The sequence below is a fragment of the Pseudomonas sp. Nvir genome, from assembly GCF_963778085.1.
Taxonomy (GTDB): Bacteria; Pseudomonadota; Gammaproteobacteria; order Pseudomonadales; family Pseudomonadaceae; genus Aquipseudomonas; species Aquipseudomonas juntendi.
In genome coordinates, this window is the sequence record NZ_OY970405.1 from 5,642,318 (window position 1) to 5,755,964 (window position 113,647).

Consider the following 113,647-nt stretch of genomic DNA (forward strand, 5'->3'; position numbering starts at 1 on the left):
CGTAACGTGATTTCTTCCGGGGCAACGACTGGTTCGACCTACCTGACGTCGCGGGACCACAAGCTTGTCCTCGCCGCGCAGGACGACGCCAGCAGCTTCGTTGCCAGCGAAGGTGCGATTCGTGGGCCGTTCCTGGAAGCCGCCATGCACCAGGCGCGGGCCGAGAACCCGGGGCTGCAGGCCTCGGACATGGAGCTGGCCAATGCCATCCTGGCCAAGAATGCGGTAGCCGAGTAAAACCCCGGGGCGCGCGCTGCGCGCCCAATCGGTCACCCCTGCGCTATCAGCGATAAGCCTCCACCGGCACACAGGCACAGAACAGGTTGCGGTCCCCATACACGTTGTCGACCCGGTTAACCGCCGGCCAGTACTTGTGTTGGCGCACATGCGCAACCGGCGCCACCGCCTGCTCCAGGCTGTAGGGCCTGTCCCATATACCCAGGACATCGGCCAAGGTATGCGGCGCATGCCTGAGCGGGCTGTTCTCTGCCGGCCACTTGCCATCCTGAACGTCCGCGATCTCCGCGCGAATTGCCAGCATCGCTTCGATAAAGCGGTCCAGCTCGGCCTTGGACTCACTTTCGGTCGGTTCCACCATCAGCGTACCCGGCACCGGGAACGACATGGTCGGTGCATGGAAGCCGTAGTCCATCAGGCGCTTCGCCACGTCCTCCTCGCTGATGCCCGTCAGCGCCTTCAACGGCCGCAGATCGAGTATGCACTCATGCGCCACGCGCTGGTTACGCCCGCGGTAGAGCACCGGGAAGGCTCCAGCCAGCTGGCTGGCCAGGTAGTTGGCAGAGAGGATCGCCACCTCGCTGGCGTCCGCCAGTTGCGGGCCCATCATGGCAATGTACATCCAGCTGATCGGCAGAATGCTGGCGCTGCCCCAGGGCGCAGCGCTGACCGCACTGTTGCTCGGATCCAGGCCGGGGACCGGTACCACCGGGTGGCTGGCGACGAAGGGTTGCAGATGAGCGCGAACACCGATCGGCCCCATGCCCGGACCACCACCGCCGTGGGGGATGCAGAAGGTCTTGTGCAGGTTCATGTGCGACACATCGGCACCGATGTCGGCAGGGCGCGCCAACCCCACCTGGGCATTGAGGTTGGCGCCGTCCATGTACACCTGGCCGCCGTGCTGGTGCACCACGTCACAGATTTCGCGAATGCCCTCTTCGTACACGCCGTGGGTTGAGGGGTAGGTGATCATCAGGCACGACAGGCGCTCACCGGCTGCACCGGCCTTGGCCTTGAGGTCTGCCAGGTCGACGTTGCCGCCCTGATCGCAATCGACTATCACCACCTCCATGCCGGCCATCTGTGCCGACGCCGGGTTGGTGCCGTGGGCCGACGACGGGATCAGGCACAAGGTACGCTGCGGTTGCTGGCAGCTGCGGTGGTAGCGGGTAATCGCCATCAGGCCAGCGTACTCACCCTGGGCCCCGGAGTTGGGCTGCATGCAGATGGCATCGAAGCCGGTAATGGTGCACAGCCAGCTTTCCAGCTCGTCGATCATCGCCTTGTACCCGACGGCCTGCCCCGCCGGGGCGAACGGGTGCAGCTGAGCGAAAGCAGGCCAGGTGATCGGGATCATCTCGCTGGTAGCATTGAGCTTCATGGTGCAGGAGCCCAGCGGAATCATCGACTGGTTCAGCGCCAGGTCCTTGTTCTCCAGCTGCTTGAGGTAGCGCAGCATCTCGGTTTCGCTGTGATGCAGGTTGAACACCGGGTGGGCAAGGAACGGCGAATGCCGCACCAGGCTGGGCGGAATGCCTTCGGCCAGGGCCGACTGGTCAAGCGCGGCGATGTCCAGCCCGTGGTCAACCCCCACGAAAATGTCCAACAGGCGCAGCACTGTCTGCTCGTTGCAGGTTTCATCCAGGCTCACGCCCAGGTGGCCGCGGCCCAGTATGCGCAGGTTGACCTGTGCGGCTTCAGCGCTCTCGATGATGGCTGCCTGTGCGCCACCCACGTCGAGGGTAAGGGTGTCGAAGAAGTGCTGGTTGAGGCGCTTGATGCCTTTGGCCGCAAGGCCGGCCGCCAGAATGACCGTCAGCCGGTGCACGCGCTGGGCAATGCGCTGAAGGCCTTGCGGGCCGTGGTAGACCGCGTAGAAGCCGGCGATGTTGGCCAGCAGCACCTGCGCCGTGCAGATGTTGGAGTTGGCTTTTTCACGGCGGATATGCTGCTCGCGGGTTTGCAGGGCCATGCGCAGCGCGGTGTTGCCACGGGCATCACGCGACACGCCGATGATGCGCCCGGGCATGGCCCGCTTGTAATCGTCGCGGCAGGCGAAATACGCCGCATGTGGCCCGCCGTAACCCATCGGTACACCAAAGCGCTGGCTGGAACCCAACACCACATCGGCGCCCAGCTCGCCGGGCGGCGTGAGCAGTACCAGGCTGAGCAGGTCGGCAGCCACGCAGGCCAGGGCGTGCTGGCCATGCAAGTGCTCGATCAGCGGGCGCAGGTCGCGCACCTCGCCGTGGGTATCGGGGTACTGCAGCAAGGCGCCGAATACCGCATGCGTGTTCAGCTTATCCACAGAGTCGATGATCAGTTCGAAGCCGAAGCCTTCGGCGCGGGTCTTGAGCACTGACAGGGTTTGCGGGTGGCAGTGCTCATCGGCGAAGAATGCATTGCTCTTGCTGCGCGCCACGCGCTTGGCCAGGGCCATGGCCTCGGCGGCGGCAGTCGCCTCGTCCAGCAGCGAGGCGTTGGCCAGGGCCAGCCCGGTCAGGTCGATGACCATCTGCTGGTAGTTCAGCAGCGCCTCCAGCCGGCCCTGGGCTATTTCGGGCTGGTAAGGCGTGTAGGCGGTGTACCAGCCGGGGTTTTCCAGCACGTTGCGCAGGATGACCGTGGGGGTGATGGTGCCGTGGTAGCCCATGCCGATCAGGCTGGTCCATACCTGGTTTTGCGCAGCATAACCCGCGAGTTTGGCCAAGGCCGCCTGCTCGTCGAGTGCCGGTGGCAGGTCGAGGGGGCGCTGCAGGCGGATGCCTGGCGGAACGGTTTGCTCGATCAGCTCGGCGCGGCTCGCCACGCCCAGTGCATTGAGCATGGCCTGCTGCTCGGCGGCATCCGGGCCCAGGTGGCGACGCAGGAACGGGTTGAGCTCTTGCAGTTGATGCAGGGACGGCGACTGGGACATGACCACGCTCTCTTCCTGGAACAGCTCTCATGGAGACTACAAGTCTAGGAAGGGATTGCCGGTTGTGCGGGGAAACTTGTTTGGTCAGTACCGGCCCTATCGCCGGCAAGCCGGCTCCCACAGGGATCGCATCAGGGCTGACAGATGTTTGTCAGAAGACATGCAGCGCCTGTGAGAGCTAGCGCCGCCCGCGCGGCGCATGCCTCATTATCGCGCGGTACAAACAAGGCGGTCGCGCGCACGTGGCACAGGGGTTACTGGCCCAAAACAAACGTAGGAGCGAGCGCAGCTCGCGATGCGCCGCGCGGGCGGCGCTCGATCTCACTGGCACTGCATATCTTGTGGCGACCACCTGTCAGCCCTGATGCAATCTCTGTGGGAGCTGGCTTGCCGGCGATCAGGCCTGAAGCCTTATTCGCCGATAGCGGCCTTGTAACCAGCAGCATCCAGCAGCTTGTCCAGCTCGGCCTTGTCGCTTGGCTTGAGCTTGAAGATCCACGCCCCGTAAGGCTCTTCGTTGAGCTGCTCCGGGCTGTCAGCCAGCTCTTCGTTCACCGCGATCACTTCGCCACCCACCGGGGCATAGATGTCCGAAGCGGCCTTGACCGACTCGACCACACCGGCAGCGTCGCCCGCGGCGAACACCTTGCCGACTTCGGCAAGCTCGACGAACACCACGTCACCCAAGGCCTCCTGGGCGTGGTCGCTGATGCCCACGGTGACGCTGCCGTCAGCTTCCAGGCGGGCCCACTCGTGGCTTTCGGCGAAACGCAGTTCGGCGGGGATATTGCTCATGTCTTGAATTCCTCGATTGGCTCAGCGGTACGCCCGCCGGTAAATAATGGTTCAGATCAGGATCTTGCCGTGGCGCACGAAGGTCGGTTTGACCACCCGCACCGGGTACCACTTGCCGCGAATTTCCACCTCGGCCCGGTCACCAGTGGCCATGGGCACGCGCGCCAAGGCAATGGACTTGCTCAGCGTAGGCGAGAAACTACCACTGGTGATCTCCCCTTCGCCAATACCGGCGACACGCACGACCTGATGGGCGCGCAGCACGCCGCGCTCTTCCAGTACCAGGCCGACCAGTTTTTCCTGCACACCGTGCTCGATTTCCGCCAACAGGGCAGCGCGGCCAATGAAGTCACGCTCGGCAGGCTCCCAGGCAATGCTCCAGCCCAGGTTGGAGGTAAGCGGGGTGTGCTGCTCGTCAATGTCCTGGCCGTACAGGTTCATGCCGGCTTCCAGGCGCAGGGTGTCGCGGGCGCCAAGGCCGCTGGGGGCGATGCCAGCACCCACCAGGTCGTTGAAGAAGCCCACGGCCTGGTCGCCAGGGAAGATGATCTCGAGGCCGTCTTCACCGGTATAACCGGTGCGGGCAATGAACCAGTCGCCTTCGGCAAAGCCCTCGAATGGGCGCAGTTCGCGGATCAGCGCGGCACGCGCGGCGCTAAGCAGGGGCGCAACCTTTTCTCGGGCACGCGGGCCCTGGATGGCAAGGATGGCCAGGTCGGGGCGGACCTTGAAGTGCACGGCAAAACCGTCACGCTGCTGCTGCAGCCAGCCCAGCACCTTGGCGCGGGTAGCGGCGTTGGTGACCAGGCGATAGCCATGTTCCGTACGGTATACGATCAGGTCGTCGATCACTCCGCCCTGCGCCTGCAGCAGCGGACTGTATAGCGCTTTGCCAGTGTCGCCGAGGCGGGCCACATCGTTGGCCAGCAGGCGCTGCAGCCAGGCGGTGGCATCGCTACCATCGACATCGATCACAGTCATGTGGGAGACATCGAACACCCCGCAATCGCTGCGCACCTGATGGTGCTCCTCGACCTGCGAGCCATAGTGCAGGGGCATGTCCCAGCCACCGAAATCGACCGTTTTGGCGCCTAGCGCCAGGTGCAGGTCGTACAAAAGCGTGCGCTGTCCCATGGGTTTCTCCTTCCGGGCGTGGCGAAGCGGCGGCGGTCGATGACGTTGCGCGTCAGCTCTTGTTGTTTGACACCCGCCGCGCGAATGCCGCGCATTGTAGCCGCAAGCCCGCGCGCTGGCACCCTCAGTGACCGTGGCCGGGTCGACGGGCCGAACGGCGGATCAGGCCGATGACCGGCAACAGGCCCACCAGCACCAGCGTCAGGGCGGGCAACGACGCTCGCGCCCATTCGCCTTCACTGGTCATCTCGAAAACCCGCACAGCAAGCGTGTCCCAGCCGAACGGCCGCATCAGCAAGGTGGCCGGCATTTCCTTGAGTACGTCGACAAACACCAACAAGGCGGCGCTGAGGGCGCCAGGCAGCAACAGCGGCAGGTAGACCTTGAGGAACAACCTGGCACCGCCGACACCCAGGCTGCGTGAAGCCTCGGGCAAAGAAGGCCGAATGCGCTCCAGGCTGCTTTCCAGTGGCCCGTAAGCTACGGCGATAAAGCGCACCAGGTAAGCCAGCAGCAAGGCCGACAGGCTGCCCAGCAGCAACGGTTTGCCGGCCCCGCCCAACCAGCCGGACAACGGGATGACCAGCTGGTTGTCCAGGTAACTGAAGGCCAGCATGATCGACACCGCCAACACCGAACCGGGCAAGGCATAGCCCAGGTTGGCCAGGCCGACCCCGGCGCGTATGCCGGCGCTCGGCGCCTGGCGTCGGGCGAAGGCCAGCAGCAATGCTGCGCTCACGGTGAGCAGCGCGGCCATGGCGCCCAGGTACAAGGTGTGCGACACCAGGCCGACATAGCGCTCGTCCAGGTCATGCCGCCCGCGCTGCCAGAACCACACCAGCAGTTGCAGCAGCGGGATGACGAAGGCGCAGGCGAACACCAGCAGGCACCAGCCGCTGGCCAGCAACGCCTTCAGCCCGCGCAAGCGGTACAGCGCCTGCCCGCGTGGCCGCTCGTTGCCACTGCGGCTGGCGCCGCGGGCACGGCGCTCGCCGTACAGCACCAGCATCACCGCCAGCAGCAAAAGGCTGGCCAGCTGGGCTGCGCTGGACAGGCTGAAAAACCCGTACCAGGTCTTGTAGATGGCTGTGGTGAAGGTGTCGAAATTGAACACCGCCACCGCGCCGAAATCGGCCAGGGTTTCCATCAGCGCCAGGGCGACACCGGCGCCGATCGCCGGCCGCGCCATGGGCAGCGCCACCCGCCAGAAGGCCTGCAAGGGTGATAACCCAAGCACCCGCGCGGCCTCCATCAAGCCTTTGCCCTGTGCCAGGAACGCCGTGCGCGCCAGCAGGTAGACATAGGGGTAGAACACCAGCACCAGCACGATGATGACCCCGCCGGTAGAGCGCACCCGGGGCAGGCGCATGGGGCCGAATACCTCGCGCAGTGCGGTCTGCACCGGGCCCGCGAAGTCCAGCAGGCCGACGAACACGAAAGCCAGCACATAGGCGGGTATGGCGAACGGCAACATCAGCGCCCAGTCCAGCCAGCGCCGGCCGGGGAACTCACAGAGGCTGGTGAGCCAGGCCAGGCTGACGCCCAGCACGGTGACGCCGATGCCCACCCCCAGAACCAGCGTCAGGGTGTTACCCAGCAGGCGGCTCATCTGGGTGTCGAGCAGGTGCGACCAGATCTGCACGTCTATGGATTGCCACGACAGCAGCAGCACGCTGAGGGGCAGGAGCACCAGGGCAGCGATCAGCGATACCGGCAAGTACCAGCGGCGTTGGGGGGTGTGGGACAAGGTGAATGTCTCTATGGCTGGTTTGCGACCGCTTTGCGGTCGTTCGCGGGCTCGCCCGCTCCCACAGGGACTGCCCAAATCTCAAGGGCAGTGCAGATCCTGTGGGAGCGGGCGAGCCCGCGAAGAGGCCCTTTCAGGCCCCGAGAGGATAAAGCCCGGCGCTTAATTCCAGCCAGCCCGATCCATCAGGCGGATGGCTTCAGCCTGGCGTTTGCCGGCAATTTCCACCGGAATGCTGTCTGCCTTGAAGCTGCCCCACGCTGCCACCTCTTCCGATGGCCTGACCTTCGGGTTGGCCGGGAATTCCTGGTTGATGTCGGCGAACAGTTTCTGCGCTTCTTCACCCGTCATCCACTCCACCAGCTTGGTCGCCGCCTCGGGGTGCGGTGCATGTTTGGTCAGGCCAATGCCCGACAGGTTCACGTGCACGCCACGGTCGCCCTGGTTGGGCCAGAAGAGCTTCACCGGCAACTGCGGGTTCTGCTTGTGCAGGCGGCCGTAGTAGTAGGTGTTGACGATGCCCACGTCGCACTGGCCGGCCTCGATGGCCTGGATCACCGCGTTGTCGTCGGAGAACACATCGGTGGACAGGTTGTTGACCCAGCCTTTGACGATTTGCTCGGTCTTCGCCTCGCCATGGGTTTCGATCAGGGTGGCGGTCAGCGACTGGTTGTAGACCTTTTTCGCCGTGCGCAGGCACAGGCGGCCTTCCCATTGCTTGTCGGCCAGGGCCTCGTAGGTGCTCAACTCTGCCGGTTTGACCCGCTCGCTGGAGTAGACGATGGTGCGCGCGCGCAAGCTGAGGCCGGTCCAGTCATGGGACGAGGCGCGGTACTGCGGCGGAATGTTCTGGTCGATGGTGGCGGACTTGATCGGCTGCAGGATGCCCATTTGCTCGGCCTGCCACAGGTTGCCGGCATCGACGGTCAGCAGCAGGTCGGCCACGCCATTGTCGCCCTCGGCCTTGATGCGCTGCATCAGCGGCGCTTCCTTGTCGGTGATGAACTTGATCTTGACGCCGGTTTTGGCGGTATAGGCATCGAACACCGGCTTGATCAGCTCATCGATGCGCGAGGAGTACACCACCACTTCTTCCGCTGCCTGGGCGGTGCCGCCGAACAAAGTCAGGGCCAGGGCGGCCAGTAGGGGCTTGCGTGGCAACATGGAAAGCGCTCCTCGGAAGGTATGAGAGGCGCAAATGGTAGTGAATCCCATTTTCTTGCTCATCCTTTGAGCCGTTACCGGATGTTGCAGAGGGGCCGCAAAGCGGCCCCGGCCATCTCAAGCCCTGGCCAATTCCGGCAAATCCCCGGACAGCCCCAACGCCTGGCGCACGAACATCGCCTTGGCTTCGGGCATCTGCTGCACCAGCTTCAGCCCACTGTTGCGCAACCAGCGCAACGGCAGCGGGTTGGCCTGGAACAACCGCTCGAACCCTTCCATCGCCGCCATCAGCGCCAGGTTATGCGGCATGCGCCGGCGCTCGTAACGGCTCAGTACCTTCACATCCGCCAGCCGTTCGCCACGCTCGCAGGCCTTGCCCAGTACGTCGGCCAGCACCGCCGCATCCAGAAACCCCAGGTTGACGCCCTGCCCGGCCAAGGGGTGGATGGTGTGGGCCGCATCACCCACCAACGCCAGGCCGTGCTCCACGTAGCGCTTGGCGTGACGCTGACGCAGCGGTACACACACACGTGGGTCGGCCTGCAACACGCTCCCCAGGCGCCCCTCGAAGGCCCGCTCCAGGGCCTGCACGAAGGCAGCGTCATCCAGCGCCATCAACCGCTCGGCCTGCTCCGGCGTGGTCGACCAGACGATCGAGCACCAGTCTTGCTGGCCACCTCGGGTCAACGGCAGGAAGGCCAGCGGCCCCTCATCGGTGAAGCGCTGCCAGGCTGTGGCCTGGTGCCCGGCGCTGCAACGCACGCTGGTCACGATGGCGTGGTGCAGGTAATCCCATTCGCGGGTGTCGCAACCGGCCAGCCGCCGCACGGCCGAATGGGCGCCATCGGCCGCGACCACCAGCGGCGCGCGCAGGCGCCGGCCATCGGCCAGGGTCAGCAGCCAGTCATCGCCAGAGCGGCGCAGTTGTTCCAGCCGCGCGTTGGCCAGCAGGCCGACATCGCTGTCGTGCAGGCGCTCCAGCAGGCTGTCCTGCACCACGCGGTTCTCGACGATATGGCCGAGCACCTGGGCGTGCACGCTGGCGGCCGAAAAGTGGATCTGCCCGGTGCCGCTGCCGTCCCACACATGCATGTCGGAATACGGCGTGGCACGCCGCTGGGCAATGCCTTCCCAGGCACCGAGGCGTTCGAGAATGCGCTGGCTGGCGGCCGACAATGCGCTGACACGCGGTTCGAACGGAGCCTGGGCATCGAACGGCTTGACCGTCAGCGGGCCGCCGTCGAGCAAGAGGATTTGCAAGCCACTGTGGCGTAACGCCAGGGCCAGGGCGCTGCCGACCATACCGGCACCGACAATCAACAGATCTGCGCGCATTTCCATGCCTACGCCAGCCTCGCTTGCGGCTTGAGCCGCACATATAGGGTTTTATCGACCCGCGCCACCAGTTCGCCGGCGCCATCGCGGATATCGACCTGCACACGCGGCAGGCACTTCTTGCCGGTAGCGGTCTGCTGGCGAATGTCGTCCAGCAGCGCGTCATCGACGTGGAATTCGGCAAACACCGGGCCTTTGCCCGGCGCGATGAAATCGATGCTGGCGGCCTTGTCCCAGACAATGTAGTCGCGCCCCAGCTGCTCGATCAGCAACAGCATGTAGAACGGGTCGACCATGGCATACAGGCTGCCGCCAAACTGGGTACCGACGTAATTGCGGTTCCAGCGCGTCAGCTTCATCGCCACCTTCACGCTGCGCAGGTCCGGGCTGATGTGCTGCACGCGGATACCTGCCCCCAGGTAAGGCGGGTAAAGGTTCAACAGCCAGCGCAGCATGCGCGCCCGGCGCGCGCGTTTACGTGGGTTGCTCATGCCTGGCCCTGCCGGTCGGGGCGGGTGCCCAGGCCCATCGCCTGGCGAGCGAACCAGCTTTTGGCCGGTGGCAGCAGGTCGAGCCCGAGCAGGCCCAGGTTGCGCCCGGCGGCCAGCAACGGCTGCTGGCTGCCGAACAGGCGGGTGACCTGGTCGGAGAAGCCGATGGTCATGGCCTGGTCCAGGCGCTGGCGCTGGTGATAGGCCTGCAGCGTGGCCAGGTCGCCCGGGCGCTGCGGGCCGGCAAGCAGCGCCTCGGCCAACGCCTGCACGTCACGCAACGACAAGTTGAACCCCTGCCCGGCAATCGGGTGCAAGCTGTGCGCAGCGTTGCCCAGCACCACCAACTGTGGCCGCACCTGCTCCTGGGCTTCGATCAACGACAGCGGGTACAGATGCCGTGCACCCACCTGGCGCAGCGCGCCCAGCCGATAGCCGAACACACCCTGCAACTCGCGCAGGAAGCTGCGCTCGTCGATCGCGGCCAGGCGTTTTGCGTCCATGCCCTGGCGGGTCCATACCAGCGCGCAGCGGTTATCCGGCAATGGCAGCAGGGCCATGGGGCCGTCTTCGGTGAAGCGCTCGAAGGCCTGGCCGCCATGGGCCTCGCCAGGGCTGATGTTGGCGATCAGGGCGCTTTGCTGGTAGGGCGTATGGCGTACCTGGATGCCCAGTTGCTCGCGCAAACCAGAACGGCCGCCGTCGGCCAGCACTGCCAGGTCGCATTGCAGCTGGGTATCGTCGTTCAAGCGCAGCTGGTAGCCACCGTCGACCGCCTGCAGCGCGGCCACTTCTGCCGGGCAGCGCCAGCTGACCACCTCGCGGTCCAGGCCTTGCCACAGGCACTGGCCCAGCCAGGCGTTCTCCACCACGTAACCCAGCGCCGGCACGCCTTCTTCCTGGGCGTCCAGGCGGGTGGCGCCAAAGCGGCCACGGTCGGAGACGTGAATCTGCCGGATCGGCTCGGCGCGCTGGCCAATGGCCTGCCACAGGCCCAGTTGCTGGTAGATCTGCTGGGTGCCGAAGGACAAGGCCGAAGAGCGGGCATCGTAGCTGGGCTGGTAACTGTCGCCAGGGGCGAACGGCTCGATCAGCAGGATCTTCCAGCCTCTGGCCTTGGCCCCGGCCTGCAAGGCCAACGCCAGGCTGGCACCCACCAGGCCGCCACCAATGATTGCCAGGTTTACCCGGTTCATGCGGCGTCCTTGCGTGCAGCCTGCATCAGCGCCTCGATCTCGGCGACCGTGCGTGGCACGCCCGAAGTGAGGATTTCACAACCTTGCCTGGTCACCACCACGTCGTCCTCGATCCTTACGCCAATGCCGCGCCACTTCTTGGCCACGGCCTGATTGTCGGCACCAATGTAGATACCCGGTTCGACGGTCAGCGCCATACCCGGTTCCAGCACCCGCCATTCACCCCCCACCTTGTACTCGCCCACATCGTGCACATCCATGCCCAGCCAGTGGCCGGCGCGGTGCATGTAGAAGGCGCGGTAGGCTTCGCTGTCGATCAGCGCCTGCACATCGCCTTCCAGCAGGCCCAGTTCCACCAGCCCGGTGGTGATGACCCGCACGGTCGCCTCATGGGCATGGTTCCAGTGCTTGCCGGGGGCGATTTCGGCGAACGCGGCCGCCTGCGCCTTGAGCACCAGCTCGTAGATAGCCTTCTGCTCGGGTGAAAAGCGCCCGCTGACCGGGAAGGTGCGGGTGATGTCACTGGCGTAGCAGTCGATTTCGCAGCCGGCGTCGATCAGCACCAGGTCGCCCTCCCTGAGCGGTGCGTCATTCTGCTGGTAGTGCAGGATGCAGCCATTGCGCCCAGCGGCAACGATGGAACCGTAGGCCGGCATCTTCGCCCCGCCCTTGCGGAACTCGTAGTCCAGCTCGGCTTCCAGGCTGTATTCGTACAACCCGGCCCGGCAGGCCTGCATGGCCCGCACATGGGCACGCGCAGAAATGTCTGCAGCCGCGCGCATGACCTTCACTTCCGCTGCCGATTTATACAGGCGCATGTCATGCAGCAGATGATCCAGCGCAACGAACTCGTTCGGTGGCTGGGCACCCAGCCGGGCCTTGGAGCGGATCACGTTGATCCAGTCCATCAACCGGCGGTCGAATTCAGGGTTGCTGCCCATGGCGCTGTACACCCGCTCGCGGCCTTCGATCAGGCCAGGCAGGATTTCGTCGATGTCTGCGATGGGGAATGCATCGTCGGCGCCATAATCACTCACCGCGCCTTCCTGGCCGGCGCGCAGGCCATCCCACAGCTCCCGCTCGGGGTTGCGCTCACGGCAGAACAACACGTACTCACCGTGCTCACGCCCGGGGATCAGGGCAATGACCGCCTCTGGCTCGGGGAAGCCGCTGAGGTACTGGAAGTCGCTGTCCTGGCGGTACACGTGCTCGACGTCGCGGTTGCGGATGGCAACCGCGGCGGCGGGCAGGATGGCGATGCTGTTGGGGACCATCTGCGCCATCAGCGCCTTGCGCCGCCGGGCATACTCGGCCTTGGGAATGTGGCTCATGGGCAGACTACCCCTGGTTGATCAGTGCAGCGATGGCTTGGGCGCGGGTGCGGAAGGCTTGGCCAGCTCGGAGAACAGCAGCAGCGGCGCAACGCGCAGGTACTCCATGACTTCCATGTAGTCGCTCTCGCCGTCTTCGGATTCTTCGAGGGCTTCCTGCACCTGGGAAATGGCCACCAGGTCCTGCAGCACTTCCTTGGCCTCGTCGGACAAGTCCTTGCCGCCGGCGTTCAGGCCAAAGCCGGTGATGAAGCCCTGGCACCACTGCCCCAGCGCGGTGGCGCGGTCGGTCAGCGCGGCATCGTCGGAAGGCAGCAGCAGAACGATGGCCATGTCGTCGCTGGTGAGCTCGCCCTTGACCATTTCCTGCAGGCCAACCAGGGCGTTGCGCACGGTGTCACCGGGCTCGGTTTCCAGCAGTTGCGCCGCGTCGGCCAGCCAGCCGTCGGCATCGAAGCCGGCACCGGCGCAGCTGCGGCCAATCAGCAGGCCGTGCAGTTCGGCCGGGGTGACAGGGTGGCCATTGCTGGACAGCAGCATGGCGAAAGCGATGTAGGGCGATTGGGTATTGGGCATGGGCAGCTAGGCGCCAGACGGCGCAAATGACTAGAATGAGGCCTTGTATCCTAGCACCGGCAGGCGCGCCAAGACCATCGGCACTGGCCGTCGCCACCCAGGGAGAGGCATCATCGCCAGGTGACCGAACGACGGAGCGAATCGAGTGCAACCCACGCAAGAGAACGACCTGCAGGCACTGATGAGCCGTTTCGAGCTGCTGATCGAACGTGTCGAGCAACTAAAACGGCAAAATGCACTCCTAGTAGCTCAGGAAAAGTCCTGGCGCGAAGAGCGCGCCCACCTCATCGAAAAAAACGAGATAGCCAAGCGCAAGGTCGAGTCGATGATTTTACGCCTCAAGGCTCTGGAGCAAGACTCATGAGTTCAAGCAATAGCGTCACCGTGCAGATCCTCGACAAGGACTACTCGATCATCTGCCCGCCGGAAGAGCGCAACAACCTGGTCAGCGCAGCCCGCTACCTGGACAGCAAGATGCGCGAGATCCGCAGCAGCGGCAAGGTGATCGGCGCCGACCGCATTGCCGTCATGGCCGCGTTGAACATCACCCACGAGATGCTGCACCGCCAGGAAGACCGCAGCGCGGCGCCCGTCAGCGGCACCAACCGCGAACAGGTGCGCGACCTGCTGGATCGGGTAGACAAGGCTTTGTCCGACGACACGGATACCAAAATCGGCTGAGATTGGTATACTGGCGCCACTCCCTGGGGGATGCGCCAGTCGGTTATGTCCCTGAGCCGATACGCACAACCACGGGGGTTGCACGCTGGGGCCGGTGTGCATGTCCGCCCGACGGAAAGCCTTAACGCCCCCTGCAATCTCCACCTTGAACTTTCGGGTTCAAGGGCTACACCGATAGCGGTCTTATCGGGGAGCCTGAATTCCTTGCCCGCCCCCTGTGGCGGGCAATTCGTTTGTGCCGCGTCTGGCGGCCAGCACCCCTGGGATCGCCTGTGCCATGACCGACACCGCGCCGCTTACCCGCCCTCAGCTTCGCCGTTTGCTGCGCAATGCCCGTCGCGCCCTCACCCCCGCCCAGCAACGCCAGGCGGCCCGTGGGCTGTACCGGCAACTGGCCCAGCACCCCCTGTTCCGCCGCGCCAGGCACATTGCCCTGTACCTGCCCAACGACGGCGAAATAGACCCGCGCCTGTTATTGCGTGAAGCCCAGCGCCGCGGCAAGCGCACCTACCTGCCGGTACTGCATGCCTGGCCGCGCACGCGCATGGTGTTCCAGCGTTTCGAGCCAGGGGAAAAACTGCGACCCAACCGTTTCCGTATCCCCGAACCGGTTATCGAGCGCAAACGCCAACGGCCCATCTGGGCACTGGACCTGATTCTGTTACCGCTGGTGGGCTTTGATGAGGTGGGCGGCCGCCTGGGCATGGGTGGCGGCTTCTATGACCGCAGCCTGGCCTACCAGGGGCGCCGGCAAAGCTGGAAAAAACCGTTGCTGCTGGGCTTGGCACATGAGTGCCAGAAGGTCGAGCGGCTGGCGCAGGCCAGTTGGGACGTACCGTTGCAGGGCACGGTCTCGGACCGTGGCTGGTACCTGGCGCCGCGGTAATCGGCGCCAGCAGGGGGCATCAACGTTGTGGCTGGCTGGCGTCTGCCGACGTCTGGTAGGCGTTGTCCAGCTTGCGCTCCCATAGCCCTTGCGCATAACCGGTAGTGACCACACCCAGGCCAAAAATAAACACCAGGACCCACAGCAGATCCGGTTTTTTACGTTGATACATGGAAGATTGCCCCCCAAGGCAAACTGTTCAGGCTCGGCGGCTTTCTGAGTACCGCCGGAGCATCGCGCATTAAACGGGGCGCATTTTCCGACAACCTGCGTCTGCAAGCAAACCTTGACGCCAACCGGCTGTCGGTTTCGTGCAACAGGTTATTACAAACCTTTTCAGGAGCAACACGCATGGCCTACTGGCTGATGAAATCCGAGCCCGACGAACTCTCCATCGAAGCGCTGGGGCGCCTGGGCGAAGCGCGCTGGGACGGCGTGCGCAATTACCAGGCGCGTAATTTCCTGCGGGCCATGAGCGAGGGTGACAGGTTCTTTTTCTACCATTCCAGCTGCCCGCAGCCTGGCATCGCCGGTATTGGCGAAATCATTCGTGCGGCTTACCCCGACCCGACTGCCCTGGACCCACAAAGCCCATACCATGATGCCAAGGCCACAGCCGAGAAGAACCCGTGGAGCGCAGTGGATGTGGCGCATGTGCAAACCCTGCCACGGGTACTGGAGCTGGGCCAGCTGAAGCAGCAGGCCGGCCTGGCCGAACTGCCGCTGGTGCAGAAGGGCAGCCGCCTGTCGGTCATGCCGGTAACCGCCGAGCAATGGGCGGTGATTGTCGCGTTGCGCTGAAACCGCGCGCCAGCGGCGCCGTTTACTGCACGATCAGGTTGTTGAACAGCAGGTCCTCAACGATCGGCTTGCCCTCTTCGGCTTCCATTACCTGCTGCACCTGTTTCAGTGCCTCCTGGCGCAGGTGCTCCTTGGCCTCGACATTGCTCATGCTGTCGACAGTCTGTTGGGTGAACAGCGCCACCAGCTGGTTACGGATCAGCGGTTCGTGGTGCTGAACGGCCTTGGCGGCTTCATCACCGGTCACACGCAGGGCCACATCGGCCTTGTACACCCGCAGGCGGGGGCCGCCATCCAGGGCATAGTTGCCGACAAAAGGCGGGCTCAGGGTGATGTAGGCAACCTTGGGGGCACCCTCCTTGGCTTCTTCGGCCATGGCCGCAGTTGGCAGCAACAGCGCCAGTACCATCAAGATCCACGCTTTCACGAATTCGCTCCTCATTCCAATTGGCGCCAGCTTACCCAGCGCTGCGCGCAAACCCAAGCCCAGGCTCACGCCGCCGCTTATGCCTGCCCATCAGGGCGGGCCATGCTCGTTGACCCGGTACACCGCCCTCCTACACTTATCGGCCACGACCCGCAAAGGAATAGCCCCAATGAAAGCTGTGTTGTGCAAAACCCTTGGCCCGGCGGGCAACCTGGTGCTGGAAGAAGTCGCCAGCCCACTGCCGAAGAACAACGAAATCCTGCTGGACGTGCAGGCTGCCGGGGTCAACTTTCCTGACACGCTGATCATCGAAGGCAAGTACCAGTTTCAGCCACCGCTGCCGTTCTCCCCCGGTGGTGAGGCGGCCGGTGTGGTAGCCGCGGTCGGGGAAAAGGCCGGCGCCTTCAAGGTCGGTGACCGGGTCATGGCGCTGACCGGCTGGGGGGCGTTTGCCGAGCAGGTGGCAGTGCCGTTCTACAACGTGCTGCCGATCCCGGCGAGCATGGACTTCACCACGGCAGCGGCGTTTGGCATGACCTATGGCACCTCGATGCATGCCCTGCGCCAGCGCGGCCAGTTGCAAGCGGGTGAGACCTTGCTGGTGCTGGGCGCGTCCGGTGGCGTCGGCCTGGCAGCGGTGGAGATCGGCAAGGCCATGGGGGCACGGGTAATCGCGGCCGCCAGCAGTGCCGACAAACTGGCGGTGGCCAAGGCAGCCGGGGCAGATGAACTGATCGACTACAGCCAGGCCAGCCTGCGCGAGGAAATCAAGCGCCTGACCAACGGCCAGGGGGTCGACGTGATCTATGACCCGGTCGGTGGCGAGCTGTTCGAGCAGGCGGTACGCGGGCTGGCCTGGAATGGCCGGTTGCTGGTGGTGGGGTTCGCCAGTGGCACCATTCCACAGCTGGCAGCCAACCTGGTGCTGCTCAAGGGCGCGGCGGTGCTTGGGGTGTTCTGGGGTGCGTTTGCCCAGCGCCAGCCGCAGGACAATGCGGCCAACTTCCAGCAGCTGTTTGCCTGGCATGCCGAAGGCAAGTTGAAGCCGCTGGTGTCGCAGACTTATCCACTGGCCGAGGCCGGGGCTGCCATTGAGAAACTGGGGCAGCGGCAGGCTGTGGGTAAGTTGGTGGTGCTGGCAAGGTAAGGCTTTAGATCTTCATCTGCCGTTGCGGCCTTTTCGCGGGCGCGCCCGCTCCCACAGGTTCAAAAAGCATGGATTCCTGGACTGCCCCCAATAAGTTGGACAGTTTCAGCTAGCAGCCCCTGCAGCATGAGCCCTGTATTTCACAGGGCTCATGCCATTGAGCTTTAGCTTGATGCGGTCATGGTTGTAGTAGTGGATGTACTCATCCAGACCGGCTTTCAGTTCTTCAACGCTCTTGAAGCGCTGCGGGTAGAAAAATTCGGACTTAAGCGTACCAAAAAAGCTCTCCATAGCCGCATTATCCAAGCAGTTTCCTTTACGTGACATGCTCTGCTTCACCCCTTGCTCGGCCAGCTTGTGGCGGTACTGCGAGTGTTGGTAGTGCCAGCCTTGATCCGAGTGGAGTACCAGTTTCGGCTTGTTTCCCAGGCGCTTGAAGGCCTTGCCCAGCATGTTGGTGACCAGCCCAAGGCATGGCCTGCTGGCCACTTCGTAGGCCACAATTTCGGCGTTGTACAAGTCCATCACGGGGGAGAGGTAGACTTTTTCCTGAGCCACTTTGAACTCGGTCACATCGGTCACCCACTTCTGATTCGGGCGCTGCGCGATAAAGTTTCGCTCCAGCAGGTTGGGCGCGATGGTGCCGACGACACCCTTGTACGACCGATATTTTTTCGGCCGCACGAGTGAGCGAAGATCAAGCTCGATCATCAAACGCTCCACCACTTTTTTGTTAACCAAGGTCCCGCCATTGCGGATCACGATCGCAACGCGCCGGTAACCGTAAAGCCCTTTTTCCTCGTGATAGACACGCTGAATCATCTGCTTCAGAGCAGCATGCTTATCAGGTTTGGCCTGCGCTTGAAGCTGGTAATAGAACGTACTGCGCGGCAGATCCGCCAACTCCAGAACAGCGGCCAAGGGAAACCTGTCCTTGAGCGCAGACACGATCAGGGTTTTTTGGGCTGCCTTCGCTCCTGCTTCTTCAACTCTTCCAGCTTTTTTAGGTAAGCGTTCTCCATGCGCAGCCATTCAAGCTCAGCCAGCAACTGGTCGCGGCTTTTATCGGTGTCATCAGAGGTTGTGGGTTTGATGGGGTAAGGCTTTTTCGACATGGCAGCAGGTTTTCTTCTCTTGGGAGCAGGCGAAGCCGGACTTCCACTGTAGTACTGCCGCGCCCAAATGCCTATCTGCGAAGACTGACCAAGACCGAAATGGGCGGCGGTCTGGCGCAAGGAAAGCTGATGCTTGTGCATGTACTCAAGGACTGAGCGCTTATAGGTCGCACTGTACCGCTGGCCTGGTTTACGCAGACTGAACTGGCCATGTTTCTGGAAGCTGGAGACCCAGCGCCGCAGCAGGCTGAAGTCCACTGCAAGTCGCTGGGCTACTTTTCGGAAACCTTCACCACCCTCCAGGTAGGCATGAACGGCGGTAAGCTTGAATTGGTCTGAGTACTTGCTCATATGGACACCCCAAGAAATTGGATTGGTGTCCAACTTCTTGGGGGCAGTCCATCCTGTGGGAGCGGGCGTGCCCGCGAATAGGCCGGCACAGGCTGATCAAACCTCGCGCGGGTTATGGCAACGGCGGAACCGCGCCTCCAGGTTGCGATCAGGCATCTGGTGGCTGCGCAGGGCCTGCAAGGTCTGTTCGACATAGTCGCGGGTGGTGCCGTAGCGCCCTTTGGCGCTGGCCAGGATATGGCTGAGCAAGGTATCCGGCAGATCGCCGGCATAGCAGGGTAAATGCCGCTCCAGCACAAAGCCCAGCGCCTGCACCTTGGTGCCATCGCCCAGCCGGCAGTTGAGCCAATGCGGCCGATAGGCCGGGTAAGGCATCTCGCGTTGCCACAGGGCCATGAGCGAGTCGTCCAGGTTGCTTTCATCCAGCCGGTAGGCAAAGCCACTGCAGGACCCGCCACGGTCCAGGCCGAATACCAGCCCGGGGGTTTCCGGGGTACCGCGATGCTCATGCGACCACAAGTAGAGCCCCCGGTGATAACCATGTACGCGTGCGCGCTGGCGCTCCACCGAATTGCACTCGGGGCGCCAGATCAACGAGCCATAGGCAAACAGCCACACCGGCCCACCCGGGTGCCGAGACATGGTGGTCTTCATGGAGTTGAACAACTGTTCGTGCGTATGTTGCTGACCAAAGTCGAGTGTCGGTGGATATGAAACTTTCCACGACATGCTTTCAAGTGCCGACATAAGCTGCCGCCAGGATTCCTGTGAACTACGGATGTAGCGAAATTCGATGAGGTTAAGCGCCAAGGCCTCTATACCAAGGCGCTTGCACTAACCATAGGCCAGAACCGCAGGAATACTCAAGCCTTCGTGGCCAGGTTTCATACGCGTAGCCGACGACTGGGAATGATTGTTTCAACAACAGGGAAAGTTATTAATCAAGGCGGTAACAATTACCGCCTTATAACCTGACTTGCCAACTTGGGTTATTAGCCACGTGGGGCATAGGCAAATACATCGGCACGCATGCGGTGCGCATCCATGCCGGCTTCGACCAAGGCGTCGAGTGTGGCGTAGATCATGTTTGGCGAGCCACTGGCATACACATGCACAGTATTGAGGTCGGCAATGTCCTCGCAAACGGCTTCATGCAACATACCGCACCGCCCTTCCCAGCCGCACAGATCGCTGACCACCTGGTGCAGGTACAGGTTGGGCAGGCGCTGCCATTCGTCCCAGTGCTCGATCTGGTAAAAATCTTCAGGCCGACGCACCCCCCAGTACAGGTGCACCGGGTACTGGAAACCCTTGGCGCGGCAATGCTCGACCAGGCTGTGCATCTGGCCCATGCCGGTGCCGGCGGCAATCAATACCAACGGGCCCTCGGGCAACTCGGCCAGGTGGGTGTCGCCAAACGGCATTTCGATACGCGCCAGGCCGTCGCGCCTGAGCTGCTCGATCAGTTGCTGGGCACTGGGCTCGCGCGCCAGTACGTGCAGCTCCAGTTCACGCCCGCCGTGCGGCGCGGACGCCAGCGAGAAGGCCGCCTGCTTGCCGCCCTCACGCTCGATCATCAGGTACTGCCCGGCGTGGTAACGCGGGGGTTTGCCCGCCGGTGCACGCAAGCGCACCCGCCACACGTCGCCACCGACGTCAACGCATTCACTCACGCTGCACGCCAGCTTGCGCACAGGCAACTCGCCCAGGGCGAGCACACCGTCCCAGAGCAACACGCAGTCCTCCAGCGGTTCGGCAATGCAGGTGAACAACTCGCCATGGTCGCGGATTTCGCCGTCCTGACGGACTCGGCCCTCGACCAACAACGCGGCGCAGACATGGCAATTGCCATTGCGGCAGCTGTTCGGGCAGTCATAGCCCAGCCGCCGCGCTCCATCCAGGATCCGTTCCCCGGGTTCGAGCGCCAGCACCGCCCCGGACGGCTGCAACGTTACCTGCATCAATCTATTCCCAACTGATCCCACAGCTCATCGATACGCCGGGTGACGGCTTCGTCCTTGACGATGACCCGCCCCCATTCGCGTGTAGTCTCGCCTGGCCACTTGTGCGTGGCATCCAGGCCCATCTTCGACCCCAACCCCGACACCGGCGACGCGAAGTCGAGGTAGTCGATCGGGGTGTTGTCGATCATCACCGTATCACGCTTGGGGTCCATGCGTGTGGTGATTGCCCAGATCACATCGTTCCAGTCCCGGGCGTTGATATCGTCATCGGTGACAATAACGAACTTGGTGTACATGAACTGTCGCAGGAACGACCATACACCCAACATCACGCGCTTGGCATGGCCGGGGTACTGCTTCTTCATGGTCACCACCGCCATGCGGTACGAGCAACCTTCCGGCGGCAGGTAGAAGTCGGTGATCTCAGGGAACTGCTTTTGCAGGATCGGCACGAACACTTCGTTCAGCGCGACACCGAGAATGGCCGGCTCATCAGGCGGGCGACCGGTGTAGGTGCTGTGGTAGATCGGCTTGAGCCGGTGGGTGATGCGCTCGACGGTGAACACCGGGAAGCTGTCCACTTCGTTGTAGTAGCCGGTATGGTCACCATACGGGCCCTCGGGGGCCATTTCGCCAGGGTGAATCACGCCTTCCAGGATGATTTCGGCGGTGGCCGGCACCTGCAGGTTGCTGCCACGGCACTTCACCAGTTCCGTGCGGTTGCCGCGCAGCAGGCCGGCAAAGGCATATTCGGAGAGGGTGTCCGGTACCGGCGTCACGGCGCCCAGAATGGTTGCCGGGTCTGCGCCCAGGGCGACCGCAACCGGGAAAGGCTGGCCCGGGTTCTTCTCGCACCATTCGCGGTAGTCGAGCGCACCGCCCCGGTGGCTGAGCCAACGCATGATGACCTTGTTGCGGCCGATCACCTGCTGCCGGTAGATACCCAGGTTCTGGCGGTCCTTGTTCGGCCCGCGGGTCACGGTAAGGCCCCAGGTGATCAGCGGCGCCACGTCGCCAGGCCAGCAGTGCTGGATAGGCAGCGCGCCAAGGTCGACGTCGTCACCCTCGACCAGCACTTCCTGGCAGACCGCGTCCTTGACCACTTTCGGCGCCATCGACACGACTTTCTTGAAGATCGGCAGCTTCGACCAGGCGTCCTTCAGGCCCTTCGGCGGCTCGGGCTCCTTGAGAAACGCCAGCAATTTGCCGATTTCCCGCAGTTCACCGACCGACTCGGCGCCCATGCCCATGGCCACGCGCTCCGGGGTGCCAAACAGGTTGCCGAGCACCGGGATGTCGAAGCCTGTGGGGTTTTCGAACAGTAACGCCGGGCCTTTGGCACGCAGGGTGCGGTCGCAGACCTCGGTCATTTCCAGGACGGGGGAGATCGGAACCTGGATGCGCTTGAGCTCGCCGCGCTGTTCCAGGCCACGGATGAAGTCGCGCAAGTCGCGATACTGCATGCGGGAGCCTCGTATTGGCCGTATCGGTCGGGGGTGCAGAGTGTAGCGCCGTTCGGGATCTGTTTGGGGGCAAAAATGCAGTGGGGCCGCTTCGCGCCCCTTCGCGGGCACGCCCGCTCCCACATGGATCACACTGAACCTGTGGCAGCGGGCGTGCCCGCGAAGGGGCGCGAAGCGGCCCCATTCAGTTCCGGTCTGGAAACGCTTACTTGCGCTTCATCGACAGGAAGAACTCGTCGTTGGTCTTGGTCTGCTTGAGCTTGTCGACCAGGAACTCGATGGCGGCGATTTCATCCATCGGGTGCAGCAGCTTGCGCAGGATCCACATGCGCTGCAATTCGTCGTCGGCGGTCAGCAGCTCTTCGCGGCGGGTACCGGAGCGGTTGATGTTGATGGCCGGGAACACGCGCTTCTCGGCGATGCGGCGATCCAGCGGCAGCTCCATGTTGCCGGTGCCCTTGAACTCTTCGTAGATCACTTCGTCCATCTTCGAGCCGGTTTCGACCAGCGCGGTGGCGATGATGGTCAGCGAACCGCCTTCCTCGATGTTACGTGCCGCACCGAAGAAGCGCTTCGGCTTTTCCAGGGCGTGGGCGTCGACACCACCGGTCAGTACCTTGCCAGAGCTCGGGATCACGGTGTTGTAGGCACGCGCCAGGCGGGTGATGGAATCCAGCAGGATCACCACGTCTTTCTTGTGCTCGACCAGGCGCTTGGCCTTCTCGATCACCATTTCGGCAACCTGCACGTGGCGCGCTGGCGGCTCGTCGAAGGTAGAGGCAACCACTTCGCCGCGCACGGTACGCTGCATTTCGGTCACTTCTTCCGGGCGCTCGTCGATCAGCAGGACGATCAGGTGGCACTCAGGGTTATTACGGGTGATGTTCGCCGCGATGTTCTGCAGCATGATGGTCTTGCCCGCTTTTGGCGGAGCAACGATCAGGCCGCGCTGGCCCTTGCCGATCGGGGCGCACAGGTCGATGACGCGGCCGGTCAAGTCCTCGGTGGAACCGTTGCCGGCTTCCATCTTCAGGCGCTTGTTCGGGAACAGCGGCGTCAGGTTTTCGAACAGGATCTTGTTCTTGGCGTTTTCCGGGCGGTCGAAGTTGATGGTGTCGACCTTCAGCAGCGCGAAGTAACGCTCCCCTTCTTTCGGTGGGCGGATCTTGCCGACGATGGTGTCGCCGGTGCGCAGGTTGAAACGGCGGATCTGGCTGGGCGAGACGTAGATATCGTCAGGGCCGGCCAGGTAGGACGCATCAGCCGAACGCAGAAAACCGAAACCATCCTGGAGAATCTCCAGCACGCCATCACCGGAGATCTCTTCGCCGCTTTTCGCGTGCTTTTTCAGCAGGGCGAAAATCACGTCCTGTTTGCGCGAACGGGCCATGTTTTCGATGCCCATCTGTTCGGCCATTTCCAAAAGATCGGTAATCGGCTTTTGCTTGAGTTCAGTCAGGTTCATAAGGGGAATGACGTAATCATGTAAGAAGGGAGAATTAAGCTTTGGCTTAATGAAGCCGCGCCGCTAGATGGCGACAGGATCGCGTACTGATTCGAATTGGGGATGCTTCGGCGACGGCATGTAGAGGGCACTGGAGAAGCAGTGCGAGGCCGAATGTAACACTTGCTTTTTTCTGCGTCTAGTGCTCTGAAAAAGAAAAGCCCCGCATTCGCGGGGCCTTTTCACATCACAGGTGGGCGTCGAGGAACGCGGCCAGCTGGGATTTGGACAGCGCGCCCACCTTGGTGGCCTCGACGTTGCCGTTCTTGAACAACATCAGCGTCGGGATGCCACGCACGCCATGCTTGGCCGGGGTTTCCTGGTTATCGTCGATGTTCAGCTTGGCGACGGTCAGCTTGCCCTCGTAGGTGGAAGCGATGTCGTCCAGTACCGGCGCGATCATCTTGCACGGGCCGCACCATTCAGCCCAGTAGTCGACCAGCACCGGGCCTTGAGCCTGCAGGACTTCGGCTTCGAAGGTGGCATCGGTGACATGTTTGATCAGATCGCTGCTCATGGATATCTCCAGGGTCGTAAGCAAAAAAACGTGGCCCATGATAGCCGCACCCACGCTCGACAGGAAGCTGCGGTCGATTGAGTGTAACTATAGTTGGGCAAGACGCCACGAATCGAAACTGTCATCTGCGTGTAATAGCATCGGATGGCACATTGCCTTGCATCAAGGCCTGGCGTGGCACGCGTTGGCGACAGCCTGCTATCGTGGCACGATTGCCGGGTTAACGACCGAGAACACACAGCATGCCGCACAACATCGCGAAGAACCTTTCTCTGATCGCCGCCATCGACCTTGGCTCCAACAGTTTTCACATGGTCGTGGCCAAGGCCCACCATACCGAAATCCGCATCCTCGAGCGGCTCGGCGAGAAGGTTCAGCTTGCCGCCGGCATCGACGAAGAGCGCAAGCTCAGTGAAGAGGCGATGGAGCGGGGCCTGGACTGCCTCAAGCGCTTTTCCCAACTGATCCACGGCATGCCGGCTGGCTCGGTGCGCATCGTCGGTACCAATGCCCTGCGCGAAGCGCGCAACCGCAACGAATTCATCCAGCGTGCCGAAGCCATCCTCGGGCACCCGGTCGAGGTCATCTCCGGCCGCGAAGAGGCGCGCCTGATCTACCTGGGTGTGTCCCACACCTTGGCCGACACCCCCGGCAAGCGCCTGGTCGCCGACATCGGCGGCGGCAGCACCGAGTTCATCATTGGCCAGCGCTTCGAGCCGCTGCTGCGCGAAAGCCTGCAAATGGGTTGCGTCAGCTTCACCCAGCGCTACTTCCGCGACGGCAAGATCACGCCGGCCCGCTACGCCCAGGCCTACACCGCCGCGCGCCTGGAGCTGATGAGCATCGAAAACGCCCTGCACCGCCTGACCTGGGACGAGGCCATCGGTTCGTCCGGAACCATCCGCGCCATCGCTGCCGCCATCAAGGACGGCGGCCTGGGCAACGGCGAGGTCAACGCCGAGGGCCTGGCCTGGGTCAAGCGCAAGCTGTTCAAGCTGGGCGACGTCGACAAGATCGACTTCGAAGGCATCAAGCCGGACCGCCGTACCATCTTCCCTGCCGGCCTGGCGATTCTGGAAGCCATCTTCGATGCCCTGGAACTGCAGCGCATGGACCATTGCGACGGCGCGCTGCGCGAAGGCGTGCTGTTCGACCTGCTGGGCCGCCACCACCATGAAGATGTGCGCGAACGCACCCTGAACTCACTGATGGAGCGTTACCACGTCGACCAGGGCCAGGCAGCGCGCGTCGAGCGCAAGGCCTTGCACGCCTTCGACCAGGTCGCGGATGCATGGGGGTTGAAGGATGGAAATTGGCGCGATCTGCTCGGCTGGGCAGCCAAAGTGCATGAAATCGGCCTGGATATCGCCCACTACCACTACCACAAGCATGGCGCCTACCTGATCGAACACTCCGACCTGGCGGGCTTCTCGCGCGAAGACCAGCAGATGATGGCCCTGCTGGTACGCGGCCACCGCCGCAACATTCCCAAGGACAAGTTTGCCGAACTGGGCGAGGAAGGCGTGAAACTGCTGCGCCTGTGCGTGCTGCTGCGCTTCGCCATCCTGTTCCACCATATCCGTGGCAACCAGCAGATGCCGAAGGTCCAGCTCAAGGCTGCCGGGGAAAGCCTCGACATCGCCTTCCCTGAAGGCTGGCTGGAACAGAACCAGCTGACCCAGGCCGACTTCGCCAACGAGGCGGAGTGGCTGACCCGGGTCGGCTTCGTCCTCAGCGTACGTTGAGGACCGGGTTGCTCAGGCGCTCCAGCAGGGTCGCCTGAACGCTGCGCGGGTTCTGGTTGCCGGTTGGGGTGCTGCGCACGTAGCGCCCGTCGGGCTGCAAGGTCCAGGCATGGGTGTTGTCGGTCAGGTAGCCTTCCAGCTCTTTCTTCACCCGCAGCAACAGCTTCTTGCCTTCGACCGGGAAGCAGGTCTCGACACGCTTGTCGAGGTTGCGCTCCATCCAGTCGGCGCTGGACAGGTAGATCTGCTCTTCGCCGCCATTGAGGAAGTAGAACACCCGCGTGTGCTCCAGGAATCGACCGATGATCGAGCGCACCTGGATATTGTGCGAAACCCCCGGAATACCTGGGCGCAGGCAGCACATGCCACGCACCACCAGGTCGATCTTCACGCCAGACTGGCTGGCCTTGTACAACGCCTTGATCACCTTGGCGTCGGTCAGCGAGTTGAACTTGGCGATGATGTGCGCCGGCTTGCCGTCGAGGGCGAACTGGGTTTCCCGCGCGATCATGTCGAGCATGCCCTTCTTCAGGGTAAACGGCGCGTGCAGCAGCTTTTTCATGCGCAGGGTCTTGCCCATGCCGATCAGCTGGCTGAACAGCTTGCCAACGTCCTCGGTGAGGGCGTCGTCTGAGGTCAGCAGGCTGTAGTCGGTGTACAGGCGGGCGTTACCGGCGTGGTAGTTGCCGGTACCCAGGTGGGCGTAGCGCACGATCTCGCCGTGCTCGCGGCGCAGGATCAGCATCATCTTGGCGTGGGTCTTGAAACCGACCACGCCGTAGATCACCACCGCACCCGCCGCTTGCAGGCGGCTGGCCATCTGCAGGTTGGACTCTTCGTCGAAACGCGCACGCAGTTCGATCACCGCGGTGACCTCCTTGCCGTTTCGCGCTGCATCCACCAGGGCATCGACGATTTCCGAGTTGGCCCCGGAGCGGTAAAGGGTCTGGCGCACGGCGAGCACGTGCGGGTCCTTGGCGGCCTGGCGCAGCAGGTCGATCACCGGGGTGAAGGACTCGAAGGGGTGCATCAGCAGGATGTCCTGCTTGCCGATCACGCTGAAGATGTTGTCGGCGTTCTGCAGCAGCTTGGGGATCGCCGGCGTGAACGGCGTGTATTGCAGCTCCGGGTGGCTGTCCAGGCCGGTGATGCTGAACAGGCGCGTGAGGTTGACCGGGCCATTGACCTGGTACAGCTCGCTTTCGCTGAGGCTGAACTGCTTGAGCAGGTAGTCCGACAGGTGTTTCGGGCACGTGTCGGCGACCTCCAGGCGCACGGCATCGCCGTAGCGGCGCGAGAACAGCTCGCCGCGCAAGGCGCGGGCCAGGTCGTCAACCTCTTCGGAGTCCAGTGCCAGGTCGGCGTTACGGGTAAGGCGGAACTGGTAGCAACCCTTGACCTTCATGCCCTGGAACAGGTCGTCGGCATGCGCGTGGATCATCGACGACAGGAACACATAGTTGGCACCCGGGCCACCGACTTCTTCCGGCACGCGAATCACTCGCGGCAGCAGGCGGGGGGCAGGGATGATCGCCAGGCCCGAATCACGGCCGAACGCGTCCACCCCTTCCAGCTCGACGATGAAGTTCAGGCTCTTGTTCACCAGCAGCGGGAACGGGTGGGTCGGGTCGAGGCCGATGGGGGTGATGATCGGGGCGATTTCGTCGCGGAAGTAGCGGCGCACCCAGGTCTTGAGCTTGGGTGTCCAGTAACGGCGGCGAATGAAGCGGATCTGGTGTTTTTCCAGCTCCGGCAGCAGCACGTCGTTGAGAATGGCGTATTGCCGGTCGACTTCCAGGTGCACCAGCTCGCTGATGCGCGCCAGTGCCTGGTGCGGCTGCAGGCCGTCGGCGCCGGCCAGTTCGCGGGCAAAATTGATCTGCTTCTTGAGGCCGGCCACCCGGATTTCAAAGAACTCGTCAAGGTTGCTGGAGAAGATCAGCAGGAACTTGAGCCGCTCCAGCAGTGGGTAGCTCTCGTCCAGCGCCTGCTCCAGCACACGAATATTGAACTGCAACTGCGAGAGTTCGCGATGAATGTACAGGCTGCTGTCGTCCAGGCCAGGCACCACGATTGCCGGGGCCGGCGGCGGCGCAGGCACCGGGGCGGCAGGCTCGGCCGCCTGCCCGGCTTCCGGCGCGGTGGCCGGCGGCAGGTCTGGAGGGGTCTGCAGCATCTCTTCGGGGAGCTCCTGGGCATCCTTGATCGCGACAGGGCTAAGCACTTCATTATTCATCTGACGTTCCTGAGGACGTTAACGCCCTATCATCAATTGAGCGGCAAGATAAGCGCCCATTATGACGCCTGTGTGACATGGCAGGGCAAGCCATGACGCGTGGCTATGGCAATGCGGTGTAGGAATTGTTCATGTGGAGACACATTTGGACACTTTCCCGAATGCCCGCGAAGGGGTAGGCTGCGCGTTCATTTCGCCAGCACCTCAGAAAATGCTTCAACAATTCCTGCAGGATTTCGGCTACTTTGCCCTTTTTCTAGGCACCTTCTTCGAAGGCGAGACCATCCTGGTGCTTGCAGGATTCCTTGCATTCCGCGGTTACATGGACATCAACCTGGTGTGCCTGGTGGCGTTCTTCGGCAGCTATGCCGGCGACCAGTTGTGGTATTTCATGGGCCGGCGCCACGGCCGCAAGATTCTGGCCCGCAAGCCGCGCTGGCAGGCGATGGGCGACCGGGCGCTGGCCCACATTCGCCGCCACCCCGACATCTGGGTACTGAGTTTCCGCTTCGTCTACGGCCTGCGCACGGTCATGCCCGTGGCCATTGGCCTGTCGGGCTATCCGCCACGCCGCTACCTGCTGCTGAACGGCATTGGCGCAGCGATCTGGGCCATTGCCCTGGGTGCGGCGGCCTACCACTTCGGCGCCATCCTCGAAGGCCTGCTGGGCAACGTCAAGCGGTACGAACTATGGGTGTTGGCCGCCCTGCTGGGGCTGGGCGTGCTGTTGTGGCTGCGCCGTCGCTTCCGTGCCCTGCGCGCAGAGCGCAAGGCCGCCGCCCAGGCGGCGGGCGAACAGCGCGACCAGCAGTGACCCCGAGGCGCCAGTGCGGCGCATCGGGTTGCACACAGCGTGTCAGGTTGCCGGACGAACAAGGCGGCCGCGTGCCTGTCACAAGCATGACTGGCCCTGAAAACCAACCCGGCGAGCGCCCGCTCGCAATGCGCCGCGCAGGCAGCGCTCGATCTCCCAGGCGCGACACAACACTGGAGCTTCAAACATGACTAAAAAAGTAGCGGTGGTTCTTTCCGGCTGTGGCGTGTACGACGGCGCCGAAATTCACGAAAGCGTGATCACCCTGCTGCGCCTGGACCAGCGCGGCGCGCAAGTGCAGTGCTTCGCGCCGAACATTGCGCAGATGCATGTGATCAACCACCTGACCGGCGAAGAGATGCCCGAGTCGCGCAACGTGCTGGTGGAATCGGCGCGCATTGCCCGGGGCGAGGTCAAGGACATCCGCGAGGCCAAGGCCGAAGACTTCGATGCGCTGATCGTGCCGGGTGGCTTTGGGGCGGCGAAGAACCTGTCCAACTTCGCCGTGGAAGGCGCCAACTGCAGCGTCAACCCAGACGTGCTGGCCCTGGCCGAAGCCTTTGCCGCTGCCTGCAAGCCGATTGGCCTGATCTGCATTTCGCCGGCGCTGGCGGCGAAGATCTACGGGCCGGGGGTGGTCTGCACCATTGGCAGCGACGCGGATACTGCGGCGGCAGTGGTGAAGATGGGCGGCACCCATGAAGAATGCGACGTGCACGACATCGTCGAAGATACCCAACGCAAGCTGGTGACGACCCCGGCTTACATGGAGGCCAAGTCGATCAGCGAGGCGGCTGGTGGCATCAACAAGCTGGTGGACCGGGTGCTGGAGCTGACCCACGAGTAAGGCCTGCCTACGCGAAGCCCAGAATCCCGCGCGGCCCTTTGTAGGAGCGGCCTTGTGTCGCGAAAGGGCCGCGCAGCGGCCCCAGGATTTGAGCTTCGCCGCCTAAATTGCCGGGGCCGCTTCGCGCCCCTTTCGCGACACAAGGCCGCTCCCACAAAAGGGCCGCGTTACACTTCAGGCCCTCGATAGTCGCGAAATGATCCGGTCCAGCGCATTGGCGAACGCCTGCTTGTCGCGCTCCCCATAAGCCGCCTGCCCTCCCCCGACCTGGCCCTGCTCGCGCAAATCGGTGAACAGGTTGCGCGCGGCCAGCCGATCACCCATGTTGCGCTCGTCGAACTCGCGCCCGCGTGGGTCCAGCACTGCCACGCCCTTCTTGACCAGGCGGTCGGCCAACGGCACGTCACTACAGATCACCAGCTCGCCCGGCACGGCATGCTCGACCAGATAATCGTCGGCCGCATCCATGCCACTGGGCACCACGATCAACCGCACGATCGCAAACGCAGGCCTGGCCACTGCCTGGCCCGCCACCATCACCACCTCGAACTTGCGCTTGAGGGCGAACTTGACGATCAGATCCTTGGCTGCCTTGGGGCAGGCATCGGCATCGATCCATACACGCATCGGATAATCTCTTCATCAGCTCAATGTGCTCATGATGCCTCATGCACGGTAAAAGCCGGAACCGGCCGGCGCGCTGGAAAAATGGCGCCAATATTCCAATTAGCGCTTATCCGCCCCTGCTACTCAGGCTAAACTCGCCACAGCTTCACTGGCCTGCCCGAGCGCGCAATGAACCACCCCCACGAAATCCGCCCCGACCTGGACCAAGGCATCGACCGCAAAGTCCTGGCGACACTGCGCGCGCGTTTCCTGCACCTGAACCAGGCTCGGCTGCAGCGGGCAATGGAGGGCCTGTCGACACGTCAGCAACAAGTGCTGCTGCTGTTGCCCTTGCTGTTTCACGTGAACCACCCGCTATTGCCGGGTTACGTCTCGGGCAGCACCCCCGCAGGCGTCTCGGGCTACGAGCCCGGTAGCGAGCTGGTCGCAGAAGCCCAGCGCCTGGCCCGCTCATTCACCTACAAGGCCCAGCACGGCAACCCGCCACGGCCGATACACGGCCTGTTCCTGATGGGCAGCCTGGGCTCGCTGGCGCAGGCCGAGCACAGCGACATGGACGTATGGGTATGCCACGCCCCCGACTTGCCCGAGCCGTTGCTCGAAGAGCTGCGCCGCAAGTGCCAACTGCTGGAAACCTGGGCGGCCAGCCTGGGCGCAGAGGCACACTTTTTCCTGATCGACACCCAAGGGTTTGCCCAAGGACAGCGTGATGGTCAGCTTGGCTCAGACAATTGCGGGACTACCCAGCATTACCTGCTGCTGGACGAGTTCTACCGCACAACCGTGTGGCTGGCCGGGCGTACGCCGCTGTGGTGGCTGGTGCCGGTCTACGAAGAAGGCAATTACCAGGCCTATACCCAGACCCTGCTGGCCAAGCGTTTTATCCGCAGCCAGGATGTGCTCGACCTGGGCAACCTGGCGCACATTCCGCCCGGCGAGTTCATTGGTGCCGGCCTGTGGCAACTGTTCAAAGGCATCGACTCACCCTACAAGTCGCTGCTCAAACTGCTGCTGACCGAGGCCTACGCCAGTGAATACCCTGGCGTGCGCTGCCTGAGCCTGGACTACAAGCAGGCAGTGTTCGCCAACCAGCTGGACCTGGACGAGCTGGACCCGTATGTCATGGTCTACCGGCGCATCGAACGCTACCTGCTGCAAAGGGGCGAGCCTGTGCGCCTGGAACGGGTACGGCGCAGCCTGTACTTGAAGGTGAACAAGAAGCTCAGCGATCAGAACCGTAGCAATGGCTGGCAGCGCCGTTTGCTTCAGCGCCTGGCTGACGAGTGGGGGTGGGATGAGCGCCAGCTGGCGATACTGGACAGCCGCAGCCAATGGAAAGTCCAGCAGGTTGCCGTGGAGCGCCGCGAACTGGTGGCCGAGCTGAACCACAGCTATCGCTTCCTTGGCCAGTTCGCACGCACCCGGAACGCCAGCAGCCGTGCCGACCAACGCGAGCTCAACGTACTGGGCAGGCGCCTGTATGCGGCCTTCGAGCGCCGTGCCGGCAAGGTCGAGGTGATCAACCCGGGTATCGCTCCGGACCTCGCCGAAGACACCCTCACCCTGGTTCAGTTACCTAACCGCAAGGAACCAGGTAACTACCACTGGGAACTGTACAGCGGCAACCTGAACTCTCACGACGTCGAGTACTTCAACCCGATAAAACGCTGCCGCGAGCTGCTGGAGCTGCTGGCCTGGGCCCATCGCAACGGGGTCATCGACAGCGGCACGCGCTTGGCGCTGCACCCAGGTGTCAGTGACCTGAGCGAGTTCGAGCTGGTCAACCTGCTCGGTTGCCTGCAGCAATGCATCCCCCTGCCCTTGCCGACCGTGAGTGAGGTGCGCCTGCTGCAACCCAGCGTTGCCGAGGAAGTGCTGCTACTGGTCAACGTGGCCATCGACCCACTGCGCCATCACCGCGACCTGAACATCCTGATGACCACCGAGCGCACCGACTCACTGAGCTATGCCGGGGTGCGGGAGAACCTGGTGCTGACCTTGGACCAGGTCACCCTGAACAGCTGGAACGAAGTGCTGGTTCAGCGCTTTGACGGCGAACACGCGCTGGTGCGCTGCCTGCGTGACTTTCTCAACAGCCCGGTGGCGCATGGCCACCGGCCGCGGGTACGGGTGCATTGCTTCTGCCCGAGCCGCGCACAGGCCATCAGCCAACGGGTTGAAGAGATCTTCGACACCGTGCAGCTGTTGCAAGCCCAGGGCCTGCAGCACCGCTACCTGCTACAGGTTGCCCAGCACACCCATGTGCTGGAGCTGCAACCGGGGCATGTCAGCCTGAGCACCCTGGCCGAGCAGGATGCCCTGCTGGCCTACCTGGGCGAAGAACGCAGCGTCTACAGCCCGTTGTACCTGGACGCCAACGCCCTGCAAGATAACGACCTGCGCCTGGTGCTGGAGCAGGGCCGGCCGGCGTGCATTCAGGTGTTCTACCGCCTGCAGGACGAATGGGCCGAGCTGTATGTGCTGGATGAATGCAACGCGTTATGGCAACAGCGCCTGCCGCTGCATGACGAGGCGCGCCTGCTGTTGCCGCTGCAGCGCTTTTTGCGCTCGGTGGTGATGCGCCGCGAGGCTCGCCTGCCGCTGGATGACCTTGGGCAGGCGGCCCTGGATATCCAGTACGCGCAGCTACTGCCTGGCGGCCCGGGCAAGGCCCGCAGCATCGAACCGCGCGTGGCGCCGCAGGAGGGCAGTGACCAGCCCTACTATGAAGTGCAGGCCATCATCCAGGCCGGTGTAGGGGGTGCTGCGCATGTGACACTGTACTGCGACCAGCAGGAGTTTTCCGAGCTGGAGCATGGGCCGCAGCTGTATGCGGTAGTGGCGCGGCAGATCATTGGCCAGCGGCGCGGGGCCGGGAAGTACCGGTGCTATATCACCGACCTGGATTTGTCCGAGCTGCTGGATGACCGGCTGGGGGCAACGCAGGTTTACCTGAGCTACAAGCGGGTGCTGGAGCAGGCATTGAACGAGGGGTTGGAGCAGGTGCTGTGCCAATGACCGGGCTGCTCCAACATGGGCCGCATGGCGGCCCAGGCCTCAGAGGTCGAAATCACCCGCCGCTTCAGGCTGGTACTCGACTTCCAGCAGTTTCAGCTTGAGGGTTTTGCCCCCCGGCGCCGGCCAGTCGATCTGTTCACCCACCGACAACCCCAGCAAAGCGCAGCCAATTGGCGCCAGCACCGAAACCTTGCCTTCCGCCCCGGCATCCTTCGGGTACACCAGGGTCAGGTGGTAGTCCTTGCCGCTGGCTTCCTCACGGCAGTGCACGCGCGAGTTCATGGTCACCACGCCTGCGGGTACTTCCTCATGACCGACGACCTGTGCGGCACGGTCCAGCTCCTCCTGCAGGGCGAACACACCCGGCGTACTCTCGTCGAGGCTGTCGATCAGACGCTCCAGACGCTGTACGTCCAATCGGGTGAGGATAAGGGAAGGCTTGGTGCTCATGATCCAGTCAGACTCCTTTGAACAGGCAATTTTCAATGCACAGATAAAGCAAAACCCCGCCCAAGGGCGGGGTTTGAAAAGGCTTTGGCGTCATCGACGCAGAACCCGACACTACCACAGACGGGCAAATACTCAAGCCCCTGCGGTCAGTGTGCCTTTGCCTGTGCACGCAGGACCTGTGCCTCGCGGCAGATCTGCCGGCGGCGCTCGTCATCGGCCGAGCGCCACTCGCGAATATGCTCGACATGCCGGTGGCAACCGGTGCAGACACGCTGCTCGTCGAGCCGGCAGACGCTGATGCAGGGTGATGGCACCGCGGGGCTGACGTTGCTGTACAACGGCTTGGGTGGCCGTGGCTGGGCGCTGCTCATGTCAGATCTCGTCGAAGTCCAGCTTTTCGCCAGCCCGCTCCCAAACGATGCGTTCGAGCATTTCGCCCAGCAGCTCTTCGCTCTTTTCGCAGACCCACTTTTTAGTCTCTTCGTCGTAGTCGAAGTGGAAACCACCGGAACGGTCAGCCAGCCACAGTTGGCGCAGCGGCTCCTGACGGCTGAAGATCAGCTGGGCGCCGCCTTCGAACTTGACGGTGAGCACGCCAGCGGAATTCTCCATGTCCAGGTCCAGGCCGCTCTCGTCGAACAGGTCTTCCAGGGCCTGTTGGGTCGCGTCGACCAGATCGTGGAAACGCGCTTCACTCAAACTCATTGCAGGAACCTCGAAATTGGCGGCATTACAGGCAAGCCGGGGAAGATACGGGCGGAACGCGCCAGCCGCAAGCTGCTAGCTACAAGCCGCAAGAAAAAGCCCAGCCTACACCCGATCGCTTTTTCTTGCCGCTTGAAGCTTGAAGCTTGCCGCGTCTGCTGCCCGCCCGGCGGACCGGCCCTTGCATAGGCAAGCCGCCGGTCGCTCGGTATACTCGGGCGCAATACTGCATTTTCTAAGGATTTCACCCATGAAGCGCCTGATTTCCTCCTTCGCGGCGCTGGTCGCTGTTGCCTGCCTCGTTTCGGCCTGCGGCCAGAAAGGCCCGCTGTATCTGCCGGACGACGGCGATAACGCTAAAGCGCACAAGTCGCACCAGCACTCGTCGAAAGCCAAGCCGACCGCGGTCCAGGAGCAGCCGCCAGCGCCCGAGTCCGAGCCAGAGCAGTCGCCTGCGCAGTAAAGGAAACCAGATGAACGCTTTCAACTACCGCGACGGCGAGCTGTTCGCGGAGGATGTAGCCCTGTCGGCCATCGCCGAACGCCATGGCACGCCTACCTACGTGTACTCGCGCGCTCACATCGAGGCCCAGTACCGCAGCTACACCGACGCCCTGCAAGGCGCCGAGCACCTGGTGTGCTTTGCGGTCAAGGCCAACTCCAACCTCGGCGTGCTGAACGTGCTGGCACGCCTGGGTGCAGGTTTCGACATTGTCTCCGGCGGCGAGCTGGAGCGTGTGCTGGCGGCCGGTGGCCGCGCTGACCGCGTGGTGTTCTCCGGCGTGGGGAAAACCCGCGAAGACATGCGCCGCGCCCTGGAAGTGGGTGTGCACTGCTTCAACGTGGAGTCCACTGACGAGCTGGAGCGCCTGCAGGTGGTGGCCGCCGAAATGGGCAAGGTTGCCCCGGTATCGCTGCGGGTCAACCCGGACGTGGACGCCGGTACCCACCCTTACATCTCCACTGGCCTTAAAGAAAACAAGTTCGGCATCGCCATTGCCGACGCCGAAGCCATCTACGTGCGTGCGGCGCAGTTGCCGAACCTTGAAGTGGTCGGTGTCGACTGCCACATCGGCTCCCAGCTGACCACCATCGACCCGTTCCTCGACGCGCTCGACCGCCTGCTGGTGCTGGTCGACCGCCTGGCCGAGTGCGGCATTCACCTGCGCCACCTGGACCTGGGCGGCGGGGTCGGGGTGCGCTACCGTCACGAACAGCCGCCGTTGGTGGCCGACTACATCAAGGCCATCCGCGAGCGCGTTGGCGACCGCGACCTGGCCCTGGTGTTCGAGCCTGGCCGCTATATCGTGGCCAATGCCGGCGTGTTGCTGACCCGCGTGGAATACCTCAAGCACACCGAGCACAAGGACTTCGCTATCATCGATGCGGCGATGAACGACCTGATCCGCCCGGCCTTGTACCAGGCCTGGATGGGCGTCAGCGCGGTCAAGCCGCGTGGCGGTGAAGGCCGTGCCTATGACCTGGTCGGGCCGATCTGCGAGACCGGTGACTTCCTCGGCAAGGACCGGGTCCTCGACCTGGCCGAAGGTGATTTGCTGGCTGTCGAGTCGGCGGGCGCCTATGGTTTTGTCATGAGTTCCAACTACAACACCCGTGGTAGATGCGCCGAAATCCTGGTTGACGGTGACCAGGCGTTCGAAGTACGCCGCCGCGAGACCATCGCCGAACTGTACGCTGGCGAAAGCCTGCTGCCGGAGTAAGCCCATGCTACTGCGTTTTACCAAGATGCATGGGCTGGGCAACGACTTCATGGTCCTGGACCTGGTCAGCCAGCACGCCCACATCCAGCCCAAGCACGCCAAGCAATGGGGTGACCGCCACACCGGCATCGGCTTCGACCAGTTGCTGATCGTCGAGGCGCCGAACAACCCGGAAGTGGACTTCCGCTACCGTATCTTCAATGCCGACGGCTCTGAAGTGGAGCAGTGCGGCAACGGTGCGCGCTGCTTCGCCCGTTTCGTGCTGGACAAGCGCCTGACCGCGAAAAAACGCATCCGCGTGGAAACCAAGAGCGGCATCATCGTGCTGGACGTGCAAAACGACGGCCAGGTGAGTGTCGACATGGGTCCGCCGCGCTTCACCCCTGCCGAAATCCCCTTCGTCGCCGACGCGCAGGCGCTGAACTACCCACTGGAAGTCGACGGCCAGCTGCATTCGATTGCCGCCGTGTCCATGGGTAATCCGCATGCCGTGCTGCGTGTCGACGACGTGCGTACTGCCCCCGTGCATGAACTGGGCCCGAAGATCGAAAACCACCCACGCTTCCCGCAGCGGGTGAATGCCGGCTTCCTCCAGGTCATCGACCGCCACCGGGCCAACCTGCGCGTGTGGGAGCGCGGTGCGGGCGAAACCCAGGCCTGCGGCACCGGCGCCTGCGCCGCCGCCGTGGCGGCGATCAGCCAGGGCTGGATGGACTCCCCGGTATCCCTCGACCTGCCAGGTGGCCGCCTGCACATCGAATGGGCCGGCCCCGGCAAGCCCGTGGTGATGACCGGCCCGGCCGTACGCGTCTACGAAGGACAGGTTCGTCTCTAAGCGAGTAACCGCCATGACCGATCAGCCCAAGGTTGTACCCCAGCAGTCCGCCGAGCTCGATGCCGAGGCGGTGGTCGCCTACCTGCGCGCCCACCCTACCTTCTTCAGCGAGCACGACGAGTTGCTGATCGAACAGCGTATTCCGCACCAGCGTGGCGACAGCGTGTCGCTGGTCGAGCGCCAGCTCAAGCTGCTGCGCGACCGCAACATCGAGATGCGCCACCGCCTGTCGCAACTGATGGACGTGGCCCGCGACAACGACCGGCTGTTCGACAAGACGCGCCGGCTGATCCTCGACCTGCTTGATGCCGGTAGCCTGGAAGAAGTGGTCATGGCCGTCGAAGACAGCCTGCGCCAGGAGTTTCAGGTGCCCTTTGTCAGCCTGATCCTGTTCGGTGACAACGTTGCCCCCGTGGGGCGCTGGGTCAGCAATGCCGAGGCCCAACAGGCCATCGGTGCCCTGTTGGGCGGTGGCAAGACAGTCAGCGGCAACCTGCGCGAACATGAACTGGCCTTCCTGTTCGGCGAGGAACAGCGCCGCGAGGTCGGCTCCAGCGCCGTGGCCGCGCTGGAGTACCAGGGGTTGCATGGGGTGCTGGCAATCGGTAGCCGAGACCCGCAACACTACAAGAGCAGCGTCGGCACGCTGTTCCTCGGCTACATCGCCGAAGTGCTCGGCCGTGTCGTGCCACGGGTGACCCAGACCCTGCGTTCGGTACGCTGATGGAACGCCAGCTGGAGGCTTATTGCGCACACCTGCGCAGTGAGCGCCAGGTGTCGGAGCACACCTTGCTGGGCTACCGTCGCGACCTGGACAAGGTCATTGCCTATTGCAAGGAGCACGGTATTGCCGACTGGCAAGCGCTGCAGATTCAGCAGTTGCGTCAGCTGGTCGCCCGCCTGCATCACCATGGTCAGGCCTCGCGCAGCCTGGCGCGGCTGCTGTCCGCTGTACGCGGCCTGTACCGTTACCTGAACCGCGAAGGCCTGTGCCAGCACGACCCTGCCGCCGGGTTGAGCGCCCCCAAGGGCGAGCGCAAGCTACCCAAGGTGCTGGACACCGACCGTGCGCTGCAGCTACTCGATGGCGGCGTGGACGACGACTTCATTGCCCGCCGTGACCAGGCCATGCTGGAGCTGTTCTATTCCTCGGGCCTGCGCCTGTCTGAGCTGACCAACCTCGACCTGGATCACCTGGACCTTGCCGCCGGCCTGGTGCAGGTACTGGGCAAAGGCGGCAAGGCGCGGGTGCTACCGGTCGGCCGCAAGGCCCGCGAAGCGCTGAAGGAATGGTACCGCCTGCGCGGCATCGGCAACCCGCGCGACCGCGCCGTGTTCATCACCCGCCAGGGCAACCGCATCAGCCCCCGTACCGTACAGCAGCGGGTCAAGGCCGTGGGTGAACGTGAACTGGGCCAACACCTGCACCCGCACATGCTCCGCCATTCCTTCGCCAGCCATGTGCTGGAATCGTCCCAGGACCTGCGCGCAGTGCAAGAGATGCTCGGCCATGCCGACATCAGCACCACGCAAATCTATACCCATCTGGACTTCCAGCACCTGGCGGCGGTGTACGACAGCGCCCACCCCCGGGCCAAACGCAGCAAAGGCACAGACTCATGAGCATCAAGCTGATCACCTTCGACCTCGACGACACCCTGTGGGACACCGCGCCAGTGATTGCCAGTGCGGAAGTCGTGCTGCGCGACTGGCTCGAAGCCAACGCCCCCCTCCTGGGCGGGGTGCCGGTGGAACACCTGTTCGCCATCCGCGAACGCCTGGTGCAGGCCGAGCCCGGCCTGAAGCACCGCATCAGTGCCCTGCGCCGGCGGGTACTGTTCCATGCCCTGGAAGAAGTCGGCTACAGCGAGAAACACGCACAGGACCTGGCCAATGAAGGCTTCGAGGTGTTCCTGCATGCTCGCCACCAGGTGCAGATCTTCCCCGAGGTGCAGCCAGTGCTGGAGATCCTGCGGCATCAGTACACCCTGGGCGTTGTCACCAATGGCAATGCCGACGTCAGCCGGCTGGGGCTGGCGGATTACTTCCGCTTCGCCCTGTGTGCCGAGGACCTGGGCATTGGCAAGCCGGACCCGGCGCCGTTTTTGGAGGCCTTGCGGCGTGGCGAGGTGGACGCCGGTGCGGCGGTGCACATTGGTGATCACCCGGCTGACGACATTGCCGGTGCCCAGCGCGCCGGGCTGCGCGCGGTGTGGTTCAACCCGCAGGGCAAGGCCTGGGCGGGCGAGCAGGCCCCGGATGCCGAGATCCGGCGCATTTCGCAGCTGCCCGACGTGCTCGCACGCTGGCGCTGACAGGGGCCGCTTTGCGGCCCATTCGCGGGCACGCCCGCTCCCACAGGGACCGTGCAGGTCCCAAGACCTGTGGTGAACCTGTGGGCGCGGGCGTGCCCGCGAAGCGGCCGGCACAGGCACAAAAAAGCCCGCAGCGACGGCGGGCTTCTTGACGATCAGCCACTCAGATAGGGCGGCTGCCGTACTTGTTGTCCGGCTTCTTGGGCGGGTCGGCGACCACGTTGGCCTCGACTTCCTGCACCTTGCCACCGCGCGACAGAAATTCTTCCATCGCCTTGGCCAGTGCATCACGCTCTTTCTGCTTGGCTTCCATGCTCGGCATCTCGTCTACCGAGACTGCCGCCTTGGATTTGCCCTTGGCAGCGGGTGCCGGGCTGCTGTCGTCATCACCAGCGTCTTCGACGCCGTCATCAGCCGCCGCTTCGAGGCCTTCATCGCCCTCGTCTTCGTCACCTACTTCGAGGTCATCATTTTCCAGATCGTCGTCGCTCATGTTCTACCTCATGACTTGCGAAAAGCAGGTTAGTTATAGACCAGTGCAGCCGTAGACCGGCAGCTACCAGTGAAAATTCAACTGGCCGTGGGTTAGGCCACTGCCCTTGGGGCCGGCGCTCCTGATGGGAGGCGGTACCCAGCAGGCCCTGCTCCTGGCAGAACCTGACAAATCCATTAGCCCCTGCTGGCCACTCGCTATTGGCAAGCCTAGCAAAGGCTGGTTGAAGTGCGCGGACTGCTCGTCAAACACCCTTCGGCGCGCATTCTAGCGCGCCGGTAGAAAAAGCAAAGCACCATAAATGCCCTACGACTTGTAAGTTTTTTGCCTACGTCGCGAACGTGCCGAATAAACCGTTTGCCGAGCGGGAAATGTTAAAAATCTGGCAAAAAAATGCCCGGCAAGCCGGGCAAGTTTTTACCGCGTCGCAGTTACAGGTTGTAGCCGCGCTCGTTGTGCTGAGCCAGGTCGAGACCGACCGACTCTTCTTCTTCGTTGACCCGCAGGCCCATCACCAGGTCCAGCACCTTGAGAATCACGTAGGTGACGATGGCGGTGTAGACCACGGTAAAGATCACGCCTTTGGCCTGTACCCAGACCTGCATGCCGATGTCGGTGACAGTACCGAAGCCGCCCAGTGCCGGGGCTGCGAACACGCCGGTGAGGATGGCACCGATGATGCCGCCCACACCGTGAACACCGAAGGCGTCCAGCGAGTCGTCATAGCCCAGCTTGCGCTTGAGGGTGGTGGCGCAGAAGTAGCAGATCACACCCGAAGCCAGGCCGATTACCAGGGCACCCATGGGGCCCACGGTACCCGCGGCCGGGGTGATGGCGACCAGGCCGGCAACCACACCCGAAGCGATGCCCAGGGCGCTCGGCTTGCCGTGGCCGATCCACTCGGCGAACATCCAGCCCAGTGCCGCAGCGGCGGTGGCGATCTGGGTCACCAGCATGGCCATGCCGGCGGTGCCGTTGGCCGCTGCAGCAGAACCTGCGTTGAAGCCGAACCAGCCGATCCACAGCATGGCCGCGCCCATCAGGGTGTAGCCCAGATTGTGGGGCGCCATCGGGGTGGTCGGGTAGCCTTTGCGCTTGCCCAGTACCAGGCAGCAGACCAGGCCGGCGATACCTGCGTTGATGTGCACCACGGTGCCGCCAGCGAAGTCCAGTACGCCCCAGTCCCACATCAGTGCACCGTCACCGCTCCACACCATGTGCGCGATTGGCGCGTATACCAGGGTGAACCAGATACCCATGAACACCAGCATCGCGGAGAACTTCATGCGCTCGGCGAAGGCACCGACGATCAGCGCCGGGGTGATGATGGCGAAGGTCATCTGGAAGGTGATGAACACCGCTTCAGGGAACAGCGCAGTGGCCGAAGTCAGGCTCTCGGGCGTGACACCGCTGAGGAAGGCCTTGGAGAAGCCGCCAACGAACGAATTGAAATTGAGTACGCCTTTTTCCATACCGGCGGTATCGAAGGCCATGCTATAGCCGTAGACGACCCAGAGAATGCTCATCAGGCCGGTGATTGCAAAGCACTGCATCATCACCGACAGCACGTTCTTGGAACGCACCATGCCGCCATAGAACAGGGCCAGGCCCGGAATGGTCATGAACAGCACCAGCGCCGTCGCGGTCAGCATCCAGGCGGTGTCGCCGGAGTTCAGCGCTGGGGCAGCTTCCTCTGCCAGGGCGAGCCCGGGGGTTACGAGGGACAATAGGGCTCCTAGCCCTGCGATCTTACGCAGAGTCATGTTGTTTTCTCCTGGGGCTTTGGGTTTGGTGAGGCTTTGTTGTTGCTTAGATCGCGTCGGTATCGGTTTCGCCGGTACGGATACGGATCGCCTGCTCCAGATTCACCACGAAAATCTTGCCGTCACCGATCTTGCCGGTGTTGGCTGCCTTGGTGATGGCTTCGATTACCCGATCAAGGTCCTTGTCATCGATGGCGACATCGATCTTCACCTTGGGCAGGAAATCGACCACATACTCAGCACCGCGGTACAGCTCGGTGTGGCCCTTCTGGCGACCGAAACCTTTGACTTCGGTGACGGTGATACCCTGCACGCCGATTTCCGACAGTGACTCGCGCACGTCGTCCAGCTTGAACGGCTTGATGATGGCTGTGACTAGCTTCATGAAACTCTCTCCCGATTTGGTGGACTTGCCCCAGGAAAACAAACCCGTCTCAAGTCTAAGCGCAGCGGTTGGCTTTGTAACGCGTCGTCGGCATCCGGCTCCGCGTGCGCACTCCCTGGTCACAAGGAACTGCATCAGTGCATGGCTCGAACTGGTCTTTGCAGAAACCTTGCCAGTTCCGCCAAAGCCACGAAAAACAGCGAGTTATGTGATTTAGTCAGGATTGGCCAGTCGCCAGCATGCAGATCATGCACAGTTTCGGTGCGCGCAGGCGGGGGCTGCTGCTCGAAAAACGTGCAGTACCGCGCGAGCGTCTGTGAAAGAAAGGCCCATGTGCGTGCGTGCTACACTGCTGGCCATTTCTCAGTTTCAATGGAAAGCCCCATGCTCGCGCCCAAAGCCCTTCTCGATGCCCTGAGCGACCAGGCCTCGCGCCTGTTCAGCAGCGATACCGCACAGCCTCGCGCCGAACTGGAAAGCCAGTTCAAAGTGCTGATGCAAGGGGCGTTCAGCAAACTGGACCTGGTCAGCCGTGACGAATTCGACAGCCAGATGGTCGTGCTGGCGCGCACCCGTGCACGCCTTGAGGCCCTGGAGCAACAGGTAGCAGAGCTGGAAGCGCGGCTGGCCCCTACTGCCCAGCAGGACTGAACCAGCCCTGCTGCTGCCACACGTCAGGCGGAAACCCGCAGGGCGTTCAGCTTAGGCGGCCTGGGCGGTAGCTCACTGGCATGCAGGGTGCCGCGCAACAGCGCTGCACCACATTGGGTGAACAGTGTTTTCACCCGGTTGTGCGAGTTGAGTATCTGGCCTGGATACGCGCGATGGTGGCGTCTGCCGGCTGCAAGCTGGCCGCACGGTTGGCCCATTCGATGGCGGCAAAGCGGCTTTGCTTGCGGGTGCCGCGCCCCTGCATCCAGGCCAGCCCCAGCTCGACACTGGCGCGTGCGGCAACTCCCAGGTCAGGGTGCTCGACCAGGCTCAACAGGTACGCCACAGCCTCGGCCCGCTCCCGAGAGTTGCCGAACTGGCGCAACAGGATGCCCAGATGCAAACGCGCGCGGGCATTGGTTTGGGCATCGCCCAGCGCGTCCACCAGCAGGTGCCTGACGGCCAGCATGGCGCTGCGCTCGCTGAGGTCCTCGCCACCCTTCATGCGCAGGCACGCCAGCTTGTATTTGGCCCGGCGGCTGCCCGCTGCCACTGCGCGCCGTAGCCAATGTTCAGCGGCCTGGCGATCAATGTACTCCTGCGGGGTATTCGCCTGGCCACCACAGTACAAGTCATACAAGCCAAGGGCTGCCCCCGGCAGGTTCAGTTCGGCACAACGCTCATACAGGTAGACGGCCACTTCATGGCGGTTGGCAGCCAACAGCAGGCGCGCCGCCGCAAGCACCGTGAACCCCGGCGCATGGCCTGCCAGCTGGCGTTTCACTGCCCGCTGCGACCATGCCCGGGCCTGCTCGGCCGAGCGTGGCAGCCCCCACAGACCAAAGCAGTGCCCTGCAGCGCGCAAGGCACAGGCGCCCGCATGGCAGCGCCCGTCGCACAGGCGCTCGAGGGCGCGGCGCAGCAACTGCTGCTCATCCGCCAGGCCGTCGCGCAGTATCAGCTCGGCCAGGCAACGGAACGGCTCGCCCATGGCCCCGATCGCTCCATGATCGGCATTGCATGCCAGGCTTGCGGCAAAGTCGCCAATCGCGCCGGCCTGATCGTGCAATGCAGTACAGCGCAACGCCCCCCGCCAGGCCAGCAGTACTGCGCGCTCCCTTGGCCTCAGCGGGCGCTGTGCCCAGGCGTCGAACAACTGCTGCCAGGTGGCCACGGCCTGCAACTGGTCGGCAGCTGGCAACAGTAGCTGTTCTTCGACGGCCATCCAGCGCAAGGCGTTACGCAGGCGCTCGTCCCAACTGGCGCACAACGGGCCGCTGGCCAACAGTTGAAGCGCATCGGCACCGGCGCCCGACCGCGGCAACCGGTAGATAGCCAGGGCCTGGATGGCTTCGAAGCAACCGGGGCGCAGGTCCAGTGCGTGGCGGAGCCAGTAGTAACGCGGGTCCTGGGTGTCCTGGTAGGTCCGCTTGGCCAGGCACGCGGGCAAGCTGCTTGGCAGTTCCGCCAGCGGTTGCACCCCATGCCTGACCAACAGCGGCGCGGCGGCTTCCTGCACCTCCACGTCGGCATGGGCACTGGGCCGATAGCGCGCAGGCCGCCCGTTGAACAACTCGGCCAACCAGCCAGGCTCGCGCAACTGCGCACTGACGCGCAGCATACCGATGGCCGCTGCCAGCGGTTGCGCCGAACGCTCCAGGGCCTGCAGCAGGTGCGCAGTCGCGGTTTCGCATATCTGCCCTACGGCCAGCACACGCGCAGCGTTGGGTTGGCCATCAGCCTGTACCCGGCAAGCGCGGTGGAAGCAGTGCATGCCCATTACCACGTGCGGGTGGTAAGCCTTGGGGCAGGCATCGACCCAGGCTTTGAGCACCTGGCTCGGGGCTTTGTCGCCCTGGTTGTCGAGGTCGGCGAACATGTGGCCTTCCAGGGCCGCCAGGTAGGCCGGAAACTCGCCGGGCGGCGCCTGATACCACTGCGCCTCGAGGCGGTCGAAAAAACGGGTAAGTTCAACGAATGCGCGGGCCTGCACCAGTTCGCGGATTACCTGGTGAGTGTGGGTGAGCGTTTGCACGGAGCAATTCCTCAAGTCCATTTGGAAGAAGGGACAGTGCCATTCCATGGCAACTGCAGTTGCCCAACAACACTAAGCCATACCCGGCCCCTGCGCAAAGAATATTGGATCCACCTTTTGCTCAGAGGTGTAAAAATCCGCGATAAATCCCTGCCCGGAAAAACCACGATGCACACTTCTTGCGCCGGCAGTAGGAGCGCTGGCTATCCTGTGCGCTACCGCAGGAAGCGGCCTTCACCCGCGACAACGGAGCGTCCATGTCCCTAGCCCTCGTCCATAGCCGCGCCCAGGTGGGCGTACAGGCACCGGCGGTCAGCGTCGAAACGCACCTGACCAATGGCTTGCCGCACCTCACCCTGGTCGGCCTACCGGAAACCACCGTCAAGGAAAGCAAAGACCGGGTACGCAGCGCCATCGTCAATTCCGGGTTGAACTACCCACAACGGCGCATCACCCAGAACCTGGCCCCCGCCGACCTGCCCAAGGATGGCGGGCGCTACGACCTGGCCATTGCCTTGGGCATCCTCGCCGCCGACGGCCAACTGCCAACCGCGGCCCTTGCCGAGCTTGAATGCCTGGGCGAACTGGCACTGTCTGGCACGTTGCGCCCGGTGCAGGGGGTATTGCCGGCGGCACTGGCGGCCCGCGAAGCAGGCCGGGCGCTGGTGGTGCCACGGGAAAACGCCGAGGAGGCCAGCCTGGCCAGCGGCCTGGCGGTGTATGCCGTGGGGCACTTGCTGGAGCTGGTTGCCCACCTCAACGGCCAGGTGCCCCTGGCGCCCTATGCGGCCAACGGTTTGATCCTGCAGCAACGGCCGTACCCGGACCTGAGCGAGGTGCAAGGGCAACTGGCAGCCAAGCGCGCCTTGCTGCTGGCAGCCGCCGGGGCGCACAACCTGTTGTTCACCGGCCCGCCCGGCACCGGCAAGACCTTGCTCGCCAGCCGGCTGCCCGGGCTGCTGCCGCCGCTGGACGAGCACGAGGCGCTGGAAGTGGCGGCGATCCAGTCGGTCAGCGGCCATGCACCGCTGAGCAGCTGGCCGCAGCGCCCCTTTCGCCACCCGCACCACTCCGCCTCTGGCCCGGCACTGGTGGGGGGCAGCAGCCGGCCGCAACCTGGCGAAATCACCCTCGCCCACCACGGTGTGCTGTTCCTTGACGAGCTACCGGAATTCGAGCGCCGCGTGCTGGAGGTGTTACGCGAGCCATTGGAGTCCGGTGAAATCGTGATTGCCCGGGCCCGCGACAAGGTACGCTTTCCCGCGCGCTTTCAGCTGGTGGCGGCCATGAACCCCTGCCCGTGCGGCTACCTCGGCGACCCAACCGGCCGTTGCCGCTGCAGCACCGAGCAGATCGCCCGCTACCGCAACAAACTGTCCGGGCCACTGCTGGACCGCATCGACCTGCACCTGACCGTGGCCCGCGAAAGCACCACGCTGAACAACCAGCCTAGCGGTGAAACCAGTGCCGCTGTGGCTGTGAAAGTGGCACAGGCCCGAGCGCTGCAACACGGGCGTCAGGCCTGCGCGAATGCCTTCCTCGATCTCGAAGGTTTACGCCGGCATTGTGCCTTGAAAGCCGCCGACCAGGTCTGGCTTGAAAATGCCTGCGAGCGGCTGACGTTATCGCTGCGTGCGGCACACCGGTTGTTGAAGGTAGCGCGAACGCTGGCGGACCTGGAGGGGTGCGAGACCATTGGCCGGGCGCATCTGGCCGAGGCCCTGCAGTATCGGCCGGGGAGCAGTTAGGTTGCGCAGTGGCCTTGCAGGCAAGGGCCTGCACCACCCCTTGGTTTACTGGCGGCCAGCCAATGCCCGTTCAACCACCGCCAGCAATACCTCTTCAGAAAACGGCTTGCCCAGGCACTCCAGCGCCCCCAGCCGCGTCGCCGCGTGCATGGCGGCATCATCCCAATGCGCCGACATGCAGATCACCACTATCGGCCATTGCCGAAGCGCCAGCTCACGCTGCACGTGCAGCCCGCTCATGCCGGGCATCTTCAGATCGAGCAGCACGCAACCGGCCTGCCCTGCCCGTTCAGACGCCAGGAACGGGGCACCGCCGGCGAAGGTCAGGGTCTCGAACCCGGCTGAACGCAGCAGGTTGGCCAGGCTCTTGCGCACCGAAGCATCGTCATCGACGATGCATACCCATCTGCTCATGCGCCGCCCATGCCCTCCTGCTGTGTGCCGAGCACGTTGTGCATGGCCACTAACTCCACCAATGAGCGCGACTGCATCTTGTTCATGATGCTCTTCTTGTGCACCTTGGTGGTCACCTCACTGGTGCCGATCTGCCTGGCGATCTGCTTGTGCGACAGGCCGTCGACCACCAGCGAGAACACCTGGCGCTCACGCGGGGTCAGGCGCTGGTACTTTTCCGCCACGAGCCGGGCATGGCGCCACTTGCGCCCTTCGGCCACGGCACGCACCCGCAGCGTACCCAGCAGGGCCAGCAACTGCTCCTCGTCAAAAGGCTTGGTGAGGAACTCCACGGCACCTGCGCGCATCGCCTGCACGGTCATCGCAATGGTGCCAAAGCCGGTCATGAACACGATCGGCCAGGGCAGCGCCAGCTGGCGCAGCGTTTCCTGCACTTGCAAGCCGGTGATATCGGGCAGGTGCATGTCGAGCAACAGGCAGGCGTAAGGGGTTTCCAGCCGGGCTTCAAACAGCGCCTCGGCACTGGCGAACAGATGATGGGGTATGCCCTGCGAGCGCAGCAGCCGGCCGAGCGCCGTGCGTACCGATGGGTCGTCATCAACCACCAGCACTGGCACATCCGCACTTTCGCCGGATGGCTCCAGGGTGTCGGCGCCTGCGCACAACGGCAAAGCCCCCAATGCCCGGCCTGGGGCCGCGAAGCTGATCTCGGCCGCCAACCGGTAGCCACGCCGAGGTACGGTCTGAATCAGCCCACGGTCGCCAAATGCCTTGCGCAGCAACGACACCTGGACCTGCAGGTTGTTGTCCTCGACCACGGTGCCGGCCCACACCTGGCTGAACAATTCTTCCTTGTCGACCACCCGGCCCTTGGCCCTGATCAGTGTGGCCAGCACCTCGAACGCGCGCCCGCCCAGCAGCATGGGCTTACCGTCGAGCAACACTTCGCGGCGCTCCAGGGACACCAGGGCATTGCCTATTCGGATCATGGCTTCCTCGCACGGGCACGGGCATTCGCGCAGCCACGAACAGCGTAGGCCAGCGGATGCGGTGGAACAATTATCCCGAGGGATAGGGTGTTCAAGGCACTATACAAGCGCCCGGAAAAGGCCAGGGGACGATAACGGACAACAGCGTGCCCGTTCCTGCCAAGCGGGCTGCAACCCGCATTCCCCATGGCCTGGCTGCGTATACTCACGTCTCGGGATGTCGCCAGCAGGGGGGTGTTTCATGCGCGATGAACGCCTTGCTCACAGGCCCATCGATTACGACCAGACAGTCGACGAAAGCTGGCTCAACAACTGCGACATCACAGCGTTGGGCCAGGATGGCGAGCTCAGTTGCTTCCGCCTGTGCGACCCCACCAGCGGGCAAGCCTGGCTCGCCATGCGAGCACCGCTCGAAGCGCCCGCCGCCTGTCAGCGCCTGGAGCGCGACTACCGGCTGAAACTGGACCCACAGTGGGCAGTGGTGCCGTGCGCGTTCGTGCGTTCCCCCGAAGGCCCACTGCTGGTGTACCCGGCCGGTCACTCCATCGCCGACCTGCTCAGCGAAGGCCGGCTGGCGCTGGAGCCGTTCCTGGAGATTGCGCTGAACGCCGCCACTGCCTTGGCCCAGGCCCACCAAAGCCATGTACTGCACGGCGCCCTGCAGCCAGCCCATGTGCATGTGCAGGACAACTTGCAGGTGCGGCTGGGCGGGTTCCGTGCAACACCTGCGCATCCGCTCGGCGAGCAAGGCATGCCGCTCGGCAACTGGACCTACCTGGCGCCCGAGCAAGTCTGCCCGCACGGCAGCAACAACGACCTGCGCAGTGACATCTATGCCCTGGGGGCGATCCTGTACCAGCTACTGCTCGGTGAATTGCCACTGACCGGGCGCGATACCCAGCACTGGCGTCAGCTGCATGCGGGGGTACAACCCAAGACCGCCTGCGAAGTCGACAACCGCGTGCCGCAGCCGCTGAGCAGCGTGCTGGCCAAGGCCCTGGCCAAGGAACCGGACGCACGCTACCAGAGCGCACACGCCCTGGCCGTGGACCTGGGCTACTGCCACCGGCAATGGGCTGCCAGCAAACACATGGCGGCCTTCGAACCAGGTTGCGCCGACCCGGTCGCCGCCCATGGCAGCCGCCTGTATGGCCGCGATGCCGAACAGCAGGCCATTGCGCTGCTGCTCAAGGGGTTGCGCCGCGACAGCACGCCGCAAGTGCTGCATATTCAAGGCGCCGCAGGCATGGGCAAGTCGAGCCTGGTGGCCGCTGCACTCAAGGCCAATGCTCAAGGGTACTGGGCGGTCGGCAAGTGCAACAGCGTGTCGCAGGCTGCGCCCTACGCGCCTTGGGTGGAAATCCTCGGCGCCCTGACCACCCAGTTGCTGGCCAAGGACAGCCACGAACTCGACGCCCTGCGCCACGACATCCTGCGCCGCATCCAAGGCCACGGCCGGCTGCTGGGCAAGCTGGCGCCAGACCTGCAGCTAGTGCTTGGCGCGTTGCCGCCACTGCCAGGCAAACTTACCCCCATGGCGCTGCAGAAGGAGCTGCGGGCCGTGGTCGAATTCCTTGCAGTATTCAGCCGCCCCGGCCTGCCACTGGTGCTGTTCATCGACGACATCCAGTGGGTCGATGAGGCCTCGCGCCAGCTCCTGGCGCAACTGCTGGCAAACGCGCCCGGCAACCTGCTGCTGATCTTTGCCCAACGCAGCGACACCGGCACTACCCAAGGCCCGGCCAGCGTCCCCCACACACTGCGCAGCACCACCCTGAACCTGCGCCCGCTGGCCGTTGGCGCGGTGGCCGAGTTGATCGCCGAGCGCTACCACGTGGATGCCGAAGCCGCCTTGGCACTGGCTGCACAGGTACATGAGAAGACCGCAGGCAACCCGTTCTTCATCCACCAGATCCTGCGCGCCATGGTCGAAGACCAGTTGTTCTTCTTCGATACCCAGGCCATGCGTTGGTCGTGGTGCCCACAGGCCGTGGCCCGTCACCGTTACGCCGACAATGTCGCCGAGCTGATGATCCACCGCCTGGCGCGCCTGCCCGCGCCACAGCGCGACGTACTGCGCATCGCCAGCGCCGCAGGCAGCCGCTGCGACAATGGCGTATTGCAGCGGGTGCTGGGGCGGGCGCCAGGCACTGCGGTGCAGGCCCTGATTGCCGCGGGCTTCCTGCTGTCGAGCCAGAGCGGCCTGGGCTTCGTGCATGACCGCGTGCAGGAAGCGGCGTATCAACTCACGCCAGGGCACGAGCGCGAAGCGCTGCATGCGCGCATTGCCGTGGCCATGCTCGGGGCTTGGCCAGACCGCTTGCAGGCGCTGCTGTTCGAGATTGCCCATCAGCTGCAACGCGCCAGCCCGTGCGGGTTTGCCGCAAATGACTGCGCAACCTTCCTGCAGCTTACGTACGAAGCGGCACAGCGGGCGCGTGACAGCCGCGCCTATGAGCAGGCCGCCGGCTACCTGCACACGGCACAACAGCTGCTCGAAGCCTGCAGTACGCTGGAAAGCCGCGCCACGCTTGGCTTTGCCATTGCCAGCATGGCAACGGAGTGCGACTTGCAACTGTCGCGCACGGTCGCCGCCCAGGCCCGCCTGGCTGAATGCCGCCAGCGTGCCGGCTCGACGCTGGAGCGGGCCAGGGTGTGCCAGTTGCAGGCACGCCTGGAGACCTTGCAGGGTAACTGCCAGGCTGCCATCGCCAGCGCGCTTGGCGGCCTGCGGATGCTGGGTATCGAACTCGCGCCGGGCCTTGACCCACACCAGGTGCAAGCCAGCCATGCCCGTGTGCAAAGCCTGATCGAGCAGAAAGGCCTCCACTGCCTGGAGTCGCTGCCACGCACCGACTCGCAAGAGGTCGCACTGGCAGTAGGTTTGCTGGCGACCCTGTCGTCATCCTTCCTGGTGCAGGACGACCTGTGTTTCCTGCACCTGGCCAAGCTCACGGAGCTGGCGTTGCTGCATGGCGTAGCGCCAGGGAGCACCTACGGCCTGGCCTGGTACGGGGTGATGTGCGCCGAGCGTTTTGGTGCCTATCACGATGGCCATAGCTGCTGCCTGGCGGCGCTCAAGCTGATCGAGCGCCACGGCCTGGAGGCCGACCTGAGCAGCGCGCTGCTCGCTCTGGACCAGCTCAGTGCCTGGACGTCACCCATGGAGCTGGCCCGCCGCACCGCCCTGGAGGCCGTCGATTCGGCGCACCTGAGCGGCGACCTGGCCATGAGCTGCCATGCCTGCAACCACTTGGTTTCCGACTCGCTGATCATGGGCCGCTACCTGCCGGAAGTGGCCGAGGAAGTCGCCCAGGGCCTGGCCACCGCGCGCCGGCATGGCTACCTGGAGGTGGCGCAGACCCTGCTGGCCCAGCAAGCGTTCGTCGCCGCCCTCAGCGGCACCCCCGGCACGACCGCAACCGCACCCTCGAACTCGCCCATTACACGGTTCTTCGAGTACCTGTTCGCCGGCATGAGCGCCTTCTACCTGGGCAACCATACGCAGGCCATGGCCAACCTGGCGCGGGCCGGCGACTACGCCTGGGCCGCGCCGGCCCACATCAACCTGGCCGACTATCACCTGTTCCGTGGCTTGCTCCTGGGCAGCCCGGAGGCCCCCGGCCGCCTTGCCGACAAGCTGCACGCACTACAGGCATTGCGTGAGCGCTTCGCTCACTGGGCAGGCTTCAACCCGGCCACGTTCCGCAACAAATTGCTGCTGATCGAAGGGGTGATCGCCAAGCTGGAGGGCGACGGGTTGGCCGCCATTCGTTGCTTCGACCAGGCCCAGATCGCCGCCACCGCTGCCGGCTTCATCCACGAACAGGCGCTGGCCCATGAGCAACTGGCGGAAGTGTGCATCCCCAGCGGCCTGATTTCCGGTGCCAACCTGCACCTGCGCGTCGCTCGCGATTGTTTCCATATCTGGGGCGCAACCGGCAAGGTGCAGCAACTCGAGACCCTGCATCCGTTCCTGCGCACCCAGCCGATCCAGGAAACCCAGCGTGCCACGCAGCAGGCCAGGCTGGACCTTGAGGCCGGTATCGAAGCGGCGCGAGCGCTGTCCGAGGAGGTGCTGCTGGAAGGCCTGATCGAAACCCTGATGGGCCACCTGACCGAGCACTCCGGCGCCGACCACGGTGCGCTGCTGATCGTCAGCGGTGCCGAATTCCAGATGGCCGCCCTCGCCTATATCGACGATGCCGGGCTGCACGTGAACATGGACAATTGCCAGAAATTCATGACCCAGGCGCCGTTGTCGGTCATCAACACCACCATGCGTACGCGCAAGCCGCTGGTGCTGAGTGATGCGCAAAGCGATTGCCCCGAAGCCTTTCGCCAGGACCTGCAGGCACGTGGCGCCCGCTCGGTACTGTGCCTGCCCCTGGTGATCCAGGGGGTGCTGATCGGCCTGGTGTACCTGGAAAACCGCCTGGTACCCGGCCTGTTCGGCAGCCAGCGCCTGGCCATGCTGGAGATCCTGGCGGCGCAGGCCGCGGTGTCACTGCAAACGGCCAAGTTCTACACGCGCCTGGCCGAAGACAACCAGAGCCGGGCGCAGATAGAGGCGGAACGGCGTCATTCTCGCGCAGAGCTTGCGCGCACTGCCCACCTGCAAGTCATGAACGAACTGTCGGCCTCGATTGCCCACGAAATAAGCCAGCCGTTGCTGGGTATCGCTGCCAATGCCGCCGCCAGCCTGCGCTGGCTGAAGCGTGCAAAGCCCGACCTGGAAGAAGCGATGGCCGGGCTGGAGGACATCCGCAACGACAGCGAGCGTGCTGCCAACATCCTGCGGGCGTTGCGCTCGCTGGCCAAGCAGGCACCGCTGCAGCGCCAGGCGGTGAAGCTGGACGCGGTGATCCGCGAGGTGGTGCGCCTGACCTCGACCGATGCCGCCAAGGGCGCAGTGCAGGTGCAAACGCACTTGCACGCGGGGGTCAGCGTGGTGGCCGACCCGGTGCAGTTGCAACAGCTGATGTTCAACCTGATCACCAATGGCCTGGAGGCGCTGGCGGGGTACCGTGCCGATGGCGTGCTGCGCATTGCCTCGGCGGTAGTTGCGGGGCAGGTAGAGATCTGTGTGGACGACAACGGGCCGGGCATTGCGGTTGAAGAACGCGAGCGCGTGTTCGATGCGTTCTACACCACCAAGGGCAGCGGCATGGGCATGGGGCTGGCGATCTGCAATTCGGTGGTGCAGGCCCACGGCGGCCAGTTGCAGGCGCTGGTGTCGGAGCTGGGCGGCTGCCGGATTCGCTTCACCCTGCCGGTCAGTGACCACTAGCCAGTGCCGGCCTGTTCGCGGCGCACCCCGCACCTGCGCATACTACGCTTCAGGAACGGGTGTACCCGCTGCAAGGCCGGTTCAGGGCTGAATCAGCGCGACGTCAGCGCCGCATAGCTGTTCATCAGGTTGCGATAGTTGGGTATGCGCTGCGACAGCAGGTTGCCCAGCCCTTCGATGTCGTTGCGCCAGTCGCGGTGCAGCTCACAGGCCACCGAGAACCAGTTCATCATCTGCGCGCCCGCCTGGGTCATGCGCACCCACGCTGCCTGCTGCACGGTTGGGTTGAAGGTGCCCGAGGCATCGGTGACCACGAACACCTCGAAACCTTCCGCCAGCGCCGACAGGGTCGGGAAGGCCACGCACACGTCGGTGACCACGCCGGCAATGATTAGTTGCTTGCGCCCGGTCGCCTTGATCGCCTTGACGAAATCCTCGTTGTCCCAGGCATTGATCTGGCCTGGGCGGGCAATGTAGGGCGCGTCCGGGAACATGGCCTTGAGCTCCGGCACCAGCGGGCCGTTCGGGCCTTGCTCGAAACTGGTGGTGAGGATGGTGGGCAGGCCGAAGAACTTGGCCAGGTCACCCAGGGCCAGCACGTTGTTCTTGAACTCGTTGGGGGCGAAGTCCTGCACCAGCGAGATCAGGCCGGTCTGGTGGTCCACCAGCAGTACCACGGCGTCGTCTTTGTTCAGGCGCTTGTAATCGGGTTGGCTCATGGGGGGTGACTCCTCGGTTGGAAAAGCGGCGCGGTACTACCCGCAGGGGGCTATACCCGTGAATAGCTCCGGCTTAAGAATAGGCCTGGGCCTGGCGCCACGCATTCGGCGGCTGGCCGACCAGGCGGCTGAAGGCACGGGTGAAGTGGGCTTGGTCACAGAACCCGCATTCCAGGCTCACGTGGGTAATGGGCGCCTCGGTGGCAAGCAGGCGCTTGGCCTTTTCCATGCGTGCCAGCAGGCGCCAGGCCTGGGGCGAAAGCCCGGTATTGACCTTGAAAGCTCGGGAGAAATGGCTGCGTGTGAGGTTGCACAGGCCGGCGATCTCGATGATCGACAGCGAGCTGCGCAGCATCAGTTCCTTGGCCAGGCGCAACCGCGCAGGCGTCAGGGCCCCAGGGGGTTGCAGCGGCATTTGAGGCGTCCCGTCGTGCATGGCGACTCTCCTGTTCAGTAGGGAAAGTCTCACCCCCGGCACATGACAAAGTCCTGAGCCAAAGCTGAATTGTTCTTAATTGTGCGGTGCTGGCCCTGGCGGGTTTGCCGCTACCATAAGATGGGTTTCATATTCAGTTACAGGCCGTCAGCCGCACCCAGGATTCAAGGTAGAAAAGCAATGCAGGAAAAAACCGCCCACCGCACCGTAGCCATGGTGCTGTTCAACGATGTGCTGTTGCTGGACGTGACAGGGCCTATGGATGCATTCGCCATCGCCAACCGTTTCCTGCCGGCCGAGCGGCGCTACCAGTTGCTCACCCTGGCCGAGGGGCAGGCGGCGGTGCGTGGCTCGTGCGGGCTGAAGGTGGTGGCCGACCTACGCCTGGAAGACCTGCCTGCCGCCGTGGATCTGCTGCTGGTGCCCGGTGGCCCTGGCGCGTACGACATCGCGCTGCCAGTGCTCGAGCGCTGGCTACCCCAGGCCGTGCGCAGTGCCAAGCGGTTCGGGGCGATTTGTACCGGGGTATTTTTGCTGGGCCGGGCCGGGCTGCTGGACGGCTACCGTTGCACCACCCACTGGAACTACGTGGAGCGCCTGGCGCAGGCGTTTCCCGCGGCCAAGGTGGAAACCGAGCAGATCTATGTCATCGATCGCTGCCTGATCACGTCTGGCGGCATCACGGCGGGCATTGACCTGGCACTGGCAGTTATCGCCGAAGACCACGGCAAGGCACTGGCCCTGGAAGTGGCCAAGGTGCTGCTGGTGGCGCGCCACCGGCAAGGAGGGCAAACGCCGTATGGGCCGCTGCTGGCGGCAGTGCCACGCGACGACTCGCCAGTGGCGAGGGTGCAGGCATACATCGTCGATCATATCGAGCAGGCCTTCACCGTGCAGAAAATGGCCGACCTGGTGGCCATGAGCGGGCGCAACTTTGCCCGCACGTTTCAGCGCGAGGTGGGGATTACGCCACTGCAATACCTGCAGAATGCGCGCATCGACCGCGCCCGCCAGTTGCTCGAATGCGGCGACCTGCCATTGAAGGTGGTGGCGGCGCAGTGTGGGTTTGGCAGTGACCGGCACATGCGCAAGGTGTTCTGCGAACGGATTGGCATGACGCCGGCGCAGTATCGGGCACAGTTTGGTGGGGCCTGAGTCAGTGTGTTTCCTGTGCGGGCCGCTTCGCGGGGAAACCCGCGCCCACAGGGGCTGCACCGGTTGTCTCATCTTTCAGGACAATCTTTCTCCCCGATGGCAGATTGTCTAACGCCACCCCGGCCCTCAGAATTGTCCGCCAACCTGTTCGAACGCTGCCCCGGCAGCTCATGGAGTACGAGCCCATGCCACATGAAGGCAGCCTTCTACAAACCGCGGTAATCTTTCTGCTCGCCGCTGTCCTTGCCGTGCCCTTGGCCAAGCGCCTGCAACTGGGTGCCGTGCTTGGCTACCTGCTGGCCGGTGTGGTCATTGGCCCGCAGGCATTGGGTTTGATCCGCGATACCGAAAGCGTGGCGCACATTTCCGAGCTGGGCGTGGTGCTGCTGTTGTTCATCATCGGCCTGGAATTGTCCCCCAAACGCCTGTGGCTGATGCGCAAGGCAGTGTTCGGCGTCGGTACCGCCCAAGTGGTGCTGACCGGCGTGCTGATCGGCGCCATTGCCCTGTTCGGTTTCGGTCAGGCGCTACCTGCGGCCATCGTGCTCGGCCTTGGCTTGGCGCTGTCATCCACCGCCCTCGGCCTGCAAAGCCTGGCCGAAAGCAAGCAACTCAATGCCCCGCACGGCCGCCTGGCCTTCGCCATCCTGCTGTTCCAGGACATCGCCGCCATACCGCTGATCGCCCTGGTGCCGCTGCTGGCCGCCAGCGGGCCGGACACCAGCCACGGCGACAGCCTGCAACACGGCTTGCAGATCTTCGCCAGCATCGCCGTGGTGATCGTCGGCGGCCGCTACCTGCTGCGCCCGGTGTTCCGCACGGTGGCCCGCACCGGCCTGCCAGAGGTGTCTACCGCCACTGCGCTGCTGGTGGTGATCGGTACCGCCTGGTTGATGGAGGAAGCCGGCATTTCCATGGCGCTGGGTGCCTTCCTCGCCGGCTTGTTGCTGGCGGACTCGGAGTACCGCCACGAGCTGGAATCTCAGATCGAGCCTTTCAAGGGCCTGCTGCTGGGGTTGTTCTTCATCAGTGTCGGCATGGGTGCCAACCTGCGGCTGCTGCTGGAAATGCCGCTGGTGGTGCTGGGCCTGACCCTGCTGCTGGTGGCAGTGAAGCTGGTGCTGCTGGTTGGCGTTGGCCGCCTGGCCGGTGGCCTGAGCGGCGCCAGCGCGCTACGCCTGGGCATGGTGCTGGCGGCCGGCGGCGAGTTCGCGTTCGTGGTGTTCAAGCTGGGCAAGGACCAGGGCCTGTTCGACACCCAGACCTACGACCTGCTGCTGATGACCATCACCCTGTCGATGGCCATTACCCCGCTGCTGATGATTGCCTGCGCCCGCGCCCTCAAGCGGCCGCAACCTGCGCGTGAAGTGCCTGAGCAATACAAGCAGATACAGACGGATACGCCTCGGGCGGTAATCGTCGGCATGGGGCGTATGGGGCAGATCGTTGCACGCATCCTGCGCGCGCAGAAGATCCCGTTCATTGCCCTGGAAACCTCGGTCGATGCCATCGAGATGACCCGAATGTTCGAGCAGGTGCCGGTGTTCTACGGCGACCCGCTGCGCCCGGAAGTGCTGCATGCCGCCAAGGTGGGTGAAGCGGAGTACTTCATCATCACCATCGATGACCCTGAAGCTGCCATTCACACAGCCGAGCGGGTGAAGCGCCTGTACCCGCACCTGAAAGTGCTGGCCCGTGCGCGCAACCGCCAGCATGTGCACAAGTTGGCGGAGGTCGGTGCCGAGCCAATCCGCGAGACGTTCTATTCCAGCCTGGAGATGACCCGCCGCGCGCTGGTGGGGCTGGGTTTGAGCGATGAGCAGGCGGCGGACCGGATTGCACGGTTCACCCAGCATGACGAAGAAGTGCTGGTGGCCCAGGGGCAGGTCCGCGATGACCGGGCCAAGGTGATGCAAACGGCCAAGGAGGCGCGGGTTGAGTTGGAGCGGTTGTTTGATTCGGATGCGGACTGAACAATCAGGCAAATATCAACCGCTCTATCTTAGGATGCTCACGGTGGGCCGCTTGCCAAAGATCGTAGGCCGCCTGTTCGGCAAGGTACTGCCGGGCAGGACCGAGGCCAGCCAATTCAAGTCGATAAGCAAGATCGGCAGATATTGCGGCACGCCCATTGAGCACCGTGGATAACTGCCCCCGTGAGTAGCCCAGGTGACGAGCTAACTCAGAGACGTTCATTCCAATTGCGGGCAACACATCCTCTCGCAATGACTCCCCGGGATGGGGAGGATCAAACATAGGCATGGCTGAGGCCTCCTTAGTGGTAATCGAGATAGTCAACAAGCTCCACATCGGTACCAATGAAGCGAAACACGAGGCGCCAGTTACCCGAAACATTCACCGCCCAAAAGCTTTCCAGCTTTCCATGCAGGGGATGAAGACGATAACCAGGGCGATTCATATCTGAAGCCGTTTTTGCTACGTCAAGGGAAGCAAGCAAACGCCGCAAGCGATTGACATGATCCGCACGCACCCCAGATGTGTCACGTTGCTGATGGAGCAGCCTCAGGCCCTTGTGCCTGAAACTTCTGATCATTGAAGGGTTAGTGTAAGGTCATGCCTTACACCTTTCAAGCTGGCAGTGGAGCGGAACATAGGGTTACTCCTGAAGGATTTCCGGGTTGCCCAGTTTGCTCTCGACGTTCCTCAATGGCGCCGTCATGCCATCCTTTTTCACTGTCAGAAATTGCCCAAAGCGGAATGGGGCACTCGCCTATCTGGGGGCTCTGAACGCCCTCATCCTGTCTCCTGACGATCACCGGGTCGCTGTCGGTTCAGCGATCGGGTATGGAAACCCGGATGTGATAAAGGGCTGCCGTAATGGCAGTTGTGCGCGTGTAGCCGCGGGGCGCTTACGGCTGTGGCTACAAAGCCCTGGAACACCTGGGCGAAACCGGCAACAGCCTGTTCTGGGGCAACCTGAATGCAGTTGAGATGGCAGGAGGGTTGGTTGAAAGCATTGCTGGAGGGTATCGAGTCGCAGCCCGCAAGTTGAAGGGCATCACAGCCGCCATGAGCAGGCCGAGGTGCCTGGCCTGCTCAGCCTCAATATAGAAAACACCCTACACGGCGCGTCACCCCGCGTCTGATTGTTCGCCGCAACCCTTCTCTCTAGGCTCACTTCGCCGTCACCGCGTCAGCGGCACCTATCGCAGCCAGGTATCTCATTGAGCCCCAACCACCCAACCGCGAAAGTCGCCGAGAGCAAGCGCCAGAAAAATTGGGTTGACGAAAAGCTGCCCGACCTCAAAACGCTTGCGCGAACTACGCGCCCAGGCTATCGAATTACTAACAGCTGCCGAGTCACATGACGCCGCAGTCGAACTTGCTGCGCAACACTTGGGCTTAGGGACAAAAGATGCCAGCCGGGTAGTCATCAGGAGCCCGATGGGTGACATCCTGATTCAGCGTAGCTGCATCCATCACATCGTCGAGAAGCGACAGGATGCCCGGGAGCGCTATGTCAAAGTCGCCCTCGATACCCTGATCGGACCATTTGAAGTGTGGCAGGTGGCATATACCAATGACACAAACAGGCTGGCCTTCATAGGCGTGTATGAAACCAAGCGGCAGATGCTGGTGGTCGTAGTCCTCAACAAAGGCAAAATGCTGTGGAATTTCATGCAATGCGATGCGAAAGCGCTGAACAAACATCGCCACGGCAAGCTGCTGTACAAGCGGTACACATTCCTGTCAGGCAAAGAAAAGGGCCACTGTCACCAGTGGCCCTGTAAGCATGCTTGATATTCATATACACACCCTCAAGCCGGGGTGTGGAGGTCTCACCCGACGCTGATGATTCAGCCATCGGCGGGGTTCCTACGCCAACTGTTGCCGCTGAATGGCAGCTGGTTTCGCGCTCAACTGAAACGCTAACAAACACTTCTATATCAAGTCAACGATGGCGCTCAGTGGAGCCCTTCCACCAAGTTACTGGCTGTTACTTACCCGCAGTCAACGCGTTATAGCTGGTCATCAGGTTCCGATAATCCGGAATGTGGTTGGAGCACAGCGCCGCCAGCCCTTCCACATCATTGCGCCAGTCACGGTGCAGCTCACAGGCCACGCCAAACCAGGTCATCATCTGCGCACCGGCCTGGCTCATGCGGTCATGCGCCGCATCGCGGGTCATTTCGTTGAAGGTGCCGGAAGCATCAGTCACCACGAACACGTCAAACCCCTCTTCCAGCGCCGACAGCGCCGGGAACGCCACGCACACCTCGGTCACTACACCCGCAATGATCAGCTGCTTCTTGCCAGTCGCCTTCACCGCCTTGACGAAGTCTTCGTTGTCCCAGGCGTTGATCTGGCCGGGGCGAGCGATGTACGGCGCGTCCAGGAACAGCTCCTTCAGCTCCGGTACCAGCGGGCCGTTGGGGCCTTGCTCGAAGCTGGTGGTGAGGATGGTCGGCAGGTTGAAGAACTTCGCCAGGTCGGCCAGCGCCAGCACGTTGTTCTTGAACTTGTCCGGTTCGATGTCACGCACCAGCGACAGCAGGCCAGCCTGGTGGTCTACCAGCAGTACAGCGGCGTCGTCTTTGTTCAGGCGGTTGTAAGTGAATTTGCTCATGGTCTGTGCTCCAAAGGTTTATGAATTTTTCAGCTATTCGGGGTGTTTCGCGTTGATGGGCACAGATTAAAATCATCACCTTTGCGGCGGTAGTCAGCAGAATCTGGCTTTAGCGTTCCGTTTCGTGAACGATGGCTGTGTAGGGGCTGCCGGCAAGCCAAAACCCGGAGACCGATCATTGGAAGACCTCAACTCCCTCTACTACTTCACCCAAGTAGTCGAGCACGGTGGTTTCGCCCCGGCAGGCCGGGCGCTGGACATGCCCAAGTCGAAGCTCAGCCGGCGCATCGCCGACCTGGAGGAGCGCCTGGGCGTGCGCCTGCTGCACCGCACCAGCCGCCATTGCTCGCTCACCGAGATCGGCCAGGCCTACTACAACCGCTGCCTGGCCATGCGCGTGGAGGCCGAGGGTGCGGCGGAGATCATCGAGCGCAACCGCAGCGAACCGCGCGGGCTGGTGCGCATCAGTTGCCCGACCACCCTGCTCAATTCCTGGGTCGGGCCGATGCTGACCCGCTACATGCTCAAGTACCCGCAGGTGGAGCTGTTCATCGAAAGTACCAACCGCCGCGTCGACCTGCTGCACGAGGGCTTCGACATCGCTTTGCGGGTGCGCTTTCCACCGTTGGAAAACACCGACATGGTGATGAAGGTGCTAAGCAACAGCACCCAGTGCCTGGTCGGCCAACCTCAGTACCTGGAGCAGTTGCCCCAAGGTTTCGACCCGCAGTTGCTCAGCACGCTGCCCAGCCTGCACTGGGGCAGCGCCCAGCGCGAGTACCAGTGGGAGCTGTTTCGGGGTGAAGACAGCAGCCGCAGCATCGTCATCCCGCACAAACCACGCATGGTCACCGACGACCTGTTTGCCTTGCGCCATTTCGTGGTGGCCGGGGTCGGTATTGCGCACTTGCCAAGGGTGGCGGTGCGCGAGGACCTGGCGGCGGGGCGGCTGGTGGAGCTGATCCCGGACTGGCACCCGCGCTGTGGCATCGTGCATGCCATATTCCCATCGCGGCGCGGGTTACTGCCTTCGGTGCGGGCGTTGATCGATCACTTGGCCGAAGAGTTTGCGATCAGCGACATGGCTTGAGTCCTGAGCTGGCTTCTTCGCGGGCATGCCCGCTCCCACAGGTACCGCACAGGGCCCAGCACACCCTTACAAGACCCCTGGCCTATCCTTCACCCACACTGCCGGATCATCCGCCGGAGCCCCCCATGATCCGCGCCATTCATAGGCCAGGCCGCGCCCTGCTCGCCACCCTCGCCCTGTGCCCGGCACTCAGCCAGGCCGCTGAACCCGGCTGGGCGCTGCTCAGCCGCAATTACTTTCTGCACAGCGACTTTCGCTCACCTTCCGGCAGTGGTCAGAACTACCGCCAGGAATGGGCCCAGGGCTTTATCGGCGAGGTCCGCTCGGGCTTCACCGAGGGCACGGTCGGGGTCGGTATCGACGCCCATGGCTTTCTCGGCCTCAAGCTCGACGGCGGTCGAGGCCACGCCGGCACCGGCCTGCTGCCACGCGACAGCGATGGCCGCGCCGAATCCGACTTCTCCAGCGCCGGCGCCGCGCTCAAGCTGCGCCTGGGCAACACCCAGCTGCGCTACGGGGAAATGATGGTTGAAACCCCGGTGTTCGACACCGGCGACAAACGCCTGCACCCCGAATACGCCACCGGCTGGTTGGTCGAGAACAATGACCTGCCCGACTGGCGCCTGCAGGCCGGGCGCTTCACCGCCTTCAACAACCAGGACAACAGCTCGACCCACGACGACTTCAGCGGCTACGGCGCCACCACCCACAACCGCGCCATCAGCCTGGCAGGCGCCACGTTCGCACCCGCTGGCCCGTTCGGCGGCGCGCTGTATGCGGGGCAACTTCAGGACACCTGGCGCCAGGCCTACCTCAACCTGAACCTGGCCAAGGGCAACTGGCGCCTGGACGGCAACCTTTACCACACCCGTGACACCGGTAGCGCCAGCGCCGGTGCGATCGACACGCTCGCCTACAGCCTGCTGACCAAGTACCGTTTCGGTGCCCAGGCGCTGAGCCTGGCCTATCAGAAAGTCGAGGGCGACACTCCGTTCGACTTCGTCGGTGGCGACTCCATCTACCTGGCCAATTCGATCAAGTACGCCGACTTCAACGGCCCTGGCGAGCGCTCGTGGCAACTGCGCTACGACCTCGACTTCGCCACCCTGGGCGTGCCCGGCCTGAGCCTGATGGGCCGTTACGTCAGTGGCCGCAACATCGATGGCAGCCATGCCCCGGCAAATGGGGCTTATGTGAACCAGTACGGCAACGGCGGCAAGCACTGGGAGCGCGACATAGACCTGAAATACGTGGTGCAATCCGGTGCCGCCAAGGACCTGAGCCTGTCATTCTCCCACGTCAGCCACCGTGCCAACCAGGCCCAGGGCGGCGATGACATCGACCGCCTCTACCTGATCATCGAATACCCGCTCAAAGGTAGCTTCTAAAGTCGGGCTTTCAGCGCGACCCTTCGCGGGCGTGCCCGCGAAGGGCTGCAAAGCAGCCCCAGTAACGCTTAACTGACAGGCATTACCCGCGCGGCCCCTTCTTCTCGACATCACATCAGCTTAGAAAGCAAAGCACGAACAGCCCAGCGCCCCCCAGAACCCCTGGAAGTCATTGACCGGCACACTCGATTTGCGCGCCTTGTCATGGCTGTGCGCATGCACCCCGCACGGCCCCGAACACTGGTGCACGGCTGCCGCCAGCGACGGCGTACCCACGCGCCAGTGCCCCGGCACCTTGGCTACTGGAGACCACTCCGGCAGCACCGGCACCTGCGGTGGGCCGAGGCGGTCGAATTCGCCGGCACCGTATACAACCTTGCCATCGACAATGGTCAGCACCGATTCGATGCCCTTGATCGCTTCTTCATCAACGCTGAAGAAGTCCAACGACAAGGCCGCCAGGTCGGCCAGTTGGCCTACCTTGATCTGGCCCTTCTTGCCTTGCTCGCTGGAGAACCAGGCACTGCCCTGGGTGAACAGCTGCAGCGCGGCCTCGCGGTCCAGGCCTTCCTTGTACAGCTCCATGCCGCCAACGGTCTTGCCGCTGACCAGCCAGTACAGCGAGGTCCAGGGGTTGTAGCTGGACACGCGGGTAGCGTCGGTGCCCGCGCCGACCGGCACGCCCATCTCGAGCATGCGTTTGATCGGCGGGGTCTGCTCGGCAGCCTTGGCGCCATAGCGGTCGACGAAGTACTCACCCTGGAAGGCCATGCGGTCTTGGATGGCGATGCCGCCGCCCAGCGCACGCACGCGCTCGATGTTCTGCGGGGTGATGGTTTCGGCGTGGTCGAAGAACCACGGCAGGCCATTGAACGGGATATCGCGGTTGACCTTCTCGAACACGTCGAGCATGCGCGTGATCGATTCGTTGTAGGTGGCATGCAGGCGGAACGGCCAGCGCTGCTCGACCAGGTGGCGCACCACCGGCTCCAGCTCTTCTTCCATGGTCTGCGGCAGGTCCGGGCGCGGCTCGAGGAAGTCCTCGAAGTCGGCGGCGGAGAACACCAGCATTTCACCAGCGCCGTTGTGGCGCAGGAAGTCGGTACCGCTGTGCAGCTTGACGCTGGATGTCCACTTCCTGAAGTCGTCCAGTTCTTCCTTGGGCTTCTGGGTGAACAGGTTGTAGGCAATGCGCACTGTCAGCTGGTTGTTGTCGGCCAGCTCCTGGATCACCGAGTAGTCGTCGGGGAAGTTCTGGTAGCCGCCGCCAGCGTCGATGGCACTGGTCAGGCCCAGGCGGTTCAGCTCACGCATGAACTGGCGGGTCGAGTTGACCTGATACTCCAGCGGCAGCTTCGGCCCTTTGGCCAGGGTGGCGTAGAGGATCATCGCGTTCGGGCGGGCAATCAGCATGCCCGTCGGGTTGCCGAACTTGTCACGCTGGATTTCGCCACCCGGCGGGTTCGGGGTGCTCTTGTCGTAGCCGACAGCCTTGAGTGCGGCACGGTTGAGCAAGGCGCGGTCGTAGAGGTGTAACAGAAACACCGGCGTATCGGGTGCAGCCTGGTTGATTTCTTCCAAGGTCGGCATGCGTTTTTCAGCGAACTGGAACTCGTTCCAGCCACCCACCACACGCACCCACTGCGGGGTAGGCGTGCGCGCAGCCTGGTCCTTGAGCATGCGCAGGGCATCGGCCACCGACGGCACGCCTTCCCAGCGCAGCTCCAGGTTGTAGTTCAGGCCGCCGCGGATCAGGTGCAGGTGCGAGTCGTTCAGGCCGGGAATGACCGTACGCTGCTTGAGGTCGACGATTTGCGTGCTGGCGCCCTTGTGGGCCATGGCCTCGGCGTCGTTGCCCACGGCGATGAAACGGCCGTCCTTGATGGCGACGGCGGTGGCAGTGGGCTTTTCGCGGTCAACGGTGTGCAGCTTGCCGTTGAACAGAATCAGGTCGGCGGTCATGGAACCTCCTTGGGTGGATGCGTGAGCGGAACCGGCGGCGCCGGTGAAGGGCAATGCAGACCAGAGCGCGCCGGCAGCACCCAGTACGGTGCTGCTGGCGAGGAACTGGCGACGAGTCTTGTCGTGGCGGTCCTGGGGCATGGTGTTCTCCGTCTCTGGGCGCGGCGGCGGCAGGCGCGACTGCAGAGCATGCCGCCCGATACAGGGGCAAGGCTTGGATGGATGTGCGGTGGGGCTGTTGAAGGTTAGCCCTGATCAAGTTTTGTGTTGCCAGGGCTGGCCCCATCGCCGGCAAGCCAGCGCCCACAAGGGCTTCACAGCTTCTGAGCCCTGAACAGCCCCTGTGGGCTTGCCGGCGGTTGGGGCCGCAAAGCGGCCCCGGCTTGTTCAGCGACTCAAGAACGCCAGCAGGTCCTCATTCAGCTGCTGCGCATGAGTCACGGCAAACCCGTGCGGCGCGCCGGCGTACACCTTCAGCTCAGCCCCACGAATCTGCGCCGCCGCCTGCTTGCCGGTAGTCTCGAACGGCACGATCTGGTCGTCATCGCCATGGATCACCAACGTCGGTACATCGACCTTGGCCATGTCCGTCCGGAAGTCGGTTTCGGAGAACGCCGTCACACAATCCAGGGTGGCCTTGAGCGACGCCATCAGCGCTATGTTCAAGGTCTGCGTCTGCACGCCTTGGGATACCTGCTGCCCATGGTTGATGCCATAGAACGGTGCGGCGAAGTCGGCGATGAACTGCGCCCGGTCGGCACGCAGGCCAGCCACGATACCTTCGAACACCGACAGGTCGACACCCTCGGGGTTGTCGTCACGCTTGCCGAACACCGGCGTAACGGCGCCCAGCAGCACCAGCCCGGCGACCCGCTCGGTGCCGTAGCGACCGATGTAGCGGCTTACGTCACCGCCGCCCATGGAGAAGCCCACCAGGGTCACCTCACGCAGGTCGAGGTGTTCGATCAGCTGGGCGATGTCATCAGCGAAGGTGTCGTAGTCGTAGCCGTTCCATGGCTGGCTCGAGCGCCCGAAACCGCGGCGATCGAAGGCAATGGCGCGGTAACCGCGGCTGGCCAGGAACTCCATCTGCGTGTCCCACATGTCGGCATTCAGCGGCCAGCCGTGGCTGAACAGCACGGGCTTGCCGGTGCCCCAGTCCTTGAAGTAGATCGAAGTACCATCGCGGGTAACGAACGTGCTCATAGCGGTATCTCCTGGATTATCGAGGTCAGGGGCTGGCTCAGCCGCGCAGCCAGTTGGCGCAGCGACGGGTCACCCAAGGCATGATGTAGAACACCACGGGCAGAATGACGAACAGGTTGACGATCAGGTTGCCGGTGATCGCGCCCCCCAGTTGCGGGAAGCGGGCAAACAGCGGCGCCAGCAGTTGCGGCACGACCATGGTCATCGGGCAGATCACCAGGTAGGTTAGCAGCGCCTGCTTCCAGCGCGGCGGTTGCGCGGCCGAGGTACCCGGCGTGCTATCGAGCACCTGGTGCTGCAGGCATACGGTCACCACTTCGCGGTTGTCTTGGAGTGCGGTGTTCATCGGCGTTCCTTGGGTGAGCTTGCCCACAGCCACTGTGCAACGGCCAAAGGGCGCTGGATTGGATAAGTGTGCTGCCCTGCGCGGGCACCGGCTGAGGGTGCCCGCGGCCGCGGCTTACTTGTTGGCGTTGAAGGCGTTGTAGCTGGTCATGAGGTTGCGGTAGTCCGGGATATGGTTGGAGCACAGCGCGGCCAGGCCTTCAATGTCGTTGCGCCAGTCGCGGTGCAGCTCGCAGGCAACCCCGAACCAGGTCATCAACTGGGCGCCAGCGCGGCTCATGCGGTCATGGGCGGCGTCGCGGGTCATGGCGTTGAAGGTGCCGGAGGCATCGGTAACCACGAACACGTCGAACTCTTCTTCCAAGGCGGCCAGCGCCGGGAAGGCTACGCACACTTCGGTGACCACACCGGCGATGATCAGCTGCTTCTTGCCGGTGGCCTTCACCGCCTTCACGAAGTCTTCGTTATCCCAGGCGTTGATCTGGCCTGGGCGGGCGATGTACGGCGCGTCCGGGAACAGGGCTTTCAGTTCCGGGACCAGCGGGCCGTTGGGGCCTTGTTCGAAGCTGGTGGTGAGGATGGTCGGCAGGTTGAAGAACTTGGCCAGGTCAGCCAGGGCCAGTACGTTGTTCTTGAAGGCATCCGGCTCGATGTCGCGTACCAGCGACAGCAGGCCAGCCTGGTGGTCGACCAGCAGTACGGCGGCATCGTCTTTGTTCAGGCGGTTGTATTTGAAGTTGGTCATGGTCGTTGCTCCATAGGGTTTGAAGTTCAGCAAGTTGGGTGTTTCGCGTTGATGGGAGAAGATTAAAACCGTCACCTTTGGAGCGGTAGATAGCGGTTTTTGGCTTTAGCGTTCTGTTTCGGGAACGATAGATTGGCGCTGGATTTGCTGGCCTCTTCGCGGGCTTGCCCGCTCCCACAGGGACCGCATCTCGCTCAGGTTACGCACGATGCCTGTGGGGCGGGTTTACCCGCACGCAGGCGCCCATTGCCTGCCCGGCCAACCTGCTCTATTACTACCCACAGCCCTCCCCTCACTCCCGAGACCACCATGCTGGCGTTCATCCAGTCGTCCCCGTTGCTGCTCGGTACTGCCCTGATCCTGCTCGACCTCGTAATCTGGCAGTTGATCCCCCTCCAGCACCGGGCCTGGCGCATCGGTATGCGGCTGGTGCTTTTCCTGTTGTTCAGCGCGGTGCTGGTGGCCGCCGGCATGAGCCCGCTGCAGCCACCGCCCTGGCCGGACGATGTGCCGCGCAACCTGATGGCCACGGTATTGGCCATCGGCTGGTGGCTGTTTGGCGCGCGCACGGTCACCGTGGTGTTCGGCCTGTTGCTGGTAGCGCGGGGTAGCCACGGCGGGCGCTTGCTGCAGGACGTGCTGGGGGCGCTGATCTTCCTTGCCGCGGTAGTCGCGGCCGCAGGCTATGTGCTGCAGCTGCCAGTCAAGGGCCTGCTGGCCACCTCGGGCGTGATGGCCATCGTCATAGGCCTGGCGTTGCAGAGCACGCTGGCCGACGTGTTCAGCGGCATCGTGCTGAACACCACGCGGCCCTATCAGATTGGCGATTCGATCGCGATCGACGGCACCGAAGGCAAGGTGCTGGATATCGACTGGCGGGCCACGCGCCTGCTCACGGGCACAGGTAGCCTGGCGGTGATCCCCAATTCGGTGGCGGCCAAGGCGCGCCTGCTCAACCACAGCAGGCCGGCGGATGTGCATGGGGTGTCGATCAACGTGGTAGTGCCAGCCAAAGTGCGACCCAGGCGGGTGTTCGACGCACTGGAAAAAGCCCTGCAGGGTACCAGCGCGATCCTTGCTTCACCTGCACCCAAGGTGTCGGTCAAGGCCTCGACACTGGAGTCGGTGGAGTACGAGGCCAGCGGGTTCATTGCCGACATGGGCGGCAAGACCGCGGCGCGCAACCAGTTGTTCGACCTGGCGCACCGCCACCTGGAGGCGAGCGGGGTGATGTGGAACGTCGACCTGGCCATGCCGCCACGCAGCCGCCAGCGCGAAGTGCTGGACGAGGTGCGGGTGTTCCGTTCGCTAAGCGCTGAAGAGCGTGACGCATTGAGCCAGCGCATGACGGCGGTGGAGTACCTGGCGGATCAGGTGATCCTGGAGGTAGGCGCGCATTCCGACCATTTGCTGGTGATTGGCAGCGGCGTGGTGTCGGCCTCTGTGCGCGATGGCGACAAGCTGCTGGAGGCCGGGCGCATGGGGCCGGGCGAGGTGCTGGGGGTGGAGGGGATCATCGACGAAGACGAGTCACTGGCCGAGTTCCGCACCCTGACCAGTTGCGTGCTGTACCGCATCGACAAAGAGCAGGTGAAAAGTTGCCTGGCGCAACGTGGCGATGTGCAGACGGCGCTGAGCAAGTTGCAGCGGTTCCGGCGCCAGAGCCGGGAGTCGCTGTTGCTGCAGAAGCCGGCCCTGATCAAGAAGGGCGGCTTCCTCAGCTGGTTGCACAAGTAAGCCTGTACTGGCCCTATCGCCGGCAAGCCAGCTCCCACATTGACCACACAGGCCTCAGGGCTTATGCAATCCCTGTGGGAGATTCTATGGTTTCTGGCAAGGGTAGCCGGAGCATCTTCAGCGCCTGTGAGATCGAGCGCCGCCCGCGCGGCGCAATCGCGAGCTGCGCTCGCTCCTACGTTTGTTTCGGGCCAGTAACGCCTGTGACAGGCGCGCGCGGCCGCCTTGTTTGTACGGCGCGATATTGAGGCATGTACCAAGGCGTTCGCGCGCGAATCCCACAGGAATAATTGGCCCGAAACAAACGTAGGAGCGAGCGCAGCTCGCGATTGCGCCGCGCGGGCGGCGCTCGCTCCAACAGGCGCTGCCATACCTTGTGGCAACCACCTGTCAGCCCTGATGCAATCCCTGTGGGAGCTGGCTTGCCGGCGATAGGGCCAGTGCTTACAACACAACCCGCAGGCATTGCCCCGCGTGGTACAGCGAGAACCCGGACTCATAGAACGCGGTGCGCAGCGATGGCGCACTCACGCCACTCATTGGCGAGAACGGAATCGGCAGGCTGCCCGCCTCACCCTTGAGCAGGAACTCGGCAAACGCCCGGCCAATCACGGTGCCGGTGGTATTCCCACGCCCGTTATAGCCGGTCACCGCCACCAGCCCCGGCGCCGGCTCGAACAGGCGCATCAGGTGGTCGGGGGTGAAGTCGATGCAACCGGTCCAGTGCATTTCCCACTCGACCTTGCCCAGGCCCGGGTAGTAGTGGCTTTGAATGCGGTCGGCCCAGCTGCGCACGAACCAGGCGGGCTTGTTGTCGACCCGGCCCAGGCTGCCGAGCAACAGGCGGCCCTGGTCGTCACGGCGGATACTGCTGAGCACGGTGCGGGTGTCCCATGAGCCCTGGCCGTGCGGCAGTACCTTGTCGGCCTCAGCGCCTTGCAGCGGCTTGGAGGCGACCTGGTAGTAATAACCGCGGAAGAACTGCTTCTGAAGGTTGCTCCAGTCGCCTTCGGTGTAGGCACCGGTGGAAATCACCACCTTGTCGGCCCGTACCGAGCCACGGGCCGTCTTGACCCGCCAGGCGTCGCCCTCGCGCGCCAGGCCTTCGACAGCCGACTGCTGAAACAGCTGGCCACCCAGGCGCACCACGACCGCAGCCAGGCCCTGGGTGTAGCCCATGGGGTTGATGGTGCCGGCGCGGCGGTCGAGCAACGCGGCGGAAATCTTGTCGGTGCCACAGTATTCCTGGCACTGCGCGCCGGTCAGCAGCTCCACGTCGGCACCGCGACGGCGCCACTGCTCGTGGCGGGCCTCAAGGTCGGCGATGCCGGTGGCGTTGTGCGCCATGTGCAACGTGCCCTTGTGCTGGGCCTGGCAGTCGATGCCCAGGCGCTCGATCATTGCGAACACTTCAGCCGGGGCTTCACCCAGCACCTGGTTAAGGCGGCTGCCCTGCTTCTGGCCAAGGGTCGCCTCGACGTCGTCGGGGCGGATCCAGGTACCGGCATTGACCAACCCGACGTTGCGCCCGGAGCCCCCGTGGCCGACCTTCCAGGCCTCCAGCAGGATCACCGACTTGCCCTGCTCGAGCAGGTGAATGGCCGCCGACAGGCCGGTAATGCCGCCACCGATCACGCACACATCGGCCTTGTGCTCACCGGCCAGGGCCTGGGCGGCCACACTCGGTGTGCTGACGAATTCCCACAAGCATTGTTGACGCAGTTCGGACATGGCCCGGCTCCAGCAATTTGTTCTTGTTGGGGCTGCCTTGCAGCCCATTCGCGGGTAAACCCGCTCCTACAGGGGCTGCACAGGTTCGAAAAGCTGTGCAGTGCCCGTAGGAGCGGGTTCACCCGCGAACCGGGGGCAAAGCCCCCGGCCATGCAGCATCAACCGATCAGTCGAACACGATACCCTGTGCCAGCGGCAGCTCGCGCGAGTAGTTCACAGTGTTGGTCTGGCGGCGCATGTAGCCCTTCCAGGCATCCGAACCGGATTCCCGGCCACCACCGGTCTCTTTCTCGCCACCGAACGCACCGCCGATCTCGGCACCGCTGGTGCCGATGTTGACGTTGGCAATGCCGCAATCACTACCCGCAGCGCTCTGGAAACGTTCGGCCTCACGCAGGTCGGTGGTGAAGATGCACGACGACAGGCCTTGTGGCACTTCGTTGTTCAGGCGCAGGGCCTCTTCAAAGTCGTCGTAGGCCAGTACGTAGAGGATCGGGGCGAAGGTTTCGTGGCGGACCACGTCGCTTTGCGCCGGCATTTCAGCGATGGCTGGCGACACGTAGTAGGCATTCGGGTACTGCTCGGCCAGCTGACGCTCACCACCGAATACCTGGCCGCCTTCGTCGCGGGCCTTGGCCAGGGCACCCTGCATGGCGTCGAACGACAGCTTGTCGATCAACGGGCCAACCAGGTTGTCCTTGCGCGGGTCGCCAATGCGGACTTTGCCGTAGGCGGCTTTGACCCGGGCAACCACTTCGTCCTTGATCGAGCGGTGCACGATCAGGCGGCGCAGGGTGGTGCAGCGCTGGCCGGCGGTACCGACCGCCGAGAACAGGATGCCGCGCACGGCCAGGTCGAGGTCGGCGCTGGGGGCCAGGATCATGGCGTTGTTGCCGCCCAGCTCAAGGATGCTGCGGCCGAAGCGTGCAGCCACACGTGGGCCAACTTCGCGCCCCATGCGGGTGCTGCCGGTGGCGCTGACCAGCGGCACACGCGGGTCGTCGACCAGGGCTTCACCGGCTTCACGGCCACCAATGACCAGCTGCGCCAGGCCCGCCGGGGCGTCACCAAAGGCTTTCAGGGCTTTCTCGAACAGTGCCTGGCACGCCAGGGCGGTCAGCGGGGTTTTCTCGGACGGCTTCCATACCACGGAGTTGCCTGCCACCAGGGCCAGTGCGGTGTTCCAGGCCCACACCGCGACCGGAAAGTTGAAGGCACTGATCACGCCGACCACCCCCAGCGGGTGCCAGGTTTCACGCATGTGGTGCCCCGGGCGCTCGGAAGCGATGGTCAGGCCGTACAGCTGGCGCGACAGCCCCACGGCGAAGTCGCAGATGTCGATCATTTCCTGAACTTCACCCAGGCCTTCCTGGGTGATCTTGCCGGCTTCGATCGAGACCAGCTCGCCGAGGTCGGCCTTGTGCGCACGCAGCACTTCGCCAAACAGGCGCACCAGTTCGCCGCGGCGTGGTGCCGGTACGCTGCGCCAGGCTTCGAAGGCGCTCTGGGCCTGGTCGATGCGGGCGGTGGTCTCGGCCTTGCCGAGCAGTTTCACCGAGGCGATCTGGCTGCCGTCGATCGGCGTGTGAACAGGGTAATCGCCCTGGGTGTAAGCCTCGGCGGCAACGCCAAGGCGCTCGAGCAATCCAGCAACCATTTGTGCTTCTCCTACATCGGGTGATGGGGTGGAAAAATGATGTGGATCAGTATTAATCCGATCACATAGGTACAACAAACGACCTTTATTCCGCATATCATTCCACCAGGTAATGATCCGTATCGCAGAGACCGCTATGTCCAAACGCCTGGTGCCCTCCATGACCGCCCTGCAGTGCTTTGAAGCTGCAGCCCGCCATTTGAGTTTTACCCGTGCCGCTGAAGAGCTGCACCTGACCCAGAGCGCGGTCAGCAAGCAGGTGGCGCAACTGGAGGACATGCTGCGCCATCACCTGTTCCTGCGCATTCGCCGGCGCCTGCAACTGACCCCGGCCGGCAGCCTGTACCTGGCCGAGGTCAACAAGATCCTTACTCAGGTGGATATGTCCAGCCGCTACGTGCTCACCTATGGCGAGCAGACCGAGATATTGAAGGTCGCCACTCAACCGAGTTTTGGCGTGCGCTGGCTGATCCCGCACCTCAAGGGCTTTGGCAAACGGCACGGCAATATCCACCTGGATATCCGCAACGAGATGGAGCCGTTCGCCCTGCTGCAGGGCTCGGCGGACGTGGTGTTCTTCTATGGTCAGGGCACCTGGCCGGGTGCCACCTGCGTGGCGCTGTTCGGCGAAGAAGTGGTGCCGGTGTGTGCGCCGGAGCTGCTGGCCGGGCGTGAGTTGGCGGGCGCCGAACAGCTGGCCGAGTTGGTGCTGTTGCAGAGTACCTCGCGCCCCGAGGCCTGGCACGAGTGGTTCCTGGAGCAGGACCTGCAAAGCGTCAACGCCTACCACGGGCCGCGCTTCGATACCTTCTATATGGCATTGAGCGCCGCGCAGACAGGCTGCGGGGTAGCACTGGTGCCGCGCTACCTGGCAGCCAAGGAGCTGGCCGAGGGCAGCCTGGTGGTGCCATGGGATCACGCCATGCGCAGTGCCGGGGCGCATTACCTGGCGTATGCCGAGCATGCGGCGGAGGTGCCCAAGGTACGGGCGTTGGTGGAGTGGATCGGCGAGCAGTTGCAGGTTTGAGGTTGCCGGGCCGCTCTGCGGTACTTTCGCGACACAAGGCCGCACCTCGACCTGTAGGAGCGGCCTTGTGTCGCGATGGGCTGCAAAGCAGCCCCAATGGCCCTTGAGGTCGATCAAAAACGGAATGACACACTCACTTTTTTTCGCTTGTGAGCAAGGTGCATTCCCAGCTTTCATGTAAGCGTCCGAACCTAACCAGGAAGCTAGCGATGCCCGCCCACGATTTCGTCAGCCCCGACAGCATTCGCGCGCAGTTTTCTGCCGCCATGTCGCTCATGTACAAACAGGAAGTGCCGCTGTACGGCACGCTGCTGGAGCTGGTGAGCGAAATCAACCAGCAGGTCATGGCCCAGCAGCCCAGCGTTGCCGAGGCCCTGCGCTGGACCGGCGAAATCGAGCGCCTGGACCACGAGCGGCATGGCGCCATCCGGGTTGGCACCGCCGCAGAACTGGCTACCATCGCCCGCCTGTTCGCGGTGATGGGCATGCAGCCGGTTGGGTACTACGACCTTAGCTCTGCCGGTGTGCCGGTGCACTCCACCGCCTTCCGCGCGGTGCACGAGCAGTCCCTGCACATCAGCCCGTTCCGGGTGTTCACCTCGCTGCTGCGCCTGGAACTGATCGACAACCCGCAACTGCGCGAACTGGCCCAGAGCATCCTGGCCAAGCGTCAGATCTTCACCGCGCGCGCCCTCGAACTGATCGCCCAGTGCGAGCGCGACGGCGGCTTGAATGCCACCGATGCCGCCGCATTCGTGCAGGAGGCCCTGCACACCTTCCGCTGGCACCAGGACGCCACCGTCACCGCCGAGCAATATCAGCAGTTGCACGATCAGCACCGCCTGATTGCCGACGTGGTGGCCTTCAAGGGCCCGCACATCAACCACCTGACCCCGCGTACGCTGGACATCGATGCCATTCAGGTCGGCATGCCGGCCAAGGGCATTCCGCCAAGGCCGTGGTGGAAGGCCCGCCCACCCGCCGCCACCCGATCCTGCTGCGCCAGACCAGCTTCAAGGCCCTGCAGGAAAAGGTCGCCTTCAGCGACCAGCAGGGCAGCGAAGGCAGCCACACCGCGCGCTTTGGCGAAATCGAGCAACGCGGTGCGGCCCTGACACCCAAGGGCCGCCAGCTGTACGACAAACTGCTCGATGCCACCCGCGCTGCCTTGGGCGGTGCGCCTGCCGAGGCCAACGCCGAACGTTACATGACACTGCTGAAGGACAGCTTTGCCGAATTCCCGGACGACCTCGCGCAGATGCGTGAGCAAGGCCTGGCGTATTTCCGTTACTTCGCCACCGAAAAAGGCCTGGCCGCACGTGACCAGCAAGGCCGCCCCACCACCCTGGAGGGCTTGATCGAGGCCGGCCATGTGCACTTCGAAGCGCTGGTCTACGAGGACTTTCTGCCGGTAAGCGCGGCGGGCATCTTCCAGTCCAACCTGGGTGACGATGCGCAGGCCGAGTACGGCAGCAATGCCAACCGCGATGCCTTTGAAGCGGCATTGGGGCTGCAGGTGCAGGATGAGCTGGCGCTGTATGCGCAAAGCGAGCGGCGGTCGCTGCAGGCTTGTGCGCAGGCGTTGAACCTAGGTTCGATGTAAGCCGGTAGATCGCCGGGGGCGCTTGGCGCCCCATTCGCGGGCAGGCCCGCTCCCACAGGCCCAAGGCTTGCGCTGTACCTGTGGGAGCGGGCGTGCCCGCGAATGGGCCGCAAAGCGGCCCCCTGCGGTATCAGCGAAAACGGTCGACCTCCTGCCGCAGCTGCGCCGCCAGCCCTTCCAGCTCCCGCGCGGTAAAGGCCAGCTCATTGGCCACCTCGCGCTGCTCGCCGTTGGCCTGGGCAATGCTCTGCAAATTGCGGCTGAGCACCGTCGCCGTGCTGCTCTGCTCCTGAGTCGCCGTACTGATCACCGTGAACTGCTCACCCGCCGCACGGCTCTGCTCGTCGATACGCGCCAGCGCTTGCGCCACCTTGTCATTGCGCTGCAGACCTTCCTGCATCAGCTGGTTACCCTGCTCCAGCGTCGTGATGGCGTGCCCGGTCTGCTGCTGGATGCTGGTGATCATCCCGGATATTTCATCCGTGGCCTGGCGGGTTCGTGCGGCCAGGCTGCGCACTTCGTCCGCCACCACCGCAAAGCCGCGGCCCTGCTCACCGGCGCGGGCAGCCTCGATGGCCGCATTCAACGCCAGCAGGTTGGTCTGTTCGGCGATGGCAGTAATCACGCTGATGATGCCGCCGATTTCCTGCGAGCGTGCCCCCAGGCTGTCCATCACCGTGGCCGTACCGCCGAGGGCATCGGCGATCTGCTTCAGCGAACGCGATGCTTCATCCATGGCGCTGCGGCCGATGCGGGTCTGCTGGGCATTGTCACGCGCCATGCGCTCGGTGCCTGCCATGTTGTCGGCGATGTTCATAGAGGTGGCGCTGAACTCCTCCACCGCACCGGCCATGCTGGTGATTTCACCGGACTGCTGCTCCATGCCCTCGCAGGCCCCGGCCGACAGGCCAGACAACGATTTGGCGCGCGAGCTGACTTGCTCGGACGCACTGCGAATGTGCTCGACCATGCCTGACAAGGCCTCGCCCATCTTGTTGAAGCTGCTGGCCAGTTGGCCGATTTCGTCGTGGCTGGTCACGCTCAGCCGCGCGCTCAGGTCACCTGCGCCCAGCGCTTCGGCCTGGCGCACCAGCGCGTCCAGCGGCCGCAGCTTGCGCCGCAACAGCCACAGGGTAGCCGCCACCGCCAGGACCATGGCCAGCAGGCTGCCGATGGCCAGGCGCAGGCCTACACTCCAGGTCACCTCACGGATTTCCGCCATCGGCATGCTCGCCACCACCGTCCACGGGCCTTCGGCAAATGCGGCCGTTGCGCTGTACAGCGGTTGCTCGGCATTGGCTGGTGGCACCAGCCACTGGCCGTTCTCGTCCTGCAGGGCCAGCGAACCGGTCTGGCCAATGCGGAAACGCTTGAGGTTGGCAAACTGGGTGTTCTGCGCATCGGTGTAGTCGAAGCCAACGAACAATACGGCAATTACCCGGCCGTTGCCGTCACTTACCGGCACATAGCGGGTCATGTAGTTACGCTCGAACAACACGGCGCGGCCAACGTACATCTGCCCGGCCAGCAACTTGCGGTAGGCCGGGTGCTGACGGTCGAGCTGAGTGCCGATGGCGCGGCTGCCGTCCTGCTTCTTCAGGTTGGTGCTGATGCGCACGAAGTCTTCGCCACTGCGCACGAACAGCGTGGCGATGCCAGCGGTCATCTGCTGGAATTCGTCAACCTGCTGAAAATCGTTGTTCAGCAAATGATCACCCAGGTACAGCGCCGGTGTTGCCTGCCCGGCGACCTGCACCGTTTCACCGGCATGCAGCGACAGGCCCGAGGCGAAGCGGCGCTCGAACAACCCGCTGAGGCGCTGGGTATTGTCCTTGAGCGAACTGTGGAAGGTTTCGAGCTGGTCGGCCAGCAGGCGCGCTTCACTGCCCAGGTGCGCCTGGCGTGTGGCGAGGTTGGCATCGTCCAGCGAACGCAGGGCAAACAGGGTACTGCCGGAAATCACCAGCGCCAGCACGATGGCGAGGGCGACACCGAGCTGCGAGGCTATGCGGGCACGGGGTTGAGACATGTGAAGCTCCTGGCAAGAGGCCGGGATCGTCCTGATCACACTGACCGCCCGCTTTCTATCGACGGGAAGTGCGCCCTCTTCCGGGACGCTGGTGCCAGTGAATCGGCGTCGCGGGCGAATACTTGAGTGTCGGGCCGGGATATTCGCAAACGTTTTCTACAGCCTGTTGCGGCCCTGTCGTCGGCAAGCCGGGCCCCACACGTGCAGCACAGGTCTTGAGCGCATCGCTACCGGTGTGGGAGATTCTATGGTTCCTGGCAAGGGTAGCCGGAGCATCTTCAGCGCCTGTGAGATCGCGCGGCGCAATCGCGAGCTGCGCTCGCTCCTACGTTTGTTTCGGGCCAGTAACGCCTGTGACAGGCGCGCGCGGCCGCCTTGTTTGTACGGCGCGATATTGAGGCATGCACCAAGGCGTTCGCGCGCGAATCCCACAGGAATAATTGGCCCGAAACAAACGTAGGAGCGAGCGCAGCTCGCGATTGCGCCGCGCGGGCGGCGCTCGCTCTAACAGGCGCTGCCATACCTTGTGGCAAACACCTGTCAGCCCTAAGGCGACCCCTGTGGGCTTGCCGGCGACAAGGCCAGTGCAAGCCATCAAAGGGGCGGCAGTATTTCCACATCCGGAAGATCCATGGCCGCTACCTCCTGCTCCAGAAATGCACTCAACCGGCGCAACCGCTCGCCCCCGCGCCGGGTACGCGGCCACACCAGGTAGTAATCCATGCCACTGGGCACCGCCGTCGGCCAGGGCAGGCTCAGGCGCTTCTGCGCCACGTCCTCGGCCACCATCAGCAAGTCGCCGATGGAGATGCCGTAGCCACGCGCTGCGGCAATCATGCTTAGCTCCAGCGTGTCGAAAACCTGCCCACCCTTGAGCGATACCTTGCCAGCGAGGCCCATGCGCTGCAGCCAGTCACGCCAGTCGCGCTTGTCCACCGTGGGGTGCAGCAGCTCGATACCGGCCAGCCGGGACACGCTCCAGGGCTTTTCGCCAAGCAGGTCCGGTGCGCCGACCGGAATCAACAACTCCGGGAACAGCTTGCGCACCTCCCAGTCTGCCGGGAACACCCCATCGCTGAGCAACACCGCACAATCGAACGGTTCCTGGTTGAAGTCCACATGGTCTACATCCATCCAGGCGCTGGTCAGCTGTACCTCGTTACCGGGTTGCAGGTGGCGAAACCGGCTCAGGCAGGCCAGCAACCACCGCATGGTCAGGGTCGAAGGTGCTTTCATGCGCAGGATGTCATCTTCACCACACAGGGTTTCACAGGCACGGGCGAACGCGGCAAAGCCTTCGCGCACCCCCGGCAGCAATACCCGCCCAGCTTCGGTCAGTTGCAGATTGCGGCCACTGCGCACGAACAGGCGGCAGGCGAAATGCTCTTCCAGGGTACGGATATGCCGGCTGATGGCACTTTGCGTGATCGACAGCTCTTCGCCCGCGCGGGTGAACGAACTGAGCCGCGCAGCGGCCTCGAATGCGCGCAAGGCATACAGCGGAGGTAGCTGGCGCGACATGAGGCACCTGCAATCTAGGGACAGAGGCGAATTATCCGAAACTTGCAGGCATGAGTTCAACTCATGCCAACCATCGCTTTTATCCTTTTGTGCAAAGTTGACCAAAGCCTCAGAATCGCGCTTCGTTGATCACCTCAGGAACAAGGACAGCCCATGCACGTCGCGCCCACTACAGAACTCAAGGCTTTGTTGCGCCTGGCCGGGCCGCTGATCGCCTCGCAGCTGGCGCACATGCTGATGGTGCTGACCGACACCCTGATGATGGCCCGCATCAGCCCGCAGGCCTTGGCCGGCGGTGGCCTGGGCGCGGCCAGCTATTCCTTCGTGTCGATCTTCTGCCTGGGGGTGATCGCCGCAGTGGGTACCCTGGTGGCGATTCGCAAGGGCGCCAACGACATCGAAGGGGCCACCCGTCTGGCCCAGAACGGCCTGTGGCTGGCCTGGGGCCTGGCGCTGTTCGCCGCGCTGGTGCTGTGGAACCTTGAGCCGGTACTGCTGCTGTTCGGGCAACAGCCCGAGAACGTGGCCTCGGCTGCCCAGTTTCTGACCCTGCTGCCGCTGGCGTTGCCCGGTTACCTGACCTTCATGGCCTTGCGCGGGTTCACCAGTGCCCTTGGCCGTTCGACCCCGGTGATGGTCATCAGCCTGGTCGGCACGGTGCTGAACTACCTGCTCAACGTGGCGCTGATCGAGGGCATGTTCGGCCTGCCCAGGCTCGGGCTGATGGGTATCGGCCTGGTCACTGCGGTGGTGTCGATGGGCATGGCCATTGCCCTGTCGTTGTACATCCGCTGGCACCCGGCCTATGCCGCCTACCCGCTGCGCAAGGGCCTGTCGCGCCCATCGCTGCACGCCCTGCGTGAGCTGTGGCGGCTGGGCCTGCCGATTGGCGGCACCTACATGGTGGAAGTGGGCCTGTTCGCCTTTGCCGCGTTGTGCATGGGGGTGCTGGGCAGCACCGAACTGGCGGCCCACCAGATCGCCCTGCAGATCGTGTCCACGGCATTCATGGTGCCGACAGGGCTCTCCTATGCGGTAACCATGCGCGTGGGCCTGTACTACGGCGCCGGCAACCTGCTGGCGGCGCGCAGCGCGGGGCGCGTGGGCATCGGCTTCGGGGCAACCGTGATGTTTGCCTTTGCCGCGCTGTTTTTGCTGTTGCCCGAGGCGCTGGTGAGCCTGTTCATAGACCGTAATGACCCGGGCTTTGCCGCCATCTACCAACTGGCGGTGCACTTGTTGATGGTGGCCGCCTGGTTCGAGTTGTTCGATGGCATGCAGACCATCGCCATGGGCTCCATACGCGGCCTGAAAGATGCCAAGACCACCTTCCTTATCGGGCTGTGCTGCTATTGGCTGGTAGGCGCGCCGAGCGCCTGGCTGTTCGCGTTCAACCTGGGCGGCGGGGCGGTCGGGATCTGGTGGGGGTTGGCGCTGGGGCTGGCGTGCGCGGCGGTGGCGCTGACCTTTGGTTTTGAGTGGCGGATGAAGCGGTTGTTGCGCAAAGCTGGGATTGGTGGAGAGGCTACCGCCTCGGCCTGACTTCAGGGCCTATTCGCGGGCACGCCCGCTCCCACAGGTACAGTGCGCGGCCCCTGTGGGAGCGGGCGTGCCCGCGAAAGGGCCCTAAAGGGCAACCCCCAACTGACAGTCAGGCGCCTGCAGCAAAAACTCCATCAACTCCCCCACCGGCAGTGGCTTGCTGACCAGAAATCCTTGCACCTGGTCACAACCAAACCCGCGCAGCAGCTCCAGTTGCTCCTCACTCTCCACCCCTTCAGCCACCACCTCAAGGTTGAGGTTGTGCGCCAGGTTGATCATGGCGTGCACCAGCTTGCGGTTTTCCTCGCGCATTTCCATTTCGGCCACGAAACTGCGGTCCACCTTGAGCAAGGTGATCGGCAGGCTGTTCAGGTGTACGAACGACGAAAAACCGGTGCCAAAGTCATCCAGCGAGAAGCGCACGCCCAGCCGGCCCAGCGCATCCATGGTCTGGCGTACCAGCTCGTTGCGGCGCATGACCGCCGTTTCGGTCAGCTCGAATTCCAGCCAGCGAGCATCCACCCCGTGCTCGAGGATCAGCCGGCTCAAGGTGGCCAGCAGCTGGCTATCCTGGAACTGGCGGAAGCTCAGGTTGACCGCCATGTGCAGCGGCTCCAGGCCGCGTTCGCACAACGCCTGCATGTCGCGCAGCGCACGGGAAATCACCCAGTAGCCCAATGGCACGATCAGGCCGCTTTGCTCCGCCAGCGGCACGAACTCGCAGGGCGGTAGCAGCCCCCGGTCCGAGTGCCGCCAGCGCACCAGCGCCTCGAGCCCCACGATGCGCCCATCGGCCAGGTTCAGCCGGGGTTGATAGTGCAGTTCCAGTTCATCCCGGCGCAGGGCGCGGCGCAGTTCGCTTTCCAGGTCGGCCAGGCTGCGGGCATTACGGTTGATGCGCTCGTTGAACACATGGAAGGTGCAGCCCTGGCTACCCTTGGCCTGGCGCATGGCGATGTGCGCGTGCCACATCAGCGGGTCGGCGCCGCCCTGGGCACGGGCATGCGCCAGGCCCAGGCTGCAGCCCAACAGCAAGCTTTCGCCATCGATCCAATAGGGCTCGGCCAAGGCCTCGACGATGCGTTCGGCAATCCATTCGGCGCGGTTCGGGTCGCGGCGCGTGTCGATCAGCAGCGCGAATTCGTCGCTGCCCAGGCGCGCCAATTGGTCCCCCGCTTCCAGTTGGTGTTTCAACCGGGCCACAACCTGCAGGATCAGGCGGTCACCGCTCTGGTGGCCAAGGGCGTCGTTGACGTGGCGGAAGTTGTCCAGGTCGAGGTGGCCGAGGGCAACGCCCCGGCCTTCGTTTTCAGCCAGCCGTGCCGTGAGCAAGGCCTGGAAGCCCTGGCGGTTGGCGATACCGGTCAGTGGGTCTTGCTCGGCAAGGCGCTGCAAGGTGGCCACCAGCACACCGCGTTCGCGCACATGCCGCAGCGAGCGGCGCAGGCTATCGGTGCTGAGCTGTTGGCGCACCAGCCAGTCGCTGACGCCGCTGGGGGCCACCGCGGGCTCGTCGTCCAGCAGCAGGATGGTCGGCAGCTCACAGCGCCCCGGCGCTGGTTGCAGTGCCGCAGTCGCCAGGACCACGGCTTGCCGGTCATGGCTGAAAAGGCTGTCGACGGCCTCCCAGTCAGGCGCCGTCAACAGCACTGCAGTGCCGCCCAACCCCTGCACGCACTCGCGCAGCAGCACGGCCCATTCCGGCTCATCAGCCAACAGCAGCAAACGCAGAGGTTCGACAGGCGTGGACAAGCGGGCTCCTTAGGGCTTCACGGCACAACGAGAGAAGATGAATATGCTACTGCATTGATGAAAATGATTTTCAATTTTATACATACACCGGACTCTGCGGCGACCCGACGTATTTTGTCGTGCATCCTGCGCGAAATCAGGCCCGCTCGGCAAATACGATTTTTCCAGTGCCTGGCATTAGCCTGACTAATACTGGGCGCCAATAAAAGTCTGACTCAGACGTCAGACGGTCACGCCACAACGGCCCCATGCCTGTTAGAATGCGCGGCTATTTTCTGGCGACCCCCGGTTTCTAGCATGTCCCGACTCAATCCCCGGCAGCAGGAAGCCCGTGACTATGTCGGCGGCCCTCTTTTGGTGCTCGCCGGTGCAGGCTCGGGCAAGACCAGCGTGATCACGCGCAAGATTGCCCACCTGATCCAGAACTGCGGCATTCGTGCCCAGTACATCGTGGCGATGACCTTTACCAACAAGGCCGCGCGCGAGATGAAGGAGCGGGTTGGCACCTTGCTGCGCCCGGGGGAAGGTCGCGGCCTGACGGTGTGTACCTTCCACAACCTGGGCCTGAACATCATCCGCAAGGAACACGAGCGGCTGGGCTACAAGCCGGGCTTCTCGATTTTCGACGAGTCCGACATCAAGGCGTTGCTGTCGGACATCATGCAGAAGGAATACTCAGGCGACGACGGCATCGACGAGATCAAGAACATGATCGGTGCCTGGAAGAACGACCTGATCCTGCCGCCAGAAGCCTTGGAAAAGGCGCGCAACCCGCGCGAGCAGACCGCCGCCATCGTCTACACCCACTACCAACGCACGCTCAAGGCGTTCAACGCAGTGGACTTCGACGACCTGATCCTGCAGCCGGTGAAGCTGTTCCAGGAACACCCCGAGGTGCTGGAGCGCTGGCAGAACCGCGTGCGCTACCTGCTGGTGGACGAGTACCAGGACACCAATGCGAGCCAGTACCTGCTGGTGAAGATGCTGATCGGCATGCGCAACCAGTTCACCGTGGTGGGCGACGACGACCAGTCCATCTATGCCTGGCGCGGTGCCCGCCCCGAGAACCTGATGCTGCTCAAGGAGGACTACCCCTCCCTGAAGATCGTGATGCTCGAACAGAACTACCGCTCCACCAGCCGGATCCTGCGCTGTGCCAACGTGCTGATCGCCAACAACCCGCACGCGTTCGAAAAACAGCTGTGGAGCGAGATGGGTGTAGGCGACGAGATCCGCGTGATCCGCTGCAAGAACGAGGAAGCCGAGGCCGAACGGGTGGCCATGGAGATCCTCACCTTGCACCTGCGCACCAACCGCCCGTACAGCGACTTTGCCATCCTCTACCGCGGCAACTACCAGGCCAAGCTGATCGAGCTGAAACTGCAGCACCACCAGGTGCCGTATCGCCTGTCGGGCGGCAACAGCTTCTTCGGCCGCCAGGAGGTCAAGGACCTGATGGCCTACCTGCGCCTGCTGGTGAACCCGGACGACGACAACGCCTACCTGCGGGTGATCAACGTGCCGCGCCGCGAGATCGGCTCCACCACCCTGGAAAAGCTCGGCAACTATTCCACCGAGCGCGGCATTTCCATGTACGCCGCCAGCGACGAGCTGGGCCTGGGTGAACACCTGGACGCCCGCTATACCGAGCGTTTGCAGCGCTTCAAGCACTGGCTGGACGGGGTACGCCAGAAGGTCGCCCTGGAAGACCCGATTGCCGCGCTGCACGAGATGATCCGCGACATCGACTACGAAAACTGGATCCGCCAGCAGACCGCCAGCGACAAGGCCGCCGATTTCCGCATCAGCAACGTCTGGTTCCTGGTGGACGCACTGAAAAACACCCTCGAAAAGGATGAAGAGGGTGACATGACCATCGAGGACGCCATCGGCAAGCTGGTGCTGCGCGACATGCTCGAGCGCCAGCAGGAAGAAGAAGAGAACGCCGAAGGGGTGCAGATGATGACCCTGCATGCCTCCAAAGGCCTGGAGTTCCCCTACGTGTTCATCATGGGCATGGAAGAGGAAATCCTCCCGCACCGCTCCAGCATCGAGGCCGACACCATCGAAGAAGAGCGCCGCCTGGCCTATGTGGGCATCACCCGCGCCCGCCAGACCCTGGCCTTTACCTTCGCCGCCAAGCGCAAACAGTACGGTGAAATCATCGACTGTACGCCCAGCCGGTTCCTCGACGAGTTGCCCCCCGACGACCTGGCCTGGGAAGGCCTGGACGACGCCCCGGTCGAGGTGAAGGCGGCACGCGGCAACAACGCCCTGGCCGACATCCGGGCAATGCTCAAACGCTGATCAACCATTACTCTTTAATATTGCCGCCTCCAGCGGCCACCTTTGTTACATCGAGGAAATCACAGTGGAAGCACTGCATCAGAAGATTCGCGAAGAAGGCATCGTGCTTTCCGATCAGGTCCTCAAAGTGGACGCGTTTCTCAACCACCAGATCGACCCGGCGCTGATGCAGCTGATCGGTGACGAGTTCGCCCGCCTGTTCGCCGATGCTGGCGTGACCAAGATCGTCACCATCGAAGCCTCGGGTATTGCCCCGGCAGTGATGACCGGCCTGAAGCTGGGCGTACCGGTGATCTTCGCCCGCAAGCACCAGTCGCTGACCCTGACCGAAAACCTGCTGACCGCCTCGGTGTACTCCTTCACCAAGCAGACCGAGAACACCGTGGCCATCTCGCCGCGCCACCTCAACAGCAGCGACCGCGTGCTGGTGATCGACGACTTCCTGGCCAACGGCAAGGCGTCGCAGGCACTGATCTCGATCATCAAGCAGGCCGGCGCCACCGTGGCCGGCCTGGGTATCGTCATCGAGAAGTCGTTCCAGGGCGGCCGCGCCGAGCTGGACAGCCAGGGCTACCGCGTTGAATCGCTGGCCCGGGTGAAGTCGCTGGAAGGTGGTGTGGTCACTTTCATCGAGTAAGCCTGTACCGGCCTCATCGCCGGCAAGCCAGCTCCCACATTGACCGCACAGGCCTCAGGGCTTATGCAGTACCTGTGGGAGATTCTATGGTTCCTGGCAAGGGTAGCCGGAGCATCTTCAGCGCCTGTGAGATCGAGCGCCGCCCGCGCGGCGCAATCGCGAGCTGCGCTCGCTCCTACGTTTGTTTCGGGCCAGTAACGCCTGTGACAGGCGCGCGCGGCCGCCTTGTTTGTACGGCGCTATATTGAGGCATGCACCAAGGCGTTCGCGCGCGAATCCCACAGGAATAATTGGCCCGAAACAAACGTAGGAGCGAGCGCAGCTCGCGATTGCGCCGCGCGGGCGGCGCTCGCTCTAACAGACGCTGCCATACCTTGTGGCAAACACCTGTCAGCCCTAAGGCGATCCCTGTGGGAGCTGGCTTGCCGGCGATGGGCTGCAAAGCAGCCCCGGCAATTCATCAGGTAGCCGCCAACCCCGCCAGCAACAGCCGCTGATAAAGTTCTTCCTTCAACCCCTGCGGAGCATCCAGCCCCATCCGCTCCAGATGCTGCTCATACCCCTCCGGCCCCGGCGCATCCAGCGCGGCCTTGCCCAGCTCCAGCACCTCGCTCAACTTGAACTTGCTCTTCAACCAGTTCAGCGCCCGCAACAGGTCCTGCTCTTCGGCAGTGAAGTCCGTACCCAGCGGATACTCGGGGAACAACCGTGCATGCTGCGCCCTGACCGCCTCAAGGCGTTGCGGGGTGTTGTCGGCAAAGCGCGCGTCCAGCTCAAAGCCCTTGTGCAGCTTGCCGGCACTCTTGGCCTGCTCGATCAGCCCCTGCTGGAACCGTGAATCGCTTACCGCCAGCAACCGTGCAATCACTTCGCTGTCGGTCTGCCCACGCAGGTCGGCGATGCCGTATTCGGTCACCACAATATCGCGCAGGTGCCGGGGGATGGTGCAGTGGCCGTACGCCCAGAAAATGTTCGACGTCACCTCACCGCCCGACTCGCGCCAACTGCGCAACAGCAGGATCGAGCGCCCACCCTCCAGCGCATGGCCTTGGGCAACGAAGTTGTATTGCCCGCCCACGCCACTGAGCACTCGACCATCTTCCAGCTGGTCGGCCACCCCGGCACCCAGCAGGGTCATGCCGAATGCGGTGTTGATGAAGCGGGCATCGCGGCGCTGGCGGCGCTTGAGTTCCTCTTGCCCGTAGAGTTCGTTGATGAAGCTGATACGGGTCATGACGAACTGTGCACGCTGCTCCAGCGGCATCTCGCGCAAGCGCTGATAGAACGCCTGCGGGCCAAGGAAGAAGCCACCGTGCAACAACGCGCCCTGCTCATCTGCCGGGCGTCGCAACAAGCCTGCCTCGGCCAGCACCAGCAGGCCGTTGACGAACATCTCGCTGCAGCCGTAGAGGCCTTGAGCGAAGGTATCCAGCCCCCCTTCCCGTTCGATCAGCGCCTGCCAGGGGCCGACATCGAGTGCATCGAGCACCGCGCGGTAGCCGGCGTTGTCGCCCTGGCGCGCCAGCAATGCCGCGGCGACCGCATCGCCCATGGCACCAATACCGATCTGCAGCGTGCCGCCGTCGCGCACCAGGCTGCTGGCATGCAGGCCAATGCAGTGGTCCTGAATGCCGACCGGCATGTTCGGTGTGGAAAACAGCCGGCGTTGTTCGGCCTCGTCGAGCAACAGGTCGAACGCGTCGATCGGCAGCTCGGCATCGCCAGGCATGTAAGGCAGCTCGGCGTGCACCTGCCCCAGCATGAGGATGGTTTCACCGGCAGCGCGGCGTTTGGCGACCATGGGCAGCAGGTCGAGGGTGATGTCGGGGTTGCAGGCCAGGCTCAGGTGCACGGGCTTTTCGGGCGTGGCAGCCACCAGTTGGGCGATCAGGTTCAGGCCCTTGGCGTTGATATCCCGCGCGGCGTGGCTGTAATTGCTGCTGACGTAGTCCTGCTGCGCCGATTCGCTGTGCAGCAAGCTGCCGGGCTGCATGAAGAACTGCTCGACGCGGATGTTGGCTGGCAATGTGTCGTTGCGCAGGTCGCTGAGGTAGGTGAGCTCTTCATAGTCGGCAAACACGCGCTCGACAAAAGGCTCCAGAAACCGCCGCTGCAGCCCGTCGCCCAGTGCCGGCCGGCCCAGGGACAGGGCGGTGTAGATGGTCAGCCGCCGTTCGGGCAGTCCGCGCACGCGGGCGTAGAGGGCATTGACGAAGGCGTTGGGCTTGCCCAGGCCCAGCGGCAGGCCCATGTGGATATGAGCTGGCAGGCGTGCCAGGACCTGCTCGACAGCCTGGTCGATGGAGCAGAGGTGCATGGGGCCTCCTGAGACATCCGTGGGTTCAGGGGTTGGACATGAACTCAAGCGAGTTGGTTGCCGGTGCGGCCCCTTTCGCGGCCAAAGCCGCAAAGAGGCCGGCACAGCCGCCACAAAAACAAAGCCCGCCATCAATGGCGGGCCTGGTGAAATTCAGCTGCAGCTCACAGCCCGGACATCTTCTTGATCGCCCCTTTCAGGTCGTCGTCCGAGCAGTCCGCGCAGGTACCTTTCGGTGGCATGGCGTTGATGCCGGTAATGGCCTTGGCCAGGATGCCATCCAGGCCGCCCTGGTGGTCGGCTCGCTCCTTCCAGGCCGCGGTATCACCCACCTTGGGCGCGCCGAGCAGGCCGCTGCCATGGCAGGCATTGCAGTGCTTGGCAATGATCTCGTCCGGGGTCTTGGCACCACCGCCACCCGCGGTCGCCGCCACTTCCATGCCTTTGCACTCCTGGCCCTGCACACAGACCTGGCCAACGGGTTCCAGGCGCTTGGCAATGTCGTCATTGGTCGCAGCGGTTGCGCTCATTGCCCAGAGGGCGAATACGGCTGCTGGTACGGCCAGCATCTTCTTGATTTGGTTCACGCGAACACCCTCATGGTGGCTAATCACGCCCGCGGCCACGAAACAGCGAGCGCTGGAAAGTATAGCGGCAACCTGAAGGCGGTGAAACGACCCTACACGGGAAAGGGGTATTGCCGAATCAATGCACTGCGCTGGATCAAAAGTTTGAGGGCGTAGCGGCACTGATCAGCCGTGCAGGCTGATCGAACGGGTTGCGAAAGCGGTGCGGGCGGGTGCTTTCGAAGTAGTAGCTGTCGCCTTCCTCGAGGATGAAGATCTCGTTGCCGACCACCAGCTCAAGGCGGCCTTCGAGCAGGATGCCGGTTTCCTCCCCGTCATGGGTCAGCATTTCGGCACCGGTGTCGGCGCCCGGCGGGTAGACCTCGGTCAGGAAGGCAATGGCGCGGTTGGGGTGCGACTTGCCGACCAGCTTCATGGTTACCGCACCGTCCGAGATATCGATCAGCTCGTGGGCTTTGTAGACAATTTGCGCAGGGCTCTGCGCCTCCAGTTCGACCGAAAAGAATTCGACCATGGACATGGGAATGCCACTGAGCACCTTGCGCAACGAGCTGATGGAGGGGCTTACGCTGTTCTTCTCGATCATCGAGATGGTGCTGTTGGTCACCCCGGCGCGCTTGGCGAGTTCGCGCTGGGACAGGCCCTTGAGCTTGCGGATGGCTTGCAGTCGTTCGCCGACGTCCAAAGCTGGAGCCTCCTGAAACGGTAGAAAGGGGGGTGGATGTGAACGATATCATGGCAATGCCGTTCAGTATTTACAACACACCGCCCTCAACCTGTCCGCATCAGCGTGTCATTCGCCGACGTAGTCCAGGGGGACCCGTTTCAGGTTGCAGAAGATCTGGTAAGGAATGGTGCCAGCCTGTGCCGCCACTTCGCTGGCCAGTACCTGCTTGCCCCACAGTTCGACCGGGCTACCCACCGTGGCGTCGGGCACATCGGTGAGGTCGATGCTGAGCATGTCCATCGACACCCGGCCGATCAACGGGGCGCGCTTGCCCGCAACCAGCACCGGCGTGCCATTGGGCGCCTGGCGCGGGTAGCCATCGGCGTACCCCATGGCCACCACGCCAACACGGGTCGGCCGCGGGCTGACGAACTTGGCACCGTAGCCCACCGGTTGGCCGGCGGGCAGCTCACGCACGCTGATCACCCGCGATTGCAGGGTCATCACCGGCTGCAGGCGCGCAGCTTCGGCCTGGGCCACCTCGAAGGGCGTGGCGCCATACAGCATGAGGCCTGGGCGCACCCAGTCGCTGGGCGCTTGCGGCCAGCCCAGCACGCCGGGCGAGTTGCGCAGGCTGCACTCGGCCGCAAGGCCCTGGCGTGCGGCTTCGAACACGGCGATCTGCTGCGCGGTGGCGTCAGCATCCAGTTCGTCGGCACGGGCGAAGTGGCTCATCAGTACAATCCGCGCGACCTTGCCGCTGGCCAGCAGGCGCTGGTAGGCCTCGTGGTAATCCTTGGGGTGCAAGCCCACCCGGTGCATGCCGCTGTCCAGCTTCAGCCAGACACTTAGCGGCTTGCGCAGTTGCGCCTTCTCGATCGCCTCCAGCTGCCACAGCGAGTGCACCACGCACCACAGATCGTGCTCGGCGATCAGTGCCAGCTCGCTGGCTTCGAAAAAGCCTTCCAGCAGCAGCACCGGGGCCTTGATACCGGCACCGCGCAGTTCCAACGCCTCTTCGATACAGGCCACGGCAAAGCCATCGGCTTCGGCCTCCAGGGCCAGGGCACAGCGCACGGCGCCGTGGCCGTAGGCATCGGCCTTGATCACGGCCAGGGCTTTGGCACCGGTCAGTTCACGGGCCAGACGGTAGTTGTGGCGCAGGGCCTGGAGGTCGATCAGGGCGCGGGCGGGACGCATGGCGGCTGCCTTATGGTGGTTCAATTAGAAATCGGTGTTGGATTCATCGCCGGCAAGCCAGCTCCCACAGGACTCTCACAGGGCCTGAGAACTGCGGAGATCCTGTGGGAGCTGGCTTGCCGGCGATGAGGCCGGTACAGGCGACCTTACTGCTGGTGAGCCGGCGCAGCATGCCCGTGCTTGGCCACTTCCCGGCTGTTGCCATACCGGGAAATGTCCAGGCCCTCGGCGCTGATCTGCGGCTTCTTGCGCGCGATCAGGTCTGCCAGCAGGCGCCCGGAGCCGCACGCCATGGTCCAGCCCAGGGTGCCGTGACCGGTATTGAGGAACAGGTTGCGGAACGCCGTGGCACCGACAATCGGTGTACCGTCCGGGGTGGCCGGACGCAGACCGGTCCAGAAACTGGCCTGGCTCAGATCACCGCCGCGAGGATAAAGGTCGTTGACGATCATCTCCAGTGTTTCACGCCGACGCGGGTTGAGCGACAGGTCAAAACCGGCGATCTCAGCCATGCCGCCAACGCGGATACGGTTGTCGAAACGGGTGATCGCAACCTTGTAGGTCTCGTCGAGAATGGTCGAGGTCGGCGCCATGTCGCCATTGGTGATCGGCACTGTCAGCGAGTAACCCTTCAGCGGATAGACCGGGGCTTTGATCCCCAGCGGCTTGAGCATGTGTGGCGAATAGCTGCCCAGCGCCAGCACATAGCGGTCGGCGGTTTCCAGCTTGCCGTCGATCCACACGCCATTGATGCGGTCGCCGGCGAAGTCCAGGCGCTGGATGTCCTGGCCGAAGCGGAACTCCACGCCCAGCTTCAGCGCCATGTCGGCCAGCTTGGTGGTGAACAGCTGGCAGTCGCCGGTCTGGTCGTTGGGCAGGCGCAGGGCGCCAGCGAGAATGTCCTTCACCCCGGCCAGGGCCGGCTCGACGCGGGCAATGCCGTCGCGGTCCAGCAATTCGTACGGTACGCCAGACTGCTCGAGCACGGCGATATCCTTGGCCGCAGCATCGACCTGGGCCTGGGTACGGAACAGCTGGGTGGTGCCCAGGCTGCGGTTTTCGTAATTGATGCCGGTTTCGGCGCGCAGCTCGTCGAGGCAGTCACGGCTGTACTCGGACAGGCGCACCATGCGTTCCTTGTTCACCGCATAACGGCTGGCGGTGCAGTTGCGCAGCATCTGGGCCATCCACAGGTACTGGTCAACGTCACCGGTGAGCTTGATTGCCAAGGGTGCATGGCGCTCCATAAGCCATTTGATGGCCTTCAGCGGCACACCCGGGGCGGCCCAGGGCGAGGCATAGCCGGGCGAGATCTGGCCGGCGTTGGCGAAGCTGGTTTCCATGGCCACCGCCGGCTGGCGGTCGACCACCGTCACTTCGAAACCTTGCCGGGCCAGGTAGTAGGCACTGGCGGTTCCAATCACACCGCTACCAAGTACCAGAACTCGCATCGTTGTATCCCTCACACGCGGCACGCCGCAGACTTTTATGGAAATGGCATTGATGGGCGCAGTATAGAAATTCGAGGGCAGTGCAATTCACTATATAAAAGCCTATTATTGGCGAGAATTCTCGGCATAATCGCCTTTTACGGAGGGGCATCCCCTATGAGAACCCAGCACCAGAGCAAGCGTGAACTGGACAAGATCGACCGCAACATTCTGCGTATCCTGCAGAATGACGGGCGTATTTCCTTCACCGAACTGGGCGAGAAAGTCGGGCTGTCCACCACCCCATGCACCGAGCGGGTTCGCCGCCTTGAGCGCGAGGGCATCATCATGGGCTACAACGCCCGCCTGAACCCGCAGCACCTCAAGGGTAGCCTGCTGGTGTTCGTGGAAATCAGCCTGGACTACAAGTCGGGTGACACCTTCGAAGAGTTCCGCCGCGCGGTGCTGAAGCTGCCGCACGTGCTGGAATGCCACCTGGTTTCCGGTGACTTCGACTACCTGGTGAAAGCGCGCATTTCCGAGATGGCCTCGTACCGCAAGCTGCTCGGCGACATCCTGCTGAAGCTGCCGCACGTGCGCGAGTCGAAGAGCTACATCGTGATGGAAGAGGTGAAGGAGAGCCTCTGCCTGCCGATTCCGGACTGACGCTAGACCAACACCTGGCGGGTGCTGGCGATGAACTGGTGAACGAGCTGCTCCGCGGCAGGGTCGATCATCGGCTCAGGGCCTCGGCCACGGGGGCAGGCCATGCGCGGGGTGGTGCCGAACAAGCGGCAGATCATCGGCCGTTCTTCATACACCGTGCAGCCGTTGGGGCCCAGGTGCACACAGTCCAGGCGCGCCAGGGCGGCATCCTGCTCGGCCTGGGACTTGCGCGGCAGGCGGGCCATTTCTTCGGCCGAAGTGGTGACCGGGCCGCAGCAGTCGTGGCAGCCGGGTTCGCACTCGAAGGCAGGGATGAGTTCGCGCAGGAAGTGGATCTTGTGGCGGTTGCAGGACATGGCTAAGTACAAAATTGAAAAACAGGGGTTGGATTATAGGGCCAATCGCCGGCAAGCCAGCTTCCACAGGCACACCACTGGTCTCAGCCCTTGCGCAGATCCTGTGGGCGCTGGCTTGCCGGCGGTGGGGCCGGTTGCCCACCCCAGAGCCCCGGCTTATCCTCCCCCCTCGCCCACCAGCCCCAGGACCGACGCCATGATCCACAGCGCGCAGCACGCCGCCTCCTACTACGCCGCCAGCAGCGCGCCACACCCTGACCACGCTTTCCTGCAGGGCGAGCACAGTGCCGACGTGTGCATCGTCGGGGGTGGCTATTCAGGCCTGAACACGGCCATCGAGTTGGCCGAGCGCGGCTTCTCGGTCATCCTGCTGGAAGCGCGCAAACTCGGCTGGGGCGCCAGTGGGCGCAACGGCGGCCAGCTGATTCGCGGGGTCGGCCATGGTCTGGAGCAGTTTCTGCCGGTGATTGGCGAGGACGGCGTGCGCAGCATGAAACTGATGGGCCTGGAGGCCGTGCAGATCGTGCGCGAGCGGGTCGAGCGGCATGCCATTGCCTGCGACCTGACCTGGGGCTACTGCGACCTGGCCAACAAACCCGCCGAGCTGCTGGGCTTTGCCGAAGACGCCGAAGAGCTGCGTAGCCTCGGCTACCCACACGAGCTGCGCCTGGTCGGCAAGGACGATATCCACAGCGTGGTCGGCGCCGACTGCTATGTGGGTGGGCTGATCGACATGGGCTCCGGGCACCTGCACCCGCTCAACCTGGCCCTGGGCGAAGCGGCCGTGGCCGCGCGCCTGGGGGTGAAGCTGTTCGAGCAGTCCGAAGTTACCCGCATCGACTACGGCACATCAGTGCAAGTGCATACCGCCCAAGGCCGGGTGCGCGCCAAGACCCTGGTGCTGTGCTGCAACGCCTACCACAACAACCTCAACCGCGAACTGGGCGGCAAGGTGCTGCCAGCGGGCAGCTACATCATCGCCACCGAGCCGCTGGGCGAGGAACGCGCCCGCAGGCTGCTGCCGCAGAACATGGCAGTGTGCGACCAACGGGTAGCCCTGGATTACTATCGCCTCTCAGCCGACAACCGGCTGCTGTTCGGCGGTGCCTGCCACTACTCGGGCCGAGACCCGAAGGACATCGCCGCCTACATGCGGCCGAAGATGCTCAAGGTGTTCCCCGAATTGGCCAACGTACGCATCGATTACCAGTGGGGCGGCATGATCGGCATCGGCGCCAACCGCCTGCCGCAGGTCGGCCGGCTGGGCAGCCAGCCGAACGTGTATTACGCCCAGGCCTACTCGGGCCATGGGCTCAACGCCACCCACCTGGCCGCGCGCCTGCTGGGCGAAGCCATCAGCGGCCAGGAAAGCGGGCGCTTCGACCTGTTCGCCAAGGTGCCACATATCACCTTCCCTGGCGGCCAGCACCTGCGCTCGCCGCTATTGGCCTTGGGGATGCTGTGGCATCGGCTCAAAGAACTGCTCTGAGGCCATACAGCACATCAGTCCTTCCAGAAGGGTTTGCGGCCTTCGAGCCGTGCCTGCTCCCAGCTCAGCCCAACATCGCGCAGCTCGGCATCGGTCAACTGCAACAGCGCCCTTCGGGTACGCCAGCGGTGCAGCATCAGGCCCCAGCGCCCCAACCCCTGCGGCGCGTTGAACACCTTGGCCTGCTGCTCGGTTTCCAGTTCCTTGGCCAACAGCTGCAAGCGCACATCGCTCATGCCCCCCATCACCGCACCCTCCCCGTTCAGTCGATACCGTAGGGAAAGCATGCGCGAGGGCGATACCGGCAATACAGATCCAAAACAGCCTTATTATTCCCATACAGCATTGGCTAGCGGCCGACTGAATGCTGTATTTTCCAGGCAACTGTACCGGTCGCTGCCTATAGGTAGCCCAGGAGTATGCCTTGACCCTTTACCTCAACCTCGCCGAACTGCTCGGTGCCCGCATCGAGCAGGGCCTGTATCGCCCAGGCCAGCGCCTGCCGTCGGTACGCGCCCTGAGCGTGGAGCACGGGGTCAGCCTGAGCACCGTGCAGCAGGCCTACCGCATGCTCGAAGACAGCGGCATGGTCTCGCCCAGGCCCAAGTCCGGCTATTTCGTCAGCGACCACCGCCAGCTGCCAGCGCTGCCTGCAGTCAGCCGCCCGGCCCAGCGCCCTGTGGACATCTCGCAATGGGAACAGGTACTCGAGCTGGTGCGCAGCACCCCGCACAAGGACGTGGTGCAACTCGGCCGCGGCATGCCCGATATCGACAGCCCAACCCTCAAGCCTTTGCTACGCAGCCTCGCCCAGTTGAGCCGGCGCCAGGACATGCCGGGGCTGTATTACGACAATATCCATGGCAACCTGGCGCTGCGCGAGCAGGTAGCGCGGCTGATGCTCGATTCCGGCTGCCGCCTGGGCCCGGCCGACCTGGTGATCACCACCGGCTGCCATGAAGCGCTGTCATGCAGCATTCGCGCGGTTTGCGAGCCAGGCGACATCGTTGCGGTCGACTCGCCCAGCTTCCACGGCGCCATGCAAACCCTCAAGGGCCTGGGCATGAAAGCGCTGGAGATCCCCACCGACCCGGTCACCGGCATCAGCCTGGAAGCGCTGGAGCTGGCCCTGGAGCAGTGGCCGATCAAGCTCATTCAGATCACCCCCAGCTGTAACAACCCACTCGGCTACATCATGCCCGAGGCGCGCAAGAAGGCCTTGCTCAGCCTGGCCCAGCGCTACGACGTGGCGATCCTGGAAGACGATGTGTACGGCGACCTGGCCTACACCTACCCGCGCCCGCGCACCCTCAAGTCATTCGACGACGATGGCCGCGTGTTGCTCTGCAGTTCGTTCTCCAAAACCCTGGCCCCCGGCCTGCGGGTGGGCTGGGTGGCACCTGGGCGCTATCTGGAACGGGTGCTGCACATGAAATACATCAGTACCGGCAGCAGCGCCAGCCAGCCGCAACTGGCAATTGCCGATTTCATCGCCGGCGGGCACTACCAGCCCCACATGCGGCGCATGCGCAGCCAGTACCAGCGTGGCCGTGACCTGATGAGCGATTGGGTAACGCGCTACTTCCCGGCGGGTACCCGGGTCAGCCGGCCGCAGGGCGGCTTCATGCTGTGGGTGGAATTCCCCGAACATTTCGACACGCTGCGGCTGAACCGCGCTTTACTGGAGCAAGGTGTTCAGGTGGCGGTGGGCAGTATCTTCTCGGCCTCGGGCAAGTTCCGCCACTGCCTGCGCATGAATTTCGCTGCGCGGCCAACGCCACAGATCGAGGCTGCCGTGCGCAAGGTAGGTGAAACCGCCCTTCGTCTACTGGATGAAGAAAGCGCCGACGCGTAACTTTGCGCCGCCCGCCACTGTCCAACCTCCACAGCCCTTGCCGCACAGGACGATCCACCCTTGAGACCCCAGCGCGCCTTGTCTTTGTTGCTGATGCTGTTGCTCGGCCTTGCCGGCTGTGCCAGCGTCAGTACCCCACGCGAAACCAGCCAGGCCCTGCCCGCCAGCGAATCGGCCTTCGGCCGCTCGGTGCTGCGCCAGGCGGCACCGTATGGCGGGCAGTCCGGCTTTCGCCTGCTGCCCAACAGCAACGAAGCATTTCGCGCCCGCGCCGAATTGATCCGCAACGCCCAGGCCAGCATCGACCTGCAGTACTACATCGTGCACGACGGCCTCAGCACCCGCGCCCTGGTGCACGAACTGCTGCGTGCCGCCGACCGCGGCGTGCGTGTACGCATTCTGCTCGACGACACCACCAGCGACGGCCTGGATACCATCATGGGCACCCTCGCTGCCCACCCGAATATCCAGATCCGCGTGTTCAACCCACTGCACCTGGGCCGCAGCACCGGGGTGACGCGCGCCTTCGGCCGGCTGTTCAACCTGTCGCGCCAGCATCGCCGCATGCACAACAAGCTGTTCCTGGTGGACAACAGCATGGCTATCGTCGGCGGCCGTAACCTCGGCGACGAGTATTTCGATGCCGAGCCCAACCTCAACTTCACCGACATCGACCTGCTGAGCGTCGGCCCTATAGCCGAGCAACTGGGGCACAGTTTCGACCAGTACTGGAACAGCGCGCTCAGCCGACCTATCAGCGATTTTCTGTGGCATGCCCCGGATGCCGACGACCTGCGTGCCAGTCGTCATCGCCTGGAAGTCTCGCTGGCTGAAGCCAGGACCCAGCGCAAGGCCTTGTACGATCGGTTGATGGCCTACCAGTCGCAGCCGCGCCTGGATGTGTGGCGCAACGAGCTGATCTGGGCCCATGCCCAGGCGCTGTGGGATGCCCCAAGCAAGGTACTGGCCGATGACGAGCCGGACCCGCAGTTGCTGCTGAGCCACCAGCTGGCGCCTGACCTGGCCAACGTGCACAGCGAACTGATGCTGACATCGGCTTATTTCGTGCCGGGCGAGCCAGGGCTGCTGTACCTGACCGGCCGTGCCGACGCAGGTGTCTCGGTAAAGCTGCTGACCAACTCATTGGAAGCCACCGATGTGCCGGCCGTGCACGGTGGCTACGCCCCCTATCGCCGGGCCTTGCTCGAACATGGGGTACAGCTTTATGAGCTGCGCCGCCAGCCGGGCGACCCCAGCGCGGGGCGCTTGAGTTTCCGCGGTAGCTCGGACTCCAGCCTGCATACCAAGGCGATCGTGTTCGACCGGCGCAAGACCTTCATCGGTTCATTCAACTTCGACCCGCGTTCGGTCCTGTGGAATACCGAAGTGGGGGTGCTGGTGGACAGCCCGGAACTGGCCGAATACACCCGCGAGCTGAGCCAGCAGGGTATGGCGCCGGCGCTGAGCTATCAGGTGAAACTGCAGGGGGGCAAACTGGTGTGGGCGACTGAGGACAATGGACAGCAGCATGTGCTGACCTCCGAGCCGGGCGGGATGTGGCGCAGGTTCAATGCCTGGGTCAGCAAGGCGGTTGGCCTGGAGAAAATGTTGTAGCGGCGATTTTGGGGCTGCTTTGCAGCCCATCGCGACGCAAGGCCGCTCCTACAGGGGTACGCGGTTCTTGAGGTAAGGCCTTGTGTCGCGATGGGCCGCAAAGCGGCCCCGAAAACGCTCAGGCAGACACAGCCTCAAACGCCCCGCGCCTCTGGGTCAACACCACCAGCCCCGCAGCCCCTGCAGCCATCAGCAACAGCAACGCATGCCCGCTTACCCACTGGCTGCCTGCCCCGGCCAACAATGGCCCCAGCAGGCAGCCAATGCCCCACAACTGCGCCACGTGAGCATTGGCCCGCACCAGTTCATCGTCGCGGTAGCGCTCACCGATCAGCACCAGCGACAAGGTGAAAAGGCCGCCGGCACTGGCCCCGAACAGTACCCACAGCGGCCATATCACCGGCGTGTGCAGCAACAGCGGGATCGCCAGGCTGGAGACCAGTAGCGTTACCGCACAGCCGGTGAACAACGCACGGCGCGACATATGATCGGCCAGCGCGCCGATGGGCAACTGCAGCACAGCATCGCCGACCACTACCGTACTGACCATGAACAAGGCGATTTCAGTGGTGAAACCTTGCTGCAGGCAGTACACCGGCAGCAACGTCAGGATCATTGCCTCGAACGAGGCAAACAGGGCGATGGCCCAGGCAATCACGGGCAAGCGACGGCAGAACCTGAACAGGTCGCCGAAGCCGACACTGCAGGCTTCGGTGCTCGGTGCACCGCCGCGCCCCAACAGTACCAGCGGCGCGAGAAGCAGCAGGCCGGTGGCGGCCCAGAAACCAAAATCGTCAGCCGAACCGAGTACGCCCAGCACCAGCGGCCCAGCCAGCTGGCTCAAGGCGTAGCTGCTACCGTACAGCGCCACCAGGCGGCCGCGCCATTGCTCGACCACCAGCTGGTTGATCCAGCTCTCACCCAGGATAAACACCACGGTCAGGGACATGCCGATCATCAGCCGCAACAGCAACCACAGCGGGTAGCTGGGCAATAGCGCGACCAGGCCGATGGACAACGCACCACCCCACAGGCAGATGCGCATGGCCGCAGGTAAGCCGACCCAGCCGGCCAGGCGGCTGGCCAGGCTGGCACCCGCCAGTACCCCCAGCGCAGGCATCGCGGCCATCACGCCGATGGCGAAACTGCCATAGCCCCAGGCTTCCAGACGCAGAGATACCAGGGGCATGCTCACGCCCAGCGCCAGGCCGACACTGAGCACTGATGCCAGTACGGCGAAGTAGGTCCCCCAACGCATTGCTGCCTCCCAGGCCAAGAATTTTCCATGGCCCATTCGCGGGTAAACCCGCTCCCACAGGTACACCACCACCCTTGAAAGCGGTGCAGTACCTGTAGGAGCGGGTTTACCCGCGAATGGGCCGCAAAGCGGCCCCTCCTGGCATTACAGCTTGATCCAGGTCGCCTTCAGCTCGGTATATTTCTCCAGCGCATGCAGCGACTTGTCACGGCCGTTGCCCGATTGCTTGAAGCCACCGAACGGTGCGGTCATGTCGCCGCCGTCGTACTGGTTGACCCACACGCTGCCGGCGCGCACGGCCCGCGCAGTCTTGTGCGCTTTGGAAATGTCCGCCGTCCAGATACCGGCCGCCAGGCCGTACGGGGTGTCGTTGGCGATGGCGATGGCTTCTTCGGCGGTGTCGAAGGCAATCACCGACAGCACCGGCCCGAAGATTTCTTCCTGGGCGATGCGCATGGCATTGGTTACGCCATCGAATATGGTCGGCTCCACATAGGTGCCACCGGTTTCCTCCAGGGTGCGCTTGCCGCCGGTCAGCAGCTTGGCGCCATCCTTGTGGCCGGCCTCGATGTACGACAGCACGGTATTCATTTGCTGGGTATCGACCAACGCACCCACGGTGGTCTCTGGATCCAGCGGGTTACCGGGCTTCCAGCCTTTCAGGGCCTCGACCACCATGGGCAGGAACTTGTCCTTGATCGAGCGCTCGACCAGCAGGCGCGAACCGGCAGTGCACACTTCGCCCTGGTTGAAGGCGATGGCACTGGCGGCAGCCGCAGCGGCCGCTTGCAGGTCCGGTGCATCGGCGAAGACGATGTTCGGGCTTTTGCCGCCAGCCTCCAGCCAGATTCGTTTCATGTTCGATTCGCCTGCATAGACCATCAGTTGCTTGGCGATCTTGGTCGAGCCGGTGAACACCAGCGTGTCGACATCCATGTGCAGGGCCAACGCCTTGCCCACGGTGTGGCCGTAGCCTGGCAGCACGTTCAGTACACCCGCCGGGATGCCGGCCTCGATCGCCAGTTGCGCGATGCGAATGGCGGTCAGCGGCGATTTTTCCGAAGGCTTGAGCACCACCGAGTTACCGGTGGCCAGTGCCGGGCCGAGTTTCCAGCAGGCCATCAGCAGCGGGAAGTTCCACGGTACGATGGCACCGACCACGCCGACTGGCTCACGGGTAACCAGGCCAAGCTGGTCGTGTGGGGTGGGCGCGACCTCGTCGTAAACCTTGTCGATGGCTTCGGCGGTCCAGTGAATGGCCTGGGCTGCACCGGGGATGTCGATGCTGGAGGAGTCACCGATCGGCTTGCCCATGTCCAGGGTTTCCAGCAGCGCCAGCTCTTCGACGTTCTGGCGCAGCAGGTCGGCGAAACGGATCAGCGTGGCTTTACGCTTGGCCGGGGCCAACTGCGACCAGACGCCAGCATTGAAGGTGGCACGCGCGTTTTCCACGGCACGGTTGGCATCGGCCAGGTCGCAGCTGGCAACCTTGGCCAGGAAGCGTCCGTCGACCGGGCTCAGGCACTCGAAGGTTTCACCGGATACGGCATCGGTGTATTCGCCGTTGATGAAGGCACGGCCTTCGATCTTCAGTTGCTGGGCGCGTTGTTCCCAGTCCGCACGGGTCAGGGTGGTCATACGAAACTCCTCCTCTTGTTTAGGTGCAACGCCGCACTGAGGACTCACAGGCGTTGTCAGAATTCTGGCCGGGCGACGAGCGCACACTGGCAAGCGATACCCTAAACCAGCCACTGTAAACTATCAATATATTTGACACGGAAGGCCCAAAAGCCTACTGATGTTAATTTTATTTAACAAGAACAGGAGCCGCACCATGAACATCGCCAGCATCATCGACTTCGCACAAGTGCTCACTGAAGCCGAACGGTACCGCCCTGCGGCTGAAAAAATCCTCAAGGGTGAGCCAGACCAGGCGGTCTACAACCATTACTCCAGCCCATGCGGGCAGTTTGCCGCAGGCGTTTGGGAGGGTGAGGTCGGCCAGTGGAAAGTGAACTACACCGAGCATGAATACTGCGAGATCGTTCAGGGCGTTTCGGTACTGCGCGACGACAACGGCGGTGCCAAGACCCTGCGCGCCGGCGACCGGTTCGTAATCCCGGCCGGGTTCACAGGCACCTGGGAAGTGCTTGAGCCGTGCCGCAAGATCTACGTCATGTTCGAGCAGAAGTAATTATGTAGCGCAGCTGGCCAGGCGGCATGCGTGAGGATGGCCCTGCCCACAACGGGCCATTCACCTCAACAGGAAGATCACCATGACCAACGATGACGTCAAACAAGCCCTCGCCCACCTGGTCGGCGCCCCTTACGTGCCAGAGCTCAAAGACACCATCTGCGCCATTACCGGTCGCTCCCGCGTGGTCGGCCCCACCGACATGTGCACCCGCGAGTTCGACCCTACCCGCATCCAGATCAGGACCGACGCCAACCAGGTGATTCAGGGCTTCGAATTCAACTGACCTTGCAGCAGGCATAAAAAAACCCGCGTCCTTACGGATGCGGGTTTTTTTTCAGGTCGCCGATCAATTACTTGATCTTGGCTTCCTTGTACACCACGTGCTTGCGAACAACCGGATCATATTTCTTGATCTCGATTTTGTCCGGGGTGGTGCGCTTGTTCTTGTCGGTGGTGTAGAAGTGGCCGGTACCGGCACTCGAAACCAGACGGATCAATTCACGCATGATGCTCTCCCTTAAACCTTGGCGCCAGCTTTACGGATGTCAACCAGAACGGCGTCGATGCCGCGCTTGTCGATGATACGCATGCCTTTGGCGGAAACGCGCAGACGCACGAAGCGCTTCTCGGATTCAACCCAGAAACGGTGGTGCTGCAGGTTCGGCAGGAAACGACGACGGGTTTTGTTGTTTGCGTGGGAAATGTTGTTCCCGGTTACTGGACCCTTACCAGTAACTTGACAGACTCTCGACATGACTCAGCCCTCTAAAACCACATGCCCAACCCGGCATGGGTTGGCCGCTTAATCTCTCAGTCTTTGGCGCCTGGACGCCGTGATTCTGGAGGCCTTATCGACCGGATCCGCTTATGCGACAGGCCGAGCCCCTAGAAAAGAGCGCTGCTTTATACCAGAAAGACCTGGCTGCAACAATAGTTGATGCACATTGGCGCAAGCCCGATTCAGCCGGGGCAGCATACCTTCAGGCCCCGCCAGCCGTCGACCGCTCGTCGCCACATTTGTAAAAAAGGATGTGGTCATTTCCCGACAGGCACACTAGGGTAGGCTTTTTCCAGACTGCACTGGCAGATGGGCCACTGACAGCCAAGGAGCCACCATGCGTGCCGCCGCCCTTTCCTTATTGTTCAACTCCCTGTTCACCGCCACCCTGTTCGCGGGTGGCATCGCCCAGGCCGCGCCCCTGAGCGTTTGCAGCGAGGCCAGCCCCGAAGGCTTCGACGTGGTGCAGTACAACTCGCTGACCACCACCAATGCCACCGCCGACGTGCTGATGAACCGCCTGGTGGAGTTCGATGCAGCACAGGGCAAAGTGGTGCCGAGCCTGGCGGCCAGCTGGACGGTCTCGGCCGACGGGCTGGTGTACGACTTCACCCTGCGCGACGGCGTGAAGTTCCAGTCCACCCCGTACTTCAAGCCCACCCGCGAATTGAATGCCGACGACGTGCTGTTCAGTTTCCAGCGCATGCTCTACCCGGCCCATGCCTGGCACAAGACTGCACCCGGCGGCTACCCGCACGCCCAGTCGCTGCAACTGGGTAGCCTGATCAAGGCGATCGACGCCCCGGCCCCGAACACCGTGCGCTTCACCCTCAGCCACCCCGACGCCACGTTCCTGGCCACCCTGAGCATGGGCTTCGCGTCCATCTACTCTGCCGAATATGCCGACAAGCTGCTCAAGGCCGGTACGCCAGAGAAGCTCAACAGCCAGCCGATCGGCACCGGGCCGTTCACTTTCCAGCGCTTCCAGAAGGACGCTGTGGTGCGCTACCGCGCCAACCCGGACTACTTCGGCGGCAAGCCGGCAGTCGACCCGTTGATCTTCGCCATCACCACCGATGCCAACGTGCGCCTGCAGAAGCTCAAGCGCGGCGAGTGCCAGGTCGCCTTGTCGCCCAAACCGCTGGATATTGCCGAAGCGGCCAAGGACGACAAGCTCAAGGTGGCCAGTACGCCCGCGTTCATGACCGCCTTTGTCGCCATCAACAGCCAGCACCCGCCACTGGACAAGCCGGAAGTCCGCCAGGCGATCAACCTGGCCTTCGACAAGCAGGCTTACCTCAAGGCGGTGTTCGAAGACTCTGCGGTGGCGGCCAACGGCCCCTACCCGCCCAATACCTGGAGCTACGCCAAGGACCTGCCCGGCTACCCTCTGGACTTGAAAAAGGCCAAGGCCCTGTTGGCCAAGGCCGGCCTGGCGGAGGGCTTCAGCACCACTATCTGGACGCGGCCATCGGGCAGCCTGCTCAACCCCAACCCAAGCCTTGGCGCGCAAATGCTGCAGGCCGACCTGGCCAAGATCGGCATCAAGGCCGAGATCCGCGTGATCGAATGGGGTGAGCTGATCCGCCGCGCCAAGGCCGGCGAGCATGACCTGCTGTTCATGGGCTGGGCCGGTGACAACGGCGACCCGGATAACTTCCTCACCCCGCAGTTCTCCTGTGCGGCAGTGGAGTCGGGTACCAACTTCGCACGGTTCTGCGACAGCCGCCTGGACCAGCTGATCAGTGCCGGGCGCACCACCAACGACCAGAGCGTGCGCAGCCGGCTGTACCAGCAGGCGCAAACCCTGATTCAGCAGCAGGCACTGTGGGTGCCGTTGGCGCACCCGACAGCGGCGACCCTGCTGCGCCAGGAAGTCGAGGGGTACCAGGTCAGCCCGTTCGGGCGGCTGGATTTCAGCAAGGTGTCGGTGGCCAGGTAGACCTGCACCGGGCTCTTCGCGGGCACGCCCGCTCCCACAGGGACATCACCGCCTTCAAGGCCGGCGAATATCCTGTGGGAGCGGGCTTGCCCGTGAACAGGCCAGCACACAACTAAACGGCCTAAGCCACGATCCACCCCTGCTCAACCATCGACAACGGCTCCCCGTCGCCAATGATGATGTGATCCAGCACCCGCACGTCGATCAATGCCAGCCCGCGTTTGAGCGACAAGGTCAGGTGCACATCGTCCTGGCTAGGCTCACTGTTGCCTGAAGGGTGGTTATGGCACAGGATCAACGCGGCCGCGTTGTGCAGCAATGCCCGCCGCACCACCTCCCGCGGGTAGACGCTGGCACGGTCGATGGTGCCCCTGAACAGAATCTCGAACGCCAGCGGCCTGTGCTTGGTGTCCAGAAACAGGCAACCGAACACCTCGCTGGGCTCATGGCGCAGCATGGCCTTCAGGTAACGCCGCACCGCCTCGGGCCCTTCCAGCACCGCTGCGCGCGCGATGTGCTCATCCAGGTAACGCCGGCCGATTTCCAGCAGCGCTTGCAACTGTGCGTATTTCACAGCGCCTATGCCCGGCTCGCGCAGCACCGCCGCGCGCTCGGCCTCAAGAAACTGCCGCAGCCCACCAAAACGCACCAGCAGCCCGCGTGCAAGGTCCAGTACATTGCGCCCGGCCACGCCCGAACCGAGCAACACGGCCAGCAACTCGGCGTCCGACAGCACCGCCGCACCCCGTTGCAACAGCTTCTCCCTTGGCCGATCTTCAGCCGGCCACTCCCTGATATTCATCCCTGCCCCTCTGCCCTTGCTGCGGCCCATTTCGGCCCTGTGTTAATCTATTTCGCCTCGTACATGCGACGTTCTGCCGCAGGCATTTGCAAACGTCGCCGCCCGCTCTCACTGGAAAAAGGCAAGCCTATGCAGCGGCTGTATCGCAAGCGCATCGTTCTCGGCGTGGGGGGCGGCATTGCCGCCTACAAAAGCGCCGAGCTGATTCGCCGTCTCCTGGAGCACGGCGCGCAGGTGCGCGTCGTCATGACCCGTGGGGGTGCCGAATTCATCACCCCGCTGACCCTGCAGGCGCTGTCGGGCCACCCGGTGCACATGGACCTGCTGGACCCGGCTGCCGAAGCGGCCATGGGCCACATCGAACTGGCCAAGTGGGCCGACCTGGTCTTGATCGCCCCGGCCACCGCCGACCTGATGGCGCGCATGGCCCAGGGCATGGCCGATGACCTGCTGACCACCCTGGTACTGGCCACCGACGCCACCGTGGCGGTGGCCCCGGCGATGAACCAGGCCATGTGGCGCGACCCGGCGACCCAGGCCAACCTCGACCTGCTCAAAAGCCGTGGCATCCAGGTATTCGGCCCGGCCTCCGGCAGCCAGGCCTGTGGTGACGTGGGCCTGGGGCGCATGCTCGAGGCCACCGAGCTGGCCTGGTGCGCGGCAGAAAGCTTCAAGCGCCAGGCCCTGACCGGCAAGCATGTGCTGATCACCGCCGGGCCGACCCAGGAAAACATCGACCCGGTGCGCTACATCACCAATCATAGCTCCGGCAAGATGGGTTTCGCCCTCGCCGAGGCGGCAGCTGAAGCAGGGGCTCGGGTGACCCTCGTGACCGGCCCGGTGCATCTGCCAACCCCGGACCGGGTCAGCCGTATCGACGTGGTCAGCGCGCGGGACATGCTCGCGGCCTGCGAGGCGGCCATGCCGTGCGACCTGTTCATTGCCTCGGCAGCCGTTGCGGACTACCGCCCGGAAGTCGTTGCCACACAAAAATTGAAGAAAGATCCTACGACCGGCGACGGCATGCTGCTGCAGATGGTGCGCAATCCCGATATCCTTGCCACCATCGCCGGCCGCGCCGACCGCCCGTTCAGCGTCGGCTTTGCTGCCGAGACCGAACACCTGCTCGATTACGCCACGCGCAAGCTCAAGGACAAGAACCTCGACCTGATCGTCGCCAACGATGTGGCCAACCCCAGCATTGGCTTCAACAGCGAAGAAAATGCCTTGACCGTGATCGACCGCCAACAGCACCAAACCCTCTTCGCGCAGACCAGCAAGGGCAAGATCGCCCGGCAACTGGTCGCCTTCATCGCCGAACGGCTCAACCAGGTTCAATAAGTTACATGCACGCTCTTCAAGCCAAGATCCTCGACCCACGCCTGGGCAGCGAATTTCCGCTGCCAACCTACGCCACCCCCGGCTCCGCTGGCCTCGACCTGCGCGCCCTGCTCCAGCAAGACACCGTCCTCGAACCAGGCCAGACCCTGCTGATTCCTACCGGCTTGTCGATCTACATCGGCGACCCGGGCCTGGCCGCAGTCATCCTGCCGCGTTCGGGCCTGGGCCATAAGCACGGCATCGTGCTGGGCAACCTGGTCGGGTTGATCGATTCGGACTACCAGGGCGAGCTGATGGTGTCGTGCTGGAACCGCGGCACCACCCCTTTCACCATCGCCGTGGGCGAGCGTATCGCCCAGCTGGTGCTGGTGCCGGTCGTGCAGGCGCATTTCGATATCGTCGAGGCCTTCGATGAAAGCCAGCGCGGCGCTGGCGGCTTCGGTCACTCCGGCAGCCACTGAGCCGAAACGCGACCGTTCAGGCCAAGGATGGCGAACTCTCTGGTGAAACCACCGTCCAAGCGTTCAATTTGCGCCTGCCCAGAAAGCCTTTGATTAATGGAGCTTCCAGAGATGAACGACATGGCCCACCTGGTCCCCGCCACATTGCCAGACAGCATTTTCCGCGCGTATGACATTCGCGGCGTGGTCGGCAAGACCTTGCACGCCGAAACCGCCTACTGGATTGGCCGCGCCATTGGTGCGCAAAGCCTGGCCCAGGGCGAACCGCAAGTCTCGGTAGGCCGCGATGGCCGCCTGTCCGGGCCAATGCTGGTGGAGCAACTGATCAAGGGCCTGGTCGATGCCGGTTGCCAGGTCAGCGACGTCGGCCTGGTGCCGACCCCGGCCCTGTACTACGCGGCCAACGTATTGGCCGGCAAGTCGGGCGTGATGCTGACCGGTAGCCACAACCCGTCCGACTACAACGGCTTCAAGATCGTCATCGCCGGCGACACCCTGGCCAATGAACAGATCCAGGCCTTGCTGACCCGCCTGAAAACCAACGACCTGACCCTGGCTGCAGGGCGTGTGGAAAAAGTCGAGATCCTCGACCGCTACTTCCAGCAGATCGTCGGCGACGTGAAGCTGGCCAGGAAGCTCAAGGTCGTGGTGGATTGCGGCAATGGCGCCGCCGGTGTGATCGCCCCCCAGTTGATCGAAGCCCTGGGCTGTGAGGTGATCCCGCTGTTCTGCGAGGTGGACGGCAACTTCCCGAACCACCACCCGGACCCAGGCAAGCCGGAAAACCTCGAAGACCTGATCGCCAAGGTCAAGCAGACCGGCGCCGACATCGGCCTGGCCTTCGATGGTGACGGCGACCGCGTCGGCGTCGTGACCAACACCGGCAGCATCGTCTACCCCGACCGCCTGCTGATGCTGTTCGCCCAGGACGTACTGGGACGCAACCCGGGCGCCGAGATCATCTTCGACGTCAAGTGCACCCGGCGCCTGATCCCGCTGATCGAACAACACGGTGGCCGGGCGCTGATGTGGAAAACCGGCCATTCGTTGATCAAGAAGAAGATGAAACAGACCGGTTCGCTGCTGGCGGGCGAGATGAGTGGTCACATCTTCATCAAGGAACGCTGGTACGGTTTCGACGACGGTATCTACAGTGCCGCGCGCCTGCTGGAGATCCTCAGCAAGGCCGAACAGAGCGCCGAAAACCTGTTTGCCGCCTTCCCGAACGACATTTCCACGCCGGAAATCAATATTGATGTGACCGACGAGGGTAAATTCAGCATCATTGATGCACTGCAACGCGACGCCGACTGGGGCGAAGCCAACCTGACCACCATCGACGGTGTGCGGGTCGACTATGCCCATGGCTGGGGCCTGGTTCGCGCCTCCAACACCACACCGGTGCTGGTACTGCGCTTCGAGGCCGACAGTGACGCCGAATTGCAACGTATCAAGGATGTTTTCCGTACCCAGTTGCTGCGGGTTGATCCTGAGCTGCAACTGCCGTTCTGACCGATTATCTGTTCCTCACAGGAGCCCTGCATGACCCTCGATCGCGATGCCGCTTCCCATGTAGCCGAGGTTTTGTCCGAAGCGCTGCCCTACATCCGCCGCTTTGTCGGCAAGACCCTGGTGATCAAGTACGGCGGCAACGCGATGGAGAGCGAGGAGCTCAAGACCGGCTTCGCCCGTGACATCGTGCTGATGAAAGCGGTTGGTATCAACCCGGTGGTCGTGCACGGGGGTGGCCCGCAAATCGGCGACCTGCTCAAGCGCCTGTCGATCGAAAGCCACTTCATCGACGGCATGCGTGTGACCGATTCGGCGACCATGGACGTGGTGGAAATGGTGCTGGGCGGCCAGGTCAACAAGGACATCGTCAACCTGATCAACCGCCATGGCGGCAGCGCCATCGGCCTGACCGGCAAGGACGCGGAGCTGATCCGCGCACGCAAGCTGACCGTCAGCCGCCAGACCCCCGAGATGACCACCCCGGAAATCATCGACATCGGTCACGTGGGCGAAGTGGTGAGCGTGAACACCGACCTGTTGAACATGCTGGTCAAAGGCGACTTCATCCCGGTCATCGCGCCAATCGGCGTGGGTGTCAACGGTGAGTCCTACAACATCAACGCCGACCTCGTGGCCGGCAAGGTGGCCGAAGCGCTGAAGGCCGAGAAGCTGATGCTGCTGACCAACATTGCGGGCCTGATGGACAAACAGGGCCAGGTCCTGACCGGCCTGACCACCGAGCAAGTCAACGAGCTGATCGCCGATGGCACCATCTACGGCGGCATGCTGCCGAAGATCAAGTGTGCGCTGGATGCCGTGCAGGGCGGCGTTAACAGCTCGCACATCATCGACGGCCGCGTGCCGAATGCGGTGCTGCTGGAGATCTTCACCGACAGCGGCGTGGGCACCCTGATCACCAACCGCAAGCCGCGCTGAGTGATCGGTTAGCCTGTACCGGCCCCTTCGCGGGCACGCCCGCTCCCACAGGGATAGCGCCTTGTGGGAGCGTGCCCGCGAATAGGCCGAAACAGGCGGCACAAAAAAAGGCGACCTTCACAAGAAGGTCGCCTTTTTCATTTCCGGGCCAGGATCAGATCCCGTACTGCGCCCGGTAAGCTTCAACAGCCGGCAGGTACTGCTTCAGTTGTGGGTCGTCAGCCAGGAACTCCAGCACCTGGGTCAGCGAAACGATGCTGACCACTGGAATGCCGAAGTCACGCTCCACTTCCTGGATAGCCGACAGCTCGCCATTGCCACGTTCTTCGCGGTTCAGCGCGATCAGCACGCCGGCGGCCTTTGCCTGCTGGGCGTTGATGATCTGCATGACCTCACGGATGGCAGTGCCGGCGGTGATCACATCGTCGATGATCAGCACATCACCGGCCAGCGGTGCGCCAACCAGGCTGCCGCCTTCGCCGTGGTCCTTGGCTTCCTTGCGGTTGAAGCACCATGGCACATCGCGCTGGTGCTGGTCAGCCAGCGAGACGGCAGTGGTCGCCGCCAGCGGAATGCCTTTGTATGCAGGGCCGAACAGCACATCGAACGGGATCTTGCTGTCGACGATGGCGGCGGCATAGCAGCGGCCCAGTTCAGCCAGGGCGGAACCGGTGTTGAACAGGCCGGCATTGAAGAAATACGGGCTGGTACGCCCCGATTTCAGGGTGAATTCACCGAAACGCAGTACCCCGCGATCGATGGCAAAACGGATAAAGTCGCGCTGATACGGCTGCATGAATAGTCCCGGACACCACGGATTTAGCTAAATGGGTTGAGCTCGGGTATCATACACGCACGAGATTTATGGGGCCATTTATGCGGATCATCAGTGTGAACGTTAATGGCATTCAGGCTGCGGCCGAGCGTGGTTTGCTCAGCTGGCTTCAAGCCCAGAATGCCGACGTCATCTGCCTTCAGGATACCCGCGCCTCGGCCTTTGAACTCGATGACCCAGCTTTCCAGCTCGATGGCTATTTCCTTTATGCCTGCGACGCGGAGGTGCCAGCCCAAGGTGGTGTGGCCCTTTATTCGCGCATGCAGCCCAAGGCAGTCATCACCGGCCTGGGCTTCGAGACAGCCGACCGCTACGGGCGTTACCTGCAAGCAGATTTCGACAAAGTCAGTATTGCCAGCCTGCTACTGCCTTCGGGCATGAACGGCGACGAAGACTTGAACCAGAAATTCAAGTTGATGGACGACTTCGCCAAGTACCTGGACAAGCAGCGCCGCAAGCGCCGCGAGTACATCTATTGCGGCTCGTTCTACGTGGCGCAGCAGAAGCTCGACATCAAGAACTGGCGCGACAGCCAGCAGTCGCCTGGCTTCCTGGCGCCGGAGCGTGCGTGGATGGATGCGATCACGGGCGAGATGGGTTACGTCGACGCCCTGCGCGAAGTCAGCCGTGAAGGCGACCAGTACAGCTGGTGGCCGGACAACGAGCAGGCCGAGATGCTCAACCTGGGCTACCGGTTCGACTACCAGATCCTCACCCCGGGTTTGCGCCGCTTCGTGCGCAACGCCCGCCTGCCGCGCCAGCCGCGCTTCTCGCAGCATGCGCCGCTGATTGTCGACTATGACTGGACGCTGACCATCTGAAGCAATTGGGGCTGCTTTGCAGCCCCGTTCGAGGGCACGCCCGCTCCCACAGGTACGGCGCTACCAGTGAAAGCGCCGCGATCCCTGTGGGAGCGGGCGTGCCCGCGAACGGGGCCACAGAAAATCTTTGTGATCGGCCGCCAGATCAGCGGGCCCAGCAGCGCGGAGAGGTGGCAGAACATCTGCACCTCTCCGGCTGGTCTCAATCGGCCAGCGCCGCCTGCTGCAGCTCGAAGATTTCGGTCATGCCTTTCTGCGCCAGGGCGAGCATGGCGTTGAAATCTTCCGGCTGGAACGGCGCACCTTCGGCAGTGCCCTGCACTTCGATGAAGCCGCCCGCGCTGGTCATGACCACGTTCAGGTCGGTTTCGGCAGCGGAATCTTCCAGGTAGTCCAGGTCGAGCACCGCTTCGCCCTGGTACATGCCGACCGAAACGGCAGCGATCATGTGCTTGAGCGGGTTACCGCCCTTGAGGCCACCGCGCTTCTTGATTACTGCCAGGGCGTCGCACAGGGCAACCATGGCACCGGTGATGGACGCGGTACGGGTACCGCCATCGGCCTGGATCACGTCGCAGTCGACGTACAGGGTGATGTCGCCCAGCTTGCTCATGTCCAGTGCGGCACGCAGAGAGCGCCCGATAAGGCGCTGGATTTCCAGGGTGCGGCCACCCTGTTTGCCGCGGCTGGCTTCACGCTGGTTACGCTCACCGGTGGAACGCGGCAACATGCCGTACTCGGCGGTCAGCCAACCCTGGCCCTGGCCTTTCAGGAAGCGCGGCACACCGTTTTCCACGCTGACCGTGCAGATGACCTTGGTGTCACCGAACTCGACCAGTACCGACCCTTCGGCGTGCTTGGTGTAGTTGCGGGTGATGCGGATCGAGCGGAGCTGATCGGCGGCGCGACCACTTGGACGTTTCATCTGGGATACCTGTACTGGGACTTTGAATCTGGCGAGCATTATAGAGCCGCAAGCCCGGTGAGGACATGTCTATTGTCGCGCGCAGACGGCCCGTCGCCTTTTCCTACCCCGACCACCACCTACCGGTAACATAGGCCGATTGGGCGCCACGCCCCCACTGCGCTACAATCCTGCGCCGTTCACTTATCCAAGCGAGGTACTCCCCATGGTGCATAGCATGACCGCTTTTGCGCGTGTCGAGCGCGCCGGCAGCCAAGGCACCCTGGTCTGGGAGCTGCGTTCGGTCAACCACCGTTACCTGGAGCCGCACCTGCGCCTGCCCGAGGCCCTGCGCGACCTCGAAGGCGGCGTGCGTGAAGGCCTGCGCCAAGGGCTGTCACGGGGCAAGGTGGAATGCACCTTGCGCCTGAATGAAGACAGCACCGGCAAGCCGCTGAAGGTCGACCGCGAGCGCGCCGCACAACTGGTCGCCGCCGCCGAAGAAGTGGCCGGGCTGATCAGGCAGCCAGCCCCGCTCAACCCGCTGGAAGTGCTGTCGTGGCCCGGCGTGCTGGTAGCCGATACCAGTGACCCGCAGGCACTCAACGCCGAAGCCATGGCGCTGTTCGACGAAGCCCTGGCCGAACTCAAGGCCGGGCGCCAGCGCGAAGGCCAGGAACTGGCGCGCCTGATCAACGAGCGCCTGGACAGCATGGCCGGTGAAGTCACGACGCTGCGCGCACTGGTGCCGCAGATGCTCGCGGCGCAGCGGCAGAAAATCCTCGACCGCTTCGGCGACATGCAGGCAGAGCTCGACCCACAGCGCCTCGAGCAGGAAATGGTGCTGCTGGCCCAGAAAAGCGACGTGGCCGAGGAACTCGACCGCCTCAGCACCCACGTTACCGAAGTACGCCGTGTGCTCAAGGGGGGCGGCGCCGCCGGCCGGCGCCTGGACTTCCTGATGCAGGAGCTCAACCGCGAGGCCAACACCCTTGGCTCCAAGGCCTTCGACCCACGCAGCACGCAGGCGGCGGTCAACCTGAAGGTATTGATCGAACAGATGCGTGAACAAGTACAGAACATCGAGTAAGGCCACCCCAACCATGAACCACAACAGCGGCACCCTCTACATCGTCTCGGCCCCTTCCGGCGCCGGCAAGACCAGCCTGGTCAACGCCCTGATCAAGGAAGACCGGCAGATCCGCGTTTCGGTCTCGCACACCACCCGCGCCATGCGCCCGGGCGAGCAGCACGGGGTGAACTACCACTTCGTCGTGCACGAGGAATTCAAGGCGCTGATCGCACAGGGTGACTTCCTGGAGCATGCCGAAGTGTTCGGCAATTTCTACGGCACGTCGCGCAGTGCACTGCAGCAAACCCTGGACGAGGGCTATGACCTGATTCTGGAAATCGACTGGCAAGGCGCCCAGCAGGTTCGCCGGGTGATGCCCGATACGTTGTCGGTATTCATCCTGCCACCGAGCCAGCAGGCGCTGCGCCAGCGCCTGGACGGGCGCGGGCAGGACAGCGAAGAGATCATTGATGGGCGCATGAAAGAAGCGGTCAGCGAGATGGTGCACTACGACGAGTACGACTACGTGATCATCAATGATGATTTCAATGCAGCGCTGGAAGACTTGAAAGCAGTGTTCCGTGCCAACCGCCTGGTGTTGAGGAAGCAACAGCAACGCAAGAGTGTGCTGCTGAAAGAATTGCTCTCCTGAGAGACCGCACGGGGCTGCCTTGCAGCCCAATCGCCGGCAAGCCAGCTCCCACAGGTGCCTCACATTAGCTGAGAACTGTGGAGATCATGTGGGAGATTCTATGGTTCCTGGCAAGGGTAGCCGCTGCATCTTCAGTGCCCGTGAGATTGAGCGCCGCCCGCGCGGCGCATCGCGAGCTGCGCTCGCTCTAACAGGCGCTGCATACCCCTGTGCCAGATGCGCGCGGCCGCCTTGTTCGTACGACGCGATTTTGAGGCATGCGCCAAGGCGTTCGCGCGCAAATCCCACAGGAATAATTGGCCCGAAACAAACGTAGGAGCGAGCGCAGCTCGCGATGCGCCGCGCGGGCGGCGCTCGCTCTAACAGGCGCTGCATACCTTGTGGCAAACACCTGTCAGCCCTGATGCGATCCCCGTGGGAGCTGGCTTGCCGGCGATTGGGCCGCATCGCGGCCCCTTGCTTTATTCCTGCAAAGGCAGGGTGGCCTGCTGGCGCAGGGTAGCCCCCAGGAAATACGCCGGCGCACGCAGGCGTGACAGCATCATCAGCCCGATGCCCAGCACCGAGATGATCGCGGCAATCACGAACACCAGCCCCACCCCGCCGACATGCGAACCGCTGCCGAAGTCCGGCGACGCGCTGTCGATGGCGGTACGCGCGAAGATCACCGACAGAATCACCCCACCCACCAGCGGGCACATGCCACGCATGAAGAAGTGGCGCACGCTGCTGAACAGGCTGCCGCGGAAATACCAGACGCAGGCAAACGCCGTCAGCGAATAGTAGAAACAGATCATCATGCCCAGCGCAGTGATGGTATCGGCCAACACGTTCTCGCTCAGCGTACGCATGGTCACGTAGAACAGGCCCGCCGCCACACCTGCACAAATGGTGGCGTAGCGTGGGGTCTGCGAGCGTGGGCAAACACTGGCGAACTTCGGCGGTACTGCGCCGTAATAACCCATGGCCAGCAGCGTGCGCGCCGGCGCCACGAAGGTCGATTGCAACGAGGCTGCGGTACTGGCCAGCACGGCAATGGACATCAGGATCGCCAGCGGCCCCATCACCGGGCCGGCCAGGTGGGCAAACACGTTCTCCTGGATGCGCGGGTTGTTGAGCCCCAGGCCCGTTTCGCTAATGCCGGCAAACTGCAGGGTGGCAATGGCAGTGAACAGGTACAGGCCGAGGATCAGCATGACGGTCAGGGTGGCAGCCTTGCCCGGCACCTCTTCACTGCCAACCGACTCTTCGCTGACGGTCAGGCAGGTATCCCAACCCCAGAAGATGAAGATCGACAGCGACAAGCCCGCGGCAAAGGCCGAGAACGACTCCACGCCGAATGGGTTGAACCAGGCCAGGTCGAACGCCATCGGCGGTGGCGCGGTGGTGCCGCCGAACGCGGCGAAAGCGAAGCCGACCAACACCAGCAATTGCAGGGCCACCAGGCCATACTGCACGGTCATGGTGGTGGCCATGCCCCGGCAGCAGATCCACACCGCCAGGGCGATGAACACACAACAGGTGACGATGTTGATCAACAGGTTGTCGGCCAGCCCCGCCAGCGCGTGCCTGCCGGTGATCTGGCCGAGGAACAGGTAGAAGAAGTCGACCGCCACCCCCGCCAGGTTGGACAGCACGATGGTGGTGGCAACCACCAGCCCCCACCCCCCGATCCAGCCGATCATCGGCCCGAAGGCGCGCGCCGACCAGGTAAAGGAGGTGCCGCTGTCCGGCTCTGCCGAGTTCAGTTCACGGTAACCCAAGGCTACCAGCAGCATTGGCAGGAAGCCGACGATGAACACGGCTGGCAGGTGTGCTCCTACCTCACGCACGGTAGGGCCCAGTGCGCCGGTGAGGGTATAGACCGGGGCGATGGTGGAGATGCCCAGTACCACGCTGGCCAGCAAGCCCAGGC

The 113,647-nt window shown here is 63.6% G+C and carries 100 protein-coding genes, 1 other RNA gene and 4 pseudogenes (2 of these 105 cut by a window edge); 45 read left to right on the forward strand and 60 right to left on the reverse strand.

All coding sequences use genetic code 11. The features are described from left to right. A protein-coding gene (locus AACG97_RS26905; RefSeq protein WP_009684128.1) for a DUF2388 domain-containing protein crosses the window boundary here: on the forward strand, positions 1-237 show its 3' portion. The gene continues 78 nt to the left of window position 1, outside the view; 237 of the gene's 315 nt are visible here — the last part of the coding sequence; its start codon lies off the left edge, out of view; the stop codon is at positions 235-237. A 46-nt stretch (positions 238-283) separates the two neighbouring features. Here AACG97_RS26905 and gcvP read toward each other — a convergent pair whose 3' ends face one another. The 10 genes from gcvP to AACG97_RS26955 form a co-directional block, all read right to left on the reverse strand. Then, positions 284-3,157: an aminomethyl-transferring glycine dehydrogenase gene (gcvP, locus tag AACG97_RS26910; protein ID WP_115295050.1), complete on the reverse strand. Its 2,874-nt coding sequence runs from the start codon at positions 3,155-3,157 to the stop codon at positions 284-286. A 411-nt stretch (positions 3,158-3,568) separates the two neighbouring features. Beyond that, positions 3,569-3,952 (reverse strand): glycine cleavage system protein GcvH, encoded by a 384-nt coding sequence (gene gcvH, locus AACG97_RS26915; protein ID WP_009684130.1) that lies wholly within the window; start codon positions 3,950-3,952, stop codon positions 3,569-3,571. Between the two features lie 51 nt (positions 3,953-4,003). Beyond that, complete coding sequence (gene gcvT, locus AACG97_RS26920; RefSeq protein WP_197886406.1) at positions 4,004-5,086, reverse strand: glycine cleavage system aminomethyltransferase GcvT; 1,083 nt, start codon at positions 5,084-5,086, stop codon at positions 4,004-4,006. Positions 5,087-5,210: 124 nt separating this feature from the next. Next, on the reverse strand, positions 5,211-6,833 hold the full coding sequence (locus tag AACG97_RS26925; RefSeq protein ID WP_047150144.1) for an ABC transporter permease: 1,623 nt from the start codon (positions 6,831-6,833) through the stop codon (positions 5,211-5,213). Between the two features lie 162 nt (positions 6,834-6,995). Further along, on the reverse strand, positions 6,996-7,997 hold the full coding sequence (locus AACG97_RS26930; RefSeq protein WP_047150145.1) for an extracellular solute-binding protein: 1,002 nt from the start codon (positions 7,995-7,997) through the stop codon (positions 6,996-6,998). Between the two features lie 117 nt (positions 7,998-8,114). Next, positions 8,115-9,332: a 2-octaprenyl-3-methyl-6-methoxy-1,4-benzoquinol hydroxylase gene (locus AACG97_RS26935; RefSeq protein ID WP_177333708.1), complete on the reverse strand. Its 1,218-nt coding sequence runs from the start codon at positions 9,330-9,332 to the stop codon at positions 8,115-8,117. Positions 9,333-9,340: 8 nt separating this feature from the next. Then, positions 9,341-9,823, reverse strand: a complete 483-nt coding sequence (locus AACG97_RS26940) for a DUF4442 domain-containing protein (RefSeq protein WP_009684137.1) — start codon at positions 9,821-9,823, stop codon at positions 9,341-9,343. Then, a complete protein-coding gene (ubiH, locus tag AACG97_RS26945) occupies positions 9,820-11,019 on the reverse strand; it encodes a 2-octaprenyl-6-methoxyphenyl hydroxylase (protein ID WP_125854683.1) in 1,200 nt (399 codons plus the stop codon). The genes AACG97_RS26940 and ubiH overlap by 4 nt, the downstream gene beginning before the upstream one ends. Continuing rightward, positions 11,016-12,350: a Xaa-Pro aminopeptidase gene (pepP, locus tag AACG97_RS26950; RefSeq protein ID WP_009684140.1), complete on the reverse strand. Its 1,335-nt coding sequence runs from the start codon at positions 12,348-12,350 to the stop codon at positions 11,016-11,018. Before pepP ends, ubiH begins: the two co-directional genes overlap by 4 nt. 21 nt (positions 12,351-12,371) lie before the next feature. After that, positions 12,372-12,926, reverse strand: coding sequence for a YecA/YgfB family protein (locus AACG97_RS26955; RefSeq protein ID WP_009684141.1), 555 nt, complete (start codon positions 12,924-12,926; stop codon positions 12,372-12,374). A gap of 181 nt (positions 12,927-13,107) precedes the next feature. Between AACG97_RS26955 and AACG97_RS26960 the strand changes: the two genes are divergently transcribed. The 4 genes from AACG97_RS26960 (at position 13,108) to AACG97_RS26975 (ending at position 14,493) form a co-directional block, all read left to right on the forward strand. Then, a complete protein-coding gene (locus AACG97_RS26960) occupies positions 13,108-13,290 on the forward strand; it encodes a TIGR02449 family protein (RefSeq protein ID WP_029886233.1) in 183 nt (60 codons plus the stop codon). Next, a complete protein-coding gene (locus AACG97_RS26965; RefSeq protein ID WP_009684142.1) occupies positions 13,287-13,607 on the forward strand; it encodes a cell division protein ZapA in 321 nt (106 codons plus the stop codon). The genes AACG97_RS26960 and AACG97_RS26965 overlap by 4 nt, the downstream gene beginning before the upstream one ends. A gap of 17 nt (positions 13,608-13,624) precedes the next feature. Then, a non-coding RNA gene (gene ssrS / locus AACG97_RS26970) (6S RNA) lies at positions 13,625-13,804 on the forward strand. Between the two features lie 80 nt (positions 13,805-13,884). Continuing rightward, a complete protein-coding gene (locus tag AACG97_RS26975) occupies positions 13,885-14,493 on the forward strand; it encodes a 5-formyltetrahydrofolate cyclo-ligase (RefSeq protein ID WP_009684143.1) in 609 nt (202 codons plus the stop codon). A 19-nt stretch (positions 14,494-14,512) separates the two neighbouring features. Here AACG97_RS26975 and AACG97_RS26980 read toward each other — a convergent pair whose 3' ends face one another. Beyond that, on the reverse strand, positions 14,513-14,665 hold the full coding sequence (locus AACG97_RS26980) for a hypothetical protein (RefSeq protein WP_009684144.1): 153 nt from the start codon (positions 14,663-14,665) through the stop codon (positions 14,513-14,515). A gap of 179 nt (positions 14,666-14,844) precedes the next feature. On the opposite strand from AACG97_RS26980, the gene AACG97_RS26985 reads away from it, so the two are divergent. After that, positions 14,845-15,294: an EVE domain-containing protein gene (locus AACG97_RS26985; RefSeq protein ID WP_009684145.1), complete on the forward strand. Its 450-nt coding sequence runs from the start codon at positions 14,845-14,847 to the stop codon at positions 15,292-15,294. A 22-nt stretch (positions 15,295-15,316) separates the two neighbouring features. Here the strand turns inward: AACG97_RS26985 and AACG97_RS26990 are convergent, their stop codons facing one another. Then, positions 15,317-15,721: a flagellar basal body-associated protein FliL gene (locus AACG97_RS26990; protein WP_009684146.1), complete on the reverse strand. Its 405-nt coding sequence runs from the start codon at positions 15,719-15,721 to the stop codon at positions 15,317-15,319. Positions 15,722-15,890: 169 nt separating this feature from the next. Between AACG97_RS26990 and AACG97_RS26995 the strand changes: the two genes are divergently transcribed. Further along, a complete protein-coding gene (locus AACG97_RS26995) occupies positions 15,891-16,868 on the forward strand; it encodes an NADPH:quinone oxidoreductase family protein (protein ID WP_197886410.1) in 978 nt (325 codons plus the stop codon). Positions 16,869-16,973: 105 nt separating this feature from the next. Here AACG97_RS26995 and AACG97_RS27000 read toward each other — a convergent pair. The 6 genes from AACG97_RS27000 to trxA all read right to left on the reverse strand — a co-directional run bounded on the left by AACG97_RS27000 (position 16,974) and on the right by trxA (position 23,782). Continuing rightward, positions 16,974-18,334, reverse strand: a protein-coding gene (locus AACG97_RS27000) for an IS3 family transposase (RefSeq protein ID WP_225786126.1) whose coding sequence is annotated in 2 segments (ribosomal slippage) — positions 16,974-17,866 and positions 17,866-18,334 — 1,362 coding nt in all. Because the reading frame shifts where the segments join, the coding sequence is not laid out codon by codon here. Between the two features lie 96 nt (positions 18,335-18,430). Next, entirely contained in the window at positions 18,431-19,081 is a 651-nt protein-coding gene (locus AACG97_RS27005) for a gamma-glutamylcyclotransferase (protein WP_009684148.1), read from the reverse strand. 245 nt (positions 19,082-19,326) lie between these two features. Continuing rightward, positions 19,327-20,295 carry a CDP-6-deoxy-delta-3,4-glucoseen reductase gene (locus AACG97_RS27010; RefSeq protein ID WP_009684149.1) on the reverse strand — a complete coding sequence of 323 codons (969 nt, stop codon included), beginning with the start codon at positions 20,293-20,295 and terminating at the stop codon, positions 19,327-19,329. Then, on the reverse strand, positions 20,295-21,761 hold the full coding sequence (gene ubiD / locus AACG97_RS27015) for a 4-hydroxy-3-polyprenylbenzoate decarboxylase (protein ID WP_054905402.1): 1,467 nt from the start codon (positions 21,759-21,761) through the stop codon (positions 20,295-20,297). Before ubiD ends, AACG97_RS27010 begins: the two co-directional genes overlap by 1 nt. Positions 21,762-21,966: 205 nt before the next feature. Next, complete coding sequence (rho, locus tag AACG97_RS27020) at positions 21,967-23,226, reverse strand: transcription termination factor Rho (RefSeq protein WP_029886229.1); 1,260 nt, start codon at positions 23,224-23,226, stop codon at positions 21,967-21,969. Between the two features lie 226 nt (positions 23,227-23,452). Then, complete coding sequence (trxA, locus tag AACG97_RS27025; protein ID WP_009684153.1) at positions 23,453-23,782, reverse strand: thioredoxin TrxA; 330 nt, start codon at positions 23,780-23,782, stop codon at positions 23,453-23,455. Positions 23,783-24,024: 242 nt separating this feature from the next. Here trxA and ppx point away from each other — a divergent pair, with 242 nt between their 5' ends. Further along, positions 24,025-25,527, forward strand: coding sequence for an exopolyphosphatase (gene ppx, locus AACG97_RS27030; protein WP_029886228.1), 1,503 nt, complete (start codon positions 24,025-24,027; stop codon positions 25,525-25,527). On the opposite strand, the gene ppk1 is transcribed toward ppx, so the two are convergent. Further along, the gene (ppk1, locus tag AACG97_RS27035) at positions 25,514-27,763 is read right to left on the reverse strand and encodes a polyphosphate kinase 1 (RefSeq protein WP_029886227.1); all 2,250 of its coding nucleotides are present in this window, start codon (positions 27,761-27,763) and stop codon (positions 25,514-25,516) included. The genes ppx and ppk1 overlap by 14 nt on opposite strands. A 211-nt stretch (positions 27,764-27,974) precedes the next feature. On the opposite strand from ppk1, the gene AACG97_RS27040 reads away from it, so the two are divergent. Then, complete coding sequence (locus AACG97_RS27040) at positions 27,975-28,577, forward strand: DedA family protein (protein ID WP_009681657.1); 603 nt, start codon at positions 27,975-27,977, stop codon at positions 28,575-28,577. Between the two features lie 187 nt (positions 28,578-28,764). Beyond that, entirely contained in the window at positions 28,765-29,424 is a 660-nt protein-coding gene (gene elbB, locus AACG97_RS27045; protein ID WP_009681656.1) for an isoprenoid biosynthesis glyoxalase ElbB, read from the forward strand. Positions 29,425-29,598: 174 nt separating this feature from the next. Here the strand turns inward: elbB and AACG97_RS27050 are convergent, their stop codons facing one another. Next, positions 29,599-30,051 carry a YaiI/YqxD family protein gene (locus tag AACG97_RS27050; protein ID WP_009681655.1) on the reverse strand — a complete coding sequence of 151 codons (453 nt, stop codon included), beginning with the start codon at positions 30,049-30,051 and terminating at the stop codon, positions 29,599-29,601. Positions 30,052-30,219: 168 nt separating this feature from the next. Here AACG97_RS27050 and AACG97_RS27055 point away from each other — a divergent pair, with 168 nt between their 5' ends. Then, entirely contained in the window at positions 30,220-33,069 is a 2,850-nt protein-coding gene (locus AACG97_RS27055; protein ID WP_144189503.1) for a class I adenylate cyclase, read from the forward strand. A gap of 39 nt (positions 33,070-33,108) precedes the next feature. Here AACG97_RS27055 and rnk read toward each other — a convergent pair whose 3' ends face one another. From rnk to cyaY, 3 genes are all read right to left on the reverse strand, one after another. Beyond that, the gene (gene rnk / locus AACG97_RS27060; RefSeq protein WP_009681653.1) at positions 33,109-33,519 is read right to left on the reverse strand and encodes a nucleoside diphosphate kinase regulator; all 411 of its coding nucleotides are present in this window, start codon (positions 33,517-33,519) and stop codon (positions 33,109-33,111) included. Between the two features lie 146 nt (positions 33,520-33,665). Beyond that, on the reverse strand, positions 33,666-33,890 hold the full coding sequence (locus tag AACG97_RS27065; protein WP_009681652.1) for a DUF1289 domain-containing protein: 225 nt from the start codon (positions 33,888-33,890) through the stop codon (positions 33,666-33,668). Position 33,891: 1 nt separating this feature from the next. Continuing rightward, positions 33,892-34,224 carry an iron donor protein CyaY gene (cyaY, locus tag AACG97_RS27070; RefSeq protein WP_009681651.1) on the reverse strand — a complete coding sequence of 111 codons (333 nt, stop codon included), beginning with the start codon at positions 34,222-34,224 and terminating at the stop codon, positions 33,892-33,894. 250 nt (positions 34,225-34,474) lie between these two features. On the opposite strand from cyaY, the gene lptM reads away from it, so the two are divergent. From lptM to AACG97_RS27100, 6 genes are read left to right on the forward strand one after another with little or no spacing between them, the layout of a single operon-like run. Further along, positions 34,475-34,687: an LPS translocon maturation chaperone LptM gene (gene lptM, locus AACG97_RS27075; protein ID WP_009681650.1), complete on the forward strand. Its 213-nt coding sequence runs from the start codon at positions 34,475-34,477 to the stop codon at positions 34,685-34,687. Between the two features lie 10 nt (positions 34,688-34,697). Further along, complete coding sequence (gene lysA, locus AACG97_RS27080; protein ID WP_225786194.1) at positions 34,698-35,945, forward strand: diaminopimelate decarboxylase; 1,248 nt, start codon at positions 34,698-34,700, stop codon at positions 35,943-35,945. 4 nt (positions 35,946-35,949) lie between these two features. Then, on the forward strand, positions 35,950-36,780 hold the full coding sequence (dapF, locus tag AACG97_RS27085; protein WP_009681648.1) for a diaminopimelate epimerase: 831 nt from the start codon (positions 35,950-35,952) through the stop codon (positions 36,778-36,780). 13 nt (positions 36,781-36,793) lie between these two features. Beyond that, positions 36,794-37,504 (forward strand): DUF484 family protein, encoded by a 711-nt coding sequence (locus tag AACG97_RS27090; RefSeq protein ID WP_009681647.1) that lies wholly within the window; start codon positions 36,794-36,796, stop codon positions 37,502-37,504. After that, on the forward strand, positions 37,504-38,403 hold the full coding sequence (gene xerC, locus AACG97_RS27095) for a tyrosine recombinase XerC (RefSeq protein WP_054905171.1): 900 nt from the start codon (positions 37,504-37,506) through the stop codon (positions 38,401-38,403). Before AACG97_RS27090 ends, xerC begins: the two co-directional genes overlap by 1 nt. Beyond that, entirely contained in the window at positions 38,400-39,095 is a 696-nt protein-coding gene (locus tag AACG97_RS27100; protein ID WP_197885939.1) for an HAD family hydrolase, read from the forward strand. Before xerC ends, AACG97_RS27100 begins: the two co-directional genes overlap by 4 nt. A gap of 163 nt (positions 39,096-39,258) precedes the next feature. On the opposite strand, the gene sutA is transcribed toward AACG97_RS27100, so the two are convergent. The 3 genes from sutA to glnK form a co-directional block, all read right to left on the reverse strand. Further along, positions 39,259-39,588 carry a transcriptional regulator SutA gene (gene sutA / locus AACG97_RS27105; RefSeq protein ID WP_009681644.1) on the reverse strand — a complete coding sequence of 110 codons (330 nt, stop codon included), beginning with the start codon at positions 39,586-39,588 and terminating at the stop codon, positions 39,259-39,261. 431 nt (positions 39,589-40,019) lie between these two features. Continuing rightward, positions 40,020-41,351 (reverse strand): ammonium transporter, encoded by a 1,332-nt coding sequence (locus AACG97_RS27110; RefSeq protein WP_029887805.1) that lies wholly within the window; start codon positions 41,349-41,351, stop codon positions 40,020-40,022. Positions 41,352-41,397: 46 nt separating this feature from the next. Beyond that, complete coding sequence (glnK, locus tag AACG97_RS27115) at positions 41,398-41,736, reverse strand: P-II family nitrogen regulator (protein ID WP_002555808.1); 339 nt, start codon at positions 41,734-41,736, stop codon at positions 41,398-41,400. Between the two features lie 384 nt (positions 41,737-42,120). On the opposite strand from glnK, the gene AACG97_RS27120 reads away from it, so the two are divergent. Continuing rightward, positions 42,121-42,387, forward strand: a complete 267-nt coding sequence (locus AACG97_RS27120) for an accessory factor UbiK family protein (RefSeq protein WP_009681642.1) — start codon at positions 42,121-42,123, stop codon at positions 42,385-42,387. A gap of 23 nt (positions 42,388-42,410) precedes the next feature. Here the strand turns inward: AACG97_RS27120 and AACG97_RS27125 are convergent. Continuing rightward, positions 42,411-44,422: pseudogene (locus AACG97_RS27125) on the reverse strand (DUF4034 domain-containing protein). A gap of 257 nt (positions 44,423-44,679) precedes the next feature. Here AACG97_RS27125 and AACG97_RS27130 point away from each other — a divergent pair. Next, entirely contained in the window at positions 44,680-46,170 is a 1,491-nt protein-coding gene (locus tag AACG97_RS27130) for a YifB family Mg chelatase-like AAA ATPase (RefSeq protein ID WP_144189505.1), read from the forward strand. A 45-nt stretch (positions 46,171-46,215) separates the two neighbouring features. Here AACG97_RS27130 and AACG97_RS27135 read toward each other — a convergent pair whose 3' ends face one another. Next, complete coding sequence (locus AACG97_RS27135; protein WP_009681637.1) at positions 46,216-46,584, reverse strand: response regulator; 369 nt, start codon at positions 46,582-46,584, stop codon at positions 46,216-46,218. Further along, the gene (locus tag AACG97_RS27140; RefSeq protein WP_125854677.1) at positions 46,581-47,573 is read right to left on the reverse strand and encodes a response regulator; all 993 of its coding nucleotides are present in this window, start codon (positions 47,571-47,573) and stop codon (positions 46,581-46,583) included. The genes AACG97_RS27135 and AACG97_RS27140 overlap by 4 nt, the downstream gene beginning before the upstream one ends. Before the next feature lie 241 nt (positions 47,574-47,814). Between AACG97_RS27140 and AACG97_RS27145 the strand changes: the two genes are divergently transcribed. After that, entirely contained in the window at positions 47,815-52,863 is a 5,049-nt protein-coding gene (locus AACG97_RS27145; protein WP_225786193.1) for a trifunctional serine/threonine-protein kinase/ATP-binding protein/sensor histidine kinase, read from the forward strand. A gap of 92 nt (positions 52,864-52,955) precedes the next feature. Here AACG97_RS27145 and ycaC (AACG97_RS27150) read toward each other — a convergent pair whose 3' ends face one another. Together ycaC (AACG97_RS27150) and AACG97_RS27155 are read right to left on the reverse strand one after the other, a co-directional pair. Beyond that, positions 52,956-53,582, reverse strand: a complete 627-nt coding sequence (gene ycaC / locus AACG97_RS27150; RefSeq protein WP_009681634.1) for an isochorismate family cysteine hydrolase YcaC — start codon at positions 53,580-53,582, stop codon at positions 52,956-52,958. Positions 53,583-53,655: 73 nt separating this feature from the next. Beyond that, the gene (locus AACG97_RS27155) at positions 53,656-54,018 is read right to left on the reverse strand and encodes a helix-turn-helix domain-containing protein (RefSeq protein ID WP_029887800.1); all 363 of its coding nucleotides are present in this window, start codon (positions 54,016-54,018) and stop codon (positions 53,656-53,658) included. A 180-nt stretch (positions 54,019-54,198) separates the two neighbouring features. Between AACG97_RS27155 and AACG97_RS27160 the strand changes: the two genes are divergently transcribed. Together AACG97_RS27160 and AACG97_RS27165 are read left to right on the forward strand one after the other, a co-directional pair. Further along, positions 54,199-55,173 carry a GlxA family transcriptional regulator gene (locus AACG97_RS27160; RefSeq protein WP_197886273.1) on the forward strand — a complete coding sequence of 325 codons (975 nt, stop codon included), beginning with the start codon at positions 54,199-54,201 and terminating at the stop codon, positions 55,171-55,173. Positions 55,174-55,358: 185 nt separating this feature from the next. Then, entirely contained in the window at positions 55,359-57,146 is a 1,788-nt protein-coding gene (locus AACG97_RS27165) for a monovalent cation:proton antiporter-2 (CPA2) family protein (RefSeq protein WP_225786192.1), read from the forward strand. A 4-nt stretch (positions 57,147-57,150) separates the two neighbouring features. Here the strand turns inward: AACG97_RS27165 and AACG97_RS27170 are convergent, their stop codons facing one another. Beyond that, positions 57,151-57,435 (reverse strand): HigA family addiction module antitoxin, encoded by a 285-nt coding sequence (locus tag AACG97_RS27170; RefSeq protein ID WP_009681630.1) that lies wholly within the window; start codon positions 57,433-57,435, stop codon positions 57,151-57,153. 13 nt (positions 57,436-57,448) lie between these two features. Beyond that, positions 57,449-57,727 carry a type II toxin-antitoxin system RelE/ParE family toxin gene (locus AACG97_RS27175; RefSeq protein ID WP_009681629.1) on the reverse strand — a complete coding sequence of 93 codons (279 nt, stop codon included), beginning with the start codon at positions 57,725-57,727 and terminating at the stop codon, positions 57,449-57,451. Positions 57,728-58,578: 851 nt separating this feature from the next. Between AACG97_RS27175 and AACG97_RS27185 the strand changes: the two genes are divergently transcribed. Beyond that, the gene (locus AACG97_RS27185) at positions 58,579-58,935 is read left to right on the forward strand and encodes a PBECR2 nuclease fold domain-containing protein (RefSeq protein ID WP_009681628.1); all 357 of its coding nucleotides are present in this window, start codon (positions 58,579-58,581) and stop codon (positions 58,933-58,935) included. A gap of 196 nt (positions 58,936-59,131) precedes the next feature. Here AACG97_RS27185 and ycaC (AACG97_RS27190) read toward each other — a convergent pair whose 3' ends face one another. Further along, on the reverse strand, positions 59,132-59,761 hold the full coding sequence (gene ycaC, locus AACG97_RS27190; protein ID WP_197886271.1) for an isochorismate family cysteine hydrolase YcaC: 630 nt from the start codon (positions 59,759-59,761) through the stop codon (positions 59,132-59,134). A gap of 178 nt (positions 59,762-59,939) precedes the next feature. On the opposite strand from ycaC (AACG97_RS27190), the gene AACG97_RS27195 reads away from it, so the two are divergent. After that, entirely contained in the window at positions 59,940-60,851 is a 912-nt protein-coding gene (locus AACG97_RS27195; RefSeq protein ID WP_197886270.1) for a LysR substrate-binding domain-containing protein, read from the forward strand. Positions 60,852-60,976: 125 nt separating this feature from the next. Next, positions 60,977-62,239 carry an OprD family porin gene (locus AACG97_RS27200; RefSeq protein WP_197886269.1) on the forward strand — a complete coding sequence of 421 codons (1,263 nt, stop codon included), beginning with the start codon at positions 60,977-60,979 and terminating at the stop codon, positions 62,237-62,239. A gap of 120 nt (positions 62,240-62,359) precedes the next feature. Here AACG97_RS27200 and AACG97_RS27205 read toward each other — a convergent pair whose 3' ends face one another. The 4 genes from AACG97_RS27205 to ycaC (AACG97_RS27220) form a co-directional block, all read right to left on the reverse strand. After that, a complete protein-coding gene (locus AACG97_RS27205; protein ID WP_225786209.1) occupies positions 62,360-64,201 on the reverse strand; it encodes an amidohydrolase in 1,842 nt (613 codons plus the stop codon). 387 nt (positions 64,202-64,588) lie between these two features. Further along, positions 64,589-65,407 carry an alpha/beta fold hydrolase gene (locus AACG97_RS27210; protein WP_009681623.1) on the reverse strand — a complete coding sequence of 273 codons (819 nt, stop codon included), beginning with the start codon at positions 65,405-65,407 and terminating at the stop codon, positions 64,589-64,591. A 37-nt stretch (positions 65,408-65,444) separates the two neighbouring features. Further along, the gene (locus AACG97_RS27215) at positions 65,445-65,753 is read right to left on the reverse strand and encodes a hypothetical protein (protein ID WP_009681622.1); all 309 of its coding nucleotides are present in this window, start codon (positions 65,751-65,753) and stop codon (positions 65,445-65,447) included. A gap of 114 nt (positions 65,754-65,867) precedes the next feature. Next, positions 65,868-66,497: an isochorismate family cysteine hydrolase YcaC gene (gene ycaC, locus AACG97_RS27220; RefSeq protein WP_009681621.1), complete on the reverse strand. Its 630-nt coding sequence runs from the start codon at positions 66,495-66,497 to the stop codon at positions 65,868-65,870. Positions 66,498-66,806: 309 nt separating this feature from the next. Between ycaC (AACG97_RS27220) and AACG97_RS27225 the strand changes: the two genes are divergently transcribed. Beyond that, positions 66,807-68,234, forward strand: a complete 1,428-nt coding sequence (locus tag AACG97_RS27225) for a mechanosensitive ion channel family protein (protein ID WP_009681620.1) — start codon at positions 66,807-66,809, stop codon at positions 68,232-68,234. A gap of 444 nt (positions 68,235-68,678) precedes the next feature. Here AACG97_RS27225 and amaA read toward each other — a convergent pair whose 3' ends face one another. Next, positions 68,679-69,965, reverse strand: a complete 1,287-nt coding sequence (amaA, locus tag AACG97_RS27230) for an L-pipecolate oxidase (RefSeq protein WP_232555049.1) — start codon at positions 69,963-69,965, stop codon at positions 68,679-68,681. A gap of 166 nt (positions 69,966-70,131) precedes the next feature. Further along, positions 70,132-71,622, reverse strand: a complete 1,491-nt coding sequence (amaB, locus tag AACG97_RS27235) for an L-piperidine-6-carboxylate dehydrogenase (RefSeq protein WP_029887912.1) — start codon at positions 71,620-71,622, stop codon at positions 70,132-70,134. 136 nt (positions 71,623-71,758) lie between these two features. Between amaB and AACG97_RS27240 the strand changes: the two genes are divergently transcribed. Both AACG97_RS27240 and hglS read left to right on the forward strand, forming a co-directional pair. Continuing rightward, positions 71,759-72,649, forward strand: a complete 891-nt coding sequence (locus AACG97_RS27240) for a LysR family transcriptional regulator (RefSeq protein ID WP_115295085.1) — start codon at positions 71,759-71,761, stop codon at positions 72,647-72,649. 275 nt (positions 72,650-72,924) lie between these two features. Beyond that, positions 72,925-74,252, forward strand: a pseudogene (hglS, locus tag AACG97_RS27245) (2-oxoadipate dioxygenase/decarboxylase HglS). Positions 74,253-74,382: 130 nt separating this feature from the next. On the opposite strand, the gene AACG97_RS28225 reads toward hglS, so the two are convergent. From AACG97_RS28225 to AACG97_RS27255, 3 genes and pseudogenes are all read right to left on the reverse strand, one after another. After that, entirely contained in the window at positions 74,383-75,243 is an 861-nt protein-coding gene (locus AACG97_RS28225; RefSeq protein WP_371105801.1) for a methyl-accepting chemotaxis protein, read from the reverse strand. Then, positions 75,238-76,281 (reverse strand): annotated as a pseudogene (locus tag AACG97_RS28230) (Cache 3/Cache 2 fusion domain-containing protein); the annotation flags it as partial. The gene AACG97_RS28225 and the pseudogene AACG97_RS28230, both read right to left, overlap by 6 nt. 594 nt (positions 76,282-76,875) lie before the next feature. After that, positions 76,876-77,802, reverse strand: coding sequence for a LysR substrate-binding domain-containing protein (locus tag AACG97_RS27255; RefSeq protein ID WP_009683327.1), 927 nt, complete (start codon positions 77,800-77,802; stop codon positions 76,876-76,878). Positions 77,803-77,955: 153 nt separating this feature from the next. Between AACG97_RS27255 and AACG97_RS27260 the strand changes: the two genes are divergently transcribed. After that, on the forward strand, positions 77,956-79,344 hold the full coding sequence (locus AACG97_RS27260; RefSeq protein WP_029887599.1) for a NorM family multidrug efflux MATE transporter: 1,389 nt from the start codon (positions 77,956-77,958) through the stop codon (positions 79,342-79,344). Between the two features lie 84 nt (positions 79,345-79,428). Here AACG97_RS27260 and AACG97_RS27265 read toward each other — a convergent pair whose 3' ends face one another. Beyond that, a complete protein-coding gene (locus tag AACG97_RS27265) occupies positions 79,429-81,096 on the reverse strand; it encodes a putative bifunctional diguanylate cyclase/phosphodiesterase (RefSeq protein WP_197886584.1) in 1,668 nt (555 codons plus the stop codon). 297 nt (positions 81,097-81,393) lie between these two features. Between AACG97_RS27265 and rep the strand changes: the two genes are divergently transcribed. Continuing rightward, the gene (rep, locus tag AACG97_RS27270) at positions 81,394-83,403 is read left to right on the forward strand and encodes a DNA helicase Rep (RefSeq protein ID WP_029887601.1); all 2,010 of its coding nucleotides are present in this window, start codon (positions 81,394-81,396) and stop codon (positions 83,401-83,403) included. A 64-nt stretch (positions 83,404-83,467) separates the two neighbouring features. Further along, positions 83,468-84,040: a xanthine phosphoribosyltransferase gene (locus tag AACG97_RS27275; RefSeq protein ID WP_009683322.1), complete on the forward strand. Its 573-nt coding sequence runs from the start codon at positions 83,468-83,470 to the stop codon at positions 84,038-84,040. A gap of 460 nt (positions 84,041-84,500) precedes the next feature. Here the strand turns inward: AACG97_RS27275 and AACG97_RS27280 are convergent, their stop codons facing one another. The 5 genes from AACG97_RS27280 to dadA form a co-directional block, all read right to left on the reverse strand. After that, positions 84,501-86,357, reverse strand: coding sequence for an acetyl-CoA hydrolase/transferase C-terminal domain-containing protein (locus AACG97_RS27280; RefSeq protein WP_054881323.1), 1,857 nt, complete (start codon positions 86,355-86,357; stop codon positions 84,501-84,503). A gap of 164 nt (positions 86,358-86,521) precedes the next feature. After that, positions 86,522-86,926: a c-type cytochrome gene (locus AACG97_RS27285; protein WP_033690433.1), complete on the reverse strand. Its 405-nt coding sequence runs from the start codon at positions 86,924-86,926 to the stop codon at positions 86,522-86,524. 154 nt (positions 86,927-87,080) lie between these two features. Next, a complete protein-coding gene (locus AACG97_RS27290; RefSeq protein WP_009682929.1) occupies positions 87,081-87,629 on the reverse strand; it encodes a cupin domain-containing protein in 549 nt (182 codons plus the stop codon). A 108-nt stretch (positions 87,630-87,737) separates the two neighbouring features. Further along, positions 87,738-88,811: an alanine racemase gene (gene alr / locus AACG97_RS27295; protein WP_047150105.1), complete on the reverse strand. Its 1,074-nt coding sequence runs from the start codon at positions 88,809-88,811 to the stop codon at positions 87,738-87,740. 146 nt (positions 88,812-88,957) lie between these two features. Continuing rightward, positions 88,958-90,262 (reverse strand): D-amino acid dehydrogenase, encoded by a 1,305-nt coding sequence (gene dadA / locus AACG97_RS27300; RefSeq protein ID WP_009682926.1) that lies wholly within the window; start codon positions 90,260-90,262, stop codon positions 88,958-88,960. Positions 90,263-90,418: 156 nt separating this feature from the next. On the opposite strand from dadA, the gene dadR reads away from it, so the two are divergent. Beyond that, complete coding sequence (gene dadR, locus AACG97_RS27305; protein ID WP_003258963.1) at positions 90,419-90,907, forward strand: transcriptional regulator DadR; 489 nt, start codon at positions 90,419-90,421, stop codon at positions 90,905-90,907. 2 nt (positions 90,908-90,909) lie between these two features. On the opposite strand, the gene AACG97_RS27310 is transcribed toward dadR, so the two are convergent. Beyond that, the gene (locus tag AACG97_RS27310; protein ID WP_054905192.1) at positions 90,910-91,263 is read right to left on the reverse strand and encodes a YkgJ family cysteine cluster protein; all 354 of its coding nucleotides are present in this window, start codon (positions 91,261-91,263) and stop codon (positions 90,910-90,912) included. A gap of 196 nt (positions 91,264-91,459) precedes the next feature. On the opposite strand from AACG97_RS27310, the gene AACG97_RS27315 reads away from it, so the two are divergent. Then, positions 91,460-92,752, forward strand: coding sequence for an NAD(P)/FAD-dependent oxidoreductase (locus AACG97_RS27315; RefSeq protein WP_115295099.1), 1,293 nt, complete (start codon positions 91,460-91,462; stop codon positions 92,750-92,752). A 14-nt stretch (positions 92,753-92,766) separates the two neighbouring features. On the opposite strand, the gene AACG97_RS27320 is transcribed toward AACG97_RS27315, so the two are convergent. Next, positions 92,767-92,997, reverse strand: a complete 231-nt coding sequence (locus AACG97_RS27320; protein ID WP_029885735.1) for a DUF1127 domain-containing protein — start codon at positions 92,995-92,997, stop codon at positions 92,767-92,769. A 179-nt stretch (positions 92,998-93,176) separates the two neighbouring features. Between AACG97_RS27320 and AACG97_RS27325 the strand changes: the two genes are divergently transcribed. Together AACG97_RS27325 and AACG97_RS27330 are read left to right on the forward strand one after the other, a co-directional pair. Continuing rightward, complete coding sequence (locus AACG97_RS27325) at positions 93,177-94,607, forward strand: aminotransferase-like domain-containing protein (protein ID WP_161893043.1); 1,431 nt, start codon at positions 93,177-93,179, stop codon at positions 94,605-94,607. 60 nt (positions 94,608-94,667) lie between these two features. Then, positions 94,668-96,221 (forward strand): phospholipase D family protein, encoded by a 1,554-nt coding sequence (locus AACG97_RS27330; protein ID WP_029885733.1) that lies wholly within the window; start codon positions 94,668-94,670, stop codon positions 96,219-96,221. 118 nt (positions 96,222-96,339) lie between these two features. Here AACG97_RS27330 and AACG97_RS27335 read toward each other — a convergent pair whose 3' ends face one another. Both AACG97_RS27335 and AACG97_RS27340 read right to left on the reverse strand, forming a co-directional pair. Next, positions 96,340-97,479, reverse strand: a complete 1,140-nt coding sequence (locus tag AACG97_RS27335; protein ID WP_009682919.1) for an MFS transporter — start codon at positions 97,477-97,479, stop codon at positions 96,340-96,342. Positions 97,480-97,623: 144 nt separating this feature from the next. Continuing rightward, positions 97,624-99,117: an aldehyde dehydrogenase gene (locus AACG97_RS27340; RefSeq protein WP_144189520.1), complete on the reverse strand. Its 1,494-nt coding sequence runs from the start codon at positions 99,115-99,117 to the stop codon at positions 97,624-97,626. A 196-nt stretch (positions 99,118-99,313) separates the two neighbouring features. Here AACG97_RS27340 and AACG97_RS27345 point away from each other — a divergent pair, with 196 nt between their 5' ends. Continuing rightward, positions 99,314-99,673 carry a cupin domain-containing protein gene (locus tag AACG97_RS27345; protein ID WP_009682916.1) on the forward strand — a complete coding sequence of 120 codons (360 nt, stop codon included), beginning with the start codon at positions 99,314-99,316 and terminating at the stop codon, positions 99,671-99,673. Positions 99,674-99,755: 82 nt separating this feature from the next. Then, a complete protein-coding gene (locus AACG97_RS27350; RefSeq protein ID WP_009682915.1) occupies positions 99,756-99,959 on the forward strand; it encodes a hypothetical protein in 204 nt (67 codons plus the stop codon). A 67-nt stretch (positions 99,960-100,026) separates the two neighbouring features. Here the strand turns inward: AACG97_RS27350 and rpmG are convergent, their stop codons facing one another. Next, entirely contained in the window at positions 100,027-100,182 is a 156-nt protein-coding gene (rpmG, locus tag AACG97_RS27355; RefSeq protein WP_003253507.1) for a 50S ribosomal protein L33, read from the reverse strand. An 11-nt stretch (positions 100,183-100,193) separates the two neighbouring features. Next, entirely contained in the window at positions 100,194-100,430 is a 237-nt protein-coding gene (gene rpmB, locus AACG97_RS27360; RefSeq protein WP_003253504.1) for a 50S ribosomal protein L28, read from the reverse strand. Positions 100,431-100,791: 361 nt separating this feature from the next. On the opposite strand from rpmB, the gene AACG97_RS27365 reads away from it, so the two are divergent. Beyond that, a complete protein-coding gene (locus AACG97_RS27365) occupies positions 100,792-102,396 on the forward strand; it encodes an ABC transporter substrate-binding protein (protein WP_009682914.1) in 1,605 nt (534 codons plus the stop codon). A gap of 121 nt (positions 102,397-102,517) precedes the next feature. On the opposite strand, the gene radC is transcribed toward AACG97_RS27365, so the two are convergent. Continuing rightward, the gene (gene radC / locus AACG97_RS27370; RefSeq protein WP_029885730.1) at positions 102,518-103,198 is read right to left on the reverse strand and encodes a RadC family protein; all 681 of its coding nucleotides are present in this window, start codon (positions 103,196-103,198) and stop codon (positions 102,518-102,520) included. A 129-nt stretch (positions 103,199-103,327) separates the two neighbouring features. Here radC and coaBC point away from each other — a divergent pair, with 129 nt between their 5' ends. Both coaBC and dut read left to right on the forward strand, forming a co-directional pair. Continuing rightward, entirely contained in the window at positions 103,328-104,539 is a 1,212-nt protein-coding gene (gene coaBC, locus AACG97_RS27375) for a bifunctional phosphopantothenoylcysteine decarboxylase/phosphopantothenate--cysteine ligase CoaBC (RefSeq protein WP_009681996.1), read from the forward strand. Between the two features lie 5 nt (positions 104,540-104,544). Further along, positions 104,545-105,000 (forward strand): dUTP diphosphatase, encoded by a 456-nt coding sequence (gene dut / locus AACG97_RS27380; RefSeq protein WP_029885729.1) that lies wholly within the window; start codon positions 104,545-104,547, stop codon positions 104,998-105,000. On the opposite strand, the gene AACG97_RS27385 is transcribed toward dut, so the two are convergent. Continuing rightward, a complete protein-coding gene (locus AACG97_RS27385; RefSeq protein ID WP_165944130.1) occupies positions 104,982-105,122 on the reverse strand; it encodes a hypothetical protein in 141 nt (46 codons plus the stop codon). The genes dut and AACG97_RS27385 overlap by 19 nt on opposite strands. A 16-nt stretch (positions 105,123-105,138) precedes the next feature. Here AACG97_RS27385 and AACG97_RS27390 point away from each other — a divergent pair. Together AACG97_RS27390 and argB are read left to right on the forward strand one after the other, a co-directional pair. After that, positions 105,139-106,512, forward strand: a pseudogene (locus tag AACG97_RS27390) (phosphomannomutase/phosphoglucomutase); the annotation flags it as partial. 30 nt (positions 106,513-106,542) lie between these two features. After that, positions 106,543-107,448 carry an acetylglutamate kinase gene (gene argB / locus AACG97_RS27395; RefSeq protein ID WP_009681993.1) on the forward strand — a complete coding sequence of 302 codons (906 nt, stop codon included), beginning with the start codon at positions 106,543-106,545 and terminating at the stop codon, positions 107,446-107,448. 154 nt (positions 107,449-107,602) lie between these two features. Here the strand turns inward: argB and pyrE are convergent, their stop codons facing one another. Further along, entirely contained in the window at positions 107,603-108,244 is a 642-nt protein-coding gene (gene pyrE / locus AACG97_RS27400) for an orotate phosphoribosyltransferase (protein ID WP_115295111.1), read from the reverse strand. An 80-nt stretch (positions 108,245-108,324) separates the two neighbouring features. On the opposite strand from pyrE, the gene AACG97_RS27405 reads away from it, so the two are divergent. After that, positions 108,325-109,104 carry an exodeoxyribonuclease III gene (locus tag AACG97_RS27405; RefSeq protein ID WP_003253401.1) on the forward strand — a complete coding sequence of 260 codons (780 nt, stop codon included), beginning with the start codon at positions 108,325-108,327 and terminating at the stop codon, positions 109,102-109,104. Between the two features lie 202 nt (positions 109,105-109,306). On the opposite strand, the gene rph is transcribed toward AACG97_RS27405, so the two are convergent. After that, a complete protein-coding gene (gene rph, locus AACG97_RS27410; protein ID WP_009681991.1) occupies positions 109,307-110,029 on the reverse strand; it encodes a ribonuclease PH in 723 nt (240 codons plus the stop codon). Between the two features lie 205 nt (positions 110,030-110,234). Between rph and AACG97_RS27415 the strand changes: the two genes are divergently transcribed. Together AACG97_RS27415 and gmk are read left to right on the forward strand one after the other, a co-directional pair. Further along, the gene (locus AACG97_RS27415; protein WP_009681990.1) at positions 110,235-111,098 is read left to right on the forward strand and encodes a YicC/YloC family endoribonuclease; all 864 of its coding nucleotides are present in this window, start codon (positions 110,235-110,237) and stop codon (positions 111,096-111,098) included. 13 nt (positions 111,099-111,111) lie between these two features. Beyond that, on the forward strand, positions 111,112-111,732 hold the full coding sequence (gmk, locus tag AACG97_RS27420) for a guanylate kinase (protein ID WP_197886344.1): 621 nt from the start codon (positions 111,112-111,114) through the stop codon (positions 111,730-111,732). A 461-nt stretch (positions 111,733-112,193) separates the two neighbouring features. Here gmk and AACG97_RS27425 read toward each other — a convergent pair whose 3' ends face one another. Continuing rightward, positions 112,194-113,647, reverse strand: the 3' portion of a protein-coding gene (locus tag AACG97_RS27425) for an APC family permease (RefSeq protein WP_047149774.1). 88 nt of this gene lie beyond the right edge of the window; only the last 1,454 of its 1,542 coding nucleotides appear in the window; its start codon lies off the right edge, out of view — the gene reads right to left on this strand; the stop codon is at positions 112,194-112,196.

Bases quoted from the DNA above. Each gene is read 5' to 3' on its own strand.
- gcvP (WP_115295050.1), bottom strand. From the start codon at position 3,157: ATGTCCCAGTCGCCGTCCCTGCATCAACTGCAAGAGCTCAACCCGTTC.
- gcvH (WP_009684130.1), bottom strand. From the start codon at position 3,952: ATGAGCAATATCCCCGCCGAACTGCGTTTCGCCGAAAGCCACGAGTGG.
- gcvT (WP_197886406.1), bottom strand. From the start codon at position 5,086: ATGGGACAGCGCACGCTTTTGTACGACCTGCACCTGGCGCTAGGCGCC.
- AACG97_RS26930 (WP_047150145.1), bottom strand. From the start codon at position 7,997: ATGTTGCCACGCAAGCCCCTACTGGCCGCCCTGGCCCTGACTTTGTTC.
- AACG97_RS26935 (WP_177333708.1), bottom strand. From the start codon at position 9,332: ATGCGCGCAGATCTGTTGATTGTCGGTGCCGGTATGGTCGGCAGCGCC.
- AACG97_RS26940 (WP_009684137.1), bottom strand. From the start codon at position 9,823: ATGAGCAACCCACGTAAACGCGCGCGCCGGGCGCGCATGCTGCGCTGG.
- ubiH (WP_125854683.1), bottom strand. From the start codon at position 11,019: ATGAACCGGGTAAACCTGGCAATCATTGGTGGCGGCCTGGTGGGTGCC.
- pepP (WP_009684140.1), bottom strand. From the start codon at position 12,350: ATGAGCCACATTCCCAAGGCCGAGTATGCCCGGCGGCGCAAGGCGCTG.
- AACG97_RS26955 (WP_009684141.1), bottom strand. From the start codon at position 12,926: ATGCCCAATACCCAATCGCCCTACATCGCTTTCGCCATGCTGCTGTCC.
- AACG97_RS26960 (WP_029886233.1), top strand. From the start codon at position 13,108: ATGAGCCGTTTCGAGCTGCTGATCGAACGTGTCGAGCAACTAAAACGG.
- AACG97_RS26965 (WP_009684142.1), top strand. From the start codon at position 13,287: ATGAGTTCAAGCAATAGCGTCACCGTGCAGATCCTCGACAAGGACTAC.
- AACG97_RS26975 (WP_009684143.1), top strand. From the start codon at position 13,885: ATGACCGACACCGCGCCGCTTACCCGCCCTCAGCTTCGCCGTTTGCTG.
- AACG97_RS26980 (WP_009684144.1), bottom strand. From the start codon at position 14,665: ATGTATCAACGTAAAAAACCGGATCTGCTGTGGGTCCTGGTGTTTATT.
- AACG97_RS26985 (WP_009684145.1), top strand. From the start codon at position 14,845: ATGGCCTACTGGCTGATGAAATCCGAGCCCGACGAACTCTCCATCGAA.
- AACG97_RS26995 (WP_197886410.1), top strand. From the start codon at position 15,891: ATGAAAGCTGTGTTGTGCAAAACCCTTGGCCCGGCGGGCAACCTGGTG.
- AACG97_RS27005 (WP_009684148.1), bottom strand. From the start codon at position 19,081: ATGTCGGCACTTGAAAGCATGTCGTGGAAAGTTTCATATCCACCGACA.
- AACG97_RS27010 (WP_009684149.1), bottom strand. From the start codon at position 20,295: ATGCAGGTAACGTTGCAGCCGTCCGGGGCGGTGCTGGCGCTCGAACCC.
- ubiD (WP_054905402.1), bottom strand. From the start codon at position 21,761: ATGCAGTATCGCGACTTGCGCGACTTCATCCGTGGCCTGGAACAGCGC.
- rho (WP_029886229.1), bottom strand. From the start codon at position 23,226: ATGAACCTGACTGAACTCAAGCAAAAGCCGATTACCGATCTTTTGGAA.
- trxA (WP_009684153.1), bottom strand. From the start codon at position 23,782: ATGAGCAGCGATCTGATCAAACATGTCACCGATGCCACCTTCGAAGCC.
- ppx (WP_029886228.1), top strand. From the start codon at position 24,025: ATGCCGCACAACATCGCGAAGAACCTTTCTCTGATCGCCGCCATCGAC.
- ppk1 (WP_029886227.1), bottom strand. From the start codon at position 27,763: ATGAATAATGAAGTGCTTAGCCCTGTCGCGATCAAGGATGCCCAGGAG.
- AACG97_RS27040 (WP_009681657.1), top strand. From the start codon at position 27,975: ATGCTTCAACAATTCCTGCAGGATTTCGGCTACTTTGCCCTTTTTCTA.
- elbB (WP_009681656.1), top strand. From the start codon at position 28,765: ATGACTAAAAAAGTAGCGGTGGTTCTTTCCGGCTGTGGCGTGTACGAC.
- AACG97_RS27050 (WP_009681655.1), bottom strand. From the start codon at position 30,051: ATGCGTGTATGGATCGATGCCGATGCCTGCCCCAAGGCAGCCAAGGAT.
- AACG97_RS27055 (WP_144189503.1), top strand. From the start codon at position 30,220: ATGAACCACCCCCACGAAATCCGCCCCGACCTGGACCAAGGCATCGAC.
- rnk (WP_009681653.1), bottom strand. From the start codon at position 33,519: ATGAGCACCAAGCCTTCCCTTATCCTCACCCGATTGGACGTACAGCGT.
- AACG97_RS27065 (WP_009681652.1), bottom strand. From the start codon at position 33,890: ATGAGCAGCGCCCAGCCACGGCCACCCAAGCCGTTGTACAGCAACGTC.
- cyaY (WP_009681651.1), bottom strand. From the start codon at position 34,224: ATGAGTTTGAGTGAAGCGCGTTTCCACGATCTGGTCGACGCGACCCAA.
- lptM (WP_009681650.1), top strand. From the start codon at position 34,475: ATGAAGCGCCTGATTTCCTCCTTCGCGGCGCTGGTCGCTGTTGCCTGC.
- lysA (WP_225786194.1), top strand. From the start codon at position 34,698: ATGAACGCTTTCAACTACCGCGACGGCGAGCTGTTCGCGGAGGATGTA.
- dapF (WP_009681648.1), top strand. From the start codon at position 35,950: ATGCTACTGCGTTTTACCAAGATGCATGGGCTGGGCAACGACTTCATG.
- AACG97_RS27090 (WP_009681647.1), top strand. From the start codon at position 36,794: ATGACCGATCAGCCCAAGGTTGTACCCCAGCAGTCCGCCGAGCTCGAT.
- xerC (WP_054905171.1), top strand. From the start codon at position 37,504: ATGGAACGCCAGCTGGAGGCTTATTGCGCACACCTGCGCAGTGAGCGC.
- AACG97_RS27100 (WP_197885939.1), top strand. From the start codon at position 38,400: ATGAGCATCAAGCTGATCACCTTCGACCTCGACGACACCCTGTGGGAC.
- sutA (WP_009681644.1), bottom strand. From the start codon at position 39,588: ATGAGCGACGACGATCTGGAAAATGATGACCTCGAAGTAGGTGACGAA.
- AACG97_RS27110 (WP_029887805.1), bottom strand. From the start codon at position 41,351: ATGACTCTGCGTAAGATCGCAGGGCTAGGAGCCCTATTGTCCCTCGTA.
- glnK (WP_002555808.1), bottom strand. From the start codon at position 41,736: ATGAAGCTAGTCACAGCCATCATCAAGCCGTTCAAGCTGGACGACGTG.
- AACG97_RS27120 (WP_009681642.1), top strand. From the start codon at position 42,121: ATGCTCGCGCCCAAAGCCCTTCTCGATGCCCTGAGCGACCAGGCCTCG.
- AACG97_RS27130 (WP_144189505.1), top strand. From the start codon at position 44,680: ATGTCCCTAGCCCTCGTCCATAGCCGCGCCCAGGTGGGCGTACAGGCA.
- AACG97_RS27135 (WP_009681637.1), bottom strand. From the start codon at position 46,584: ATGAGCAGATGGGTATGCATCGTCGATGACGATGCTTCGGTGCGCAAG.
- AACG97_RS27140 (WP_125854677.1), bottom strand. From the start codon at position 47,573: ATGATCCGAATAGGCAATGCCCTGGTGTCCCTGGAGCGCCGCGAAGTG.
- AACG97_RS27145 (WP_225786193.1), top strand. From the start codon at position 47,815: ATGCGCGATGAACGCCTTGCTCACAGGCCCATCGATTACGACCAGACA.
- ycaC (WP_009681634.1), bottom strand. From the start codon at position 53,582: ATGAGCCAACCCGATTACAAGCGCCTGAACAAAGACGACGCCGTGGTA.
- AACG97_RS27155 (WP_029887800.1), bottom strand. From the start codon at position 54,018: ATGCACGACGGGACGCCTCAAATGCCGCTGCAACCCCCTGGGGCCCTG.
- AACG97_RS27160 (WP_197886273.1), top strand. From the start codon at position 54,199: ATGCAGGAAAAAACCGCCCACCGCACCGTAGCCATGGTGCTGTTCAAC.
- AACG97_RS27165 (WP_225786192.1), top strand. From the start codon at position 55,359: ATGCCACATGAAGGCAGCCTTCTACAAACCGCGGTAATCTTTCTGCTC.
- AACG97_RS27170 (WP_009681630.1), bottom strand. From the start codon at position 57,435: ATGCCTATGTTTGATCCTCCCCATCCCGGGGAGTCATTGCGAGAGGAT.
- AACG97_RS27175 (WP_009681629.1), bottom strand. From the start codon at position 57,727: ATGATCAGAAGTTTCAGGCACAAGGGCCTGAGGCTGCTCCATCAGCAA.
- AACG97_RS27185 (WP_009681628.1), top strand. From the start codon at position 58,579: ATGGGTGACATCCTGATTCAGCGTAGCTGCATCCATCACATCGTCGAG.
- ycaC (WP_197886271.1), bottom strand. From the start codon at position 59,761: ATGAGCAAATTCACTTACAACCGCCTGAACAAAGACGACGCCGCTGTA.
- AACG97_RS27200 (WP_197886269.1), top strand. From the start codon at position 60,977: ATGATCCGCGCCATTCATAGGCCAGGCCGCGCCCTGCTCGCCACCCTC.
- AACG97_RS27205 (WP_225786209.1), bottom strand. From the start codon at position 64,201: ATGACCGCCGACCTGATTCTGTTCAACGGCAAGCTGCACACCGTTGAC.
- AACG97_RS27210 (WP_009681623.1), bottom strand. From the start codon at position 65,407: ATGAGCACGTTCGTTACCCGCGATGGTACTTCGATCTACTTCAAGGAC.
- AACG97_RS27215 (WP_009681622.1), bottom strand. From the start codon at position 65,753: ATGAACACCGCACTCCAAGACAACCGCGAAGTGGTGACCGTATGCCTG.
- ycaC (WP_009681621.1), bottom strand. From the start codon at position 66,497: ATGACCAACTTCAAATACAACCGCCTGAACAAAGACGATGCCGCCGTA.
- AACG97_RS27225 (WP_009681620.1), top strand. From the start codon at position 66,807: ATGCTGGCGTTCATCCAGTCGTCCCCGTTGCTGCTCGGTACTGCCCTG.
- amaA (WP_232555049.1), bottom strand. From the start codon at position 69,965: ATGTCCGAACTGCGTCAACAATGCTTGTGGGAATTCGTCAGCACACCG.
- amaB (WP_029887912.1), bottom strand. From the start codon at position 71,622: ATGGTTGCTGGATTGCTCGAGCGCCTTGGCGTTGCCGCCGAGGCTTAC.
- AACG97_RS27240 (WP_115295085.1), top strand. From the start codon at position 71,759: ATGTCCAAACGCCTGGTGCCCTCCATGACCGCCCTGCAGTGCTTTGAA.
- AACG97_RS28225 (WP_371105801.1), bottom strand. From the start codon at position 75,243: ATGGGCGAGGCCTTGTCAGGCATGGTCGAGCACATTCGCAGTGCGTCC.
- AACG97_RS27255 (WP_009683327.1), bottom strand. From the start codon at position 77,802: ATGTCGCGCCAGCTACCTCCGCTGTATGCCTTGCGCGCATTCGAGGCC.
- AACG97_RS27260 (WP_029887599.1), top strand. From the start codon at position 77,956: ATGCACGTCGCGCCCACTACAGAACTCAAGGCTTTGTTGCGCCTGGCC.
- rep (WP_029887601.1), top strand. From the start codon at position 81,394: ATGTCCCGACTCAATCCCCGGCAGCAGGAAGCCCGTGACTATGTCGGC.
- AACG97_RS27280 (WP_054881323.1), bottom strand. From the start codon at position 86,357: ATGCACCTCTGCTCCATCGACCAGGCTGTCGAGCAGGTCCTGGCACGC.
- AACG97_RS27285 (WP_033690433.1), bottom strand. From the start codon at position 86,926: ATGCTGGCCGTACCAGCAGCCGTATTCGCCCTCTGGGCAATGAGCGCA.
- alr (WP_047150105.1), bottom strand. From the start codon at position 88,811: ATGCGTCCCGCCCGCGCCCTGATCGACCTCCAGGCCCTGCGCCACAAC.
- dadA (WP_009682926.1), bottom strand. From the start codon at position 90,262: ATGCGAGTTCTGGTACTTGGTAGCGGTGTGATTGGAACCGCCAGTGCC.
- dadR (WP_003258963.1), top strand. From the start codon at position 90,419: ATGAGAACCCAGCACCAGAGCAAGCGTGAACTGGACAAGATCGACCGC.
- AACG97_RS27310 (WP_054905192.1), bottom strand. From the start codon at position 91,263: ATGTCCTGCAACCGCCACAAGATCCACTTCCTGCGCGAACTCATCCCT.
- AACG97_RS27315 (WP_115295099.1), top strand. From the start codon at position 91,460: ATGATCCACAGCGCGCAGCACGCCGCCTCCTACTACGCCGCCAGCAGC.
- AACG97_RS27320 (WP_029885735.1), bottom strand. From the start codon at position 92,997: ATGGGGGGCATGAGCGATGTGCGCTTGCAGCTGTTGGCCAAGGAACTG.
- AACG97_RS27335 (WP_009682919.1), bottom strand. From the start codon at position 97,479: ATGCGTTGGGGGACCTACTTCGCCGTACTGGCATCAGTGCTCAGTGTC.
- AACG97_RS27340 (WP_144189520.1), bottom strand. From the start codon at position 99,117: ATGACCACCCTGACCCGTGCGGACTGGGAACAACGCGCCCAGCAACTG.
- AACG97_RS27345 (WP_009682916.1), top strand. From the start codon at position 99,314: ATGAACATCGCCAGCATCATCGACTTCGCACAAGTGCTCACTGAAGCC.
- AACG97_RS27350 (WP_009682915.1), top strand. From the start codon at position 99,756: ATGACCAACGATGACGTCAAACAAGCCCTCGCCCACCTGGTCGGCGCC.
- rpmG (WP_003253507.1), bottom strand. From the start codon at position 100,182: ATGCGTGAATTGATCCGTCTGGTTTCGAGTGCCGGTACCGGCCACTTC.
- rpmB (WP_003253504.1), bottom strand. From the start codon at position 100,430: ATGTCGAGAGTCTGTCAAGTTACTGGTAAGGGTCCAGTAACCGGGAAC.
- AACG97_RS27365 (WP_009682914.1), top strand. From the start codon at position 100,792: ATGCGTGCCGCCGCCCTTTCCTTATTGTTCAACTCCCTGTTCACCGCC.
- radC (WP_029885730.1), bottom strand. From the start codon at position 103,198: ATGAATATCAGGGAGTGGCCGGCTGAAGATCGGCCAAGGGAGAAGCTG.
- coaBC (WP_009681996.1), top strand. From the start codon at position 103,328: ATGCAGCGGCTGTATCGCAAGCGCATCGTTCTCGGCGTGGGGGGCGGC.
- dut (WP_029885729.1), top strand. From the start codon at position 104,545: ATGCACGCTCTTCAAGCCAAGATCCTCGACCCACGCCTGGGCAGCGAA.
- AACG97_RS27385 (WP_165944130.1), bottom strand. From the start codon at position 105,122: ATGTCGTTCATCTCTGGAAGCTCCATTAATCAAAGGCTTTCTGGGCAG.
- argB (WP_009681993.1), top strand. From the start codon at position 106,543: ATGACCCTCGATCGCGATGCCGCTTCCCATGTAGCCGAGGTTTTGTCC.
- pyrE (WP_115295111.1), bottom strand. From the start codon at position 108,244: ATGCAGCCGTATCAGCGCGACTTTATCCGTTTTGCCATCGATCGCGGG.
- AACG97_RS27405 (WP_003253401.1), top strand. From the start codon at position 108,325: ATGCGGATCATCAGTGTGAACGTTAATGGCATTCAGGCTGCGGCCGAG.
- rph (WP_009681991.1), bottom strand. From the start codon at position 110,029: ATGAAACGTCCAAGTGGTCGCGCCGCCGATCAGCTCCGCTCGATCCGC.
- AACG97_RS27415 (WP_009681990.1), top strand. From the start codon at position 110,235: ATGGTGCATAGCATGACCGCTTTTGCGCGTGTCGAGCGCGCCGGCAGC.
- gmk (WP_197886344.1), top strand. From the start codon at position 111,112: ATGAACCACAACAGCGGCACCCTCTACATCGTCTCGGCCCCTTCCGGC.